Genomic DNA, 115343 nt, shown 5'->3' with positions numbered 1-115343 from the left:
TCAACGTATTCATCGTAGACATGATTCTGCTCTCCTGTTTTTTTGTTGCCTCAGATATCAACGAAAATAAAAAGGACGGAGAAAGCAGAAACACAATCTGTGAATTCCAGCGCATAAAAATGTTTTAAATCGGGTTTTAATAGATAAAAAGGAGAAGCCATGAGCCGTTCGCAGAACTTACGCCACAATGTGATTAACCAGATAATCGATGATATGGCGCGTGGTCATATCCCTTCCCCACTCCCCTCACAAAGCGCACTGGCGGAGATGTACAACATCAGCCGCACCACCGTGCGCCATATGCTGAGCCACTTAGGCGAGTGCGGCGTGCTGACCCAGGTCGGCAGCCACTATGTCATCGTGCGAAAACCCGACCATGACGACGGTTTTGCCTGCACCACTGCCTCCATGACCGAGCAAAACCGGATTTTTGAGCAGGCGTTTTTCACCATGATCAACCAGCGACAGCTGCGTGCAGGCGAGAGCTTCTCCGAACTGCAGCTTGCCAGAGCCGCAGGCGTCAGCCCGGTGGTAGTGCGGGAATATCTTTTAAAATTCGAGCGTTACAACCTGATTAAAAACGAAAAACGCGGTCAGTGGAGCATGAAGCAATTCGATCAGGCCTATGCTGAACAGCTGTTTGAACTCAGAGAGATGCTGGAAACGCATTCTCTGCAGCATTTCCTCAATCTGCCCGATGATGACCCGCGTTGGTTGCAGGCTAAAACGCTGCTGGAGCGCCATCGGATCCTGCGCGACAGCATTGGCAGCAGCTTTCGCATGTTCTCGCAGTTAGATCGTGAGTTCCATGCTTTGCTACTCTCTGCTGCCGATAATGTATTTTTTAATCAATCACTTGAAATCATCTCCGTGATTTTCCACTTCCACTATCAGTGGGATGAGAGCGACCTCAAGCAGCGTAACATCATTGCCATTGATGAGCATATGACCATCCTCAGCGCGCTGATCTGTCGCAGCGACCTGGATGCCACCCTGGCGCTCTGTAACCATTTGAATTCAGCCAAACAATCGATGATTCGCTCCATCAACCAGGGTTGTAACGTCGCTCATTAAGTACCGATAAAAAACAGCAAATCATTACCGGGAGCACGATTTTATAAAAATAAAAACGCCTGAAAAATACCTCTTGCCTATGCTCACGCTAAGTCGACTGCATTAAAAACTTTTGTGAGCGGTGATGAGCAAATTGATTCATCACTGGTATTTTTTCAATACTGCACAGTCCTGCTGTGTGAAAAATAAATTATTGAGGTTCAGGAGTCCGGCGTGGAAAAAAATAATATTACCCTCGACCCAAGTTCTTCGTTTGGCACGTCGTCATCTGCGGATATTAATGTTCCGCCTGAGGGCATGGTGCAACGCAGTAGCCGAATTAAACGTATCCAGACCACAGCAATGATTTTATTATTTTTTGCTGCGGTGATTAATTACCTCGACCGCAGCTCACTGTCTGTCGCCAACTTAACGATTCGTGAAGAACTGGGGCTGAGCGCCACGCAAATCGGCGTGCTGCTGTCGGTATTCTCTCTCGCTTACGGTATTGCGCAACTGCCCTGCGGTCCGCTGCTGGATCGCAAAGGTCCGCGCATTATGCTGGGATTGGGGATGTTCTTCTGGTCGCTGTTTCAGGCGATGTCCGGCATGGTGCACAGCTTCACCCAGTTTGTGTTGGTGCGTATCGGGATGGGGATCGGCGAAGCGCCAATGAACCCGTGCGGCGTAAAGGTCATCAACGACTGGTTTAACATCAAAGAGCGCGGCCGCCCGATGGGATTATTCAACGCCGCCTCCACCATCGGGGTTGCCATTAGCCCGCCGATTCTGGCTGCCATGATGCTGGTAATGGGCTGGCGCTGGATGTTCATCACCATTGGCGTGCTGGGTATTTTCCTCGCCATCGGCTGGTACATGCTGTATCGCAACCGCGAGCAAATTGAGCTGAGCGCCACGGAACAAGCGTACCTGAACGCCGGTAGCGTCAATGCCCGCCGCGATCCGCTGAGCTTTGCCGAATGGCGCAGCCTGTTCCGCAACCGTACCATGTGGGGCATGATGCTGGGCTTTAGCGGCATCAACTATACCGCATGGCTATACCTGGCCTGGCTGCCGGGCTACCTGCAAACCTCCTACAACCTGGATTTAAAAAGCACCGGATTAATGGCGGCGATCCCGTTCTTGTTTGGCGCAGCCGGCATGCTGATTAACGGTTTTGTCACCGACTGGCTGGTGAAAGGCGGTATGGCGCCGATCAAGAGCCGTAAGATTTGTATTATCGCCGGGATGTTCTGCTCCGCAGCCTTCACCTTCGTCGTGCCGCAGGCCACAACGTCAATGGCCGCCGTGTTACTGATCGGTATGGCGCTGTTCTGTATCCACTTCGCAGGTACCTCGTGCTGGGGTCTGATCCACGTCGCCGTCGCCTCACGTATGACAGCTTCCGTGGGCAGTATCCAGAACTTTGCCAGCTTTATCTGCGCGTCGTTCGCACCGATCGTCACCGGTTTTATTGTTGATACCACCAACTCTTTCCGCCTGGCGTTGATCATCTGCGGCTGCGTCACCATGGTGGGTGCCCTCGCCTACATCTTCCTGGTTCGCCAACCCATCAGCGATCCGCGTAAAGATTAATCCTCCAGATGCCCGATAACACCGCGTTTATCGGGCATGTTATGCTCCTCGTATGAACATCACCTTGCGCGCTACTACTCTGGCAGACACTGCCGCTCTTCCCGCCATCGAACGATCTGCGGGGCAACGTTTTTTACGCATCCCCGAACTGGCGTGGATTGCTGAAGACCAGATGTTATCCGCTGCTCAGCATCAGGCTTTTGCCGCCGCTGGCATGAGCTGGCTGGCGCAGGTCGATGCGCTTCCGGTCGGTTTTTTGGTTGCCGAAACGCTGGGGTCATCGCTGTTTATTGCTGAACTGTCGCTGCATCTGGAGTGGCAGGGAAAAGGAATTGGCCGCAGATTGATTGAGTATGTTGCCGAACACGCGCGCAAGAAAGGTTACACGTCGCTCACGCTGACCACCTTCCGCGATGTGCCGTGGAATGCGCCATGGTACGCGCGACTGGGATTTGAAATGCTGGCTGACGAGACGCTGCCTGCAAAGTTGCGCCAGAAAAGAGAAGAGGAAGCGGCGCATGGACTGGCATTTGAATCGCGCTGCGCCATGCACCTGATGTTGCGCTAATTGCCCGATGGCGGCTACGCCTTATCGGGCCTACGTAACATTTCCGGTAAGCCGATAAGCGGCAGCACCATTCGGCAACCACGTATCTTTCCCGTAGGCCGGATAAGCGGCAGCGCCATCCGGCAACCACGTATCTTTCCCCGTAGGCCGGATAAGCGACGGCGCCATCCGGCAACCACGTAACTTTCCCGTAGGCCGGATAAGCGGCAGCACCATCCGGCAACCACGTATCTTTCCCCGTAGGCCGGATAAGCGACAGCGCCATCCGGCATCACAGGCTTAGAACGTTTCCCAGTTGTCCCCGGCATCCGTTACCGCGGCTTTGCGCGGCTGGACCGTTGAAACCGGTTTAGCGGCCGCAACGTCACGCGCGCGCTGTTGGTCATGCTGGATACGGAACACGGCAACGGCCTGAGTCAGGCGGCTGGCCTGCTCTTCCAGCGCCGCAGCGGCGGCGGCGGATTCTTCCACCAGCGATGCGTTCTGCTGCGTCACGCGATCCATCTCGGCAACGGCCAGACCCACCTGGTCAATACCGCGGCTCTGTTCATCAGAAGCAGAGGCGATTTCACCCATGATATCGGTCACGCGGGTTACCGCATTGACGATCTCATCCATGGTTTCACCGGCACTTTCTACCAGCGTTGAACCAACATCCACGCGGCTGACCGAGTCTTCAATCAGGCTCTTAATCTCGCGCGCGGCCTGCGCACTACGCTGGGCCAGGTTACGCACTTCACCCGCAACCACCGCAAATCCACGGCCCTGCTCACCCGCACGTGCTGCTTCTACCGCGGCGTTGAGCGCCAGAATGTTAGTCTGGAAGGCAATGCCGTCGATGACGCTGATAATGTCGGCGATTTTCTGCGAACTGGACGCGATGTCACGCATAGTTTGCACCACGTTATCCACCACTTTGCCGCCTTTCTGCGCGGTTTCAGAAGCACTCAGCGCCAAATGGCTGGCCTGACGCGCATTTTCGGCGTTCTGCTTCACGGTCGCCGTCAGCTGTTCCATGCTGGCTGCGGTTTCTTCCAGAGATGCAGCCTGCTGCTCGGTACGAGAGGAGAGATCGTTATTGCCCATCGCAATCTCGCTGGCTCCGCTGTAAATCGCGTTGGCACCGTTACGCACGTCACCCACGGTATTCATCAGCTCACCCTGCATGTGACGCAGGCTTTCCGCCAGCTGTCCAATCTCGTTGGACCCTTCCACTTCAATACGTTTCACCAGGTCACCGCTGGCGATATGACGAATGCTGTCGATCAGACGGTTCATTGGAGAGATAAGGGTCAGCTTGATACCAAACCACACCGCAATAATCGCCGCCAGTACGGTAATCAGCACACAAACCAACACCCACATCGCCTGGCTGTAAGAGCTGTTGTTATCTGCCACCGCGATGTCATACAGGCGATCGTTCTGCTGCATGTAGTTGATATATTGCTTCTCAAAACCATCCTGATAGCTCTGTGTCGGTTGATCAAAGAATGCGTTGATCTTCCCGTCACCCAGTAACTGGATCAGCTCCGCCAGCGCGCCGTGGTAGATGTCATAGGTGCGATTGATCTCCTGGAACGCGGCTTCGCTTTGACGCGGATCGCGTGGGAGCGACTCGTAAATCGCCCAGTTTTTTTCCGTCAGTTTCAGCGCCGTACTCGCCACCTGCATCAGCTCGGCAACGGTCGCGCCGCTGCCGATATTGCTCTGATCCATCATGTAGCGAATGCCTGCCCGGTTCAGGGTGTTACGCGTTTGCAGCAGCTCAACCCAGGTGGCGTTCAGTGCAGACTGTTGCTGGCGAATGGTTTGCAGAACGGTAAAGTTCTCTTTGTCATTCTTAAGTGAGTTAAAAAACAAGCCGCCCGAGGCGAGCTGTAAAAGGCCAAATAACGCCAATACCAGCAGTAAGCTGGTAACAATCTTCATTCGTTTTAACATGTTTTCTCTTTCCGCTAGACAGATACTCTGGTTTTCGGCCTGGAAAGAGAAAACTTTATGGTGCCAGCAATTGCCACAGAATTATCGTTTTCACATTAAATACCGTTCCCTATGACAAATTACGCAAAAAATTAGTCGTTCCATTACGTCTTAGGTGTAGGATTCCGTTTTTTGAAGGAAAGGATGCTTCTATGTTAAATCGCGATTTTGATCACCTATCCACCCTCGCACACCACTTTTTTGAACGTGAAGATATTCGCCAAAAGCTCAATATCATCGATCAGTACAACATCTCCGGTTGGGAAGTCTGGATGCAGATAGAATTTGCCAATCTGCTAGCTTCGACGGGTCATGAATGGTGGCGTGAGCAAACTCTTGCTTGCGATCTCCGGAAAAATCCACAGCGCTTGTCTGTACGTGCAGATTTCTTGTTGCGGAAAAAAGGCTGGACGCAGGATAGCTACATTGCGCTTGAACTCAAACAGAACCAGGATCCGACAAGCTGCGTCAGAAATATGATTGCTGATTTGGTTAAAAGCGCAAAAATCAAACGTTCGGAATTAGAGCTGCGTAGCTTCTGGACGCTGGGGGTAACGCCTCGCATAGATAAAGAGCGCCTCGATGAACTCATTGACTACTATCTGGATGAAAAATATTACCTGACTAAATCACGTAAGAAACATGTATTGCTCAGAGACATCGAACATACGCCTTACTGTTATATCGTAATCTGAGTCTCTCAGTGAGGTGCTTTGTCAGTGGGAAAACACGGCATGTAGACAGGCAAACACTATAATGCCGTGATCTCAATCACATAAATTTCCCCGTTCCCCCCGCAGTTTACCGCTCACTGACACTTGAGACCGCTTAAGCTGACATACAACCGCTCACTTATTTACCTTACTTTACGCGCGTAATTCTCTGGCAAGATCCCCCCAACATAGCAGTCAATTTACCTCCTCAAACACAAGATCAAACCCACGCGGCTTCGGCCAATTATTAATTAGATACCAGGTTTTACTATGGATACGAAAAAGTTATTCAAGCACATACCCTGGGTGATTCTCGGAATCATCGGTGCATTCTGCCTCTCGGTAGTGGCATTACGTCGGGGTGAACACATTAGTGCCCTGTGGATCGTTGTCGCCTCAGTTTCTGTTTATCTGGTGGCCTATCGTTACTACAGCCTGTACATCGCCCAAAAGGTGATGAAACTTGACCCAACGCGTGCCACGCCGGCGGTCATCAACAATGACGGTCTGAACTACGTTCCAACCAACCGTAACGTCTTGTTTGGTCACCACTTTGCCGCTATCGCAGGTGCTGGTCCGCTGGTTGGGCCGGTACTGGCTGCGCAGATGGGCTACCTGCCTGGTACGCTGTGGCTGCTGGCAGGCGTCGTGCTGGCCGGTGCGGTGCAGGACTTCATGGTGCTGTTTATCTCTTCCCGCCGTAACGGCGCATCTCTGGGTGAGATGATCAAAGAAGAGATGGGCCCGATCCCGGGAACCATTGCACTGTTCGGCTGCTTCTTAATCATGATCATCATCCTCGCAGTACTGGCGTTGATCGTGGTAAAAGCGCTGGCGGAAAGCCCGTGGGGTGTGTTCACCGTCTGCTCAACCGTACCTATCGCGTTGTTCATGGGGATCTACATGCGATTCCTGCGACCGGGACGTGTGGGCGAAGTGTCGGTGATTGGTATAGTGCTGCTGGTTGCTTCTATCTACTTCGGCGGCGTGATTGCCCACGACCCGTACTGGGGCCCGGCGCTGACCTTTAAAGACACCACCATTACCTTTACCCTGATCGGCTACGCATTTATCTCTGCGCTGCTGCCGGTATGGCTGATCCTCGCCCCGCGCGACTATCTGGCTACCTTCCTGAAAATCGGCGTTATCGTCGGTCTGGCGGTGGGGATTGTTATCCTCAACCCGGAACTGAAAATGCCGGCAATGACGCAGTACGTTGATGGTACTGGCCCGCTGTGGAAAGGCGCTCTGTTCCCGTTCCTGTTCATCACCATCGCGTGTGGTGCGGTATCTGGCTTCCACGCGCTGATTGCTTCCGGTACCACACCGAAGCTGCTGGCCTGTGAAACCGACGCGCGCTTTATCGGTTACGGCGCGATGCTGATGGAATCCTTTGTCGCAATTATGGCGCTGGTTGCCGCGTCTATCATCGAACCAGGTCTGTACTTCGCGATGAACACCCCGCCTGCGGGCCTTGGCATCACCATGCCGAACCTGCATGAAATGAGCGGCGAAAACGCACCGCTGATTATGGCTCAGTTGAAAGACGTCACCGCACATGCGGCAGCGACTGTCAGCTCCTGGGGCTTCGTCATTTCGCCTGAGCAGATCCTGCAAACCGCGAAAGACATCGGTGAACCGTCCGTTCTGAACCGCGCAGGTGGCGCACCGACGCTGGCTGTTGGTATCGCTCACGTGTTCCACAAAGTGCTGCCGATGGCTGATATGGGCTTCTGGTACCACTTCGGTATTCTGTTCGAAGCGCTGTTCATCCTGACCGCACTGGATGCCGGTACCCGTTCTGGCCGCTTTATGCTGCAGGATTTACTGGGTAACTTCGTGCCGTTCCTGAAGAAAACCGACTCCCTGGTTGCGGGTATCATCGGTACTGCGGGCTGCGTAGGTCTGTGGGGTTACCTGCTGTATCAGGGCGTTGTTGACCCGCTGGGCGGCGTTAAGAGCCTGTGGCCGCTGTTCGGTATCTCTAACCAGATGCTGGCTGCCGTGGCACTGGTTCTCGGCACCGTGGTACTGGTTAAAATGCAGCGCACCAAATACATCTGGGTTACCGTTGTTCCGGCAGTATGGCTGCTTATCTGCACCACCTGGGCGCTGGGTCTGAAACTGTTCAGCACCAACCCGCAGATGGAAGGCTTCTTCTTCATGGCGAATCAGTACAAAGAGAAGATTGCTAACGGCGGCGAACTGACCGCTCAGCAGATTGCCAACATGAACCACATCGTCGTCAACAACTACACCAACGCAGGTCTGAGTATTCTGTTCCTGGTGGTGGTGTACAGCATCATCTTCTACGGGTTCCGTACCTGGCAGAAAGCCCGCGCCATCAACGGTCGCTCTGATAAAGAGACACCGTATGTGCCGGTGCCGGAAGGCGGCGTGAAGACCTCTTCACACCACTAACCTGAAACCGGGTGGCGCACAGCGCTCCCGGCATACAAAGTAAGTTAACGTAGGCCGGATCAGGCGCAAGCCGCCATCCGGCTTTATTCATTAACAGGGCGTTCCATGTTTGGTACTTTAGGTCAGGCAAAAAAATATCTCGGTCAGGCGGCGAAGATGCTGATTGGCATTCCGGACTACGACAACTACGTCGAGCACATGAAGACCAACCATCCCGATAAGCCGTACATGACCTACGAAGAATTCTTCCGCGAGCGCCAGGAAGCCCGCTACGGTAGCGGCGGAAGCAGTTGCTGTTAGAAGGAGAAGTGAATGACCCCGATTGCAGTTACCCTACTCACCGGTTTTCTTGGCGCGGGTAAAACCACCCTGCTGCGCCATATTCTCAACGAGCAGCACGGTTACAAGATTGCCGTTATCGAAAACGAATTCGGCGAAGTCTCGGTGGACGATCAACTGATTGGCGATCGCGCCACGCAGATCAAAACCCTGACCAACGGCTGTATTTGCTGTACCCGCTCCAGTGAACTGGAAGACGCATTGTTAGACCTGCTCGACAACCTCGACAAAGGCGCCATCAATTTCGACCGTCTGGTGATCGAGTGCACCGGCATGGCCGACCCCGGCCCGATTATTCAGACCTTTTTCTCCCATGAAGTGATTTGCGAACGCTACCTGCTGGACGGCGTAATTGCGCTGGTTGACGCGGTACATGCCAACGAGCAGATGAACCAGTTCACCATCGCCCAGTCGCAGGTAGGCTACGCAGACCGGATCCTGCTGACCAAAACCGACGTCGCAGGTGAAAGCGAAAAACTGCGTGAGCGCCTGGCGCGCATCAACGCCCGTGCGCCGATTTACACCGTGACACATGGTGATATCGACCTCTCCCTGCTGTTCGATACCAACGGTTTTATGCTGGAAGAGAACGTAGTCAGCGCCAAACCGCGCTTCCACTTTATCGCCGACAAGCAAAACGATATCTCCTCGATCGTCGTCGAGCTGGATTACCCGGTAAACATCAGCGACGTGTCGCGAGTGATGGAAAACCTGCTGCTGGAATCCGCCGAGAAGCTGCTGCGCTACAAAGGTATGCTGTGGATTGAAGGCGAGCCAAACCGCCTGCTGTTCCAGGGCGTCCAGCGCCTGTACAGCGCCGACTGGGACCGCCCGTGGGGCGACGAAACACCGCACAGCCTGCTGGTGTTTATCGGCATTAACCTGCCGGAAGACGAGATCAGAGCCGCGTTTGCGGGATTGAAGAAGTAATCCCCTGCTGAATTGCCCGGTGGCGCTACGCTTACCGGGCCTGGAAATAGCACTTCCCCGTAGGCCGGATAAGGCACAGCCGCCATCCGGCACTTGCCCCCACTCACTCGGTAATCACAAACCGCGTCGCGGCAAAGCAGTTCAAAACCCGGTGCACCAGAAATACCATGGTGAGCGTTGCCACCAGCGCGACGGTGACGGAGGTGATGCGGTACAGATCGCTGAATACCAGGTCCTGATCCGGGTGCAGGTTCTGGCCAAACATAATGCCGATGGTAGTGATACTGGCAAAACCCACGCCTGCCCCGACTTTTTCCATTACGTGCAGGCGGGCACTGAACGCCAGCCCGAGACCAATCAGCGGCATCATCAGCACCATGTGGTTGCTGAAATCATAGATAAGCAGCTGCACCAGCAGAATATACAGGCAGGCCAGCACCACCCCGACCACGCGCCAGATCGAGCTGATCACCGCACCGCGGTAGTGCATCGGAAACAGGATCAAAATCCCTGCCATCAGCGCCGACAGCGAATCACTCAAATCGCAGATCTGGAAGACCACAAAAATCATCGTTGCCACCGTACCGGAAAGCAGCGACTCGTGGCGAACCCGGGCGGCATCTTTCTCAATGCGCGGCGGCGGCAGGCGAGGTTCCACGTCCGGGATCAGATAATGCAGCAGCGCACTCAGCGCCACCGCCATGACGCAGGCTTCCATATTGGAGAACATCAGCGTATGCCAGTTGGTGGTGGGATAGCTCATAAAATTGAGCATCGTGCTCTGGCACACCACGCCCATCGAGCCGAGCAGAAACAGCGGGCCTTTGCTCATAAAACGAAAGCGCATCACATACAGGCCGAACACTACCAGTGTCATAACTAGCGGCCACTGTGAAAGATAGCCGACAATCAGCACCATTTCGACGCAGTTCACCGCCGCGCTGAACACAAACTGTGTTGCCACATGGCGGTTGAACACCGGCACCAGCGACAGTAGCATCAGCGGATAAACCACAAAAAATACGCCGTATTGCACGTTGTAGAAGGTCGAGATACTCAGCGCGATTGTCCCGGCAACGGAGATACGCAGGGTCTGGCGAAAATCATTGGCGGTGTAGACAATGTTCCCGTGCGGCGTAAAAACGTGGGCCAGCGTGTTAATAGACATAGTGCAGCCAGCTGACGAGGTGGATCTGTGCCCCGGCAAAGGTGCGGGCGAACATCCCCTCGCTGTTATACAGCTGTACCGTAGCGCGCGCCCCGGTCGGTAACGGCGTGTCGAGCGGTTCGTTCAGCGCGACGTGAATGCGCATACGCTGGGCATCGCGCACCCAGCGGGTAGACTGTTCCGGTTGCGACAACTGGCCATTAACCTGTTCCTGGCCTGCCAGAATACCGGCATCGCTGCTGGTGACGCGGGCAGAGAAAACCTTGCCCGGCAAGGCATCGAACACCACGGCAGCATCAGTATCCACTTTAGTGTGGCGCAGACTTTTCTCGCGAAAGTCGGCCACGATATCGGTCTGATGGCTGACCAGCGCCAGCAGCGGCGTGGCGGCCGTGGTGTAAAGTCCTGGGCTAAGCTGGAGGTTACTCACCGTGCCGTCGGTCTGGGCATATACTTTGCTCCAGCCGAGGTTCAGCTGCGCCTCTTCCAGCGTGTTACGGTATTTTTGCAGCGTTACGTTACGTTTGTCATCGCGCTCGCCGCGCTGGATCAGCAGGTTCTGAATACTGGCATTCAGCGCCGCCACCGACTGCTCGCTGGTTTGCCAGGCGGTACGCACCTTGTCGAGATCGGATTGCGACACGTTCTGCATGGCGCTCAGGCGCTGATAGCGGTCGAAGGTGGTCTTATCGTTGCGGGCGTTGAATTGCGCGGTGCGCAGGTTGGCGCGGGCAGAGGCGATCTGCGCATCCAGCTGTTGGTTACTCAGCTTCGCCTGCTCAAGGGCAATTTGCGCAGCCTCGACCTTATTGATAAATGGCGTCGGATCCAGTTCGTACAGCAAATCGCCCTTCTTCACCTGGCTATTATTGTGTACATGCACCTGCGAGACGTAGCCGGAAACGCGTGAGGAAACAGGCGTTACCACGCGCATCACCGTGGAGTCCGGCGTCAGCGGGATCCAGATATCGGCAACGATAAACCAGGCGAATATTACCAGGAAAGCGGCAATACTCACCCTTACCCAACGGGCAAATTTTTGTTCTGGGGTCATCATAGTTTTTTAGATCTTGTTATCTTCTTCGCGGATTGTCCGCAGATTGCAGGCGATTTGATTGAGCGTGGCGCTGAAGGAAGCGAGTTCCGCCTCAGGGATGGTGCAGGTGACGCGATGTTGGTATGTCTCTATCACCCGGTTGAGTTCGTCCAGCCTTGCGCGGCCTTGCGCGGTCAGCGCCAGCAGGCGGATGCGTTTGTCATAGGGCGATGTGGAACGCAGCAGATAGCCCTGCTTTTCCAGCTGCGAGAGGGTGCGCATCAGCGGCGGCAGTTCGATGCCCTGCATTTGTGCCAGTTCACTGACTGAGACGTTGTCTCCCAGTTGATACAGTTGCATCAGTACCGTCCAGCTGGACTGCGTCAGGCCAGTATCGGTGATGGCAGCATCAATAATGGCCCGCCACTGGCGCACCACCATTGCCATGCGCATCCCCATCGGGCGGCGGGCAAACAGTTCATCTTCAGTCATCTTACTTTCCTCTCATCGCTGAAGAGAAAATAATACTTATCAGGATAAGTATCAAGAAACGGACTAACCAGAAGCATGAATTGATAAATATTGTGAATGTAAAAGAGGCTGGGGCGATAACCCCCAGCCTCTGTCGATGAAAGAAAATCACTCCACCTGATCGCGTCGCAGCCCGACGTCCCGCAACCGCTCATCACTCATCTGTTGCAATACGCGCCGCGTTTGCGCTCGCAGCCGCCACGCCTTGTATGCCCGCCAGATCAGTACAAACCCAATAAACGGCTGTTTTGCTTTATTCTCGTGAAATTCCATACCTTGCCTCCCCGCCTTGCCAGAGGCTTTATCTTCACGGATCTGGCCTAAAACAATACAGACTCACAAAGTACTTTTATTTAACATACAGATTGGTTAAAAAGAGTTCTGCATCGCTTTTTTCACGCCAATCTGTACTGATTTTTTAATCTGTATGGTACCCATGAGGGATACAGCATGACGCGTTACCAACATCTGGCCAATCTGCTGGCCGAACGCATTGAGCAGGGGCTGTATCGCCATGGCGAAAAACTGCCCTCGGTACGCAGCCTGAGCCAGGAGCATGGGGTCAGCATCAGCACCGTCCAGCAGGCGTATCAGACGCTGGAACAGCGCCAGCTGATCACGCCCCAGCCACGTTCCGGTTATTTTGTCGCGCCACAAAAAGCGCAGCCACCCTTGCCACCGATGTCGCGTCCGGTACAGCGTCCGGTCGAAATAACCCAGTGGGATCAGGTGCTGGATATGCTGGCAGGTCATGCGGACAAATCGATAATCCCGTTTAGCAGCGGCGTGCCCGATATTAATCAACCCAGCCTGAAGCCGCTGTGGCGCGAGCTCAGCCGCGTGGCACAGCACAACCTGCGCGCGATACTGGGCTACGATGAAATCTCCGGATGCCGTGAACTGCGTCAGCAGATTGCGCGGCTGATGCTGGACGGCGGTTCGGTGGTCAATGCAGATGATATTGTGATCACCAGCGGCAGTCAGAGCGGAATGTCGCTGGCGCTGCTGACGGTCTGCCAGCCCGGAGATATTGTCGCCGTTGAATCACCGGCCTACTACGGCACGATGCAGCTACTGCGCGGCTTAGGGATCAAGGTGATTGAGATCCCAACCGATCCGGATACCGGGATCAGCATTGAAGCGCTGGAGCTGGCGCTGGATCAGTGGCCGATCAAAGGTGTGCTGCTGGTTCCCAACTGCAACAACCCGCTCGGATTCATTATGCCGGATGCGCGTAAACGGGCGGTGCTCGCCCTCGCCCAGCGTCACGACATCGTCATTTTTGAAGACGATGTGTATGGCGAGCTGGCCACAGAGTACCCGCGCCCGCGCACGATCCACTCCTGGGACAGCGACGGCCGCGTAATACTCTGCAGTTCGTTTACCAAATCCGTCGCCCCCGGTCTGCGCGTGGGTTGGGTGGTGCCCGGTCGTTATTACAACAAACTGCTGCACATGAAGTACGCCGTCATTGGAACTAACGTTCCCGCTACGCAACTGGCAGCGGCTTCCTTTGTGCGCGAAGGTCATTATCATCGACATATTCGTCGTATGCGCCAGATTTATCAGCGCAATATGGAGATCTACACCTGCTGGGTACGGGAATACTTCCCCTGCGGGATCTGCGTCACCCGACCGAAAGGCGGCTTTATGCTGTGGGTCGAGCTGCCGCTCCAGGTTGATATGGTCTGTGTCGCTAAGCAGCTCTGTCGCCTCAAAATCCAGGTTGCACCGGGTTCTCTGTTCTCCGCATCGGGGAAGTATCGCAACTGTGTGCGCATCAACTGCGCATTGCCGCCAAACGATAAGCATCGGGAAGTAATGCAGAAGCTCGGAGAGGCGGTAAAAACGGCAATAGAGTAGATCGAGCTGCCCGGCGCTTCCGGGCAGGCAATTAGGCAGTTTAAGCTATATCTAATGGCTTAAACCCTGAATATCTTCAGCGGAAAGTCGGGTGATTTTTTGTACCGTGCTGATATCGATGCCATCTGCCAGCATGGTGCGGGCAATACGCAGTGCCTCATCACGTCGCCCCTTTATCAGTCCTTCCTGTTTGCCTTCTTTTTTGCCTTCTTGTTTACCTTCCAGCTTGCCTTCAAGCCATCCTTTTTGAAATCCTGCCTCATGTAATCTGTCCGCGATCGTCATCAAATGCTCCTTGTGCTGCGGTGAACGTTCGGCAACCCCGCGAATAAACTCACTGAATCGAGGTGCATCGCCAGTTCGTAAAATATAATTAAACAGCGTCTTTATCTGAGTGTCATTAGTCAGTCCGGTAAGTAGCAGGGAAACAATTTGCTCGACCAACCCCATAAGATCGCGTTGACGGATATGTTTTTGGATTAACTCCAGCAGCGCCATACGTCGATGCTGCACAATTTCGTCATCCGGAATAACCGTAATATCCACCAGCGGAAACGCCGCAGCATACAGCTGACGAGCCAGCTTCGGGTTGGCAAACTCATCCAGCCAGCACAGCGAATAAGGGTACGGGCTTTTAGCGCCGTGATAAAACAGCATCGGCACCACCAGCGGCAACTGCTGATGCCCGGCATCTAAATGTTTCTGCATGGCCGCTACCGCATAGCGCATCAGTCTGAATGCCATATGCGCATCCGGTGTGCTTTGGTGTTCAATCACTACATAAATATATCCATCCCCATCCGTCGTTTTCACCGACCACAGCACATCGGAATAGTACGCACGTAAATTCTCTTCGATAAAACTGTCTGACTCGAGTTTAAGCGTCCGAAGATCGCAAAGCTCGCGCAGCGAAGCGGGAAGATGTATTTGTAGGAAATCCCGTGCAGTCTCAGGGTGACGTAAAAATGTTTTAAAAACCGCATCATGCGGTGTTGAAGCGGAAGCTTTGTTCATGGCGATCCTTCACCTGAAAATAAGATGCCATGACTGTAGCGCCGGAAAACCACATCCTCACCTGCAACTTTCTCTCTTTGCGAGGCGATTTCCGGGATAACAACGCCCTTATGTAACGTCTACATTTGTCTGGAACACGTCACGCAGAATCACCATCTCAATGCGCATTCCCACTTTTTCACCACCCGGCCTGTGCTATAACAAATCATCACTCTCAGGGAGGACGCGATGTGACGCATACCCGGAATATTCCACAATCGTTCTGGCGTGATGAGCAGTTGCCGTGGCTGGAACTGCGCAGCACCTGGCAAAGCCAGCAGGCCTACAAGCGGCATCACCACTCTCAGCTCTCGATAGGGGCAATTCTCGAGGGGGAAACGTGCTGTCTGTGCGATGGCGAGAAATACCATCTGCAGGTGGGCGATCTGATTGTGATACCGCCGCTGGCACCTCACAGCTGTAATCCTGTTAACGGACAGTTTCGCAGCTATCATATGCTTTATCTTGATGCCCAGTGGTGTCTTGCTAATCTGCCTGCACAGAACACCAATCAGCGGCTTTGCACGCCTGCTCCCGTTATCCGCGATGCGCAATTATTCCAGCGTTATATGCACCTTGTGACGCTCATGCCGCAACGCCAAACCGCGCAAATAACGGATGCCGCACAAGCATTGCTGCACACGCTGCCGTTGCAGTCGGTCACACAAGACAACCTAAGCGCAACCAGCCAGTATCTGCGCGAACGGTTGCAGTCCAGCCTGCTCGCGCCGCCCTCGCTCGATGAGCTGGCACATGAGTGTCATATGCGTAAAGAGACGCTGATCCGTACCTTTAAGCAGGACACCGGGCTGACGCCAGGAAGTTATCTGAACATCATACGGATTGACTATGCTCGCCAGCGGCTGCGGGCCGGAGACGAAATTGCCGATGTCGGCTACCAGAGCGGGTTTGCCGACCAGAGCCATTTCCATCGCACCTTTGTTCGCTACACCGCCGCCACACCGCGCCAGTACGCGTTGGGACGATCAATATCAGACAATAATTAGCGCTGCGTCAGGCGTACGGTGATTTCAGATTCATTCTCTGAGGTCGCTATGTCGCTGCTTTCTGTACTTTTTCCTTCTGCTTTTCCCGCGCTGGCGCTGGCGCATTTCGTTGCATTGCTTAGCCCCGGGCCGGACTTCTTTTTACTGGTCGGTTACGCCGCACGATACCGGATGCGCAGCAGCGCCGGGTTGTGCGTGGGGATCGCTTTCGGCAACGGGCTGTATGTTCTGCTGGCAATTATCGGTTGGGGGATCCTGCGCCAGCTTCCCCTGTTGTTTACGTTTATTGAGCTGCTGGGCGCGCTTTATTTATTGTGGATTGGCAGCCTGCTGGTACGCAGCCGCCCGCAAACGCTGACCGGAACAGACGCCCAGTCTACCTGTCCAGGATTTGGCAAACAGATACTACTGGGATTGGGTTCGTCACTGCTCAACCCAAAAAATGCGCTGTTCTATCTGGCGCTAATGACCGCCCTGCTCGGCCCGTCGGTGACGCTGCTGCAACAAACCATGAGCGGGATCTGGATGACCAGCGTAGTGCTGTGCTGGGATCTGCTGATCGTGATGTTCATCGGTTTACCGCAGATCCAGAGACGGTTATCCAGAGGGATATTATGGGTAGAACGTATCGCTGGCGGTGTATTGATTATCTTCGGTTGTGCCATCGCTCTGCGGTTTTTGCAGAGCATCGTAGTCTGATTTGCAGGGCGATTTTCTGCACATAAACAGGATAAACTCGTTTAATTAATATCCAATCCGCATTAAACTGCGGATGGTTATTACCCGTTCAACTTACTCTTCCTGAGGTGCGATGTGCTGATTGTTACCTGTAATCGTTACGTTTTCTGACCCCGCGTCAGTGAGCGTATCTTCTGTTTGCGCTTCGAGCAGACAGCGTTTTTGATTACATGAAATTCAGTACATTTGCAGTCTGCTTTTTTCTGTCATCGGTCTGACGTCTCAAAGACGGTATTGAATTTCGCTATTCCCGTTGAGGGTTTTCTCCCGACAAGGAGCTGTTTTATGCAACGGATTCTCGCGTTTTTCTCCCAACGCGCCACAACGCTATTTTTTCCTGTCGCGTTAATTTTATATGACTTCGCCGCCTATCTGTCGACGGATCTGATCCAGCCTGGCATCATCAATGTGGTACGTGATTTCAACGCCGATGTTAGCCTGGCACCCGCTGCGGTGAGCCTCTATCTGGCGGGCGGCATGGCGCTGCAATGGCTGCTGGGGCCGCTTTCCGACCGAATTGGCCGTCGACCCGTGCTGATTGCGGGGGCGTTAATCTTTACCCTCGCCTGCGCTGCCACGCTGTTCACTACCTCAATGACGCAGTTTCTGGTAGCCCGATTTGTGCAGGGCACCAGCATCTGCTTTATCGCGACCGTTGGCTATGTCACGGTGCAGGAGGCGTTTGGGCAAACGAAGGCCATTAAGTTAATGGCGATAATCACTTCCATTGTGTTGGTTGCACCGGTTATCGGCCCGCTCTCCGGAGCGGCGCTAATGCACTTTGTACACTGGAAGATCCTGTTTGCCATCATTGCCGTCATGGGGCTTATCGCCCTGATTGGGTTAATGTTAGCCATGCCGGAAACCGTCCAGCGCGGCGCGGTGCCGTTCAGTGCACGCGGCGTAGTGCGTGATTTCCGCGACGTTTTCCGCAACCGGGTGTTCCTGTTTGGCGCAGCCACGCTGTCGTTAAGCTATATTCCGATGATGAGCTGGGTGGCGGTCTCACCGGTTATTCTGATCGATGCTGGCGGCATGACCACATCGGAGTTTGCCTGGGCACAGGCCCCGGTATTTGGCGCGGTGATCGTCGCCAATATGGTGGTCGTCCGCTTCGTGAAGGATCCGACCCGGCCACGCTTTATCTGGCGAGCGGTTCCCATTCAGTTGAGCGGGCTGGCGGTATTGATTGCTGGCAATTTACTGTGGCCGCACGTGTGGTTGTGGTCAGTGCTGGGGACCAGCCTGTATGCGTTTGGCATTGGAATGATCTTCCCAACGTTATTCCGCTTTACACTATTTTCCAACAACTTACCGAAGGGTACGGTTTCGGCGTCGTTGAATATGGTGATCCTGACGGTGATGGCGGTTTCTGTCGAAATTGGGCGTTGGTTATGGTTCAACGGCGGCAGGATTTCGTTTCATCTGCTGGCGGTTGCGGCAGGGATAGCTGTCGTGTTCACGCTGGCAGGTTTACTCAAACGGGTACGCCAGCATGAGGCAACGACGTTAGCCACTGAAAACTAACCTGCCCGCTTATCCGGCCTACGACAACTATGTAGGCCGGATAAGGCGCTTGCGCCGCATCCGGCTACGGTCACCTCACCTTACGCAATGCGTGCAAATCCCGCTTCCAGATCGACAATCAGGTCGTCGATATCCTCAAGGCCAATATGCACCCTGACCAGCGTGCCGCTGAAATCTACCTCTCCAGCCGGACGAATGCTGTTCAGCTCTTCCGGCTGGTTCGCCAGAATGAGCGACTCAAATCCGCCCCACGAATAGGCCATATGGAACAGCGAGAAGTTATCGAGGAAATTCGCCATCTGTTCGTCGGTCAGTCTCTTTTTCAGCACAAACGAGAACAGGCCTGAGCTTCCGATAAAATCACGCTGAAAATACTCATGGCCCGGACATTCCGGTAATGCCGGATGATTCACCCGTGCCACTTCCGGCCTTGCCGACAGCCAGCGGGCAATATGGATGCTGCTCTCCTGATGCTGCTTAAGGCGTACCGCCAGGGTGCGCAATCCGCGGCTGCCGTTGTAGGCCGTATCGGCATCCAGCGTTTGCCCCATCAGATAGGAGTTTTCGCGTAAACGATCCCAACAACGGGCGTTCGACACCGCCGTGCCCAGCATGGCGTCCGAATGGCCGATGGTGTACTTCGTTCCCGCCTGAATGGAAATATCCACGCCATAATCCAGCGCTTTGAACAGCACGCCCGCCGCCCAGGTGTTGTCGATCATAATGACAATCTCCGGATTCACCGCGCAGATAGCCTTCACCATCCCCGGCACGTCCTGGACTTCCATGGTGATAGAACTTGGTGACTCAAGGAATACAACCTTTGTTTCCGGACGCAGAAGATCGACGATACCTGCACCAATCAGCGGATCGTAATACGTTGTTTCCACGTTGAATTTACTCAGGATCTTATTGCAGAAATCCTGGGTTGGTTCATAGGCCGCCCCCGTCATCAGAATATGATCGCCACCCTGAACAAACGCCAGAATCGCATTGGTCACCGCCGCAGCACCACATGGGTACAGCGCACAGCCAACGCCGCCTTCCAGTTCGCTCATTGCCTTCTGGAAGGCAAAGTGGGTATAGGTTCCGCGACGACCATAAAACAGCTCGCCGTTCGCGCGATTGGCGGTGGCAAATTTCTTGTCCTTCACGGTATCAAATACCAGTGAAGAGGCGCGTTGGATAACCGGATTCACCGCTCCCTGGGTATAGCGTTTGTCGCGACCAGCAACAACCAGGTGCGTTTCAAGCTTCATTGCGTCTTTCATAACATCTCCTGTTCTTAATCCGTGTGAAACCTATACCACCGCAGCAGTAGAGTTTATTTCAGTGTTGGTCTGCTTTTTTCCAGCGAACCGTTCAACAATCTGCGCCGCATTCAAATCATGGATAACGTTAATCAGTGTGGCCGGCGCATCGGTAATGGTGCCCAGCACCACCAGCATCGGGATTGCTTCCATCGGCAGGCCGAGCGTGGTGACGATAAAGATTTCACCCAGGAACGCCCCGCCCGGCACGCCACCAACGATAATGGCGGAGAGCACCGCAATCAGCATCGTCAGGAAGAAGGTTTCGGTGGTGAATTCCATGCCCAATACGGAGTAGATAAAGACAATTTTTAGCGCGGCAATCATCGCCACGCCGCCCTTGTTGAGGTTAACCAGCAGCGGAATGGAGACATCAACGATTTCCGGGTTAATTCCCATCGCCTTACCGGCACGCAGCGTCACCGGGAGCGTCCCCAGTGAAGAGCAGGTACCCAGCGCGGTCGCAGACGGTTCAATCGCGTTACGCCAGAAGGCTTTGACCGCCGGAATACCGCCGCCAATATACGAATAGAGAATCGAGCCAAAGACAAAGTAGACCAGCGTGGCAACCATAAACAGGCCGATGGCGCGGGCAAAGGTTAACAGTAGTGCAGAGTCCTGACTGGCCATGGTGGCGGCGAAGTAGCAGCCCAGACCAATCGGCGCGACCTTCATAATGATCGAGACGATCTTCATGATCACGGTATTGGCGTCTTCCAGCAGCGACGCAATACGTTTACCGGCCTGATCCGACTGGCCAATTGCGACACCGGCGATGATCGCCATTACGATCAGCGCCAGAATATTGGACTTAGAAAACAGTCCGATAAAGTCGCTGGTGGTGATCATACTGACAAAATCCATCTTACCGCTGCCCGCCTGCACCGACTGCGAGAGATCGATAGTGACGCCCTGCGCCGGGTTATACCAGAGCGCCAGCGCGACGATCCCGGCGGCTGGAATAAAGGCCATGGCGATCGAAACAATAAAGATAATCGCCATAATGCGCCCCAGCCTTTTTAGGTCGGTCATACTGGCGATCGAAGACATAACGCTGATCCCCACCAGCGGCACAATAATCATAAATAGCAGGTTTAAGAATATCTGACCTATTGGCTGGAGTTTACTTGCAAACGATGGGGCATAAATACCTAATAAGCCGCCAATCACCAGAGCAACTAATAAAATAATCGACGATCTGTAGGGTTCGAGTCGTGACCACATAATCGGTACCTTTAGAATAATAATTAATGAGATTAAATTCACAATGTGATGAGTTTCCGTTTCGCCTCCTTTTATTTTGTGACGTAACTCACCTAAGTTGTTATTTTTTCATTTTGCCAGCAAGTTGTTTCCTGTGATTCAATAGTTGCATGTTTAAAACGCGAATGTAACGGCCTATTCGTACCGTTTTTGCAAATCACTTGTGAATTAAAGGAAACTATGAGTACGCCGATTTCACTCAAGCATCTGGAGTTTTTTACTAAAATCGTCGACTGCGGAGGATTGTCAGAAGCCGCGGCGCAGCTCAACGTATCGCCGTCTGCGGTCAGCAAAAGTCTGGCTGCGATGGAAGACACGCTGGGCACGACATTAATTAAACGCACCACCCGCAGTATTACCCTGACCGACGCCGGGCAATATCTCTTCAACCGCGCTAATAAGCTTTTGAAAGAATTCGATGAAACGCTGAATACCACTTCCGGTTATTACCACAGCCCGCAGGGTGAATTACGCATAACCTGCTCAATTGCGTTTGGTTATTCCCGGCTGGTGAACCTGGTGGATAAATATCGCTCCCAGTTCCCGGATGTGAACCTGTATATCGATCTCAACGATAACTTTGTGAATCTGAACGAAACAGATTTCGACATCGCCCTGCGCATCTCCACCGCACCGCCGCAAAACTATGCGATGCGCAAGCTGGTGCCTGTTCGCTGGGCGTACTGTGCCTCACCCGGCTACCTCGCCAAAAAAGGCATGCCCCAGCGTCGAAGCGATCTGGTGGATCATGATTGTCTGGTTTATCCCGGCCTCACACCGGTGCTCAAGGTGGCGGATGAACAGGATCGTCTGCATCAGTTGAAACTGCATATGCCGATCCAGGCCAACAGCAGTCTGGTATTGCTGAAGTCAGTGTTAGAAGATCAGGGAGTGGCGTATTTGCCCACCTATCTGATTGGCGATCATATTCAAAAAGAAGAGATAACGCCGCTGATGCTCGACGGCACTATCACCTGTGAAACTCACGCCCTGTATGCGCTGTACTTTCCCAGCAAGTACAGCAATCCGAAGGTGCGATCGTTTATCGATTTTCTGGTGGCGGAACTCGGCCCCTTGCCCGCCTGGGACAACTGGATCCCTGAGTAAGCCCAGCCCACCTGAAAATGGGAGGCGCTCCACATTTTTTGCGCGATCCCCCCGTCTGGCTCTATCCTTAAGCCTATGAATAAAATTGCTGAACTCAAACGCGCCAAGCGACTGGCGCTCTCATTGCTGCTGATTGCCGCTGCCACCTTCGTCATCACGCTTTTTCTGCCGCCTAATTTCTGGGTACTGGGGATCAAAGCGATCGCCGAAGCGGCGATGGTGGGCGCGCTGGCGGACTGGTTTGCCGTGGTGGCGCTTTTTCGCCGGGTGCCGATCCCGTTTATCTCGCAGCACACGGCGATTATCCCGCGCAATAAGGATCGGATCGGCGAAAACCTCGGTCAGTTTGTGCAGGAAAAATTTCTCGATACCCAGTCGCTGGTCGCGCTGATCCGCCGCCATGAACCGGCGCTGTTGATCGGCAACTGGTTCAGCCAGCCGGAAAACGCCCAGCGTATTGGCCAGCATCTGCTGCAGATCATGAGTGGTTTTCTCGAACTGACCGACGACTCGCGCATTCAACGGCTGATCAAGCGGGCGGTGCACAAGGCCATCGACAAGGTCGATCTCTCCGGTACCAGCGCGCTAATGCTGGAAAGCATGACCAAAAACAATCGCCATCAGGTGCTGCTCGACACGCTGATCGCCCAACTGATCGCCCTGCTCCAGCGCGACAGCTCGCGAGCGTTTATCGCCAGACAGGTCGTGCACTGGCTGGAAACCGAACATCCGCTGAAAGCGAAGATCCTGCCAACCGAATGGCTGGGCGAGCACAGCGCCGAGCTGGTGTCTGATGCCGTTAACTCCTTGCTGGATGACATCAGCCACGATCGCGCACATCAGATCCGCCATGCCTTCGATCGCGCCACGTTTAAGCTCATCGATAAGCTCAAACACGATCCGGAGATGGCCGTGCGGGCCGAAAGCCTGAAAAGCTATCTGAAAGAAGATGAAGCCTTCAACCGTTATCTTGGCGAGCTGTGGGCAGACCTGCGTCAGTGGGTGAAAACCGACATTAACGCCGATGATTCCCGCGTAAAGCAGCGTATCGTCAGCGCCGGGCAGTGGTTCGGCGAAACGTTGGTAGCCGACAGCGCCCTGCGCGCCTCACTGAATGGGCATCTGGAGCAGGCCGCACATAAAGTGGCGCCAGAGTTCGCCACCTTCCTGACGCGCCACATTAGCGACACGGTGAAAAGCTGGGATGCACGCGATATGTCACAGCAAATCGAGCTGAACATCGGTAAAGATTTGCAGTTTATCCGCGTCAACGGCACGTTGGTTGGCGGTTCTATTGGGCTGGTGTTATATCTGTTGTCGCAAATTCCTTCCCTGCTGACGCTGGCGAATTTTTAAGGAGAAAAATTCAATGACGATGAACATCCGCATTTTTTCCCTGCGCGAAACACCGGAAAAACTGCACGAGGTCACCGCTTACTTTCAGCAACAATGGGCCTCAGAAGACTCCATGAGAGTTTACGAGGATGCACTGCATCGTTGTATTGGCGCAAAGAACCCGCTACCGCAGTGGTACTGGATGCAGGACGGCGACAGCATTGTTGGCTGCGCCGGATTGATCACCAATGATTTTATCAGTCGCGGCGAACTGTGGCCGTGGCTATGCGCACTCTATATCGATCCTCGCTATCGTGGTCACGGTCTGGCGTTTCGCCTGATTGAACATATTGCGCAGCAGGCCAGACAGTTAGGCTTTATGCGGCTTCATTTGTGTACTGACCTGGAAGGTTTATACGAGAAAGCGGGATTTTACTTTGACGGGCCGGGCTATCATCCGTGGGGGGAAGTCTCACGGGTCTACAGCCGTAATCTGTAAGCGCGCAATTGTTGTACATCAATAAAGCCAGATAAATTGCAGGGTTATAATGCGACGTCTTTTTACTGTCTCCCGTGTTACGGGGAAGGAAAATCATGTCGCTAATCACCGATTTACCCGCCATTTTTAATCAATTCTCCGACGCCCGTCAGAAAGGTTTTCTCACCGTAATGGATCTTAAAGAGCAGGGTATCCCGCTCGTTGGAACCTATTGCACCTTTATGCCACAGGAGATAGCGATGGCGGCAGGTGCGGTCGTCGTTTCGCTATGCTCAACCTCTGATGAAACCATTGAAGAGGCCGAAAAAGATCTGCCACGTAACCTGTGTCCGCTGATCAAAAGCAGCTACGGGTTTGGTAAAACGGATAAATGTCCGTACTTCTACTTCTCTGACCTGGTGGTGGGCGAAACGACCTGCGATGGTAAAAAGAAGATGTACGAGTACATGGCTGAATTTAAAGCGGTACATGTGATGCAACTGCCCAACAGCACCAGTGATGCGGCTTCACGGGCGCTGTGGAAAGCCGAGATCCTGCGTTTGCAGCAGGTTATCGAAGCCCGTTTTGGCACCCCGATTACCGAAACTGCGCTACGTGAAGCTGTTATTCTAAAAAACCAGGAACGTCGTGCACTGGCAAACTTCTACCGCGTTGGTCAGCTCAACCCACCCGCACTCAGCGGCAGTGACATTCTGAAAGTCGTCTACGGTGCAACCTTCCGCTTTGATAAAGCAGCACTGATCGACGAGCTTAATAGCATGGCCGAGCGGGTACATCAGGAATGGCAGGCCGGGAAACGTCTGGCGTCGCGTCCACGCATACTGATAACCGGCTGCCCCATCGGCGGCGCGGCAGAAAAAGTGGTTCGTGCCATTGAAGAAAACGGCGGTTGGGTGGTGGGCTATGAAAACTGCACCGGGGCGAAAGCCACTGAACAGTGCGTGGAGGAAACTGGCGACGTCTACGACGCGCTGACCGATAAATACCTCGCCATCGGCTGCTCATGTATTTCCCCTAACGATCAACGTCTGAAAATGCTCAGCCAAATGGTTGAAGAGTACCAGGCTGACGGCGTCGTCGATGTCATTTTACAGGCTTGCCACACTTACGCCGTTGAATCACTCGCCATCAAACGCCACGTCCGCCAACAGCACAACATTCCCTACATCGCCATTGAAACTGACTACTCCAGCGCGGATATCGGCCAGCTTAGCACTCGTGTCGCCGCGTTCATTGAAATGTTGTGAGGAACAGGGATGACATACTCAATAGGGATAGATTCCGGCTCCACAGCGACTAAAGGTATTTTGCTGGAAAGTAACGTCATCAGACGTCGCTTTCTCTGCCCAACACCTTTTCGCCCTGCCGAAGCAATCGCGCAGGCATGGGAAACACTGCAGGCGGGGCTGGACGTTAGACCATTTTTAACCCTCACTGGCTACGGACGGCAGCTCGTGGATTATGCTGACAAACAGGTCACTGAAATTTCCTGCCACGGACTGGGGGCACGCTTGCTGGCTCCCGGTACCCGCACAGTGATTGATATCGGCGGTCAGGACAGTAAAGTCATCCAGCTAGATGATGATGGTAACCTCAGCGATTTCTTGATGAACGACAAATGTGCGGCTGGGACCGGACGATTTCTGGAAGTCATCTCACGCACGCTCGGCGCCAGCGTAGAGCAGTTAGATGCGATTACCGCTGGCGTCGAACCACATGCCATCACCAGCATGTGCACGGTTTTTGCCGAGTCAGAGGTTATCAGCCTGCGCTCTGCGGGTGTCGCGCCGGAGACCATTTTAGCGGGTGTGATCAACGCGATGGCCCGACGCAGCGCGAATTTCATCGGACGGCTTTCAGGGCAGGCTCCACTGTTATTTACCGGGGGAGTAAGCCACTGTCACGCCTTTGCTCGTATGCTTGAAGGCCACATTGGCATTCCCGTACACACGCATCCCGACGCGCAGTTTGCTGGGGCGATTGGGGCCGCGTTAATTGGTCAGCGTCAGGGGAAACGTGAGTGAAGGAAACACTGTTCTTGTTTCATACTACCCTCGGCGTCATCAAAACGCGTAAAGCGCTACAGGCTGCGGGTATGTGCTTTCGGGTGGCAGATATTCCCCGCGAGCTACGCGGTGGCTGCGGGCTGTGCATTTACATCGACTGTGTTGCTGGCAAGGAGGATGAGTGGATAATTGCGGGTCATACCGAATCTATCTACCGTCTTGAAAACGGAGACTGGCGCTGCCTTGCCACTTTTCCTCCTTCCTGAACGTGCCAGGGGACTTATTTTTATTTTACTTTTCATTATCATTTACACATGTAATATAACAATTATCAGCTAACAGCGCGAAATGAGAGTCCGTATGTCCCAGGGAAGCCCAGATTCAAATCGTCATGCCATCAGCGTCGCGCTTTTTGGCATGCTGGTCTTAACACTGGGTATGGGAATTGGGCGCTTTCTGTATACGCCAATGCTGCCGGTGCTGCTGTCGGAAGGTCAATTTACATTTGACCAACTCTCCTGGATTGCCAGCGCCAACTACGCCGGGTATCTGGCAGGAAGCCTGCTCTTCTCCTTCGGGCTCTTCCATCTTCCCTCACGCTTACGCCCGATGCTGCTAACGTCCGCGCTCGCTACCGCAGGGCTGATTCTGGCGATGGCAAGCTTAACGCAGCCCGCGCTGGTGATGCTGATCCGCTTTCTGGCGGGCGTCGCCAGTGCCGGTATGATGATCTTTGGCTCAATGATCGTTCTGCATCATACCCGGCATCCCTTCGTGATCGCGGCGTTGTTCTCCGGCGTTGGTGCAGGTATTTTGCTGGGCAATGAATATGTCATTAGCGGTCTGCATTTTGCGCTTTCATCGCACACGCTCTGGCTGGGCGCAGCGGCAGCCTCGGCTCTGTTCTTCGTGCTACTGGTTATACTCCTGCCATCTCGCGATCACGTGCTCCCCGCTGCGGCCCCGGTAAAAACAGAGTATCAGCCTATGTCCTGGTGGCTGCTGGCGCTACTGTACGGGCTGGCCGGATTTGGCTACATCATTGTCGCCACCTACCTGCCGCTAATGGCGAAAAGTGCCGGTTCGCCGCTGTTGACTGCCCATCTCTGGTCGCTGGTCGGCATATCGATAATTCCGGGGTGTTTCGCCTGGCTGTGGGCCGCCCGACGCTGGGGAGTATTGCAATGCCTGACGGCGAATTTGCTGATTCAAAGCGCCTGCGTGGTCATGACGCTCGCCAGCGGCTCCTTGCCGCTGCTGGTGATAAGCAGCATGGGGTTTGGCGCAACGTTTATGGGAACTACTTCACTGGTGATGCCGCTTGCCCGTCAACTAAGCGTGCCGCGCAATATTAATCTGCTGGGCCTGGTCACTCTGACTTACGGCATTGGACAAATACTTGGTCCGCTATTAACCAGCCTGCTGGGAAGCGGCGCACAGGCGATCGTTAACGCCACGGTGTGCGGCGCGGTCGCGTTGTTTATTGCGGCGCTTATCAGCCTCACGCAATTATACAAACAGCGTTTCGCCTCGCCCAAAAGAGTATAAACGGCAAACATCTAAAGAAGTTATATTCGGATTAGTCCGCAATTAAATGTCAGCATTTAATAAACCGCAAATAATCGGCAATTACCCGCCAGACAATTTATAATTCCCGGCTGTTCATTTATAAACTCAATTTAAAATGCGTAAAAATGGACATGTTAATTCAACATCAACACCATCTTCGGGAAAGGCACATGTCGTGGTTTAAAAAAATACTACTGGGGTTAATTATTTTGGCGGGTTTAATTGGCACGCTAAAGGATTATAAAGACTTTGGCCTGTTTGGCGCACTGGGATTGTTTATTATCTTCCTGTTATCAACAACATTCTTATGGCAATGGGCCTCTGGCAAGTTACCAGAGATAACAAAGTTACATGCCATACTTATTTTACTGGCCAGCGCGGTAGCCTCTATTTTTGTTATCAATATGGCAATTGCCGGAAATTTGCATGTGGATTTAATGGAAGTCATGCGCGTTACCATTACCCATAATCCGCTTTTTTATCTGATCCTCTGCGTGGTCGCATGGGTAAAAGTGGGCATCTGGCAATGGCTGTTTAGCGGTGTACAGATGAAAGAAAGCCAGCCGGTTTAAACTCCAACAGATGTAAAAAAGGCGTCTTAACCAAGACGCCTTTTTCGTACTAGTATAACTACTTAGAACTGATAGGTCAGACCCGCAACAACCTGATTGTCGCCGTCTTTGCCATCGAGCAGGTTAATTTTGTAACCCACATCAGCAACCATGTTTTTGTTGAAGTAGTAGTCTGTGCCCAGCGCAACGTATTCGGTCAGATCAGTGTTGTTGTTGTCACGTGCATGAACGTATGCCACGTTCGGACGCAGACCAAAATCAAACACATAGGCCGCCATCGCTTCAAAGTGCTGCGCTTTGTCCGCATCCTGAATCAGGTTGTGGGATTCGCCGTACATGGTCGCAACGTAGATAGCGTTTGCATCATATTTCAGGCCAGCACCCCAGAATTCTGCGTTTTCGCCATCCCAACCATTTTGTTTTTGCTGAGCAGTCACAGAACTGTTGGTGTAGGCTGCAATGGCAGATACGCCGGAATCAGCGATATTGTCGTAGCCCAGGGAGAAGCCGTAGCCATTGCCGTGCTGTTTCGTCGGATCCTTATCGGAATCATCCTGACCCTGATATTGCGCGCCCAGGCTCAAGCCATCAACGGCACCAAACAGATTTTTGGTGCGGAGTGTTGCAACGCCAGAAGTGCGTGTAGTAAGGAAGCGGTCAGTATTTTCATAGGAGTCACCGCCGAACTCTGAAAGAGTGTCAGTGTAAGCTCCCACGTCGTAAGCGATACCGTAGTTACGACCGTAGTCAAAGCTAACGTCATGGCCATAATCCAGACCAGCAAACGCCAGACGTGTATTAACACCATTCTGAGAACCTTCTGCTTTAGCGGCATCAAACTGACTTTCAAACTGACCATAGCCAGTCAGTTGATCGTTGATTTGAGTCTCACCGCGAAAACCCAGACGTGCGTAGGTGCCGTCAGCATCGGTGCCGTCAGTCCAGGAGTGGACCGCTTTGACTTTGCCGTACAGATCCAGTTTGTTGCCATCTTTATTATAAATTTCCGCTGCATGAACGGAGGTTACCCCTAATGCCATTACAGCTAATGCCACTACTGACTTTTTCATGTTATTACTCACTTTTAATTGTGAATTTTGCTATCAACTTTGTTATGAAGGCGGAATGCCCACATAAAAAAGTCCCCTCCAGATAAGGGGAAACACCAATAACACACCGAAAAAATATACCAATAAAGGCAATAATGAAGTGGCAAGACCTATTTCAATTTTGGGTTTTAAATAAAACCCGAACAGAGAGTAATTACTTAGATTCTTCGCTTGTGCTCTCATTAATAGAGCGATGTAACATTAACGCCTCAGCGATAATATCTTGTTTACTTTTTCGCGTTTCAAATGCCAGCGTCCGGACATATTCCCACAGAGAAGTATCAACACGGGCACTTAAAAGAACCATATCTTTAGATCGGGTACCCCTGGCTTTTCGGATATCGGGATAATCTCGAGAAGGCATCGTCATCATCTCCTGAACGCAATAAGACGCTTATGGCGATGAAATATGCAGTCAGTGTAAAAACATGTCAACGGTAAAAAACATTCACAATCGTAATAAAACTGTTAATAAAACAAGGTAAAATGGAACGATATTTCAAGTGAAAGATAACTTGTTTATAGAATAATGTGTAATTTTAACTTTACATATATTCATTTTTATTCATTTGATTAAAAACACATGAGGCATTGACAAAAATCAGCATAAGCAATCAAAACATCATTACAGCCAATAAGTTACGCACCGTTATTAATGTCTACTTTTACGCGAACTGCTTGTTTTTATGTATTGTTATGCAAAGAGATCGCACCCAAAGCACTACGGGAATCACTTTGATTCTCACTTAATGCTGGCCTGTTTTGTCTAAAAATAAGCACGAAAAGGTAAAGATAAGGTAAATAGCGCATTTTTTCGCATGCGAAATTAAGTTGTTTTTAATTGATGAAAATCAAATTACATCACACAGGGGCAGCGAAAAAATGATCATTGAAGACTATGGAAACCATTTTTTACATGAGGTTTAAGACGTGAAAAGAAAGGTTGCTATGCAATGCTGAGCGGGCCGGAACAGCCCGCATGAGAGGTGGTAAAATCAAGCGTTAACTTTATCCAGCGGCCAGGAGTCAAATAGATAGCCATCGAAGTCGATGTCATCAACATTTGAAAACTCCAGCAGGCGCTGTTTGACGTTTTCCAGATGCTGCCACATCGCCAGCTTGGCCGCGCGGGCATCCTTTTTGATTAACGCCGCCAGGATCTGTTTATGGTCGCCCATCCACTCTTTACGATAGTGGGTATCATCGAGATGGCTATGAAGCTGGATCCACATCGGGTTGTTCTCGCGCCACTGCCATGACTGGCGAAACAGCTCCACCAGCATGCTGTTATGCGTGGCCTCGGCGATAGCGAGATGGAACTGCATGTCACCGCTTTCAGAACCGTTCGGTTCGCTGGAGGCCAGCTCCCGCTCTTCCAGTTGCAACGCCTGGCGCATTTTGACGATATCTTCGCGGGTGGCCTGCAGCGCGGCAAATTCGGCGATGTTGCTTTCCAGCAGCTGTCGCGCCTGGAGCAGCTCAAACGGGCCTGCATCATTGCAATGATTCACATCCGAACTGTCGATAGTCTGAGCTTCTGCATTGTCGAGTACGTAGATCCCGGCGCCACGACGCACGTCCACCAGACCTTTAATTTCCAGCATGATTAACGCTTCGCGCACCACCGTGCGAGTGACATTGAGTCTCTCGGCGATTTCACGCTCCGGCGGCAAGCGCTCACCAGGCAGGTACGGCGTCTGGACAATCAGATCGCGGATCATTGCACCCACTTCCTGATAGGGTCTTTGCTGAGAAGTGTTTGATTTCATCGTGTTATGTCCGTCAGATGCGTCAATTCAGAATCCGGAGGCTGGATGACTGCGCACACCTTATCCGGCCTACCAATAACGTTTTTTCGCCTGAACTATAGCATTTGCGGGAAGCCAAAAACAGAAAACGGGTCAACCAAATTAGTATTTTGATTGACCCGTCATACCTGGGAGGTTATGCGTCAGCGCTTAACGCTGCAACACACTCGCGTGCGCCGTGTTCACACAGCTGTTGATACGCCGCGGTAACCGTCGCAACAAAGTCGGCGTTTTCCGCCAGATCATGACCAAAAATGCCGCTCAACCCCAGCAGAGCCGTCACGCGTTCGGCTCCCTGGAACTGTTGGTTAATGCGCTGGAATTCGGCCTGCATTGGGTCGACAACATCAATGACCTGCCCCTGTTCATCCACACCGTGGGTGTAGCGCATCCAGCCCGCGATGCCCAGTGCCAGATGACGCCAGCCGCTACCGTTTTGCAGATGCAGACGCACCGGATCCAGCAGACGCTGTGGCAGTTTCTGGCTGCCGTCCATCGCAATCTGCCAGGTACGGTGGCGCAGAGATGGGTTGCTGAAACGCTCGATCAGCAGCGTCGCGTAGGCGTTGAGATCGGTACCTTCCGGCATCGACAGCGTTGGCGCTTGCTCCTGCATCATCAGCGCAAACGCCGCTTTGCGGTATGCTGGATTGGTCATGGTGTCAGCGATGGTTTCATAACCGCCGAGATAGCCCAGATAAGCGAGGAAAGAGTGGCTGCCGTTGAGCATGCGCAGTTTCATCATTTCAAACGGTACTACGTCGGCAACAAACTGTGCGCCGACTTTGTCCCAGTCAGGGCGACCGTTAACAAAGTTGTCTTCAATCACCCACTGGCGGAACGGTTCGCAGGCGATAGCGCACGGATCGTAAACGCCCAACTGGTCGGCAATCTCCTGCAACGTTTCTGGCGTTGCCGCCGGAACAATGCGGTCTACCATGGTGCACGGGAAAGTGGCGTTTGCTTCAATCCACTGCGCCAGCTGCGGGTCACGCGCCTGCGCCAGGCCCAGCACCGCGACTTTCGCCACATGCCCATTTTCACGCACGTTATCGCAGGACATCACGGTAAAGGCCGCCAGCCCCTGCTCACGACGCAGATGCAGCGCCTGTACGATGTAACCAATCGCCGATTTCGGCGCGGCTGGATTTGCCAGATCGTGTTTAATCAGCGGGTTATTGAGATCTAACTGGCCGCTGGCAGCATCGGTGCAGTAGCCTTTTTCCGTGACCGTCAGCGAGACAATTGCCGTCTGCGGGCGCGCCATGGCCTGTAAAATACCATCACAGCCGTCAAGCTCCGGGTGCAGCGCTTCTTTCATCGAGCCGATCACTTTCAGCACGGTGTTGTCCGCGCCTTTTTCCGCCACGGTATACAGCAATTGCTGCTTGCGCAGGTTTTCAATCAGTATGCAGTCATTACCCGGCATCAGGTTAACTTCACAGATACCCCAGTCGCTGTCGGTGGTTTCCAGCAGATGGTGGGTGTACAGCGCCTGATGCGCGCGGTGAAAAGCGCCGCATCCCAGGTGAACAATGCGGGATTGCAGACGAGAGCTGTCCCATGCAGGGCGTGCAACCGGCAGGTTGCTATTGGCAATTGTCGTTGTCATCGTGAACTCCAGATCCCGTCGGAAATACCAACGGAGAGAAAAGAAAAAAGCCGGCCAGACAGGCGACCGGCAACACTGCTTTAGCGGCTAAAGAAAGCGCGCTGGATAGCCATCTCAACGCCACGCACTTCCGCCAGGCCTTTCAGGCGACCAATCGCGGAGTAACCTGGGTTGGTTTTCTTTTTCAGGTCGTCAAGCATCTGGTGACCGTGGTCCGGGCGCATAGGGATCAGATCCTCTTTGCCCTCGGCTTTACGGCGCTGTTCTTCCTCAACGATCGCTTTCACCACTTCGTACATGTCAACGTCGCCATTTAGATGCGCCGCTTCATGGAAGGTTTTCGGGTTATCTTCACGCAGCGTGGAGCGCAAATGGGTGAAGTAAATACGCGGGCCAAACTGTTTGATCATGTCGACCAGGTCGTTATCCGCACGAACGCCGTAGGAGCCGGTACACATGGTGAAACCGTTCGCCATGCTGTTGACCGTATCGACCATCCACTGCATGTCTTCCACGGTGGAAACAATGCGTGGCAGGCCAAGGATTGGGCGCGGCGGATCGTCCGGGTGTACCGCCATGCGCACACCGACCTCTTCTGCTACAGGAATAATCGCCTTCAGGAAGACGGCAAAATTCTCACGCAGCGCAGCTTTATCGATATCCTTATAGCGTTCAAGATGCTGGCGGAACTGGTCGAGCGTGTAGCCCTCTTCCGCGCCCGGCAAACCGGCGATGATATTGCGGGTCAGACGTGCTTTGTCTTCTTCGCTCATGGTGGTGAAGCGTTCATTCGCCTGCGCAATCTCTTCGGCGGTGTAGTCCGCTTCCGCGCCAGGGCGTTTGAGGATATGCAGCTCAAAGGCGGCAAATTCAATTTGATCGAAACGCAGCGCTTTGGAGCCGTCCGGCAGGACGTATTCCAGGTCGGTACGGGTCCAGTCGAGAACCGGCATAAAGTTGTAGCACACGGTACGAATGCCGCACTCGGCCAGGTTACGCAGGCTTTGCTGGTAGTTGGCAATCCACTGCTGATAGTTGCCGGAACGGGTTTTAATGTCTTCGTGGATCGGTACGCTTTCGACGACCGACCATACCAGGCCCGCCTGCTCAATAATGGCTTTGCGTTTTAGGATCTCATCAACCGTCCACACTTCCCCGTTCGGGATATGGTGCAAGGCAGTGACAACGCCCGTTGCACCCGCCTGACGCACATCCGCTAAGGTGACCGGATCGTTAGGACCATACCAGCGCCATGTCTGTTCCATGTTTTATTCCTCGTTTACGTTATGGACTCGACGATATGGCACATAAATTCCTCCTTTTGGTATTACATGTCAACCTGAAGCGATGAATTGGTTAACCAAATCACGATATCTGCTGACCATACCGCTAATGAACGGCCATACAACCCAGTATTAATGTAAACATGTAACGCAATGTGACATCCATCGCATCATAGGTTGACCAATATATGTAACATCTCAACCAAAATCATAATAGTTCAACCAAAGTAAGGTAGACGTTATATGCACGTTCTCAATATTCTGTGGGTTGTATTCGGCATCGGCCTGATGCTGGTGCTCAATTTAAGATTCAAAATAAACTCGATGGTCGCCCTGCTGCTGGCGGCACTCTCGGTCGGTATGCTGGCGGGAATGGATTTAATGGAACTGCTGCATACCATGAAATCCGGCTTTGGCAGCACGCTGGGTGAGCTGGCGATTATCGTAGTATTCGGGGCAGTCATCGGTAAGCTGATGGTTGACTCCGGCGCGGCGCATCAGATTGCCCATACGCTGCTGGCGCGACTCGGTCTACGTTACGTGCAGCTGTCGGTGATCATTATTGGTCTGATCTTCGGCCTGGCGATGTTCTATGAAGTGGCGTTTATTATGCTGGCACCGCTGGTGATCGTCATTGCCGCGGAAGCGAAGATCCCGTTCCTTAAGTTGGCGATTCCTGCGGTTGCCGCCGCCACCACCGCTCACTCACTGTTCCCACCGCAGCCGGGTCCGGTCGCGCTGGTTAACGCCTACGGCGCTGACATGGGCATGGTTTACATCTACGGTATCCTGGTGACCATTCCGAGCGTGATCTGCGCCGGACTTATCCTGCCGAAATTCCTCGGCAACCTCGATCGTCCAACGCCGTCATTCATGAAAGCCGACGTACCGGTTGACCAGAACAACCTGCCGTCCTTCGGCGTGTCTATTCTGGTGCCGCTGATCCCGGCGATCATCATGATCTCCACCACCATCGCCAACATCTGGCTGGTGAAAGGGACGCAGGCGTGGGAAGTGGTCAACTTCTTAGGCTCCTCGCCGATTGCAATGTTTATCGCCATGGTTGTCGCCTTCGTGCTGTTTGGTACCGCGCGCGGTCACGACATGCAGTGGGTAATGAACGCCTTTGAAAACGCGGTGAAAAGCATCGCCATGGTGATCCTGATCATCGGCGCGGGCGGCGTACTGAAGCAAACCATTATCGATACCGGCATCGGCGATACCATCGGCATGCTGATGTCGCACGGCAATATTTCTCCCTACATCATGGCGTGGTTGATAACCGTGCTGATTCGTCTGGCAACGGGTCAGGGCGTGGTCTCAGCCATGACGGCGGCGGGGATTATTAGCGCAGCGATCCTCGACCCGGCAACCGGTCAACTGGTGGGCGTCGACCCGGCATTGCTGGTGCTGGCAACAGCGGCCGGCTCCAACACCCTGACCCATATCAACGATGCTTCGTTCTGGCTGTTCAAAGGCTACTTTGACCTGTCGGTGAAGGATACGCTGAAAACCTGGGGTCTGCTGGAGCTGGTAAACTCCGTGGTTGGCCTGATTATCGTGTTGATCATCAGCATGATTGCATAACGTCGATACCGCTCTGGCCTATAGCGCCAGAGCGGTTTTCCATCCTGCCTCAACAATCCTCAATAATCAGATACACCGCCTTCACCGGGCCATGCACCCCAACCACCTTGATAAGCTCAATATCCGCCGTCGAGCTGGGTCCACTGATGATATTAATGCATGATGGCATACGCTCACCGGCCTGTGCTTTCTGATGCAGCTTTTCTGCCAGTTGCGCCACGCGCGGCAGAATGGAGCTTTTACGCAGCACGAAAATCGAGGACTCCGGCAACAGGCTCAGAGAACGCCCGCGCTCCGGTGCGGAAAACAGCACCACGCCGCCGGACTCCGTCAGGCCATATTCGGCATACACTACGCCGACTTTCGCCTGCTCGGCCTGGGTAATATTTTCGCTACCACGCGCCGGATCCCAGACCACAGCGTGGCATTCCTGCTGCAAGCGTTCGGTGATGCCCAGCTCCACCAGCCGGCTGTCGCCGCTCAGCACCACCGGCTGCTGACCCAATTCTTCGCACAGGCGCAGCGCCGCGTCTGCGGCCTGGTCCTCGCTGGTCAGTTCGCAGCGGGCCAGCATCACTTCGCTGGCAAACTGGATAAACGCAGAGCAGCGCTGCTCGGGGCTAAGCTCGGTCAGGCGCTCGTTGGCATAGTTGTTAACCGGCGCGGCATCTGCTTGCGGCTCGAAGCGCAGCGGGCGACCCAGCGCCTGGGCGATGGTGTTTAAAAACGCGGTACAGTTATCCATTCTTTTTCTCCTGCGCCTGATGTTTCTTAAACCAGCTACGGAAGCTCTCGCCGTCAGCATCAGGCAGATCGCGCGCCTCCATCCAGTCACCAATCGCACCAACCTTGAGCGGGGTTTTGCCGCCATTGATAAACCAGCTCGCCGCATGCGCGCCCGCCATCATCCCAACTTTCCACAGCCCCGGATGGCTATTGGCATAGGCGAACATCTTGATCGCCCGTCGCTCGGCTTTCGGCGTAATGCCCTCCTCGGCCATCACCCGGCGATGACGCAGGATCAGTTTTGAAAGCGGAATACGCACCGGGCAGACGCTGTCACAGGCCGTGCATAAAGAACAGGCGTACGGCAGGTCTTTAAAATCTTTATAGCCGCCGAGCAGCGGAGAAATCACCGCGCCGATAGGTCCAGGATAGATAGAGCCATAGCCGTGTCCGCCGATGTGGCGGTACGCCGGACAGGTGTTCATACAGGCTCCGCAGCGGATGCAGCGCAGCACCTCGCGAAACTCTGAGCCCAGCACCTGCGAGCGACCGTTATCGACAATCACCAGATGGAACTCTTCCGGTCCGTCAACGTTGTCAGCCTCACGCGGGCCGGTCAGCCAGGTGTTGTAGCCCGTCAGACGTGCGCCCACGGCGCTGCGCGCCAGCATGGTGATCAGCACATCCACCTCGGCAAAGGTCGGCGCGATACGCTCCATGCCCATCACCGCAATGTGCGTTTTCGGCAGCGTGGTGCACATGCGCGCGTTGCCTTCGTTGGTCACCAGACACACCGAGCCGGTTTCCGCCACGGCAAAGTTACAGCCAGTAATACCGATTTCGGCACTGAGGAAATCCTCGCGGATCTTCTGACGAATGAACAAGGTCATAGCTTCCGGGGTTTCCGGGCCGTCGTACCCCAGACGTTCGTTCAGCACGCGGCGGATCTGGTAGCGATCTTTATGAATCGCCGGAACCACGACGTGCGAAGGCGGATCCTGATCCAACTGCAGAATATATTCCCCGAGATCGGTTTCGATCACCTGGATTCCGGCATCCTGCAGCACGTGGTTGACGCCGATTTCTTCGGTCACCATCGACTTGGACTTCACCACCTTCTTCGCATTTTTACTCTGCGCGACCTGCAAAATGTAGCGAGTGGCGTCTTCTTTGGTTTTGGCGAAATAGACGTGTCCGCCGTTTTCCGTCACTTTCTCGGAGAGTTGGTACAGGTAAGCGTCGAGGTTGCTCAGAACGTGATCGCGGATCTGGCTGGCACGATCGCGCCAATCTTCCCAGTGGCCTAACTCATCAACCATTTTTTGCCGATTCGCGCCGATACGCTCCTGCGCATTAGCCACGGCTTTGCGCATGATCGGATCTTCTATCTGCTGACGAATACGCAGTTTAAATTCTACATCGCTGGTTTTTATCGACATCTCTTTCCCCTCAGCGGCTCATCAGCACTTCAGCAATATGCATCACTTTGACCGGCTGGCCTTCCCGTTGCAGTCGGCCGCCAATGTTCAGCAGGCAGCTAACGTCTGCGCCAATCAAATATTCCGGCTTTGCATCCATCAGATGTAAGACTTTCTCTTTCACCATCTCACCGGATATCTCGGCCATCTTGACCGAGAACGTCCCGCCAAAGCCGCAACAGGTATCCTGATCGGCAAACGTCAACAGCTCCAGTCCGCGCACGTTTTTCAGCAGCGTAAGCGGCTCTTCCTTCACTCCCAGTTTGCGGGTCAAGCTACAGGAAGGATGATACACAGCGCGGCCCTGCAGGCTGGCACCAACGTCCACCACGCCCAGTTTGTTGACGATAAAGGAGGTGAGATCCTGCATACGCGCGGAAACTTTCTCAGCACGCAGCGCCCATTCCGGTTCATCGGCCAGATACGTCGGGTAGCTTTTTACCGCGTAGGTGCAGGAGCCCGCCGGGGAGATAATCGGATCGTCGTTGTCTTCCAGCGCGGCGATCAGGTTTTTCATCCCGGGGATCGCCTCTTTGATGTATCCGCTGTTGATGGCTGGCTGACCGCAACACCCTTGCTTCTCGGGGAAATTCACGCGACAACCCAGTTTTTCCAGCAGCAATACGGAGTCTCGTGCCATCCGTGATTTCAGTGCGTCACCAATGCAGGTAACAAAGAAATTTACATTCACAATAACTACTCCATTGCTTCATTTCTGTTTATTGCGCTTGATATCGCGATATCAAGCAAAGATTCAGCTGTATTTCACGCCCAGTTTTTGTATTTGCTTGTTTTACTAATGTCTGGGTTCATTATGATGCACGGATCGTTTTCCTTTGATAGCGACTCTCTTCTTCTTATATCAGGACAATCGCAAATGTCTGTATTTTCATTTGTATGACAAAACCAAATAATCCCCTAATCAACATGCATATGCAATACCCATGTTTATTTATTTCGGACTTGCTCACATTTTTATATTGAAAACGACAGTGTTATTAACACCTTATAAAATAGTTTCGAATGATTACTACCTTCGTCACTACCATTATTAAAAATGTTATTAAATAACCACTTATGGGTATTTACCTTGCTCTTAAGTATATTTATCTGGCATTGAATTTTAATTAAAAGATTACAATAGTTACAAAACCACAAATCATAATTACTTTATTCACTGAAGCGATTCAGTTTACATATTTTATTTACACGGCAATGTAGCCTTCCCGCCATAAATATAAATCAGGTTTAATGAACCAATCAGGAATAGCAATGAACGAATATTTTATGTTTGCCCTGGCACTCTCTCCTTTACTACTTATGGTATTTTTAATACTGAAATTAAAAATGCCCATCCATTATTCCGTACTGATTTCTTTGGTATTCACCGCTGCACTATCGGCAATATTCTGGGAAATGCCCGTACAAAATCTGAAAGCCGCGATAGGCTATGGCGCACTGAAGGGACTATGGCCGATCGTGATTGTGATCCTCGGCGCTATTTTCAGTTATAACGTCATGCAAGCGACCAAAGCACTGGATATTTTGCGCGATATTCTCGCCAGCATTAGCGAAGATAAGCGTATTCAGGTGCTGCTGATTTCATGGTGTTTTGGTGGATTTCTTGAAGCCGCAGCGGGCTATGGCACGGCGGTCGCTATTCCGATCGGCATTCTCATTGCGCTGGGATTCAACCCGCTGAAAGCAGCGATTGCTTCTCTCGTGGCGAATACCGTTCCCACCGCATTCGGCGCGGTCGGGATCCCGGTTTCTATTCTGGCTGAACAGGTTAATCTGCCGGTTTATACCTTAGGCGGAACCATTATTTTGCAGCTTGCGCTGTTTAATATTCTGCTGCCGTTTGTGATTGTCTGCATTATTGGCGGCGGCCTGAAAGCCATTCGTGGCGTATTTCTGATCACGTTGATTTGCGGCATTTCCACGCTGATTCCGCAATATTTTGTCGCCATCCATCTTGGCGCGGAATTACCCGCTTTTGCCGGTAGCCTGGTCAGCCTGTTTGCCGTGGCGATGGTCAGTCGCCTGCGCAAAGGGAAAACCGATCCCGAGTGGCGCATTGAGGTCAGCCATACCCGCGAAACCACGCCGCGCTCGGCAAAAGTGCTGTTCCGCGTGGGCTCTATCTATCTGTTTATTTTTGTGTTTATCCTGCTGTGTTCGCCGCTGTTCCCGACAATAAAAGGCGCGGCGTCCCAACTGGCTTCGGTGCTGCATTTCACGTTGGCTGACGGTAAAACGATGGCACTGAAAGTTGAATGGGTGACCACACCAGGGATGCTGATCATCTTTGCGACCATTATCGGCGGTTTTATTCAGGGGGCGTCCGCACGCGGGATGCTGGAAGTATTTATCAAAACCATTTTCCAGCTTAAAAACTCTATCGTCGCAATTATGGCGATCGTCGCGCTGGCCACGGTGATGGACCTCAGCGGGATTATCTCCACGCTGGCGCAGTCGATTGTCGATCTGACCGGCAGCTCGTACGTCTTCCTCGCCCCGGTGATTGGCGCGCTGGGCACGTTCGTTACCGGCAGCGATACCAACTCGAACATTCTGTTCGGCAAGCTGCAAACCATTGCTGCCAGCAAGTTGCATATCGATCCTAACTGGCTGGCGGCGGCCAATACCTCTGGCGCTACGGGGGGGAAAATGATTTCGCCGCAAAGCATCGCCATCGCGGTTTCTGCCACCAAAATGGACGGTCAGGCCAACCAGATTATGTCTGGCACCATGAAATACTGCTGCGCCTACATTGTGATCCTCGGCCTGAAAGTCGGTCTCTTTTATTACTGGTTTATGGCGTAAGCCATTGTCAACCCCGTCAAATTCGCGGCAATCGTATTTGACGACACAGTGACCAAAAAGGTTTACACCGTCCCAGGAACGGAACAAGGCGACAGGCTTTACGATTTGTCGGCGCTGACTAAAATAGCGCCGATGTTTCAAATCGAGGATTGTTGTTATGTTGTTCTGGAAAAAGATGGTGAAGAAGTTCGACGCCTTTTCCGCGTTGATTCCACCACGCTACTTCCGCGTGTAATACCTGGCGCTTCGCTTATCAGGCCTACATTTCACACTCATTTGTAGGCCGGATAAGGCGCGAGCCGCATCCGGCAGCGACAGCAGCGTAAAATGCTCACCCCTTCCTCTTACGCAGACCGCATGCTCTTAACACCGCCACCCACAGACGAAGCCACGCGAAACGGTAGACCAGAGGATGCTGAAGCCGCAGCAATGTCAGAAACATAGAGCCCCCTCGTGGCGCTACAATACCGCTGCCCGATAGCGAATTTGCGGATCCATTATCTGGTGACGCGCATCTATCAGCCGCAGTTCATACGAATCATGCTCTTTTGTCAGTCGCATCACAGCATCGACGACACTGGTGGTCCGCTCCAGCGCCTGCTTGTCCTCATAACCATTGAGCAGTGAAGCCAGCATCACGCTGCAAATCAGATCCCCAACGCCCACCGGCATTTTGGCAAAGGTATACAGCGGCCGGGCAATGTGTAACGTCTGTTCCGGCGTCACCAGCAGCATTTCAAACACCTGTTTGTCCCGCGAACAGTCGCCGAGATGCTTCACCAGCACCTTCTTCACACCCCACGACACCAGCTGCTGCGCAGCTTCCACCACCTCGTCAAAACCACGCAGTTGTCTGCCCGTCAGCACGCCCAGCTCATAGAGATTCGGTCCCATCATGTCGGCCAGTTGAATGGCATCATCGACAAAAAAGGACTCTACGCCCTGCGCGACAATGCAGCCTTTTTGCGGATCGCCCATCACCGGATCGCAAAAATAGAGCGCCTGCGGATTACGCTGACGAATGGTGGTGACCGCGTGCTTCACCTCTTCACAATGGCGTTTATCCCCGAGATACCCGGACAGCACGGCGTCGCATTGCGCCAGCTTTTGCAGGTCATCCAGCCCGCTGATGATGGCGCTCAGCTCGCCGTGCGGCATCGTCATGCCCTGCCACATCCCGTACTGGGTGTGGTTGGAAAACTGTACGGTGTAAAACGGCCAGACATCGATCCCCGAAAGCTGCATCGGCAGCACAGCGGCTTTATTTCCTGCATAGCCATAAACGACTGACGACTGAACAGACAACACGTTTTTCATTTTGACTCCGTCTAACGAAACGTTGGCAGCAGACCAAATACGTCCAGAACAACCGTCAGATAGACAACCGCCCCACAGACAATCACCAGGTTAAGCACGGTGTTATTACAGGGCGCGGTATAGCTGGCGGTCGGAAAACGTTTCCGCGCGGCTTTCACCAGGAACGGCGGCAGGATCACGCTCCAGATGGTAAAGGCCAGACCGGCATAGCCAATCGCGTGCACAAAACCGTTCGGGAAGAAGAAGCACACGGCGGCTGGCGGGAAGTAGGTCACCAGCGCGGTTTTCAGGCGGCCCATGCCGTCATCCGGGAAGTGAAACAGGTCGGCGATATAATCGAACAAGCCAAGCGTCGCCGCCAGCAGAGAACTGGCTACTGCGAAGTTGCCGAAGAAGGTCAGGATCAGATCCATATACCGGCTGGTGAACAGCTCGCTGATGGCCTCAACAAACACGTCGATATTGCCGCCTTTGGCGATAATTGGCGGGAACGCGGAACGGCTGATGTTACCCATCGTGACGCCCAGCCAGAAGATATACAGCAGCAGGGCAAACAGCGTACCGATGATAATCGAACGCGTGATATTCGGGACCCCACTCTTGCCATACAGCTTGACCAGGCTCGGCACGTTACCGTGAAAACCAAACGAGATAATACAGAACGGCAGCGTCATCAGAATGTAAGGCAGGTACTGTGAGTTGGGCAGCGCCACCGCCACGCTGTCGACAAGTTTCGCCACTTCAATATGACCAACCAGCCCGGAGAAAGTAGCAAAGAACGCGATAAACTTACCGATAATCAACACGGTAGTGATGCGTCCGACCAGCAAGGAGCTGTACCAGGCAATCGCGCCGACCAGCATACTGACGATCACCACCGAGATATTCGCCGGAAAACGCACGCCGCTGTATTTGAACACGGTTTGCGCCATCACCGCTGACGATCCGGAAATATAGGCATAGGTCAGAATATACAGCACAAAGCCGAAAGCGATACCGACAACGATATTCCACTTACGACCTAATAAATCCTGAGTAAAGGTATTAAAACTGGCACCGGCGCCATAATGCAGGTTGACTTCAACCAGCATCAGACCGGTTAATAACATCATGATGGCGATAAACAGAAGAATAACAGACGCACCGGGGAACCATACGCCGGCCATCGCAATCGGCAGGGAGAACATCCCGCCACCCACTACGGTCGCGATAACCAACATGGTTCCGCTAATCAGTCCGGGGGTACTACTCTGTCGCTCAATGGCATTAATATCCATGATAAATGTTCCTGTAGACTATTCGTTATAATTACAGCTGTCATTTGTACATCATGCGGATAATAAAAATGTCGGAGTCAGGGTTTACTTTTTTTAGTTATGTCACGGTAACGGGCACCGCAAAGGCTTCCTGTTCATGGAAAAGGAATACAAAAAAGCCCCATCACGTGATGGGGCCATAACTATTTTTTAGATGTAATCAAAGCGTGCAGTAAAGAAACGCAACTGCTTCGGCTCGTAAATAAACTTCAGCCCGCGAATATCTTCTTTGTGCTGGTAAAGTTTAATAATACCGTCAGCCACGACATCCATATGTGCGTAGGTATAAACACGGCGTGGAATAGTCAGACGCACGGTTTCCAGTTTCGGTCTGTGGTGTTCACCGGTCACGTTATTACGGCCCGCAGAGATAATTCCGCGCTCCATACTGCGCACGCCGGTTTCCACATAGATGCTGGCGGCCAGACTTTGTGCCGGGAACTCGTCCTGCGTCAGATGCTCGCAGAAGCGACGCGCATCGAGGAATACCGCGTGACCACCTACCGGTTCAACAATCGGTACGCCAGCGGCTTTCAGCTTATCGCCCAGGTAGCGAACCTGCTTCACGCGGTGCTCGATGTACTCGTACTGCATGGCTTCGCGCAGGCCAATCGCCATGGCTTCCATGTCGCGTCCGGCCAGGCCGCCGTAAGATGGCATACCTTCGTAAACCACGACTAACTCTTTGGCAGAAGAGAACATTTCGTCATCGTTCATGCACAGGAAGCCACCGATGTTCACCAGACAGTCTTTTTTACCACTCATGGTACAACCGTCGGCGTAGCTGAACATCTCATGCACGATCTCGGCGATGCTCTTGTTCTCAAAGCCCTGCTCTTGCTCTTTGATAAAGTAGGCGTTTTCCACGCAGCGGGTAGCGTCGTAGAACACTTTAATGCCGTGCGCTGCCGTCAGTTCACGCACCGCACGCATGTTCGCCATCGAGACCGGCTGCCCGCCTGCGAGGTTAACCGTCACCGCCAGGCAGATATACGCAATATTCTCTGCGCCTTTTTCATCAATCAGTTTTTGTAATTTTTTAAGATCGATATCACCTTTAAACGCAATATTCAGACCGGCATCGTGCGCTTCGTCACGAACGATATCGACAAACACCGCACCATTTTTTTCCTGGTGATAACGAGTGGTAGTGAAATACATATTCCCGGCAACATATTGCCCTGGTTTAATAGCCAGTTGCGATAACAGGTTTTCTGCGCCGCGGCCCTGGTGAGTCGGAACAATATGTTTAAAGCCGAACAGTTCCTGCACGGTTCTTTCCAGATGATAGAAGTTTTCGCTGCCCGCGTACGCTTCATCACCCATCATCATTCCGGCCCACTGCTTGTCGCTCATTGCGTTGGTGCCACTGTCGGTCAGCAGGTCAATATAAATATCTTTCGAATTTAACAGGAAAGTATTGTAACCCGCTTCCTGCATTTTCTTAAGGCGCTCATCACGCGGGATCATAGATACAGTTTCAACGCTTTTAATACGGAAGGGTTCTGCCGGATAATTCATTTTGTTTCTCCAGTAACAGTGGTCATGTACGTATTAATGTGAAGTAAATCATACCTGGTTCATCAATAAAGTCTGATGAAATATAACTATTCGCCTCCTGAGCCAGGGGGAGAAATAATGTGGAGGCACTATGCAAGATTTGATTGATTATGGAAATAGCCCGGTCAACATTAATCACTGGCAATAATTTAAAAAGCTGTAAATGTGAGTGATGCAAATCACACGTCATTTTTTTACCCGTTCATATTCAACGAGTTTTTTTTGCGTGTTGATTTGCCCTTCACCGTTGCATGTCACTGGAGAGGGAAAATACTGAAAACTTAACTTTCCAGGCTGTTCTCATAATGTATTGCTCAATGAGTACACCCCAATTTGTGAGAGTCGGATCACTTCGCGGGTTTATATTTGTGATTCACATCACTAAAAGTGTAAAGCAAATTGTACAATTAAGCGTTGTTTCAGAGTTTGCTATTTGCTTCAGTGAGTTAGATCGCATTTTTGGTCTGATGCCGACAGGCGTTGTTTTCTGGAGCGTGGGGATATTCAGGCGCGTGAAAGATAATGAATAAATGCGATGAATAATACCGGATTTATTGGGGTGAAGGCGTTTTCTATTTATTCCAAAAGCATGCTATTCGCGCTTATTTCATCTTATTTACATCTGGGCTTACCGAAGATCACTGGGGGAATTTACAGGGGTTTTATTAGCGCGATACGAAGGTGCGCCAACACCTGCGCATCGCTAATCACAGTAACTATTCATATAAACGTATAACAGGAGGGACATCATCCCTCCTGTTCTCGCGATAATTATTTCACTAACGCGGATATATCCTTGAACAGCGAATGGGTTATTTCTACACCGTCACGAGTTGTACGCATACGGGAATGATAGCGACGCTCGCCCGGCAAACGCGCTCCTTGCCGCTGCATATCGGCAAAGAGTCTCTCGGCACGTGCCAGATGCTGCGGAGCCTCCCGTCCCAGAAAGCGGGCCGGGTCCAGGGCCAGAATCAGCTCGCCACCATAGGGCAACCCACCAGCCCCCTTATCCCACGCCAGCGATTCCGCGCTGGTCATATCGCCGATGAGCGGTCCGGCAAGCAGTTCCACCATTGCCGCCAGTGCAGACCCTTTATGCCCGCCAAACGTCAACATCGCACCGTCGAGGATCGCCTGCGCGTCGGTGGTGGCCTGACCGTCACCGTCAATCCCCCACCCTTCCGGCACCGCTTTTCCCGCCCGTTGATGGAGTTGGATCTCTCCCCGTGCCGCCGCACTGGTGGCCATGTCGAAGATAAACGGGGGTTTTTCTTCACGCGGCCAGCCAAATGCTATCGGGTTAGTGCCAAAAAGCGGCTGCGTCCCGCCTGCGGGAGCAACCCACGCATGGCTGGGCGTCGTCGCCAGCGCCACCAGCCCCGCCTCCGTGAGCGGCTCAACGTCGGCAAACAGCGCCGAAAAGTGCACACAGCGGTTAATCGCCAGGGCTGCAATACCGCTGTGGCGCGCCTTTTCTATCAGCAGTGGAAGCGCGCGCTCGAATGCCAGCAGGGAAAATGCCCCACCGGCGTCCACCTTCACAATGGCCGGCGCGGTATCGGTGATAACCGGCTCAGCGTCAGGTGACACCTTTCCTTTACGTCGCGTCTCCACAATCCCTAGCAACCGCCACAAACCATGCGAGGCACAGCCATCACGCTCACCGTGGGTCACGTTTGTCGCGATCGCCACGGCATGCGCTTCACTGAATCCGTTCCCGCGCAGCACCTTATATGCCAGCGCATAAGCCTCTGTTAACGAGAGGTTTACCATCTCCATGACCGACTCCTTTACTCTTCTTCATCACCGGTAAAGTTAGCCCGCGGCAGACAGGTTCGCTCACCCCAGTAGTAAATTCCCAGCGACATCACCGCTACCACCACCGTATCCCACGGATGACCAATCACCCCTGTGCCCCCAAAACTACCCAGCCAGGAGAAGAGCATAATCAGCGCGTAGAAGGCGATAAGCCACAGAGACGATTTCACCTGCTGCGCCAGACTTACGGTGTGTACCGGCACTTTTGATTTGCAAAGCACATAGACGACAAACATCACAATCTGCAGACCCAGCAGCCATGACAGCGTGCCCCAGCCAGACCAGAATACAATCAGCGCCGAAATCACAAACGACACCGGACCGATAATCCCGAAGGCACGCACGCGGAATGGGCGCGGCAAATCCGGTGCATTACGACGTAGCCCCGCCGCCGTGACCGGGGCAATGGCGTAGCTCAGTACCAGCGCCGCCGACACCACGCTTATCAGCTGTTCCCATGACGGGAACGGCAATGTCCAGAAGATAGACAATGCAAAGGTCAGCCACAGCGCCGGACGCGGAATGCCAGACTCTTTATCGATGTGGGTAAACGTCTTAAAAAAGGTGCCTGCTTTCGCCCAACCATAAATCACGCGCGGCGTGGCGTTCATGTAGATATTGCCGGTACCACTTGGGGAGACAATCGCGTCGCACACCACCATAAACGCCAGCCAGCCCATACCGAGCGTAATGGCGATATCCCGGTACGGCAGCGAGAATTGCTTGCTGATCTCCGCCCAGCCGCCACCCAGCATTTCGGTCGGAATACTGCCAAGAAATGCCAACTGCAACAGCACGTAAATAATCGTCGACAGCACCACGGATAAAATAAGCGCCACCGGGATGGTACGCTGCGGATTCTTTACTTCACTCGCCACAGAAATAATTGGCGTCAACCCCAGGTAGGCGAAGATGATCCCACCGGCGCTAATCGCAGCCTCAACGCCCGACATACCAAAGGGTGCAATTCCCTGAACGTGCAGGTTCTCAGGTTTGAAAAAGGTAAAGAGCGTCACAACGACCGCCAACGGCACCAAAAATTTCAGAATACTGATGATGTTATTGGAACGGGCAAACGTTTTTACACTGTAGTAATTCAGCCCGAAGAACAAACACAGCAGCAAAAACTGCACTACCCATCCCAGCAACGTTGGGTCGCTTGAACCAGTTTGAGTCAGCATCGGGAACCATGCTGCCGCATACTGCCGTGCAGCAACAATCTCTATGGAGATGAGGCTTGAAAACGCAATCAGCGTAATAAATCCAAGCAGATACCCCATCAACTCACCGTGGGAAAAGACCGGATAACGGATAATCCCCCCGGCACGAGGCAGTGCCGCGCCCAGCTCACAATAGACAATCCCTAACAGCAGAACGGCAATCCCACCGATGACCCACGAGGCAATGCCCGCAGGTCCGGCAATCGATGCCACATGGCTTGCGGCAAACAGCCAGCCGGAACCGAAGATAGCCCCAAGCCCAATAAACGTCAGGTCGGTTAGCGTTAGCTGCTTTTTAAATTTACCCACCTCAGCAACGCGGGCCTGTGTTTGGTGCGTAGAGTGAATCGTCATGGTCATGCCCTTCAGTCAACAGAGGGGGAAATGGCTTCCCGGGTCCACTGCCCGTTAATCAGGCGCAGCAGGTTCAGAGGGTTGTCATCCTGGACAGCAGGCGGAAGCAGCGCGGCAGGCACATTTTGCAGGCATACCGGGCGTAAAAAACGGTCGATGGATTGCGTCCCTACCGAGGTACCGCGAGCATCGGTGGTGGCAGGCCACGGACCGCCGTGCACCATGGCATCACAGACCTCGACCCCGGTCGGATAACCGTTAAACAAAACGCGTCCCGCTTTTTCAGTGAGGGCTGGCAGCAGGCGCTGTGCCAGCGGCCCATCATCAGATTCGGCGTGCACAGTAGCCGTCAGTTGGCCCGGAATCACGCGCAAAATGGACTGCAACTCCGCCTCATCGGCCACCTCGACCAACACCGCCAGCGGGCCAAACACCTCCTGCTGTAGCAGCGGATCCTGTGCCAGCAGCAGCGAAGCCGGAGCCTGATACAACCGGGCCTGCGCGCGGCCGATAACCGATTCATCAGACCCTGCCAGACGCTGAATATGTGGATGTGCCTCAAGCGCGCTGACACCCTCTTCATAATGGGCAAGCGTCGGGGCATTCAGCATGATCTGTGCCGGTGCCTGGTCAACCGCGACCTTCAGCGCCTGCGTGAAACGGGACATACCCTCGCCGCGTAAGACAAGGATCAGCCCCGGCTTGGTACAAAACTGTCCACATCCCAAAGTGAAAGAGGACACCAGCTCATTGGCCAGCGTTTCTGCCCGCGTGGCGACAGCCTGCGGCAGAATAATCAGCGGGTTAATGGCCGACATTTCCGCAAAGACGGGGATCGGCTGCGGACGCTGCTGCGCCAGCTGCCAGAGCGCCTTGCCACCGCGCAGCGAACCGGTAAAACCCACCGCCTGAATCGCCGGATGGCGAACCAGATCCGCGCCAATATCGGTGCCGAAAATCATGTTAAAAACGCCCGCAGGCAGGCCAGATGCCGCGACCGCACGCACAATCGCCTGGGCAGTCAATTCCGCCGTCGCCATATGTCCGGGATGGGCTTTCACCACCACCGGACAACCCGCCGCCAGCGCGGATGCGGTATCGCCTCCCGCCGTAGAAAAGGCCAGCGGAAAATTGCTGGCCCCGAACACCGCCACCGGGCCAAGCGCGGTCAGATACTGACGCAGATCCGGACGTGGCAGGGGCTGGCGGTCAGGGAGTGCGGTATCAATGCGTACGCCAAAGGCATCGCCCCGACGCAGCACCCCGGCAAACATGCGCAGCTGATTACTGGTACGGGTGCGCTCTCCCTGTAACCGCGCCAGCGGCAGTGCCGTTTCCTGGTGGGCTATGGCGAAAAAATCCTCGCAGAGCAAATCCAGCTCGTCGGCAAGGGTGTCGAGAAAGCGGGCACGCACGTCTGGCGCTGTCTGTGAATAGACAGGAAACGCCTGGTCAGCCGCCTCCGCCGCGGCGGCGGCCTCCTCACGAGAGGCCGGGTAAAAATGGTATCCGGTCAGCTTGCCGTCAGCGGCACGCAGGCTTGGCAGCGTCGCCTCACCGCTTGCCACGCGGCGTCCGGCGATAAAATGCTGACCCGAAACAGAGAGAGGTAGCGTCATCATCACTCCTTTACTTAAAGGCCGACATCCGGCAGCTGTGGACGGGTCGCCAGCGCCTTCTCAACAATCGCCACCACTTGCGCACGGGTATCCCCTTCCAGCGCCAGACGCGGTGGACGGGTAATGGCGCTGCCACGCCCCAGCAATTCTTCACAGAGCTTGATGCACTGCACCAGATCCGGGCGCGCATCCAGATGCAGCAACGGCATAAACCAGCGGTAAAGCGCCATCGCTTCCTCATAACGCTGTTGTTTCGCCAGGCGGAACAACGTCTCCCCTTCACGCGGGAAGGCGTTCGACATTCCGGAGATCCAGCCTTCCGCCCCAACGGCAATGCTCTCGACCACCACATCATCCAGCCCAGCGAACAGCACAAAGCGGTCGCCAACAGAGTTACGCAGGTCGATAAAACGGCGGGTATCGCCGGAGGAGTCTTTGAAGCAGACGATGTTGTCGCAGTCGGCAAGCGTCGCCAGGATATCCGGCGTCACGTCGTTTTTGTAAATCGGCGGGTTGTTGTACACCATGATAGGCAGGTCGGTAGCCGTAGCCACACTGCGGAAGTGGGCCGCTGTTTCATGCGGTTTTGAGGAATACACCAGCGCAGGCATCACCATAATACCGTCGACGCCCACGCGCTCTGCCTCTTTCGCCATCTTCTGTGCAAACGCAGTGGTGAATTCGGCCACCCCCGCAATGACTGGGATCTGACCGCCCGCTGCATCTTTCGCTACTTCGATGATCTGCAGCTTTTCCTGCGTGGTCAGAGAAGTGTTCTCCCCCACGCTGCCGCACACCACCAGGCCAGAAACACCATCCTTGACCAGATTTTTCATCACCGTATGGGTGGCATCCAGATCCAGGGAATAATCGCTACGAAACTGGGTGCTGACTGCCGGGAATACACCGCTCCAGTGAATGGCTTTCTTGCTCATGTTCGGTTCCTTGTCGTCAATTTGTTAATTTAAAGTGAATGAATGGTGAATATTCACTGACAGATTGACGTTTCAGGCGACCGACTGCTTGGTGGTTTTCTTCCTCTTTGATGACGAAATTAGCACAGTGAGTGTGTCTTACCCGGCAAGCGTAATGCGAAAATCACGCGGCGTAGAGCCCGTCATCGCCTTAAACTGGCGGCTAAACGCGCTGTGATCGGTATAACCGCACTGCAACGCAATATCGGTAATCGGCGTATCGCCCGCCAGCAGTTCGGTGGCTTTTTCCAGCCGAACTTTGTGGATCATCTGGCGCGGAGTGAGATGAAAAATACGCTTACAGTAGCGCTCAATTTGCGCCACCGACATGCCACTCAGGGCGGTTAGTTCTTCCATCGCGATGGGACGGTGATAATGGTTGCGGATATGATCGTCGACGATCGCCAGTCGCTGCCACGCCGGGTGACGCGCCTGCGCTTCCTGCAGATCATGTGAAATCCCCGCCATACCGATGACCTGGCCCTGCGCATCCCGCAGCGCCAGCTTCTGGGTCAAACACCAGCCGCGTTCACGACCGTTGTAGAGATGCATTTCCAGCTGATCACGCAACGTTACCCCTTCGCGCAGCACCCGCATATCCTGCTCGGTATAGCCTAGCCCAAGCGCTGAAGGGAAAACATCGGCAGAGGTTTTACCCAGCAGAGAAACCACCGTCTTAAACCCGCAGCGTCGTGCCAGGGTCATATTGACCATCAAATAGCGGGCCTGCACATCTTTGATAAAAAAGACCACATTCGGAATAGCATTGAGCAGCGGCGCAATCAATGCCATCGCATGGAGCAACGTCTGGATATTGTCCGGACGCTGACGCGCCAACCCCTCACATATCTGGCTAAGTTCAGCCACTTCAGGCACCGGCGACGGGGCCCGCACATCATTAATCACACAGGACATCACGCTTCCTCCCGATTAGTGATCTGAATATTTATTAACTTTTTGTTAACTCAGCAAGCATCCTTACTGCGTTTTGCGATCCTGCCGTAGATTTATAATTTCCCCTTTTCCAGCCACTGGCGCGGTTGCCTTTTTTGGTTTACCACACCACTAACAAAATGATTAATAACAAATAAATATGATATCGCCTTAACGATGACAGCGGCCATTATGCTGATTTCGTCATTTGCGGTGACGAAAGCGATCAAGCAGGAACGCAAAGCTTGCGTCAGCATTTAGCAACAAAATATTAACTTCCCGGAGATCCTATGACAGCACAGTACAGTGAACTGAGAGTGATTGATTCTCACACCGGCGGTGAACCCACTCGCCTGGTCATCGACGGCTTTCCGGATCTGGGAACGGGGAACATGAGCGAGCGTCGCGAGCGCTTTTCCCGCGACTACGACGACTGGCGTAAAGCCATTATTCTTGAGCCGCGCGGTAACGACGTTCTGGTCGGTGCATTGCTCTGTGAGCCAGTTTCGCCACAAGCCACGGCGGGAGTCATCTTCTTTAACAACTGCGGCTTTCTGAACATGTGCGGTCACGGCACCATCGGGCTGATTGCCTCGCTGGCATGGCTTGGGCGCATTCAACCCGGTAAACATCTGATTGAAACGCCGGTGGGCGATGTGACCGCCACGCTGCACGAAGACGGCAGCGTCTCGGTCGAAAACGTGCCGGCCTACCGCTGGCGTAAGCAGGTACAGGTTGAAACCATCCACGGTACGGTAACGGGTGATATCGCCTGGGGCGGCAACTGGTTCTTCCTCGTCAACGATCATCCGTTCGCGGTCTCGCCGGAAAAGATCCCTGAATTGACGGAGTACGCATGGGCAATCCGTGAAGGGTTAGATCGTGCAGGCATCCGTGGCGAACATAACGGCATTATCGATCACATCGAACTGTTTGCAGAAGATGATCGCGCGGACAGCCGCAGCTTTGTACTCTGCCCCGGAAAAGCCTGGGATCGATCGCCCTGCGGCACCGGCACCAGCGCTAAGCTGGCCTGTCTGGCAGAGGACGGAAAACTCAAATCCGGAGAATCCTGGCGGCAGGCGAGCATCATCGGCAGCGAATTTACGGCGCATTTCGTGCCGCATGGCGACAAGATCGTCCCAACAATCCGCGGAGAGGCATGGGTCTGTGGTGATAACAAGCTGATCCTCAATCCTGAAGATCCGTTCTGCTGGGGGATCTCGCTGTGATCGAAAGTGACGTCATCGTTATCGGTGCCGGGATTATCGGGGCCGCCTGCGCCTGGCAACTTGCCGCTCGCGGACAGCGAGTCACGCTGGTCGATGACGGCAATGCGGGCGCGACGGCGGCGGGTATGGGTCACCTGGTGTGCATGGATGACGATCCTGCGGAGCTCGCACTCTCCGCCTGGTCTCTGGAGAGCTGGCGCAAACTGACACCCCGGATGCCGGAAAGCTGTGCCTGGCGCGGATGCGGCACGCTGTGGCTGGCGGAAACGCCGCAAGAGCTTGCGCTGGCAGAAGAAAAGAAACAACGAATGGCACAATACCAGGTTGTCAGTGAAATGCAGACCCGCGATCGGCTTGCCGCGCGCGAACCGCTGCTCACCACCGGACTCACTGGCGGGCTGTGGGTCCCCGGCGACGGGATAGTTTACGCCCCAAACGTCGCCCGCTGGTTTATTAACGATGCCGATCTAACGCACCTTCGGGATAGCGCCCTCACTGTTGATGCCCCTTACGTCACCCTACACAGCGGCAAACGACTGCGCGCGCGCGCCATCGTCATCGCCAGCGGTCTGGGTGCCAACACGCTGCTGGGTGAAAACTGGCTCAGACCCAAAAAAGGTCAGTTGGCGATCACCGACCGCTACGGCCCCTTGCTCAGCCACCAGCTGGTAGAGTTGGGATACGGTGCCAGCGCCCATGCGGGCGGCACCTCAGTGGCATTTAACATTCAGCCACGCCCCACCGGACAGTTGCTGATTGGCTCCTCCCGCCAGTTTGATAACACCGACCGCGAGGTTGACCTCCCCCTGCTGGCACAGATGCTGGCGCGCGCGCGCCATTTTTTACCCTCTCTGGAGACGCTAAATATCATCCGTTGCTGGAGCGGTTTTCGCGCGGCATCGGCTGACGGTAACCCGCTGATTGGCCCACATCCTGCGCGTCCGGGTATCTGGCTGGCGCTGGGACATGAAGGACTCGGCGTCACAACCGCGCCAGCAACCGCCGAGTTACTTTGCGCCCAGATCCTTGGCGAGCGCCCGGCGGTATCCCCGGATGCCTGGCTTCCCGCTCGCCTGCACAAGCAGGAGGCCATCGCATGACGACCCTGAACGTGATTATCGACGGCCAGAGCTGTGAGGTTCCCGTCGGAATGAGTATTGCCGCAGCACTGGCCCTGGTGGGCAACGGCGTGACCCGTCGTTCGGTGAGTGGTCAACTGCGCGCGCCCTTCTGCGGAATGGGAGTTTGTCAGGAGTGCCGCGTCACGGTGAACGGGCACCGGGTACTGGCCTGCCAGACGGAATGCCAGCCCGAAATGGTGATTGAAAGGAGCCATCATGCAAAGCGTTGACTGTGAGATCCTGATCCTTGGCGCAGGGCCAGCCGGGTTGTCGGCGGCACTGGCTGCCGCACGCTGTGGAAAATCAGTGATAATCCTTGATGACAACCCGCGCCCCGGCGGGCAAATCTGGCGCGACGGGCCGCAGGTCTCGCTCCCCCGGCACGCCAGGCGGCTTCGTCAGGCGGTAGCTGAACATCCCCACATTACGCTGCTGAGCGGTGCCCGGCTGATTGCCCGCCCCAACCCACATTCCGTAGTCTTCGAAACCGCAGACGACTGCGGCGAAATCCGCTGGCAGCGGCTGATTTTATGCTGCGGCGCCAGAGAACTCTCGCTGCCTTTTCCTGGCTGGACACTACCCAATGTGACGGGGGCCGGAGGCCTGCAGGCGCAGATAAAACATGGCCTGCAACTCAAGGGGGAACGCGTGGTCATTGCAGGCAGCGGTCCTCTTCTGCTGGCGGTCGCCAGTACGGTGAAACGCGCTGGCGGGAATATTGTTGCCATCATCGAACAGGCACCGATGACCGCACTGGCCCGTTTCGCAACCGGGCTATGGCGCTGGCCTGAAAAATTGCGTCAGTTCGGCGAGCTCTTTCCAGCCCGCTATCATCCGGCAAGCCAGGTCATCCAAGCGCAGGGTGATACCTGTCTGCAGTCAGTGACCGTGCGCCACCAGGGACAAACCCGGGAGATCGCCTGCGACAGGCTGGCCATTGGCTATGGGCTGGTACCGAATACAGAACCTGGCGCAATCTTTGGCTGCAAAACAGAAAATCAGGCTATTTGGGTCGATGCGGATCAACGCACCAGCGTGCAGGATATCTATGCGGCAGGAGAATGCACCGGCTTTGGCGGCAGCGAGCTGGCGTTAGCCGAGGGAGAAATTGCCGGCTACGCCGCCGCAAATTGTCCGCAAAAAGCCCAAAGCGCCATCTCCGCGCGCGCCCGCTGGCAGCGTTTTGCCCAGGCGCTGCATACGACTTTTGCATTGCCGGAGTCGCTAAAAGCCGCGACCACCGCAGATACGCTGCTTTGCCGGTGTGAAGATATTCGTTGTGGCGACGTGCAAAACGCCGAAAGCTGGCAAGCGGCAAAGCTCGCATCACGCTGTGGAATGGGGGCCTGCCAGGGAAAAGTCTGCGCCACCAGTGCCCGCTGGCTGTACGGCTGGCCGCTGCCGCAGCCGCGCGAACCGCTCTCCCCCGCGCGTGTCGACACGCTTATCCATCTCGCAAAGCCAGAGGGGTGATGGTCAGGTTTAAAGGCGCCCACTGGCGCCTTTTTTGATGTGGTGCATCCGTAGACCGTTTCGTCAAAGGGAATAATTTTTATCTTCACCCGTATCTATTTCGCTCTGTGTATTGGGAACCGAGCGTCCTATTTCTGCCAAACATTCAAAAATATAAAGGGAATGTAATGCATGTTTAAAATATGATAAACCCAACACTTCAAACTACCGATATTGCTTTTATTAACAAGCAGAAACCAGCATAACACCCAAGGAAACAACCTTTCCTTTTCGTATAGTTAGAAAAATAACACTTACTAAAGCAAGGTTTATTTTTATACCACCCCCTATGAATAAGCATGAATAACTTAAAAATAATATGGCGAAAAAAGTGTTTTATTTAATCTGCGAATTCGATAATGAATATTATTTTTAGTGTTGGCCGTAATAGACACAGCAACGCTTGATTAAGTGATATTTTGCGAGCATCATCGCAATTATTTACCCGAAAATGAAATCAATGACTTCCAGTAAATCCCTGCAACAGGCAATTGCTGACATCACCATCTGGCGTAAAGGCGAACAACGCGCGCCGCACAAGCCCCTACTGCTGCTTCACGTGCTGGCGGGGTATCAGCAGGGTCACGGTCGCCTGTTTGACTACGGGTCGGAAGTTCGCGACTCGTTGCATAGCCTGCTGGAGCGATTTGGGCCACAGCGCGCGCAGTACCGCCCCGATATGCCCTTCTGGCGCTTACAGGGAGATGAGTTCTGGGAACTACAAAACGCCGAGCATTGCTCAACATCCGGCAGCAGCAAACAGCCCCCCGCCGGAGAACTGGTGACGCATAACGTTGCCGGAGGTTTTGATGAACAGCATTTTGCCCTGCTGAAAAAGAGCAAAAACCTCATTAACACCCTGGCACAGCAAATTCTCGAAGCTCACTTCACCGAAAGCATCCAGGAAGAGATCGCGGATGAACTGGGGTTTGATATCCTGCAAATCCGCAAACAGCGGGACCCGTTGTTCCGCCAGCAGGTTCTGCGTGCCTATAACTATGAATGCGCCATTTGTGGCTTCAATATGCGCCACGACAGAACTTCGGTTGCCCTGGAAGCCGCCCATATCAAATGGAAACAGCACGGCGGCCCGTGCGAGATTTCAAACGGCCTGGCGCTGTGTGCAATTCATCATAAAGCCTTTGATAAAGGTTCGATTGGGCTGGATGAGAGTATGCGAGTTCAGGTGTCACCCGCAGTAAATGGCAGCGGCATGGTGGGCAGACTATTCTGGGATTTCGACGGGAAGGAGATTGCTCTACCGATGATGCGCGAGAATTATCCAAAAGAAGGTTTTGTGGAGTGGCACAGGAAGGAGGTGTTTAGAGGGTGAGTGCGAAGGCCGGACTCGCACATAAGCACTAACCTCATAAATTATATAATTTTAAAAAAAACAAAAAATAGATATACCAACATCGATACCAACACATTAATTCGTTGCTTTTGGGACTCGAATCGGGGCAAACACTCCCTTCCTCTAGCTGAGTTCAGGTTCCCCATAAAGAAGAGCACACTCCGTCTGAAAGAATAGTGCTCTATGTGATATTTAAATTATGCGGGTCACAAGTGTTCATCCCGCCTGAGCTCAGAGGTCCCAGCGATGATGGCTCTGGGTTCACTACCAATACAAAGTGAGTAGCCATTGCAATTGACGGCATCAATCAGCTCAGTGAGTACAATACCGTCAAGCTCAACGACAATTCTACCCATATTGAGGGCCATGGCACAGACGCTGTCGGCTTCAACATTAAGAGATATTTTCATTGTTCATTCTCCTGAGCGGAGCCTTTACCTTGAGTAATACGGCTTATTATTTTGTAACCGCGTCCCATGCTCAGACCGGTTACCTTTCTGGCTCTTAGAATATCTACGTCGGTAATAAAGGATGAGCGCTCCTGGATGGTAAACACCGGGCGATCTGTGCGAACCAGTTCATATTTTTCGACAATAAAATTCAGGGCATCAACTAAGTTAATTCCGGCGTCGATATGTTTTTGAATCACACCATCATCGCCAAATGGCGTATCGTTTAGTTGAAGGCCATAGTGCTGCCCCAGTAAATGTTTCAGCAAAGTCTGCCAGATGGCTACGGGAGTCAGGCAGGTCCGCGCCGCCCTCAACGGAGTTATGAGTTTTGTCTGCATCGTGGGTATTCTCTTATTTCGAAAATAGGGAAGTGAATGAAGTGCCGGATTAAAGGAAGACGTTGAAATAGTTATCTGGTGTGAAGCGTTGGGTACACAGACAGATAAACATAACCACAAGAGCCCAGTGTATCGGCATTGCAGGTCAGCCCTTTCGCATACAGGGTAACGGTGTGCTGGTGACGGGGATTAAGTTCACCGCTGGTCAGCATCAACTCCAGTTGCTTCATCAACAGCGGAAAAGCCTGATCGAGATGACGTAAATCTGCCTCACTGAATACCCCGGTTATGTTGGCGCGGTCGGCCAGGTAATGTAGGCGGCTTCCCTCCTGTACCAGACGCGCGCCGAAATGCGGCGTGATGTTGCATTTCAGTCCCCATTGCAGAGTATCTGTGGCTTTACTGCCGGTGTCTTTTTTCATATCAATGTTCCTTTTCTTGTGATTAGTTGAGGGTGATACTGCGAAGGACGATGTACGGGCCGTTACGGTCCTGCCGGCGTTTAGCAAAGACGGCCAGCACACCGCTGATATCGAGAACTTCCCATCCGTAGTAGTGGCAGACGCTGCCTGACCAGTAATATTTTCCAGTACAGGAAACAGCCGGGATCCAGGGTACTGGCGGTATATAGCCATCGCCTGGCGTTTGCTGATAATTTTCATACTATTGATTTCCTCTGAGGTCACAGCCAACCCCGCTCGGCAAATGAGACGATATCCATTCTGCCGACCACCAGGTGGTCCAGCAGGCGGATATCCACCAGGTCCAGTGCCTGCTTAAGACGCTCCGTGAGTCGTCTGTCGGCATCACTGGGCTCTGCATGCCCAGAGGGGTGATTATGTGCGAGTACGGCCGCTGCAGCGTTATGTTTCAGGCCAGCCTTCACCACTTCGCGTGGATGCACACTTATGCTGTTGATGGTTCCGAGGAACAGCATGTCATCGGCAATAAGCCGGTGCTGATTGTCCAGCCACAGGACGGTGAATGCCTCGCGATCCATTGGGGCAAGCTGCAGGCGTAGCCAGTCGCGAACGGCGTGACTGGAAGTAAAGGCCGCGCCAGGTTCACGTAACTGTCTCTCCAGTAGAGTCAGCGCTTCCAGGATGGTTCGCTGTGCAGAAGCAGGTAATTCACAGGCAAACAGCGGTAGTTGCTGTTTCATGGTCATCCCCTTCAATCGATGAGGTGCATAATGGAACTGCATTCGGGGTGATTCAGGGCATAGTCCCGCAGGCGGCAATAATGCGCCGTCATGGCATCACATTCCGTACGGCAGGCATGATGGCTGTATTCCAGCAGACAAACGGTGATACCTGCAGCCATGGGGCTTATTTCACTGCTGTTGCCGTTCATGGCGTTGAACAGTGTCCATCGTTCATCGTTCTCATCACCCGGCTCGGGGGCCATAAAGGCTCCGCCATTGCTGAGTGTGTAAAAACGCCAGATGCCACCGCTGTAACTCTCACAAAACCGGTCCATCCATCCGAAGATGCGCGGCTCCAGCAGTATCCACTGCGGGATACCGCCAAAGTGCAGCGGCCAGAAATGGAGCCGCTGTGCATCAGGCAGTGAAGTGGCGGTGATAAGAACCGAGTTGTCAGTATCGGCAAGCATGTGCAGGCAGGTGGTTTTACTCATGGTTTTTTCCTTATGAAAGATAATCATTGAGGCCCCACTGAACGGGGCCATACAGATGAGAGGCTGGCTTCGGGGGGGACTGATGGGTTATTGGCGGTTACATCGTCCAGACAGAAGACTGGATGTCATCCACTTCAGGTCAGCGCCTGCTGCAGTTCTTCAGCAATAACCCATAATGCGCGATTCAGCTTAATGTCGCCGTCGATACCGTTTACTGCTCTAGTCCGGCTGCGTTTCCCCTGTGCTGAACGGCCGGACAGACCACCTTTACTCAGGTTTTCCTGAAGCCGGTTAAAGACGCTCCACAGGTCATTCTGTTCATCCTGCCAGCGGCGGGCACTCAGTACCTGAGATTCAGTGACGGGTTGATGCTCCTCACCAAAACGGTACGTCAGGGCCGCTTTAGCCAGCGCCTGCTGCGCCGGAGGGGGCAGCAACAGAGACTGCATGGCATCTCGCTTCTCCTCCACCCGGTCAAATACCCCGAGCACTTCATAAGCGCCTTCAATGACTTTCTCCACCACATTTCCTTTATGGGGTACCCGCACTTCACCCAATGACGTCCCGCAGACCAGGCCGTTGCAGCAGACGCTGCGGAACAGCCCCGGCAGCATCTGATAACTGCTGGAGCCGTCATGCGAGTTGAGCAGAATAATTTCCGGGACCTGTTGACCGGTGATTTGCCCGGCACGGCGCAGGCGTAGCATATGTTTTGTGTGCTCCCGACGGCTCTGGTCACGGACGCGAGTCTGGCAGGCAAAGAAGGGCTGAAAACCTTCGCGCTGCAGACTCTCCAGCAGGGTAATGGTGGGGATATAAGCATACCGCTCGCTGCGGGAGGCATGCTTCTCTTCTCCGAACACGCTGGGGGTATGCTGCATCAGTTCGTCATGGGTTAAGGGGCGGTCGCGGCGGATCAGATTAACGCGACCAAAGCGGCTGGCTAATTTCATGGGATTTACCTTTATGGATGACATATACGAAAAAACCCTGCTCATACGAGCAGGGCTTCAGAGGGGGTATCAGGGAATGGCGGGATTATGTAATGACAGCGAAAGTTACCGCGCGGTTATTTCGGGTCGGTGTCGGCCGGGTTATTCCCTGCCGGTAAAGTGGCTTCAGCAGGAGAAGCGGTTAAGCCACCCTGAATAATTTTGTGTTTAGCAAAAGCCTCCGGCATCGCGTTGATGCAGTAAGTGATATAAAAGACATTGAAGATAATGACGTAGAACACATTCATCTTCAGTTCGAACTTAAAGGTGTTCAGCACATAGCTCTGCAGAGCCGTGCGGGCTTTAAAGGCCCAGATGATGTACATCACAGCGCTGGCAATGGACAGCACACCGCCGAGCATGGCAATGGCATCCATAGTCGGGTCATAGCCATAGAGCTCCGGGTCGGTGGTGCCCATTACACTGAGCTGGCGCGAAATACCGTAGCAGATGGCTATCCACAGCACGTAAAGGTCAGAGGAAAACGAAACCTTCGTGGTGTCGAAGATGATGCTTTGTTTTCGGTAGAGCCACATCAGTGGATAGATACCGAAGGTGACGAAGGAGAGTAATACAAAATTCAGCGTTTTTGTGTTCAGTCGAGCGCTGAGGTCGGTAATGGCAGACACGTTTTATCCTTAAAAGGTTGAGGTTTCCCGAAGGGGAAGTCGAAGAAATAAGAGAAGATATTCAGTCAGGCAGGACGACATTATTTCCCTGAGTACATATGGTTTCGGACTTTCACCCACCATTTACCGTTACCGATTTTGTAATCGACTTTTTCATCATTACATTCATCAATTTCGGGGCCGACGTATTTTCCGGTTTCAAGGTTCAGGACAGCGATATTGCCCGCCGGGCAGGACATGCCCATATCGGTATGCAGAATAGCGAATTTGCCCCCGGAGGCTGCGACAGACGTTCCAGCGCCCAGCGTCATCATTTCATCACTGTCGATATGGACCCAGCCTTGTTTTCCGCCGCAGCCATTGCACCACAGACCGTCCCCGTTTACGGTACTGGCCAGCGTATAGGTGCTGTCAGGGATACTGACCTGGGTTGTGATGGTGGCGGCAACCGCAGGGACTGCCAGGGGCAATATCGCGGCACTCAACACCACATTTATTAAACTTTTCATTATTCACCTCACTGATTAGCGTCCCAGAACTCTTTAAAGCCACGCCCGCTGATTTTAAAATCTCCGGTAATATCAGTGAGCGTGACGACATGCCCCTGTTCGCGCAGATAATTCACCAGCCATTGCTGAGTGGTTTTACCCCGAATAATCAGTGATATCTGGCATTCGCCTTTTTTCTGCCATATATGGCGCTCCCCCTGGACCGGGTGTTCATTCAGCGTCAGTGTGACGTTGTCAGCCTCCGGCGTCTGGCAGGTCTTCTTGTTTCTCTCATTTGTCTGAACCTGGATATATTCATATCCGGGCGTGTCATCCATGGAGAATGTACTGTTCCGGTTAATCGTGTAGTAATACTCCCCGCTGGCATATCCCCAGTCTTTGTCGGCTATAGCCGGTGCGGATGAGAGAGCCAGAAGTGCTAGTGCAGGCAGGGTCAGTTTCTTCATATTTAATTCCCTATGGGGCAAAGGTATCGACGAGGAAAATCATGGCGAACACGATGAATATCGTGAGCAGAACGTTGATGATTAAGCAGCGGAAGATTTTCCGGGCCAGTCGGTGCGGAAATGCCATAGAACCCCTCAGTCTCTGACGATGAGAAAGAAGAGCAGCCCGGCAAGAATCGGGTCAATTATCATCGCCAGAATGAACCACCCCCAGAATGACCTTCCGGCCCCCTTAGCCAGAAAACCCAGCACGACGGCCAGAAAAATCCATAACAAAACCAGTAGCATGTCATCTCCTCATAATATTTGGATGTGTGCATCCATATCTGTTGTATTTCAATCAGATAGCAGCATTTCATCTCAAGTTTATAACCCGATTGAATGAAGGGATAATGAATAAAACAGATCGGAACGATCGACAAAATCGATCATTAATAAACAAAAATATTTATCGTTGGACGTGAAAAACTAATCGAAGAAGAAGGACCACACGCTGCGGGCAATATGAGCGACGGTATGCGTCACAGCCTGTAATGCCTGACGGGCAATCTGTGGCAATGGTGCACTGTCAATAACGCGGTCAAGTGTATCGACGACGGCGTCTCCAAAACCGTTGCGGGCGGTTTCCTGTATGGGGGTTGAGTGATAGGACTGATGCAGGTGGGGCAGCAGCGGGCTGCGTGCCTGCTTTGGGAGGCGATTTATCATCTGCTCCACGATGTGGGCCAGATGATAACGCCCTTTTACGGACACAGGGATAATCACGTCATCCTGTAATCCCAACTGACCGGCAACGACCTGCTGCTTTCGTCTGATATTCTCAAGCTGAGTACCAGATGGTGTCGCGGAACGCCAGTTCCACCGTTCAGAAGGCTCCACTTTATCCACCTGATTGAGTATCCAGAGCACCGGCGGCATGGTGATTCCGCACTGCACCAGGATTGCCTGATAAAACTGCTCTTCTATCGAGAAGGCCCTGTCATCGGCTTTCAATACCCACAGCACCATATCCAGCTTCGGGAGTTGCTCCCGATAGAGTTCGCGGTATTCGTTATCCCGGCTCTGACTCTCGCCCACGCCCGGTAAGTCGACCAACGTGAGATAATGCTGACCGAACCGCAGACGAACACATTGCGGCTCACGGGTGCAGGCTTCGACGGCGTTGACCGCGCAAACTTCACTGCGGAACAGGGCATTACAGAGCGATGATTTACCTGCACCAGTTTTTCCCATAATACCAATGACAGGTTCATAAGTAATAAGCTGGCTGAGTTCCTTAATCAGCGTGTGGCGTAATGTACGAGGATAGCGGCGTAAATGGCGGCGGACAATCTGATATCCGGATAGTTGCTTCATTTATAACTCCTCAGAAACAAAACAGGCCACCCCGAAGGATGGCCTGGTGAACGAGATATGCTGTTATTCAATATTGTAATATATAAATAAAATTTAATTAAAACTGCTATTTTTCTGCCCATGCTTGTTCAATCAAATGTTCGATAACTTCTGATCTGTTTCTGTTAAATTTTTTCTCAAGTCTGATTAGCTTTTTTTTAGCCGCTGGCGATATCCGAATATTAACCGGTGCCTTATCTTTCACTTTCTCCCTGTGTTTCATGTTGGCGTAGTTTTTCTTTAGTCGGATTAGCCAGAGTTTCTTTTCTGCATCATCTTTACCCCAAAAATAATAAATGTAAGGCAGGATGTGCAGGTTGTCTTCATTTGTTTGATCAAGATAATGAAGGAACGAATTCATGCTGCGTTCTTTCATAAATTGATTAAGCACCCAATATAACTGACTTTCCGTGGCATTAGATAACCAGGAAAAATCCCGTTCGATTTCTGGGGTCGATTTTTTATATTCATCGGATATGGCATTAACAAGGTGTCTTTTTTCACTGTAACTACCAGAGGAAAGATCCAATGCATATAACGATGAAAGATAATATTGCTTATCAGTGTGTGGGGTTTTTATCGGCCATTCAGTGCGTGAAAACAGACCAAATTCTATTTCCTGCAATATTGAGGTTAACTCTCTTGTAATCCCAGGATGGAATTTTTTATTGCTTTTCTGACATTGTTCTGAGACGCAGGCTAGCCACATCCATAAAAACACACTGGCTTGATGACTTTTTTTAACCCACTGAATATCTGCTTCATCCACCAGTGTTTCTTTTAAGTTGTTGATGTATTTTTTATGAATACGATTCTTTCCTCGCCCTTCTTCAATATCTGAGAATGCTTCATTAATTTTTTTCTTTATATTTTTTAACTCAGCATCTTCGGAGAGAGCAAAGTGATGAGCAGCATCATATTCTCCAAGGTAAGTAAGAAGAAATATCCCTTCCCTGATATTTTTGATTTCAAACTCCACGATGAGACCCTCATTGTTCTAATATATCCCACTAAATATAGTGTTGTTTTTGACAAAATACAGTGATGTATATCAATGGTTATGCACACTGCTATCTGCAAAGTCTTGATGAATTCTACAGGGATATTGTTGGTGATATCGTGGTGGTATCTGCGAATTATTAGCAGTGTTTATACAGTATTTACAGGGGATATCACGATATCAATCAACACTAACGCATTGATTTTTAAATCATCAATAATGATAGCTATGTTTGAATTTTCAATATGAATTTTATATAGCTTTGATAAAAGATGCACTGTTTTTATAGAAGGTAGAGAGCAACTAGCAGGTCAGCAGGCAGTCATGGAGGGTTTGGGTTGCGACCTTTTTCCGGGGGCTGAAGACATTGGAGGACATGGCGTATTCCGGACCATACTACGATGACTTATCGTAGGTGGTGATTTAACCTTGTACGCAGAAGCATAAAAATGAGCGCGAGCACTTTATTTGTGAATATAAGATGTTGAGCTCACTGGTGCAAGAAAGAAATATCTTGCCTGAAAAGATTAACTTCAACAGTTAATTAAGGTAATTAGTGTTATTTTATATAGAAGAGTCCCCGTTAATAATCTTCACCCGAACACATCCGCATTACATTCTCTGCTCAGACATCACCAATCCCGCTTGCAATCCAATACCTCTCATCCTCTAAACAAATCAAAAATAACTCCCCGTAGATATCTCATGACTAATACACGCGAGATATACTACCTATGAAACAGAATCACCGCTACATCCACAATACGTATTTAAAGACCAGACTATTCACTCACCTTGATACACTCTTTGATAATTATGCCAAGATCTTAATGCTACGTATTGACCTTGGATATCTGCAATACAGTGAAGCATTCAGTTTACAAGACGAAAAAGAAATGGCCTGGCAGATGACATTGCTGACAGAGCAATTGACTACCCATACAGATGTCATTGGATTTGCATGGGTAATGGAGAATTCAGAGCAACACGGGATACATATCCACGCCACCTTTTATCTCGATGGACAGAGACATCGTAAGATCTGGAATACATGGCAGATGATTAATTCTCTCTGGATAGATATTACCGAAAGAGAAGGATATACACACCGGTGTACTCCCCAGTCTCATTATCGAGTACGTGGAGAATGGGTTATCAGGCATGACGATCGCAGAGGGCGTAATGGGATGAACTATATTCTCAGTTATCTGAGCAAAGTGGATCAGAAAGAGGCGAAACTAATTTATCAGCTCAGTGATATTCCTGAACGAAGCAGGAGAGGAAGGCCAAGACGAAAGTTCGAATCTAAAATCACTGGCCGGTAATAATATCAGACACCATTTAATCTGGGGTATATCGTGAGTATCAAAATTTATACCCCGCACTCATCATCTGAAGGAATCACACCTCACTCGGAATTCCTTCTCCATTCACTTTAAGGAGAACAAGATGATGAATACCGATATCCCTGTCCTGAATGATCAGTTTGTCGACATGAAGTTTATTACCCGGTTAACAGGCTTAACGGATAAATGGTTCTACAAGCTTATTCAGGATGGGGCATTCCCTAAGCCTATCAAACTGGGGCGGAGCTCTCGCTGGCTCCAGAGCGAAGTGGAAGCCTGGTTACAGCAACGTATTGCTGAATCACGGAGCTGAACACTCATGACAAAGAAACATAACCGCAGGACATGGCAGGCACCTGTGCGCTGGATTTGTCTGCAGTGCCATCGCCAGTACTGTGGTGAGCGTATGTGTCCGTACTGCTACAGCACGGTCAATGTTGTAGCCGCCACAGCTCGCTGAGCTGTAACTCCCCCTTTAGCATCACGCTACTCATACACTTAAATCTATTATCCGCCAGATACTGCGCACCACGCTGCCCATACCGGGACGGCTCGCGCCTGCTTGTCATATGGTGGAGAGGACTCTTACTATGTACGCAAAATGTTTCCTGGCTCGCAACCATGCAGGACGGCTTACTGGTGCCAGAACCGCACTACGCTCTCCTAGCGAACGATACACCTGCCATCATTGTGGCAGTATCCTGGTGCTGCACGCTGACACTGAGCGCCCGTGGTTTGCGCATACCGACGCTGCTCTCACTGAATGTGGCAGACGAAGTTGCCCATGCACACATCCTGACGGTGATGACGTTCTGTTAATGCGACAGTTGCGGCGTTACGTACCAAATGCAAGGCCGGTGGTCAGCCTCTACGGGCATAAATATTACGCAGACCCGGAGGGCGTATGCTCATAATGCCATGCCATCTGACTCTGAACAGTAAGGGAGCGCTGGTGGGGGCTCGTAGTGCAACCATCAGGACGGCTTGCCGGGAGAGCGCTTCAGATTGCTATTTTTCCGAATCCAGGAGCAGGAGGTCTGTGTGATACCTGAGGCCTGGTACTGCGTCTGGTATGGGCGTCATTACGCGGGGGAAAAGCACTGTGCAACCTGCAACACCGGTATCTACAGCATCGAAGAAGCAGCCTGGCAGGAGAACTATCTCCGTCCGGTTAATGGTCCTGGCCAGCAATCATCTGAAGACCTTGGTTTATCAGCACCAACATCAGGACGTTGCTGACGATGGCGAATTCATTCAGGCCCACCAAACATTTGAATACGGCGGATGGGGAATGGGTGACTGTCAGTGAGCTCTCATATCTGCACGCCAGGCCGTTACTGTGTGGTTCGTGCCATACTCCAGTGGTTGTGACGCAGAATGATAAAGGCTGGCAACTGATTCACCGGCCGTGTTCAGAGATGGACAGAAAGCGGGTGAGCCATTGCCGCTACGGAGTATCCTCCTCGACGTCGACGGGCATACGGAGATTCTAAGCGCCAGAGGCCTTGCATGGTGGGTAATGATATTCCACTGAACTCCGCTGGCGTTGCCCACCTTTATATCTTTCTTGCGAAACAACACAGACAATCCACGATGAAACATAACCCAGCCATCCCTGCCGTTGATAGTGCTGCGGATAGGGTAAACATACACACTTTCCTGCGGGAGGCCGTCGACCACTAAGTGGATAACTTTTTACCCGTTGTTGACAACAATCGACCTGTTCCCATAAAGAGTGGGATATCAGTAGTACTAATGCGACTCCGCAATTGAAAGTAAGGCATTACAGTGTATATGCTTGAATTTTGATGCTAGGGCAAGCAGGACTCCTCCTGCACCATTCCGCCAGGGAGTTAGTATGCGAATCGAAAAAGTTCGGGTCGAGGGTTTTCGCCTCCTCCAGGATGTTGAAATCATGTTGGAAGATACTTCCACAGTGATCGTGGGCCGCAATAACAGTGGAAAAACATCTTTCACGGAGATTTTTGAAAGATTTGCCAGTGATAGCGGAGCGCGGTTCCGTCTTGAGGATTTTTCACCTGCTCAGCGTGATAAATTTCTCAAGGCTAGACGACTAAGGGAACAAGGCGCTAAAACAGAGGATATCCTTGCAGCACTTCCAACCCTATCTCTCACTCTTACCTTCCGCTATGACAGTACAGCTACAAATCTTGGCCCACTTACCCCATTTATCATCGATCTTGATACAGATTCAACAACTGCGATTGTGTGTATTGAATACAAAACCTCTCCAGCAAACCTCAACATTTTATTTGATAACCAACCTGCACCAGACGGTGTTGAACCAAGGGCGTACTTCTTTCGTTCATTACGAGAAACATTGCCAAAGGCATATAGCACCCATGTTTCAGCTATAGACCCAACCGATCAAAAAAATAGACGTAGCTTTGAAGGCTCTACTGATTTAGCAACATTAATGCAGTGCAATTTTGTTAGAGCACAAAGAACTCTCGATCATGCTAAGCATGGTGATGCCGATGTGATAGGTAAATTACTCAATACTCTTTTTAAAACAGCATCCACTCCAACTGCGGCTTCAAGAGATCAGGAACTTGCAGGTAAATTAAGAGAATCCGTCGAAGATGTTGAACGCAGTATGCAGGGAAGTTTCGATGAGATGCTAAAAAGTCTGCTCCCCGCAATGGAAGTTCTCGGCTTTCCAAGTCTCAACGACACCGAGCTTCGACCTGAAACCTCATTGAACGTTGAGGCGCTCCTTACTGGTCATACAAAGGTTGTATACACAGGTATTGATGGAGTGCATCTCCCAGAAGGCTACAATGGATTAGGAACACGAAACCTCATTTACATGCTCTTACAGCTCGAAACTTACCATAAGTTATACAGAGCAAGACCTGTGTGTCCGGCTACACATCTCATTTTCATCGAAGAGCCAGAAGCGCATTTGCATCCTCAAATGCAAGAGGTATTCATAGCTCAGCTTAATGCCGCCATAAAAAAACTGTCGGCAAGCTATCCGAATGAGCCGGTGTGGAATGTACAGTTCATTATTTCGACACATTCACCCCACGTTGCAAATGCAGCATCCTTTGAAGCAGTGCGGTATTTTCTCAATGAAACACCGGCCCCTAAAAGACCTCGTCAGACAAAAGTTAAAGATTTCAAAAAGGGATTAGGCTGTATCTCAGCTGAAGACCAAAATTTCCTGCACCAGTACATGACGCTGACCAAATGTGATTTGTATTTTGCAGATAAAGCCATTTTGGTTGAGGGAACAACTGAAAGGCTGCTAATGCCAAAGCTATGTGAATTAGTTGATCAGTCGCTAGACGACAAGCACAAGTTGGCCAGACAGTACATATCTAATGTCGAAGTGGGTGGTGCTTATGCGCACATTTTTTACCCATTATTGGATTTCCTCGAACTTAAAACATTGGTCATAACGGATATCGATTCAACCCAGCCGGTGGAAAAACTAAATAAACGAGGAATAAAAACCACGACTTGGGAAAAATGCCCTGTCGCAGTGGGCCAGCGTACATCAAATGCAGCAATCAAAAACTGGTTTCGCCCCAAAGAGCACCCAGATAAAGAACAATGGCATATCACACCTGCAGAGCTGCTTTCAAAAACTGCCGCTGAAAAAATAAAAGGATTCCGCCGCATTGCTTATCAGATAGCAGAAAACCCGGAAAAAGGAATCAGTGCACGAAGCTATGAAGATGCACTTGTTCTGGCAAATCCAGGGCTGTTTACGTGGACAGGAGAGCAGGATACAGCGAATGAAGCATGGGAAATTGCCAAGACACTGGAGAAAGCAGATACAGCTTTGCGATTCGCCATTCGCGAGAAAGAATGGACAGTGCCACGTTATATCCATGAAGGTCTAATCTGGCTTTCAGAACCACCTCCCCAGCCAGAAAAAATCAATGAAGCACTAGCAGCTCCGGAGGTTATATGACAGAGGGCAAAGGCAATCCTGCGCTTATAGCAGCAGAAGAAGCACAAAAAAAAATCAATGATGCCCTAAATGCAAGACAAAGCTTTCGACTGGAGGCGGGGGCTGGTGCAGGCAAAACCTATTCGCTTGTAGCCGCACTGAAGCGTTTGATTGAAGAGCAAGGGCCCACTCTCGTACGGTATGGGCAAAAAGTGGCTTGTATTACCTATACTGAAGTTGCCCGAAATGAAATTGCACAGGAAATCGAAGAGCATCCAGCCATTCTGGTTAATACTATTCATGGTTTCTCATGGGCATTCCTGCGCCCATTTCAGAAAACATTGCGTGAGCTCCTCGGGGAAATGGAGGATAAAAAAGAAAAGATTGAGCAAGGCGGTGGTATTGGAGCAAAGTCGGTGGAATATGATATGGGCTTCTTTGGAGTCGACGAGAACAGAATTTCGCTGAGTCACGATGACATTCCGAATATGATGGCAAAACTTTTGCAACGGGATAAATTCCGACAGATTTTCAGCCAGCAGTTTCCGGTGCTCTTTATCGATGAATATCAGGATACTCATCGTCAATTTATGGAAGCAATTACTGAATACTTCCTAAAACCAGCTACGGGTCCGCTAGTTGGCCTCTTTGGCGACCATTGGCAAACTATTTACAGAAGTGAGTACGAACTTGCAGAATATCCTATCAAAGAGATTGCGAAAGGTTCTAACTTTCGTTCAGTTCCTGCTATTGTAAATGTGTTAAATAAGTTACGCCCTGAGCTATGCCAAGAAGTTCATAACCCTGAAGCAAAAGGTGAGGCTCGATTCTTCCACACTAATAACTACAAAGGAGAGCGAACCAATGACAGGCACTCCAAAGATGATCTACTTTCCGATCTGGCTCGACAGACACGTGTATCGTTAATGAAGAGACTACAGACTGAGGGATGGGACCTAAGTAAAACAAAAGTGCTCATGCTCACCCACAACGTACTTGCTGCTGAGCAGGGTTATCCAAGCATCGTCGAGATATTCAATGGAAGAAATGATCTCTTTGCCAAAAAAGAAGATCCTGTCATCAAATTTTTTGCTGAAAATGTAGAACCTATGTGTGAGGCCTATTGCACATCCCGTTATGGTGATATGTTTAGGATATACGGTTCTGGACCAACAATAACTCAGCATCAGGATAAAGCACGCTGGCGTAAAGATATGGATATTCTAATAGAATTGCGTGAAGAAGGGACTATCGGACAAGTCATTGATCACCTGAAAATAACTAGGCGTCCGGCTCCACCAGATCGTGTATTACGTCGAGACGAAGAATTTAACTCTCTGAATGGTGCTCTGGTGCCAGAAGGCTCATCTGCACTTGATAGATACAGCAAGCTCAGAGACATTCCCTATAAAGAAGTTATTGAGATTGCTAAATTTATTGAAAAGCAGACTGCCTTTGCAACACAACATAGCGTCAAAGGGGCAGAATTTGAGAACGTTCTGGTCATACTTGGTGGAGGATGGAACCATTACAACTGGCCACAACTTCTGGAACTCATCAAAACTAAAGCTTTGACCGCAAAAAATACAAAAGGATTTTATCGCGCCCGCAATCTGTTTTATGTTTCCATCTCTCGGCCAATGATAAGACTTGCAGTACTTGCTACACAGACCATGTCAGATAAAGCCTTAGAGGCTATGGAAGACCTTTTCGGAAGTGAAAATATTGAAGGACTTACTTTTCTATAACCTATATAGTTAAGGTGTAGTCATATTGGCAATAACCATTAAATTATTGCCAATATCAATTCATAACTAACTTCAAGTAGTGAATACTTCACCATTCTACATAGATGTATAAAGCTGTCATTATTTTGACGGGAAGAGTATATTTACAACCATCCAAAAACCTGTGCATTCCCTCGAATCTTGAATTTTCTGTTGATATTTCAGATGTATTATTCCTAGCCAAAGGTTTTATATAAAAGATATTTTAGAGATTTAAAAACCAGTCTGGATCAACGCTCACTTTCTCAACGAGTTCTGTTCTCACTCCTAAGCTAAGTTCCTTAAGCTTATCAGCTAACTGATCACCATCAACCAAATCTATTGGGGCTACCCCGTCACGATTTGCTTCTTCAATAGCAGCTTTTGTGAAATTACCAGTTGTAATAAACATGCCTCTATCTGCCCGTCCCACAGTTGCACCTCGGAAATCTCGAATCTCTGGAGCCCCAACCGATCCCTTATATTTTTTACACTGAAAAGCAATGTGAAAACTCATCAAACCATTTATTCTAGCAATACCTTTACCATCTATGCCACCATCACCTGTGCGACCTGTAACTTCAACATGAATAAAACCAGATTCCCGTAAAAGCCTTTGCGTTAACCTTTCAAACGCATCAGGGGTCATCTCTTCAATCAATACGTGATGTAACCTTTCACGCCAAGCAAGCACCTCCTCAGGTGAGTCATCAATAGACAATTCAGGTTTACTGGGATCCGTTGTAGCCTGGCTAGCTTTTCGGTCTAATGTACGAACAAAATTTACGATTTCACGACTATCAATTTCCGGCGCTTGCTTCGCTTTGTCCGTTAACGCCCATACACCACGCGATGAATTCTCAAGATAACCCGCCTTTTTTAAGTAAGTGCGTGCCCAAGCTAAGCGATACCCAATCTCCGTCTGATTACTTTTCTCCGGGTTGTGTAAAATAGCCAATGTTTCTTCATCAAACTTTTCTATTTCAACCACAGTCTCATATATTTCATCGATGCTACCCGATCCCCCTAAGTCAACTAAGGCCTGCATTAAAGGGACCATGAGCTGATCATAGGTAACCATTTTCCCAGAACTCAATTGCTTTCCCCCCACCCAGACATCATCAATTCTGTGAAATCGCGACGTGAGAGTACGTTGGAGCAATCACGCCAATCTTTATCTGATGGATACATTGTCTCTGTATAGCGCAGGTCAAATCCATTAGCCTGTTTCTGGGCGTTAATATACTCATCCATTTTCTCACCCATAGTTTCAATATCTTCTATCCATTCATCACGGATGGTGTCAGGCAAAGAACCGAACAGGTTATAACGGTCCTGCATTCGTTCAGACAATTTCTCATAAACCTTTTCGTCCACGGTTTGCTCGTTGACAAGATTAAGCATGCTGACTTTTTCACGAACTTGGCCAAAGCGCTTGATGCGGCCAATACGTTGCTCTAAACGTGTTGGATTCCATGGCAAGTCAATATTGATCAATGTACCTAATGTCTGGAGATTCAGGCCTTCACATGCGGCATCTGTCGCAACCATTATCTCAAGTTGATGCTCAGCTACCATACGCTTAAGCATTTCTCTTTCAATATTGACACTTTCACCTTTTTGATAAAGGCGGCTGCGACCAGCACCAGCATAAAGACCTACGGCCTGTTTAGGATAACGTTCGGCAAGTGAGTCAGCGACCCATTTAGCGGTATCATAATACTGGCTGAAAATAATGACTCCAAATTTCAACCACTTTTCCTTCTCAAGGTAATAAATCACAGCGTTGAGTTTAGGATCTTCTTTTATATGCTCAAGTCTGGATATCATCCTTTCCAGAACCGCAATTTCATCTGGATTTTCGGCTTTAATCTCAATTAGCTGTTCATCGTTTTCCTCAAGAATAGTTCGCCCTTCCAATAGCATTCGGGCCGTACTTAATCCAGCAGCAATACTCGAGCAAATCCGTTGTTCCATAAGATTTTTCATAAAACCACTTCCCTTACCATTAAGAGCAAGGGCTTTACCAAAATGTCGTGCCTCTGCATAAGCTTGTCGGAAGTCCTCGCTTGTTCTCAAGGCTTTCCCTTCGAACAAAGTATTAAACTGGTGAACTTCCTTTGCCAACTCTCGATCAGGATGAACATCTACACCTATACGGGGCAAAAGACCGGCATCTTCAAGCGTTACACGTTTGCGCAAAACAATGTGACGGATCAATGGATTTTCACGCTGAAAGAAACTGGCACCAGCTATATCTCTGTCCAACTCCTCTTCAAGATATTCGATTGAGTCCTCTGAAAGATCAGAGAGCGTATTCTTTATATCCCATTTGTCATTTGGATAAATTAATCCCAAATCCTGACGAATAGAGCTAAATAAGCGTCGAGCATACTGTTCATTGGTTGAATCTACAACTGGTAAGGGTGACCGGAGAATCTCCCAAGCAAAACTGGTTTTGGTCACTCGCTGCTTACCTGACAGTATGGGTAAAACTTCTTGTGGGCGGTGCCATTTTGCATAATCATTGCCAAGAACGAAGTGACCACTTCCTTGATGTAAAATGCCAATTAAGTCCCACAAATCCTCTGGGCTTGTTTGAATGGGGGTTGCAGTGCCCAAAATGACATGATCTGAGCGTGCTGCGATTTCTCGCATGAAAGTAAGTAACTCGTTATGCGAGCCAGCATCTTTGCCGAAACCTTGTCTGCTACGCGCTTTATGTGCTTCATCCAATATAGCAACACCAAAATGCAATCCCAAAAGATGTTGCTTCTCTAATGAATCTCGCACCATTAGGCCCGTGGATACAATTCCTACGCGAAGCGGACACTTTGCAATATGCTCTTGTCCAGTTGGCGAGATGATTCTTCCTTCAGGATCTAACCAAGCTTTCTTTTGGGTATGCCACCTAGCACAAGGAATGCCCAGCTTATCAATCATCTCCACTTGCCATTGCTCACAAAGCGTAGCTGGAGCAAAAATAATAACGGGCTTGCGCTTCTTATTATCGCGATCACTAAGTAAACACAATGAAAGTGCAGCAGTTGCCATCGAAAGGGTTTTTCCAAGACCAACTTCATCAGCAATCAATAAACGTACAATGCCATGGTTATGGTAATGTCGAATGCACTCACTGACAAACCCTTGTTGCCAGGGCTGTAATGAAAATCCCTGCCGATAAAGAGGAGACTCGATCAGCGCTGCAGGAGCTATATCATCATCTTCAACAATATCTTCAAATAAAACCTCCCTGCGATAGCCTCGCCTTTTAACCTCACGAATAACCGCTTCAGGTAATGGGCGAGCAGCGTTCCACAAAAAATTGAACTCTTGTTCAATCCATTCCACACCTTCCGGGGATTCATCTTCCCAAAGAATTTCATAATGCCGTTGCCAGCCACTGCTGGTTTCGTTCATAGAACCAATGAAACCAACTTTTCGCCCATCAGCTAGCTCAATAACACCTGCTTTACCGTGCAAAAATCCACAAATACTGTCAGGAGCAACCCGGATGACTTGACCATGCTTAGTCAGAAAACGGTCAAGTCGACGATAGCGGTCGCGGTTGAGTAGACTTTCAGCTTCAAAGTCCTGCTCATTCCAGCGACCTATCATCTTGGACTCTCGAAGCTGAGCCACTTTCAGGTCATTAGGGTGAATATCTACATTGCAGACGATTTTTACATCTGGGATGGACTCGATGAGCTCGTTGGCTACCTCAAACAGCGAGCTTGTGAAGTAACCAGCTATACGCTTATAACTAAGGGCACCTTTAAGGTGCTCCAATAGGAAGCTGTTGTCGAGCCTATGCGTGCGTGATGAAAACCGTCGAATGCTCATTTGTATAGATTCCCCACCCCTGATATTAATTAAATAATTGATTCATTAATTCACAATTATCGAAGCTCATTTTTATCACTGCCCCAGCGCACGCATATTCTTCAGGCGCGCGCCTAATACTTCAGCTGCATCGCGGGTGGCTTTATCGGGAGCTTTATTTTCGATAAAGATTAATATATCGATCAATACTGGCCGAACTTCCATAAAATCTGGCAAGTCTAACTGCAACTGACCAATTATGATTTTAGGATCTTTTTCATCGAGTATCTGCTGCAAACCAATGATCAAATGGCCAAGCCAGCTTGCTCCAAGCTCAGTACTATCCGTTAGGTCACGTGAGGTAAACTCGGGTATTCTCTTCAACTGTGCCTTGTTGGCCGCCATATTACCCATAACCCTACTGTAATCCTCAACTCGAAAAGCTTTGGCAAAATTTTGGTAATTATCGAGCTTGGAAGCGCCTGTAGTTTCAATATCCATCATGCGCAAATAGAAGCGCTGAATACCGTTCATTTTTTGCCAAGCATTGGCAGACAAACCATCAGGTACTAATAAACTGTTAGCAGCTTCGGCCGCTTGTTGCACTATTTCATCCACAACGGTCATTTCACCCTTAGTACGTGGGCGCAGAGCAAAGCTGGTGACATCCTCACCACCAATATGGGTATAAGATGTCAGCACTTTGAGCGCTGCCGCGTAACCGGCCATTTGAAGATCAGAGTCGTTAAATACTGGTTCTCCGAGCTTGTCTTTAATCTCATCATTGAGATGCATCATGGTTTCGATCTGGCTCTTCACTTCTGCTCGTACTGCAGGTAATAACCGCTGCTTAAAGCCAGCATTTTCACCTGAGGCACGTTTGCGCAACATTAGAATGACTGTGCCTTGTACGTAACCACCTTTCTTGAGTTCAGTGCTAGTTTCAGTAGCAATATACCACGCACCGACAACCTGTAATCCAGAAGCCCAGAAAATGCCGATCATATCCGACCATACACTTATATCCTGATGGGTAAACATCACACACTGCATACCTCCATCGGTCATACGGTCTGCCATAGTTTTGTAGGCGCTGACCATTCCTTTGCGGAAACCATCGCCTGAGCCTTTGATAGCCAAAGCTCTACGGGAGTCCCATGTCCATTCATTGAATGGTTGGGGAGGATTTCTGCGTAACCAACCAATAAAAAATTCTGACATTTCATCATAATTTACTGCATCAGCATATGGAGGATCGGTGATCCATAAATCACAGCACCGATCAATACAAGCAGCTTCGTTGTTCTCAACATCCATGTGTCCTTTAACAACCATCGCTGCATTTGTTAAAAATAGGTAGTTTTTCCCAGTTACAAATGAACGAACGCCGTATGAGTAATTTGTATTATACGCCTGATTGTAGAACGTTTGAGTTATTGACTCTCTAGCCGCACCAGTACCATATCGACATAGTTTGCTTGACCAATCGAGCATTTTAGCCAGTGATAGATAAAGAGGTGCCTGCAATTCCATTGGTTGCTCAAGAATCTTTTTTTTGACAATACTTGCTATCAATAATTGCCTTGGAGAAAATAGATGATGCCAATATTGCCAACCACGCTCTCTTTTAGGTTGATCCGTATTGTAACCAGCCTCAATCTCTAAATCAGGAATAATTCCTTGCGCCTGCCACTCGCCAATATTTTCCTCGACAATGGATTCGATCTTACGTTCACGGGCTATATCTTCATCAGAAACAGAGGAAAAATATGTTTCCTGCCTACCCAAAGCCAAAGTATTCTTTGTGATCCATTGAATGGCATAAATTCTTTCTTGAAATACATCACCATGTGATGGCATAAAATCACTTTTAGACCATTTTCTTAACCTATTTTTTGTGGTTTTATCAGTATCTCTATAATCACCTCTAATGGTTTTTATTGGTGTACGATATGTATGCCCCTCTAATTCATAAACCATACACCCATCTTGAATAGTGCCCTTTTCTGCATTTTTAAGGATTTCAGGTGTTACGTCAGAAACAATGTCAATGCTAAATGTTTTTGAGTCATAATTAGGTCGAAGTTTTGCAATTACATTTCGACTTTTTGATACAACAAGGCTTGGTATAAGTGGAACCACCCACCCAGTCTCTGGACATTTTGTTTCAAGACAGCACAAATATGCTTTGGCTCGATTACCCTTGCTATCATGTTCTAGGCCAAGACTTGCTATCTCTTCTTCAACCGCATCAACTAGTTTTTGTTGAGCGTTTTCAATTTTTTTTCTTTCTTCGGTGGGTGCGCCAATAATATTGGTAGTACCCCATGTTAACATACATGCAATAGGGTTTAAGTCGCTTGCAAATGCATCACAACCAAGTCTCGCTGCCTCAAAAGGTATAGAACCACCACCTGAAAATACATCCCCGACTTTTGGTTTATGCCCAAACCTGAGAATTCCAAGCTGCCTAACCAACTCATCAAAACTGTACGCATTTATGGAAAATTCAGAAAGGTGAGTATTTACATGCCCCCAGATATGGTCATATAGCCAAACTTGGTCGCATTCCTCTGGGCGCTTGCATAACAATGATTTCTCTTCATATGTTGTCAATCCATCTAAGTATTTTTTAAATAGCGGTATTTTTTCATTATCATCAATATCTTTACGCCATCTAACTTTTAAACCTAACTCATTACTGTTAAAAGGTGCCTGTAATGCACTAACTTCTCTAAAATATTCATTGTCACCTTTTAAATTATGAGAAAAAAAATCCCACGGATTATGTAAGTCAATAGATGAAATAATATCTATTGGCTTAATAGAGCCTAAGGTTATTGCGCGTTTGGCTAAACTCTGTGGATCAAAACCTAGAAGCATTTCAAATAATTCTAGATCTTTTTCCCTATTATTTGTTTGAGGCAGCAAAGAACCCAAAATGATACTTCTGACCAATATGAGAGGCTTTCGGCCTTTCCAGTACGAACCTAGGCCAGTCAAAGTTTGACTTTGTACTGAAGTTCTTTCCTGCTGCGCTTCAAAAGAAATTTTTTGAACAGGATATACAGCCTCAATCAGCGATGGTGTATCCTTAAGCGCAAATGGAGCTAATTCTGCCATTTTCTCTTCATCTCCAAACAAGCTGGGCAAAGATAAGTTACCTTGCCCAGCTTGTAATCTATCAATTACATTTTTTAGACCACATGGGGTTTCTGCCAGAATCCAAACCACAAGCTAGATCTTTTTACCATATCCTAGCTCTTTCAGGCTCCGCCCTTGCAGATCCCTCCAAGCGTCCATACCACTGCGCGGATTTCCTGCTATCACACAAGCTGCCGCACTAGGACTTTTAAACAGATACTCATGTTCAAAGGAATAAACATCGCCTCGTTTCATTAGGATACCATCATCTAATAGTTTCTTCCGTAGGTCTCGGATAGCTGGACGCAATGATTTGGCTAGAGAAATATTAGCTGTTGATCCCTTTTTGACCAAAAATTCAGGGCTACTCATTTCGCCAATCGGATGCCCGATAGCCTTTGCCAGCTTGGCTTCAAACAAGAATAAAGATTCCTCTTCATTTGAGTTGGATAGAATTGGTTCATTGAATAATTGAGCATTAGACGCATCAAGAGATAATGAATCGTTACCACCGATATCGTGAGACAACACGCGGGTATTATCAGATAAGTTCAAGTCGCCATAACCGGCTGAAGGTTCCTTTATTTCGTGCAAAGTTGGTGCACGCTGACTATAAGAAACGCTGTTGTCCTGAGCGAATTGTATTTGCTCTGTTTGCACGATATCGCCAAGTGCGTGGCGCAAGGCAATACGCCAACCAACATCACGATCTTCAATTCCCCCAGTACTTTTGGCTGTCATGCCAAATAACCACCAACGTTCTTCTGGGGTAAGCGCTAACCAATTGCGTACTGCAACGGGAATATTATCAATTTCCATGCCCTCTATTGCCCAAGCAAGCACACAAATCTCCTTACCTAGCAAACGATCAAGCATATTCTCGCCTATTTGCCATGAGCTAGTTTCCAAGCCGTAGCTTTTCAAGCGAACGTTAAAAGCACGTTGCACTTCAGCGCGTATCGCTGTCCAGCGAATGCGGTCTAGCTGCACACGCTCAACCACAGAAAATTCTTCACTTTGCGCCTGCAAACCAAGATACTCACTAATTTGCACTTTACCGGTACTTGCCTTTGGAATGATCACTTTAAAGTGGTGAGGATCACTGCTAGCAGGCACACCGAAACCCAGCGTCGGATGCTTAACACCTGTCGTGGTTTTGTTTGATTGTGCCTTAGCCATATATCTAGTCTCTTTTTTAAGGGATTACTCTTCTTGAGCAATGTCACCAGGTTTCAACTCAATGCCAACTAACTTGGCGAACTCTTTAGCTTCAAAGCCATTTTCAAAATCGATACCCTCTCTCACGGCAATCGAGATATTAGCATCAGCTTCGTTCAATACATCCCGCAGACTATTTATAGTTGCCTCGATCATCGCAGCCGTGATTTGACGCTCTCCAAAGCGAACACCAACGGTGTTCTCCCCTTCACCGATCTCAATGCGAACACCTTTAAAGCGTGTGTTTTCTTGGTCTTTAAAGCGATTTAGCACCTTGAAGACCTTTTCTGTGGTATCGAGCGGCACACGCTTTCCACCGATTAAACTAGCTGGTTTGGTGTCATCTATCTGTACAGTTTTGTCGCCACTATGCTGTATAAGGAAATCTGCTGTTTTGGTTGCTTCACCTGATTTAGCGTAAACTAACAAGCGGATAGCATTAGAGCCAACGTCAAATGGAGCAATATAGGGTTGCCCATCTTTCGGATTCGAGCCGTCTAAGGTGTAATAAATCTCGGCTCTCGGCGTACACTGCAAGGTAACCTTTCGTTTATCTACGGAAGGTTCAATTTGATGTCTTATTTTTAGATCTGCAACCCAGCGCGTTGCTGGACCACACTCATATTTTCCGGTTGGATCGACAACTTTAAAATAAAGGGTACCTTCCCTCGTACTAAAATTTTCCAAATCATCAACTTTTGGGTCAGTATCTACTACTTCTGGTTTAGTCGAGAAATAGATAACTGGACTCTCGCCCGCGTTTCTCGGAGTCAAAGTGATCAGTGACTCTCCATTCTCTGGGCTAGTGCCTACCAACGTGACGTTAACACTGGTTTTTTCTTTCGGGAATGGCCCTTTTTCAATATAACCATCCTCCCCCATTCTCCAGCGCCCCTGCTTGAGAGCTGCTGCCCTGAGGGTATCCATTCCACTGCCGCCAGGCATCCAAGGCCAGCCTGAATTACATTTGGCACGATTGACGACATCCTTCCATGGGGTACGGCGGTTACTGGCACCAGAAGGCCAAAGTTCCGACTCAGCCATAGCAAAAAACTGAGTGAAATTCTTTTCCAAATCTGATGCTAATTTATAGTTAGCTCTTGGGTCTGCCATCAGTTTTTCAATTTGCACTTCAGCAGATTGGTCACCTTCCCCAACTTTTAAGCCATGATCAATTGTTACTTTAAGCAAACGTTCAGAACCATCAATCTCATCAATACCGGGAAAAAGAATTGTATTATAAGCTGCAGACAAGGCTTTGATAAAACGCCCTTCCGCTTCTTCTAACCTATCGCGAGCTTCCTCATATAAGCTATCGCCGGCCTTCAGACGTTTGGTAATTTGTTCGATGGCATACAGCTCACGCAGACGGTCTTCTACTGCATCAGCCATAATGCTGTCCTGCCCGGTAAGTACAAGTAAGTTGTTTTTTTCCTGCTGAAACTCAAAGAAATTAGTGAGTTCACTAGGCGGCACTTTGCCATCTGGCTTAATCACGATAAGGACACGAGGCCCACTTAGCTTGAGCTCATCCATACGAGGAAGAATCTGAACTTCCTGATAAACGTTGCGACGATTAGGATGAAGAATTCCTTTTAGCCTGTTAATTAGAGCTTGATCAATTTTTGGCTGCGGTAGTTCCTTCGCGTTACGTTCAATCTGGCGTGAAAGATTTTCTGTTTCTTTAATATAGAAACGCTGGTCTTCACGGTGCAAATACCAAGCTTGTTCACGTAGTTTTTGAAGTGCATCAAGGAACTCATCAGCTTTATGATTCGGCGCTGCTAAGAATTCAATCACTTCACTTTCCGACAGACCAATACGCCCCCCTACAGCACGAGACAATGACGCAGCAAGCAACAACGTCATTAGTTGGGTAGCCGCATCGTTACTGAGCTCGTTATTGATATTCTCGGCAATCGCATCCCCCTTATCAGCAATGTCTCTTGTGACGGCAGGAATCAGCTTTGGTGAAATTCTTTCAATTTCATCCTTCACTTGCTCATCATTGAGGTCCAAGTGCTGCGTACCGACAAGGAAAATGTCATCCTCTTGGCGTTGTTCAACACTCTTCAATAGTCGAGCTGTAAACTGCATCAAGCCGCGAGTCTGTCTGAACCCCTCGTTTTCTTTAAACAAAGCAACTAAATGTTTAAACGATGGATGGAAGGGGTAGGTCTCTCTAACTTGTTCAGCGATTTGTTCGATACTTGCTGCAACAATGTACCCACCGTCTTCTGCCTTTTTGATTTGCTGTGCGTATTCCTCAGCAACCTCATTAATGGTTTGCTCATCAGGCAACTCATCAATCAATCGCTTTTTAAGAATCTCATAAATTTCATTACCCGATAGTTGTACCGGGGTGATGGTCATCGATTGTCTGCGGGTTTCTTGCTGCAGGTTTGAAATTGCGTCTTTGAGTGTTTTAGTTTGAGCATCATAACTACCAGATAGGTTGGCAATGACGATACAGCAATTTGGGAGTTCTAATGCCGCACTCATTAAGGTACTAAGGCTGTACACTACCATGTTGGCGAGTGTACCTGAGCCGTATACTTGGGTACTTGCGTTATCAAGATAGGGAGGCAACTCGTCAATCATTATCAATGTTGGAGTATTGCCAATGATCTCCTTCCACTTTTGTTGGTCAACAGATTTAGGCCCATTAATCCAGTGCTGTTTAATTTTATCTGACTCACCGAGCTGGGTTGCAATATCCCCCCAGATGTAATTATCAGGATTATTTCGACCATTAAATGCAGCAATTCTCGCATTACCAAAATCTAAGCGCTCATTAAGATCCGCAGATAAGACCTCGGGACGTAAATGTTTGTGTTTTGCAAGCAGGCCTAACGCAATCATCATGTGAGTTTTCCCCCCCCCCATTGCTTGGGTGAGCTCAAACACAGCCTGGTCTGACTTACCAGACAGGCGAAGCATGCCTTCTCGAAAGAGTTGCTCCATGCCATGAGTAACATAGTTTCTTGAAAAGAATTCTTTGCCATCACCAGCATCGTTAATCAGATCAGCCAGATTCTCAATTCCCTGGCTCATTCTGTAATCCTTAATAACTGGATTAAAACGACACGCCTGCTTCACTGTCTTGATCATGTTTAACGTTCCCCACGTGGATGCGATTTCTTGGATTGCTCAATGGCTATATCGTTTTTCACACAATGCTCGCGGATCAGTATTTCTATCATGTTTGCGATAGAGCGATGTTCCGCTTGTGCTGCTACTCGCAGCGCGTCCTTCAACCCAGGATCTAACCGGATGGTAAGCGTCGCGGTTTTAGTAGTAGCCATGTAACACTCCCGAAGAATGCCTGCAAATGTACTGCACTATACAGTATTAGGTTTTACTGAACAATCGACTCGACCACATAACTTTTTTGAATCCCGTGCTGATTCCGACATACACTTTACAGTTATTGTTTGCCCATTTTGCCTACCATAGGTACTCAGCATTTACTTTGTTGCGGCCTAGCACTTCAGGCCGCAGATTTACAATATATTCACCTGCCTATCTTCCCAAAATCAAATGGACTTACTGCCCTCTCCCGGTTAGCATCAAGAAAATCAGCCCACCACTGCAGCATCAATCTACGCTCATCAAGATGCTCGGCTTTATGAATATAAGCTGCACGCACAGAGTTACGCTCCATATGGCTCATCTGCCGCTCGACTGCATCCCTCGACCACAACCCTGACTCAATCAACGAACTGCACGCCATTGTCCTGAAGCCGTGGCCGCACACTTCAACCAGTGTGTTATATCCCATCACTCGCAAAGATTTGTTCACCGTATTCTCGCTCATCGGTTTGCGAGGATTGTGATCGCCAATAAAGATCAGTTCATGATCACCACTGAAGATCTTAATCTGCTCGAGAATTGACAGAGCCTGTCGGGAAAGCGGTACCAGATGAGGTGTACGCATTTTTGAGCCACGCTGGGAGTGCTTTACCCCTTCAATTGCTTCTCGCTCAGCTGGAATCGTCCACATAGATGTTTCAAAATCGATCTCTGACCAACGGGCAAAACGCAGCTCACTGGAACGAATGAAGACGAGCAGGGTTAGCTCAACAGCAAGGCGAGTCAAAGGTCTGCCGGTATAGTTATCAATACGCTGAAGCAGTTCTGGAATACGTCTCAACTCTAACGCAGGCCTATGCTGCCGGTTACTTGAAGCAACGGCACCGGCCATCTCCTGTGCCGGGTTATAATCAAGCAAACCACTCTGTACCGCATAGCGCATAATGGCGGTGGTGCGCTGCTGTAGACGGGAAGCAACTTCAAGACGCCCAGACAACTCAACAGCTTTGATAGGCGCTAAAAGGTCGCGCGTTTTTAGTTCAGCAATATTACGCTTACCTATGGCTGGAAAGAGGTTGTCCTCCAGGCTTTTAAGCACGCGTCGGCTATGTTCTTCCGACCACTTTTTATTTGTGGCATGCCACTCAATAGCAAGTTGTTCGAAAGTACGTGCTTCTTCCTGCTCAACCTTATCATTTTTCTTTTTGTCTCCCGGGTCGATGCTGTTTGCCAAAAGTTTACGGGCTTCATCACGGCGAGCCCTTGCATCAGCGAGTGACACATCAGGGTAAACACCCAGAGCCAGCATCTTTTGCTTTCCGCCAAATCGGTACTGCAAACGCCAGTATTTAGAGCCATTTGGATGAACAAGAAGGTGCATACCGTTACCATCGGTCAGCTTATATTGCTTATCCGTTGGCTTGGCTGTTCTGACTTTGATATCTGTTAGAGCCATGCTTATCCCCTCCCTGTTGGTACAAGCATTATCGAACCGGAAATACCATCATCTATACCAACATCTGTTGGTAGATGTACGTTGATGTCGGTTGACCTTGAGAGAGTTAATATAGCGGGAAAGGTAGATAAATACTGGATTTTAGACATAAAAAAAGACCTCAGTTGAGGTCTATTTACATACTTTTGGTGCCGAAGGCCGGACTCGAACCGGCACGTATTTCTACGGTTGATTTTGAATCAACTGCGTCTACCGATTTCGCCACTCCGGCACGGAAGGGATGCGGAAAACGTTGTGGATTATACCTGTCATGCGCCACCATGCAAGCGCCAGCGTGTGTCTGGCTCGCTAAGTGTTGAAAATTTCAGCATTACCTTTCTTAGCTGTAACCCTCATCACAGTTTGCCCCCGCCTTAATCCCCCCTTCTGCGAAGCGTCCCGTTTCCCCATGCTCTACACTTCCAGTTCAACACCACACTGAGGGAAACACGATGTCGATGATAAAAAGCTACGCTGCAAAAGCGGCGGGCAGCGAACTCGAACTCTATGAATATGATGCGGGCGAGCTTAAGCCGGAAGATGTCGAAGTCCAGGTCGATTACTGCGGTATCTGCCATTCTGATTTGTCGATGATCGACAACGAATGGGGATTCTCTCAGTATCCGCTGGTTGCCGGGCATGAGGTGATTGGTCGCGTGGCGGCGCTCGGCAGCGCGGCGCAGGATAAAGGTCTGAAGGTTGGTCAGCGCGTCGGCGTTGGCTGGACGGCGCGCAGCTGTGGGCACTGCGACGCCTGTATCAGCGGTAATCAGATCAACTGCCTTGAAGGGTCTGTTCCCACAATTCTTAATCGCGGTGGCTTTGCCGAGAAGCTGCGGGCCGACTGGCAGTGGGTGATTCCGTTGCCGGAGAGCATCGATCTTGCGGCCGCTGGCCCATTACTGTGCGGCGGCATCACGGTGTTCAAACCGCTGCTGATGCACCATATCACCGCCACCAGCCGCGTCGGGGTGATCGGCATCGGCGGCCTGGGGCATATCGCCATTAAGCTGTTACACGCGATGGGCTGCGAAGTGACCGCGTTCAGCTCCAATCCGGCGAAAGAGCAGGAAGTGCTGGCAATGGGGGCGGATAAGGTGGTCAACAGCCGTGATCCGGATGCGCTACAAGCGCTGGCGGGCCAGTTCGATCTCATCATTAACACGGTTAACGTCGATCTCGACTGGCAGCCCTATTTTGAAGCGCTGGCCTACGGCGGTAACTTCCATACCGTCGGTGCGGTGCTGAAGCCGCTGCCGGTTCCGGCGTTCACCTTAATAGCCGGCGATCGCAGTATCTCCGGTTCGGCAACCGGTACGCCGTTCGAACTGCGCAAGCTGATGAAATTTGCCGGGCGCAGCAAGGTGTCGCCCACCACCGAACTGTACCCGATGTCGCAAATTAACGAAGCCATCCAGCACGTGCGTGACGGTAAGGCCCGCTACCGCGTAGTGCTTAAAGCAGACTTCTGATCATCTTTGCCGGGTGGCGTAAGCTTCCCGGCTATTCTCCCCGCTATTCCAGACAGGTTAAATTCTCCTCACAATCTCCGTAATTTAGCGGTGAAGAGTGCGTCACGGTTGCCTATACTCCAGGCAGGATAAATGGAGGAAATCTCAATGAGCGCACCCCTGCTAATTGCCCGCACGCCGGACACCGAACTGTTTTTACTGCCAGGCATGGCCAACCGTCACGGGCTGATTACCGGCGCGACCGGGACCGGTAAAACCGTCACGCTACAGAAGCTGGCCGAATCGCTGTCCGAGATTGGCGTTCCGGTATTTATGGCCGATGTGAAAGGTGACTTAACCGGCGTGGCCGAGGAAGGACAAGCCTCTGAAAAGCTGCTCGCCCGCCTGAAAAATATCGGCATTACTAACTGGCAACCGCATGCTAATCCGGTCACGGTGTGGGATATCTTCGGCGAAAAAGGTCACCCCGTGCGGGCCACGGTATCAGACCTCGGACCGCTGCTGCTGGCCCGTCTGCTGAACCTCAACGACGTGCAGTCCGGCGTGCTGGATATTATCTTCCGTATTGCCGATGACCAGGGTCTGTTGCTGCTCGATTTCAAAGACCTGCGGGCCATCACCCAGTACATTGGCGATAACGCTAAATCCTTCCAGAATCAGTACGGCAATATCAGTAGCGCCTCGGTCGGGGCTATCCAGCGCGGACTGCTGTCGCTGGAGCAGCAGGGCGCGGCACACTTCTTTGGCGAACCGATGCTGGACATCAAAGACTGGATGCGTACCGACGCCAGCGGCAAAGGGATGATTAATATCCTCAGCGCCGAGAAGCTCTACCAGATGCCCAAACTGTACGCCGCCAGCCTGCTGTGGATGCTCTCCGAGCTGTATGAACAGTTGCCGGAAGCGGGCGATCTGGAGAAGCCAAAACTGGTGTTCTTCTTCGATGAAGCGCACCTGCTGTTCAACGATGCTCCGCAGGTGCTGCTGGATAAAATCGAACAGGTGATCCGCTTGATCCGCTCGAAAGGGGTCGGCGTGTGGTTCGTCTCGCAAAACCCGTCGGATATTCCGGACAACGTGCTTGGTCAGTTGGGGAACCGCGTGCAGCACGCCCTGCGCGCGTTCACCCCGAAAGATCAGAAAGCGGTGAAAAGCGCGGCGCAAACCATGCGCGCCAACCCGGCATTTGATACCGAAAAAGCTATTCAGGAGCTGGGAACCGGTGAGGCGCTGGTGTCGTTTCTGGACGCCAAAGGCAGCCCGTCGGTGGTTGAACGGGCGATGGTGATTGCGCCATGCTCACGGATGGGACCGGTGACGGACGACGAACGCAACGGGCTGATTAATCACTCTTCTCTGTACGGTAAATATGAAGAAGAGATCGACCGCGAGTCCGCCTATGAACGTTTGCAGCAAGGCGTGCAGGCCAGTACCGAGCAGCAAAATACACCTCCCGCCAACGGTAAAGCTGTCGATGTGGATGGCGGTATTCTCGGTGGGTTGAAGGATATTCTGTTTGGCAGCACCGGACCGCGCGGCGGTAAGCGCGATGGCGTAGTGCAGAGCGTGGCGAAAAGCGCGGCGCGACAGGTTACCAATCAGATAATTCGCGGCATGTTGGGGAGTTTGATGGGCGGGAGAAAACGCTAGCCCCGTGTTACGTTGCCGGATGGCGGCGTAAACGCCTACTCCGGCCTACGGGTCCGGAGTAGGCCTGAAAAGCACAACGCCATCAGGCCTACGATTACTATGATTACGACTTACGCAGCATCAGCCACAGGCTTATCAGGAAGAAGCTGACGCTTGGCAGCAGCGCACCGATAATCGGCGGAATGCCGTACACCAGCGTCAGCGGGCCAAAGATTTGGTCCAGCACATAGAACACAAAGCCAAAGCTAATCCCTGTCACCACGCGCACGCCCATCGGGACGCTACGAAGCGGACCAAAGATAAACGACAGCGCCATCAGCATCATGACCGCTACAGACAGCGGCTGGAAGACTTTGCTCCACATATTGAGCTGGTAGCGTCCGGCATCCTGGCCGCTCGACTTCAGGTACTTCACGTAGTTATGCAGACCGCTAATCGACAGCGCATCAGGATCCAACGCCACAACGCCGAGCTTGTCGGGCGTCAGGTTTGTTTTCCAGGTGCCGCTCACCGTTTGCGAGCCGGTGATTTGTTTCGGATCGGTCAGGTTGGATTCATCTACCTGCGACAAACGCCAGACCTTCTGCTCCGGGTCAAACGTCGCGCTTGCGGCATAGCGTACAGACTGCAGACGGCGCTTGTCGTTAAACGAGTAGATGCTAATCCCGCCTAACTCGGCGTCGCCTTTCACCCGCTCGATGTAGACAAAGCTGTCACCGTCTTTCGCCCACAAACCCTGCTGGGTAGAGAGCAGCGAGCCGCCGTACATCTGCTGCGCACGGTAGTTACGCGCCATCTGTTCGCCTTGTGGCGCGACCCATTCGCCGATAGCCATCGTCAGCAGCACCAGCGGAATCGCGGTTTTCATCACCGACAACGCCACCTGCATACGGGTAAAGCCAGAAGCCTGCATCACCACCAGTTCACTGCGCTGGGCCAGCATGCCCAACCCCAGCAATGCCCCCAGCAGTGCCGCCATCGGGAAGAAGATCTGGATATCTTTAGGCGCACTGAGCAGGGTATACAGCCCGGCGCCCATCGCATCGTAGCTCCCCTGCCCGGCTTTTTTCAGCTGGTCAACGAACTTGATGATCCCGGAGAGCGACACCAGCATGAACAGCGTCATCATGATGGTGGTGAAAATGGTTTTACCGATATAGCGGTCAAGTACACCAAAAGGCTGCATTATACCGCTCCTTTACGCATAAAACGGGCACGCAAGCGGCGCATCGGCACCGTATCCCAGAGGTTAAGCACAATCGCCAGCGCCAGATACGCCAGGTTAACCGTCCACATCCAGAACACTGGATCCAGCTTACCTTTACCGCCGTTCGACTTCAGCGACGTCTGAACCAGGAAGAACAGCAAATAGAGCAGCATTGCTGGCAGCATCGACAGCACGCGCCCCTGACGCGGGTTCACCACACTCAGCGGTACGACCATCAGCGCCATCATAAATACGGTGAATACTAACGTGATACGCCAGGTCAGCTCCGCGCGGGCACGATCGGTGTCGGTCGTCCACAGCGTACGCATGTTCATCTGATCGGTATCGTTTGGATCCAGCGCCACGGCCTGATGACCGATAATCGCCTGATAATCCTGGAAGTCGGTAATGCGGAAATCGCGCAGCAGCGCGGTACCTTCGAAGCGCGTCCCCTGGTTCAGCGTCACGACCTGAGAGCCATCACGCATCTGGGTAAGATGTCCGGAATCGGCTACGACGACCGAAGGACGAGCGTTGCCTTTCGGGCGGATTTGCGCGAGGAACACGTCTTTGAAGTTGCTGCCGTCAACGCTTTCGATAAACAGCACCGAACTGCCGTTGGTCGCCTGCTGGAATTGCCCCTGAGCAAGCGCCGCCATACCGGGGTTCGCTTTCGCCTCCGCCAGGACTTCGTCCTGATGTCTGGAGGACCACGGCCCGGCCCACATCACGTTGACCGCCGCAATAATACTGGTAAACAGCGCCAGCACCATCGCCGCTTTCACGAGCACTGCCTTGCTCAGCCCGCAGGCGTGCATGACCGTAATTTCGCTTTCGGTATACAGTTTGCCCAGCGTCATCAACAGCCCGAGGAACAGGCTTAAGGGCAAGATAAGTTGCGCCATTTCTGGCACGCCCAGCCCCAGCAGCGAGAGCACCAGATTTGCCGGGATATCACCGTCAACCGCCGCACCAAGGATCCTGACCAACTTTTGACAAAAGAAGATCAAAAGCAGGATGAATAGGATCGCAAGTTGGCTTTTGAGCGTTTCCCGAACCAGATATCTTATGATTATCACTTTAAATACGCCCGTAAAAACCCGTCTTTTGCCGGAATTTAGCTTGTTTCATGGCTTAAACGTCATTTATTCTCTTGAGTCGTCGAAATCGTCGCTAAGATCATTATACTCAACGGATCCACCTCTCAGAAATTGTTCTGACGTGCCAATGCCGTAATAACGTTAAGATTAACACGAAGTCACCGCAACAGCGGGTATGAGTTACGAAAGCTTGCAATTCTATCCGTAGCCACCGCCGTTGTCTTTAAGATTCAGGAGCGTAGTGCATGGAGTTCAGTGTAAAAAGCGGTAGCCCGGAGAAACAGCGGAGTGCGTGCATCGTCGTGGGTGTCTTTGAACCACGCCGCCTCTCTCCGATTGCAGAGCAGCTCGACAAGATCAGCGACGGGTACATCAGCGCACTGCTGCGTCGCGGCGAACTGGAAGGCAAACCGGGTCAAACCCTGTTGCTGCACCATGTTCCTAACGTTCTGTCTGAGCGAATTCTCCTTATTGGGTGTGGCAAAGAGCGCGAACTTGATGAGCGCCAGTACAAGCAGGTCATTCAGAAAACCATCAATACCCTGAATGATACAGGCTCAATGGAAGCCGTCTGCTTTCTGACTGAGCTGCACGTCAAAGGGCGCAATAACTACTGGAAAGTGCGTCAGGCCGTTGAGACGGCACAGGAAACGCTGTACAGCTTTGATCAACTGAAGACCAACAAAAGCGAGCCACGTCGCCCGCTGCGTAAAATGGTCTTCAATGTGCCGACCCGCCGCGAACTGACCAGCGGTGAGCGTGCGATCCAACACGGTCTGGCGATCGCCGCCGGCATTAAAGCGGCAAAAGATCTTGGCAACATGCCGCCGAACATCTGTAACGCCGCCTACCTGGCCTCTCAGGCGCGCCAGCTGGCAGACAGCTACAGCAAAAATGTTGTGACCCGTGTAATCGGCGAGCAGCAGATGAAAGAGCTGGGCATGCACTCTTATCTGGCCGTCGGTCACGGCTCGCAGAACGAGTCGCTGATGTCGGTCATCGAGTACAAAGGCAATCCGTCCGAAGACGCGCGTCCGATCGTGCTGGTCGGTAAAGGGTTAACCTTTGACTCCGGCGGTATCTCCATCAAACCTGCCGAAGGCATGGATGAGATGAAATACGACATGTGCGGCGCGGCAGCGGTATACGGCGTGATGCGCATGGTGGCCGAGCTTCAGCTCCCCATCAACGTTGTCGGCGTGCTGGCGGGCTGTGAAAACATGCCGGGTGGCCGCGCGTATCGCCCAGGCGACGTGCTGACCACGATGTCTGGACAGACTGTTGAAGTGCTCAATACGGATGCCGAAGGCCGTCTGGTGCTGTGCGACGTGTTAACCTACGTCGAGCGCTTTGAGCCAGAAGCAGTGATTGACGTCGCGACCCTGACCGGCGCGTGCGTGATTGCGCTGGGCCATCACATCACCGGCCTGATGTCGAACCACAACCCGCTGGCGCATGAGCTGATCGGTGCGTCCGAGCAGGCTGGTGACCGCGCGTGGCGTTTGCCGCTGGGTGATGAATACCAGGAGCAGTTAGAGTCCAACTTTGCGGATATGGCGAACATCGGCGGACGTCCTGGCGGTGCCATTACCGCGGGCTGTTTCCTGTCACGCTTTACCCGTAAGTACAACTGGGCGCACCTGGATATCGCCGGTACCGCATGGCGTTCAGGGAAAGCCAAAGGCGCAACCGGTCGTCCGGTCGCGTTGCTGTCGCAGTTCCTGCTCAATCGTGCCGGTTTTAACGGCGAAGAGTGATGTAAAACGCCGGGTGGCGGCTTCGCCTTACCCGGCCTACAACATCACTCAACCGTAGGCCGGGTAAGCGTAGCGCCACCCGGCTTTGCATTTAAATCCACAACAAGAAGCCCCATATCATGAGAAACGCAACGTTCTATATTCTGGACAATGACAACACCGTCGATGGCTTAAGCGCCGTTGAACAACTGGTGTGTGAAATTGCCGCAGAACGTTGGCGTGCTGGCAAGCGCGTGCTGATCGCCTGTGAAAACGAAAAGCAGGCTCTTCGACTGGATGAAGCCCTGTGGGCGAGACCGGCAGAAAGTTTTGTTCCGCACAATCTGGCGGGAGAAGGCCCCAGAGGCGGCGCGCCGGTAGAGATTGCCTGGCCGGAGAAACGCAATAGCAGCCCGCGCGACCTGCTCATCAGTTTGCGCGTTGGCTTTGCAGATTTTGCCACCGCTTTCACAGAAGTGATAGACTTCGTTCCTTACGAAGATTCTTTGAAACAATCGGCACGCGATCGCTACAAAGCTTACCGCGTGGCTGGTTTTAACCTGAATACGGCAACCTGGAAATAATGGAAAAGACATACAACCCACAAGATATCGAACAGCCGCTTTACGAGCACTGGGAAAAGCAGGGCTATTTCAAACCTAACGGCGATGAAAGCAAAGAGTCCTTCTGCATCATGATCCCGCCGCCGAACGTCACCGGCAGTTTGCATATGGGTCATGCTTTCCAGCAAACCATCATGGATACCATGATTCGCTACCAGCGCATGCAGGGTAAAAACACCCTGTGGCAGGCCGGTACCGACCACGCGGGTATCGCTACCCAGATGGTGGTTGAGCGTAAGATTGCCGCTGAAGAAGGTAAAACCCGTCACGACTACGGTCGCGAAGCGTTTATCGACAAAATTTGGCAGTGGAAAGCGGAATCCGGCGGCACCATTACCCGTCAGATGCGCCGTCTCGGCAACTCCGTTGACTGGGAGCGCGAGCGCTTCACTATGGACGAAGGTCTTTCCAATGCCGTGAAAGAAGTCTTTGTTCGCCTGTACAAAGAAGATCTGATCTACCGTGGCAAGCGTCTGGTCAACTGGGACCCGAAACTGCGCACCGCTATTTCTGATCTGGAAGTGGAAAACCGCGAGTCTAAAGGCTCCATGTGGCACATCCGCTATCCGCTGGCTGACGGCGCGAAAACCGCAGACGGTAAAGATTACCTGGTCGTCGCCACCACCCGTCCGGAAACCGTACTGGGTGATACCGGCGTAGCCGTTAACCCGGAAGATCCGCGCTACAAAGATCTGATCGGCAAATTCGTTGTTCTGCCGCTGGTTAACCGCCGCATTCCGATCGTCGGTGATGAACACGCCGACATGGAAAAAGGCACCGGCTGCGTGAAGATCACCCCGGCGCACGACTTTAACGACTACGAAGTCGGGAAACGTCACGGCCTGCCGATGATCAACATTCTGACCTTTGACGGCGACATCCGCGAAACCGCGGAAGTGTACGACACCAAAGGCGAAGAGTCCGACGTTTACTCCAATGAAATCCCGGCTGAGTTCCAGAAGCTGGAACGTTTTGCTGCGCGTAAAGCGGTGGTTGCCGCCGTTGATGCCCTGGGCCTGCTGGAAGAAATTAAACCGCACGACCTGACCGTACCTTACGGCGACCGTGGCGGCGTGGTTATCGAACCGATGCTGACCGACCAGTGGTACGTCCGTGCCGACGTGCTGGCAAAACCGGCGGTTGAAGCGGTTGAGAACGGCGACATCCAGTTCGTACCGAAGCAGTACGAAAACATGTACTTCTCCTGGATGCGCGATATTCAGGACTGGTGTATTTCCCGTCAGCTGTGGTGGGGTCACCGTATCCCGGCATGGTATGACAACGACGGCAATGTCTACGTTGGCCGTACCGAAGACGAAGTGCGTCAGGAAAACAACCTCGGCGCCGACGTTGCGCTGCGCCAGGACGAAGACGTTCTCGATACCTGGTTCTCTTCTGCACTGTGGACCTTCTCTACGCTGGGCTGGCCGGAAAATACCGACGCGCTGCGTCAGTTCCACCCAACCAGCGTGATGGTTTCCGGCTTCGACATTATCTTCTTCTGGATTGCCCGCATGATCATGATGACCATGCACTTCATCAAAGATGAAAACGGCAAGCCGCAGGTTCCGTTCAAGACCGTCTACATGACCGGTCTGATTCGTGACGACGAAGGCCAGAAGATGTCCAAATCCAAGGGCAACGTGATTGACCCGCTGGATATGGTCGACGGTATCTCTCTGGCAGAACTGCTGGAGAAACGTACCGGCAACATGATGCAGCCGCAGCTGGCTGAGAAAATTGCCAAACGTACCGAGAAGCAGTTCCCGGACGGCATCGAGCCGCACGGCACCGACGCCCTGCGTTTCACCCTGGCAGCGCTGGCCTCTACCGGTCGCGATATCAACTGGGACATGAAGCGTCTGGAAGGTTACCGTAACTTCTGTAACAAGCTGTGGAACGCCAGCCGCTTCGTGCTGATGAACACCGAAGATCAGGATTGCGGCTTCAACGGCGGCGAAATGACCCTGTCTCTGGCGGACCGCTGGATCCTCGCTGAATTCAACCAGACCATCAAAGCGTACCGCGAAGCGCTGGATAACTTCCGTTTCGATATCGCCGCGGGCATTCTGTACGAGTTCACCTGGAACCAGTTCTGCGACTGGTATCTGGAGCTGACCAAGCCGGTCATGAACGGCGGTTCCGAGTCTGAACTGCGCGGCACTCGCAATACGCTGGTTACCGTGCTGGAAGGTCTGCTGCGCCTGGCGCACCCAATCATTCCGTTCATCACCGAAACCATCTGGCAGCGAGTGAAAGTAATTTGTGGCAACACTGCAGATACCATCATGCTGCAGCCGTTCCCGGAATATAACGCCGCACAGGTTGATGAAGCGGCGCTGGCCGATACCGAATGGCTGAAGCAGGCGATCGTCGCCGTACGTAACATCCGTGCGGAAATGAACATCGCCCCGGGCAAACCGCTGGAGCTGCTGCTGCGTGGTTGCAGCGCTGATGCGATGCGTCGTGTGAACGACAACCGCAGCTTCCTGCTGAACCTGGCACGTCTGGAAAGCATTACCGTGCTGCCAGCCGATGACAAAGGCCCGGTCTCCGTGACCAAAATCATCGACGGCGCCGAGCTGCTGATCCCGATGGCTGGCCTCATCAACAAAGAAGATGAGCTGGCACGTCTGGCGAAAGAAGTGGCGAAAATCGAAGGCGAGATTGCCCGTATCGAAGGCAAACTTTCCAACGAAGGTTTCGTTGCCCGCGCACCGGAAGCAGTCATCGCCAAAGAGCGTGAGAAGCTGGATGGTTACGCAGAAGCCAAAGCGAAGCTGATTGAACAGCAGGCGGTCATCGCCGCGCTGTAATTGCCTATGCCGGATAGCGCTACGCTTATCCGGCAAACGGGCACCGTCAACGTAGGTCGGATAAGCGTAGCGCATCCGACACCTCAGACGATAAAGCCTCTGACGCATATGCTCAGAGGCTTTTTATTGAATTATCCTCGCTTGCGCTTCCCCTCACCGCAGTGGTATTAACTGCATATGTCTCACTTTTATGTCATGAGTTCGCTATGAGTGCCATTACCTCCGTCGCGGCAACGCTGCGTCGAATTTCTGCCGATGATAACGCCGCCATTGCCCGCGTGATCCGCAAAGTTTCCGCTGAATACGGGCTTACCGCCGATAAGGGCTATACCGTTGCCGACCCTAATCTGGACGAACTGTTCCAGGTTTACAGCCAACCGGGCGCGGCCTACTGGGTGGTTGAGCAAAATGGTGAAGTCGTGGGCGGCGGCGGCGTTGCGCCGTTAGGATGTAGTGAACCAGGCATTTGCGAGCTGCAAAAGATGTACTTCCTGTCGAGCGCGCGCGGTCAGGGGCTGGCGAAAAAACTGGCGCTGATGGCGCTCGAACATGCCCGCGAGCAGGGTTTTAAACAGTGCTATCTGGAGACCACAGCGTTTCTGACTGAGGCAATCCGCCTGTATGAGCATTTAGGCTTTGAGCATATCAGCGAAGCGCTGGGCTGTACCGGGCACGTGGATTGTGAAGTGCGGATGTTAAAGCCCCTCTGACCTTACGCCGAGAGGCTTTAGTCGCGTTACTGCATCTCGGCTGAGAGCATCAGTCGAATAACGCCAGCCGCGCGGGCGGTTGGCAGCTTCAGCACCTGTGACCAGAGATCCTGCACTATCTCACAGACAATTTTCTCTTTGCCGATCGCTTTAGTCGGATCGGCCATGATCTGAATATCCGGCCCATAGCGCTGTACTAGCCCAGGACTTATTGCTTGCAGATCCTGCAACGCCAGCTGTTTCTCATCTGCCGTGACCGTATGTTTGTTCGGACCATAGGCAGCACGCATCATACTCATATCACTCGCCATACGACGGTTCATGATCTCATGCGGAACCAGACGTGCCGGGTTAATCCCCCCTTTCACTGCCGGAAACAGAAAGCGGAAGCATTCGTCATCACCTATTTTGGCCACAGCAGCGATCTGCTCAAGGTTAATTTTCATATATTCAATGACATTGGCATCTGGCGCCTGCTGCAATCTTGCCATTTGTAACTGAAGAATTTGCGGCTGTATCGCGTCGATAACCTGCTGTTCGCTACTCCCTGCTTTCTTCATCTGCGCTGCCTGGCTGATAATTTTTTGTGTCAGCTCAGGTTCCTGCTCCTTAATCACCTGAAACGCCGGATTGGAGAGCATCGCCTTTTCAAACTGCTGCTCTTCGGTCAGACCATAATCCGGGCTTTCGCGTGGGATCAGGTAGTGCACATCAAACAGATTCCACGCGATAATCGCCACCACAAAAACCACCGCGCCGGAGATCTTGCCCAGCCAGCCTTTTTTGCGAAACATGCCGACGACGATAGCAATCACCGCCCCGATATAACCTGCCAACAAAACGTGTGCCCAGTTCATTAACCATCCTTATGCCAAATCATCTCTGTTACGGGGATATATTTCCCCTTCGTGTGTTTTGATTATTACGGCAGCAGCGAGCGATTTCCAGCCACCAGATTTTGCTAACAGAAACAGGAAGGATTAATCCGCGCGGCGATGGACACCGCGCGTCAAACAAAGGAACTAAGCTGGCACACCGCTGTGGAAGCGGAATTCATCGTCAGGAGAGGTGATCAACGCGGCTTCTACTTCGCCAAAAAACCGCACCCGGCTACTGATATCATCGGCTGAAACCTGCTGCGCCAGCGCCAGGTAATCCTGATAGTGCCGCGCCTCGGATCGCAGCAGCGACAGATAAAACGCCTGCAAATCGTCATCCAGATACGGCGCCAGCGCGGCGAACCGTTCGCAGGAACGCGCCTCAATGTAAGCCCCGCAAATCAGTTTATCGATTAGCGTTAAAGGCTCATGGGTGCGTACCTCTTTGAGCATGCCTTTGGCATAACGGCTGGCGGTAATCTTGATATAGGGAATGTTGCGGCTCATCATCGCCTCACGCACCTGCCAGAAGTGATGCAGCTCTTCTTTGATAAGCAAAACCATGCTGTCGATAAGCTTGCGTCCCCACGGGTCGTCGGTTTGCGGCATCACGCTTTTGCTTATCTGTTTATTCAGCGCGATAAAATCCGGCTCATCTCCTTCTCTGAAAGCAAACGCTTCATAGGGTTTCAGCCAGTCCAGCAGCGCCTGCGATCCCTGTTTATCCGCAACATACTTACGCACCAAAAGCATCGCCGTTTGCGCCGCTTTCAGCTCACAGACGAGGTGATCGGTCAATAACAGAGGCAGATTTGCCGGGTCCCGCGCTTTATCAAGCCAGGCCTGGGGCGTTTTACAGTGCAGGAAGTTGTGGATCGGGGAGAGTATTTGCAGGTAATCCATACGTTGTCCTTGGCCTGCGGCAGCCTGGGCTACCGCAGGTCAGTAGATGACTTAGTGACGCACGCCGTCATCATCTTCGTCGACGAGGTCTTCATCGTCGCCGTCTTCACCTTCTTCGCCGTTCGGGTCTTCAAAATAGGTGCCCCAACCGTCGTATTCCACATCATATTTTTCAGCCAGGTTCATCAGCTGCTCAACCTGAGCATCGATCAACTCCGCATTCAGTGCACATTCGCTCAGAATGTCACAGCAAATAACCGTGTCGCCTTCTTCCACTTCCAGCTCTTCCGGCTCGGTCACTTCATAACCCAGCTTGAAGGCTTCTACTGCCGCTTTTTCCAGGGTTTCGAAGTCATCCGCGGAAAGGTGATGCTCGATGGTGTACAGCGCGTCTGGATCGCTGCCATCTTCGAGTAACTCTTCAATAATCAAGCGTGTTTCTTCACGCTGTTCTTCCAGTAGTTCCGGGTTTGCCATGGCTCGTTCCTCATAATGTCCTGCCGATACTCTTATTGTCACATACCGCTGTCATTGCCTCCACCTTTCCAGGAAAGATTTGTTAAACAAGGTTGCAAATGAATAAACACCCATATAAATTGAATTTTAATTCAATAAATGGCCTAAGCCATGTGAGGGAACCATGTCTGCGTTTTATCAGAAACATTTTTTGAAACTGCTTGATTTCACCTCTGCTGAACTCACGTCACTGCTTCAGCTCGCCGCACAGCTGAAGGCGGAAAAGAAAAACGGCACTGAAGTCGCAAAGCTCACCGGTAAAAACATCGCGCTCATCTTCGAAAAAGACTCAACCCGTACCCGTTGCTCTTTCGAAGTTGCCGCATACGATCAGGGCGCGCGCGTGACATACCTCGGGCCAAGCGGCAGCCAGATTGGCCATAAAGAGTCGATCAAAGACACCGCCCGCGTGCTCGGCCGCATGTACGACGGTATTCAGTATCGGGGCCACGGTCAGGAGATTGTCGAGACGCTGGCGGAATATGCCGGAGTCCCGGTGTGGAACGGATTAACCAACGAGTTTCATCCCACCCAGCTCCTGGCGGATCTGTTAACTATGCAGGAACACCTGCCGGGTAAAGCGTTTAATGAGATGACGCTGGTCTACACCGGCGATGCCCGTAACAATATGGGCAATTCCATGCTGGAAGCCGCCGCGTTAACCGGGCTGGATCTGCGTCTGGTCGCACCGCAAGCCTGCTGGCCGGAAGAAAGTCTGGTTGCGGAGTGCAAAGCGCTGGCACAGAAAAACGGCGGCAATATTACGCTGACCGAAGATGTCGCCACGGGCGTGAAAGGCGCGGACTTCATCTATACCGACGTCTGGGTATCAATGGGCGAGGCAAAAGAGAAGTGGGCCGAACGTATTGCGCTGCTGCGTAAGTACCAGGTTAATAGCGCGATGATGGCGTTGACCGGCAATCCGCAGGTGAAATTCCTGCACTGCCTGCCCGCGTTTCATGACGATCAAACCACGCTTGGCAAACAAATGGCACAGGAATATGGTCTGCACGGTGGAATGGAAGTGACCGATGAGGTCTTTGAATCCCCCGCCAGTATCGTATTTGATCAGGCAGAAAACCGGATGCACACCATCAAAGCGGTGATGGTGGCGACGCTGGCGAAGTAAGAGCATGGATGAAAAGAATGCCGGATGGCGATGCTAAGCATCTTATCCGGCCTACAATAGCGCTCCCGTAGGCCGGGCAAGGCGAAGCCGCCCCCGGCACATACGCTTATGCCACCCGCATTTTCACCACGGCTTTGCGTACCAGCGCTGGTGCACCGACCGCGCACAGCGGTTTATGCACTTCGCCCGGATAGAACACCACGAAATCACCTTCGTTCAGCACCACCGTTTTTTCCTGTCCCCCTTCCGGCAGGAAGGCGATATCTTTATCCGCCAGCCAGTCAGTTTCCGGCGCGCCCGCAGGCTGCGTGCTGAAGGTCATGCCTTCCTGACCTTTGAGCAGGATCTGAATATCCAGATAGCGCGCGTGATACTCAGCACGGCGCTGTGCAAACGGCTCCGTCATATCTTCAGCAATCAGATAAAACAGACGATCGCCGTCGATGTCGTGCTTACCTTTTTCCGTCTCATCCGTCACATGCGCTTTAATGTGTTCAATCGCCTGACGCAGCTCTTCCGGCAGCCAGGCATCCAGGTTGTGAATATTGCCGACAATCATCTCAAACCCCTTAATTAAAACATCGTTTCATTTTAGTTGTTATACGAAAAAACGGTCTGCCATACTACTGCTATTTGCCAATATTTTGCGTCAACGCATGTTTATCTCATTGTTGCTGTTTGGCATTCAGGGTGAATGAATATTCATGAGAATCGTTTGCGATGAATAATTTGTGCATTTTTCGCTTGATCCCATAACGGAGCTGAGTATAATCGCGAACAATTTGCCGGGAGGATGTATGGTTCAGTGTGTACGACATTTTGTCTTACCGCGTCTGAAAAAGGACGCTGGCCTGCCGTTTTTCTTTCCGTTGATCACCCATTCCGAGCCCCTCAATTGAGGGGCTTTTTTTTTGCCCAGGCGTCAGGAGATAAACATGGCTAACCCGCTCTATCAAAAACACATCATTTCCATAAACGACCTCAGCCGCGATGACCTCAATCTGGTCCTCGCAACAGCGGCGAAATTAAAAGCTAACCCACAGCCGGAGCTGTTAAAGCATAAGGTTATCGCCAGCTGCTTCTTTGAAGCCTCAACCCGCACCCGTTTATCCTTTGAAACCTCCATGCACCGCCTGGGCGCCAGCGTGGTGGGTTTCTCTGACAGCAGCAATACCTCTCTGGGCAAAAAAGGTGAAACGCTGGCCGATACCATTTCCGTCATCAGCACCTATGTCGACGCCATCGTAATGCGCCATCCGCAGGAAGGCGCCGCGCGTCTGGCTACGGAGTTCTCCGGTAACGTTCCGGTACTGAACGCAGGCGACGGCTCCAACCAACATCCCACCCAAACGCTGCTGGATCTGTTCACCATTCAGGAAACTCAGGGTCGCCTGGACAATCTGCACATCGCCATGGTGGGTGACCTGAAATATGGCCGCACCGTCCATTCCCTGACCCAGGCGCTGGCGAAGTTTGAAGGTAACCGTTTCTACTTCATCGCCCCGGACGCGTTGGCCATGCCGCAATACATTCTGGATATGTTGAATGAAAAAGGTATCGCCTGGAGCCTGCACGGCACTATTGAAGAGGTGATGGCGGAGGTCGATATCCTCTATATGACCCGCGTACAAAAAGAGCGTCTGGACCCGTCCGAATACGCCAACGTGAAAGCGCAGTTTGTTCTGCGCGCCAGCGATCTGAACGGCGCCAGAGCAAACATGAAGGTACTGCATCCGCTGCCGCGTATCGATGAGATCACCACCGACGTCGACAAGACGCCGCACGCCTGGTATTTCCAGCAGGCTGGCAACGGCATCTTCGCCCGCCAGGCGTTACTGGCACTGGTACTGAATAGCGAACTGGCACTGTAAGGGAGAAAAAGAGATGACACACGATAACAAACTGCAGGTTGAAGCCATCAAACGTGGCACCGTGATTGACCATATTCCCGCACAGGTTGGTTTTAAGCTGCTGACGCTGTTCAAACTGACGGAAACCGACCAGCGTATCACCATCGGCCTGAACCTGCCATCAGGCGAGATGGGCCGTAAGGACCTGATTAAAATTGAAAACACGTTCCTGACCGATGAGCAGGTAAACCAGCTATCCCTGTACGCCCCGCAGGCAACGGTAAACCGCATTGACGATTACGACGTGGTGGGTAAATCACGTCCGAGCCTGCCTGAGCGTATCGACAATGTACTGGTTTGCCCGAACAGCAACTGTATCAGCCATGCTGAGCCGGTTTCCTCCAGTTTTGCAGTGAAAAAGCGTGCCGATGACATCGCACTCAAATGCAAATACTGTGAAAAAGAGTTTTCGCATTATGTGGTGCTGGCCAACTAATTGGGGTTGGTTATGAGATCCCGGCTCCCTATAATGAGCGGGAACATTCTACTACCGCTGTAATTCAGGAGAAATCATGAGCAAGACTATCGCGACGGAAAATGCACCAGCAGCAATCGGCCCATACGTTCAGGGCGTTGACCTGGGTAGCATGGTAATCACTTCCGGTCAGATCCCGGTCGATCCGAAAACCGGTGCCGTAGCGGAAGACGTGTCCGCTCAGGCACGTCAGTCGCTGGAAAACGTAAAAGCTATCGTTGAAGCAGCAGGCCTGAAAGTGGGCGACATCGTAAAAACGACCGTCTTCGTAAAAGACCTGAACGATTTCGCAACTGTAAACGCGACCTACGAAGCGTTCTTCACCGAACACAACGCGACCTTCCCTGCGCGTTCTTGCGTAGAAGTTGCCCGTCTGCCAAAAGACGTGAAAATCGAGATTGAAGCGATCGCCGTTCGTCGCTAAGTCTTATTAGAGAGCCCTGCTCTGGCAGGGTTCCTTAAGTATTGCAGCCTATAACTGAAAAAATCAATTCTCTTCCATTATTCTTTAAGGTGATGGTTTCATTTTCGATTATCCCCACTCCCCAATTATATAATTCCATTTCCCCTTTCTGCTGTAACTCTATATTCTCTGAGAAACAGGTTTGTCCTAAAACCCAGTTCAACCTTGAACTATAAACATTAAATTTAATATCATCATCACTATCATTTTTCATCTTTTCCAATGTATAAACTATCTTATTGTGAATATTAAAACTAACAATATTGTTATATCTTTCAACTGAATCAATAGAAAAAACACAGATAAACATTATAATTAGTAAAAAAAATATTTTTAGAGTAGTTCGTCTTATAAAAGTGTTCATTGATCATGTCCCCATAAAAAAGAATAGCCAGATGAACCAATGATCGCTTTATTTTTTTCCTGACACTTAATTACCCCCCATTTCTCTGCGACCAAGGATATATCATTTTCATGTGCAATTTTACGGTAAACGTACCGGTAAGGCTGAAATGGATCGTGTAGAGGAGTGTTCATTTCCCTTACAATAATATTCCCAGACGATTTCTCCAAATAAACATATAAACCATGCCAAGATAAATTCTTTGCATAGTGGGTATTTGAATCATCGTTACGGCACCATTGTACAACCAGAAGATAGTGACTTTCACGCACGGGTAACCAGCAAACCGAAATAATATACAGCATATAACAAAAGGCACAAACTAAAGCGAAAGTGAGTATTTTTTCCATGTAAAATAAAGTGCTATGCTCAGTCATGCCATTTTACCTCTGACTCAATGGCACCAAAATATTGTACTCTCTGGCCAGACACTCCTGATGAAACCTCCCCATAAAATTATCACTCACAGGAACGACACTACCTAAACGAACGCCAGAATTTGCGACACTTACATTCCAGTTATACCTGTCAAAAAACTTAAACTGAAATGTCAAATTATAACTACATAATCTACTACCATTGCTCATCTTATTTTTATACTTATCTTCGGTAATTTGCACCCGACCTTTACCCTAGTATTGATAACCTCCTATAGCATAAAACAAGTCTGGATCGCTAGAAATAAAATCATCAGTATTAACATGCGCAGAAGTAAACTCATGTTGACCTGGCGGTAATGTTTTACAAAAACTCTTTGCCTCATTCAATAATTGTACATAATTATCCCTTAACTGGGCTGATTTTCCCATCATATCAGTTAAGTTAATATGTATGTCTTCACCTGTATTTTGCAAATAATGCAGTAAATTTTCTCGTGAAAAAGGATAGCGATACTTTAAATATAAGCTCCCATCAATCAACTGCTCCAGGTAATATTTATAATAATAAAATTGATCTGACAAATGCCCCGCACTACACCATTCACCACTTCCAACATCAACACTATATTCAGGTTCCTCTCTCCCCAATATATAACCGAACATAATACTTCCTAAGAATAATTAACATGACAAGATGTTAACATTTATAATCTAGCATATTCTGTTGGAAGACACTGGCAATGCCATAATTCAGAAAATATTTAGCTGTATTGGTTGAAACACAAAAAAAAACGGGCATGGAAGCCCGGAATGAATTTAGGTTGGCCCGGTAAGCGTAAGCGCCACCGGGCATTTATCACATCACACCAAACAGTTTCGGCAGGAACAGCGAAATCGCCGGAATGTACGTCACGAGCATCAGCACCAGGAATAGCACAAGGTAGAATGGCAACATCGCCTTCACCACCTGCTCTATTTTCTGTTTACTCACCGCACTGGCCACAAACAGCACCGACCCTACCGGCGGCGTAATCAGGCCGATCCCTAAGTTCACCAGCATGATCATGCCAAAATGAACCGGATCAATGCCGAGCGCGTTGGTCACCGGCAGCAGAACCGGCGTCAGAATGAGGATCAGCGGTGCCATATCCATCAGCGTACCGATCAGCAGCAGCATGATGTTAATACACATCAGGATGACGTATTTGTTGTCCGAGATGCTGGTGAAGGCTTCAGTGATACGCATCGGCAACTGCATATAAGTCATGACAGCACCGAACGCGGCGGCAAAGCCTATCAGGATCATGACGATAGTGACCGTTTTCACCGTGCGGAACATCAGCTTCGGCAGCTCAGACCATTTATAGTCACGATAGATAAACATGGTGACAAAGAAGGCCCACAGGCAGGCAATTGCCGCAGACTCCGTTGCGGTAAAGATACCTGACAGGATACCGCCCATGATGATCACAACGGTCATCAGGCCCCACAGCGTATCAACGAAAATCTTCAGTGCCTGGCGAAACGGTACACGTTCTCCTTTTGGATAACCGCGCTTGTGCGCGAACGCCACACACATCACCATCAGGCTGAGGCTTAACAGCAGCCCCGGCAGGATCCCGGCGATGAACAGCGCGGCAATCGACACCGTGCCACCGGTTGCCAGCGAGTAGATAACCGAGTTATGGCTGGGCGGCGTAAGAATCGCCTGTACCGAACCGCTGGCCGTTACCGCTGCGGCAAAGTCACGCGGATAACCTTTTTTATCCATCTCCGGGATCATTACCGAACCAATGGACGCGGTATCAGCCACCGACGATCCGGAAATGGCGCCAAAAAAGGTTGATGCCACAATGTTTACCAGCGACAGTCCGCCGCGGATAAAACCAACAAAAATATAGGCAAAGTTCACCAGTCGCCGCGCAATTCCCCCTTCGGCCATAATAGCCCCGGCCAGAATAAAGAATGGGATCGCTAACAGAGAGAATTTGTTCACCCCGCTGGTCAGTTGGATCATTACCGCTTCCAGCGGAATATCTATGTACCAGGCCCCAATGATGGCGCTAATGCCAACTGCGTACGCTACCGGTACCCCAATCGCCAGCATAATGCCGAGCGTAAAGACAAGAATAAATGCATCCATCTGCTTTCCTTTCTGAAATGGGGGCGGTAACTAGCTGGTCGATCCCAGCATGACAACGGGACGTTGGTACTGCGGACCACGGAAAATCTTTTCAGCGATAAACAGCAGCGTTATGGCAGAGCCTATCGGCAACGGAAGATAGTTTTGCCCGGCGCTTAAAAGCGGGAATTCCGCCACAGGCTGGTCCCACAGTTCAAGACAGAGATTGGTTCCGTACCACAGAATGAACAGACTTATCGCCACCAACATAACGTCAGCGATTACCGAGCAATAACGGCGGGAAGCATCCCCCAGACGGTCAATCACCATGCTCACCGCGATATGCGAGCCTGCACGATAGCTCACCGCCGCGCCAATAAAGGTGAATGTCACCATACAGAGAATAGCGACGGGTTCAGGCCATGACAGGGCGTTATTCAGAACATAACGCGCGAATATGCCAATGGGGATAATGGCGACCATGACCAATAATGCGATACCGGCAATCCACATTGACACCCGATAAAGAAAATCCATTACCGATGAATAGCATTCACCCATAATTATCACCTCGAATTAATCAAAAGATTCAGGCGGAGGGTTGATATCCTCCACCTGATGAATTACTTCACATCCTGAATACGTTTGATCAAATCCTGGTGGTCTTTACCATAATTATCCCGCACTGACTGCGTGGCTTTATAGAAATAGTCCGTATCAATATCGTGGAACTGAACGCCGTTGGCTTTCATGGTCTCCAGTGATTTCGCATTATAATCCTGCCAAAGTTTTCGTTGCTCTATCTGTGCTTCCTTGGCGAGTTTAATAATGAGATCCTGATCTTCTTTTTTCAACTTATCCCATTTAGCTTTCGAAAACAGAAAAAGCTCAGGAATAATAAAGTGTTTGCTCCAGGTATAGTTTTTCACGACCGGCAAATAGTTATGCGCAACAAACGTTGGCGGGTTATTTTCCGTGCCATCAATAACGCCGGTCTGCATGCCGCTAAATACTTCACTGACGCCCATGACAACGGAGTTAGCGCCCATCGCTTTCAGGGTATCCAGCGCTATCGGACTTCCTTGAACGCGGATTTTCATACCGTGTAAATCTTCCGGTTTCACCACCGGATTTTTGGTGATCAGGTTACGCGTGCCGGCATCCATCCAGCCGAGAAACACCAGCCGCGATTTGGTATTAGCCGTCAGACGGTCGCCAATTTCCTGCCCGATCATGCCGTCGAGAACCTTATGCAGATGGTCCTCATCGCGGAAAATATATGGCAGGGTAAACACGTTAATTTCAGGGAGAATGGCGGCAACAGGCGTCATTGAGACACGAATAATATCGATAGCGCCTAATTGCGCCTGTTCAATCATCTGTTTTTCATCGCCTAACACGCCACCAGGAAATGTTTTAATCTCCAGACGCCCGTCGGTCGCGGCGCTAAGTTTTTCCCCCATATGTTTCACTGCAACAACGTTCGGGTAATCAGCCGGATGCACATCTGCGGCGCGAAAAGTTTGTGCCAGCGTTGCATGACTCATCAGTAATACAGACGCGCCAATACACAGACTTAACAGGTTTTTTGTCAGTTTCATTTGTCCTTCTCCAGAAGTTCATAATATCCATTAACAGGAATAGCTTGCAGAGCAAATGACTGCCGGAATTAAAAACGGGCAGCGAGAAACTTTCTTAACGACGTTACCTGCGCAGACTAACTGGTGTAACAATTTATTTCGATGACTGCGTTCACAAAAAATCGCAGACGCTTAAAATTTTTAGCACACTGTTTCATTTTTGCAATGCAGATCGTTTTATTGATAAAAAAACAACGCAAGGAAGGCGATTTGATACTAATAACACCCGTTAGCATTTCAATAAAAATAAAACACTAATGTTGTGAGGTAATATCTTCGAATGAAAATGAGGAATGCAGGATGGTATTAACACCATCCTGCTGAGGCGTTTTATGTTTACTGCCAGCCGTAGCGACGGCTATAAAAACCTTTCACTAATTGAGTCAATGTCATGTAACCCGCCAGAATCGCAATCAGCCACGGGAAGTAGCTCAGCGGTAATGCCTGCAATTGCAGATAGCTGGCCAGCGGCGAGAACGGTAATGCAATGCCGACGACCATCACCACCAGCGTCATCAACATCAGCGGCCACGCGGCGCGGCTCTGGATGAACGGCACACGACGGGTACGGATCATATGCACAATCAGCGTTTGCGACAGCAGGCCCACCACGAACCAGCCAGACTGGAACAACGTCTGATGTTCAGGCGTATTGGCATGGAAGACGAACCACATCAGGCAAAAGGTCAGAATGTCAAAGATCGAGCTGATCGGTCCAAAGAAGATCATAAAGCGGCCCAATTCGCTGGGATTCCAGCGCTGCGGCTTTTTGATCTGCTCTTCGTCGACGTTATCAAACGGAATCGCCACCTGGGATACATCGTACAGCAGGTTCTGAATCAGTAAGTGCAGCGGTAACATCGGCAGGAACGGTAAGAAGGCGCTCGCCACCAGTACGCTAAACACGTTACCGAAGTTTGAACTGGCCGTCATTTTGATGTACTTCAGCATGTTAGAGAAGGTACGGCGTCCTTCAATCACCCCTTCTTCCAGCACCATCAGGCTCTTTTCCAGCAGGATGATATCCGCCGCTTCACGTGCAATATCAACCGCGCCGTCAACGGAGATACCAATGTCCGCCGCGCGCAGCGCCGGGGCATCGTTTATACCATCGCCCATAAAGCCGACCACATGGCCTTCGCGCTTGAGCAGCGTGACAATGCGCTCTTTATGCATCGGCGTCAGACGAGCAAACAGCGTGGTACGCTGGGCAAGTCGGGCCAGCTCATCGTCACTTAACCCCTCAATGCTGCTGCCGATAACCACATCGCCCGCATCCAGCCCCACTTCATGACACACTTTCGCCGCCACCAGCTCGCTATCGCCAGTGAGAATTTTCACCGTAATACCGCTGGCTTTTAGCGCTTTGAGCGCCGGCGCAGTGGTCTCTTTCGGCGGATCGAGGAACGCAATATAGCCTTCGAGGATCAGATCTGATTCATCAATACGCTGGTAATCACCCTCACGCGCTGGCAGGTATTTCGTCGCCACCGCCACCACACGCAGCCCCTGGCGGTTCAGCGTGTCCGTAACGCGTTTCACCCGACGCAGCATGTTGTCATCTAACGGGACAATCTCACCGTTGTGACGCACCTGGGTACATACGCTGAGGATCTCCTGTAGCGCCCCTTTACAGACCAACTGGTGCACATCGGTTTCTTCTGCCACCACTACCGACATGCGGCGACGTTCGAAATCAAACGGGATCTCATCGATTTTCTGCCAGCGAGTCGAGAGCTGGCGGGCTGATTCTTCGTCCACACCTTCCAGCACCGCCGTATCCAGCAGATTCTTCAGCCCGGTCTGATAATGGCTGTTCAGCCACGCAGAATGCAGGACGTGTTCGCTGGGCTTTCCTGAGATATCCGTATGATTCTCAAGTACAATTTTATCCTGAGTCAGGGTGCCGGTTTTATCGGTGCACAGGATATCCATCGCGCCAAAGTTCTGGATAGCGTCGAGATGTTTAACGATAACCTTTTGTTTTGACAGCTTCACCGCCCCACGCGCCAGCGTTGAGGTGACGATCATCGGCAGCATTTCTGGAGTCAGTCCCACCGCCACAGACAGGGCAAACAGCGCCGCTTCCCACCAGTCACCTTTGGTGTAACCGTTGATAATAAGCACGATGGGCGCCATCACCAGCATAAAGCGGATCAGCAGCATGCTGACGCGGCTGATCCCTTTCTGGAAGGCATTCTGCTCGCTTTCCTGCTCGCTGACGCGACCCGCCAGTTGCCCGAACCAGGTATTGGCGCCGGTTGAAATCACGATGGCCTGCGCCGTGCCGCTCACCACGTTGGTACCCATAAAGCACAGGGTATCGCATTCCAGCGGGTTGCTTTGCTGCGGATCGCGACTGGTTGCCACTTTCTCCACCGGCAGCGATTCACCGGTCAGCGAAGCCTGGGCTACGAACAGGTCACGAGCCTGTACCACGCGCAGATCGGCCGGGATCATATCCCCTGCCGCCAGCTTGATGACATCGCCGGGAACCAACTGGTCGATCGACAGTTCAACCCAGCCGTTCTCCCCTTTCTCGTTGATGACGCGCAGCACCGTGGCGGTGTTGCTGACCATCGCTTTCAGCGCATCAGCCGCTTTGGTGGAACGCGCCTCTTGCACAAAATTCAGCAGCGTAGAGATGACGACCATCAGGGCGATGACGCCAGCGGCAAACAGATCTTCGGTGGCATAGGAAATCGCCCCGAGAATGGTCAGCAGTATATTAAACGGATTGCGGTAGCAGACCCACAGATGCACCCACCAGGGCGACGGCTTCTGCGCCGGCAACTGGTTCTCGCCATGTATTTCGCGGGCGTTTTCGACTTCTGCGGCGTTTAAGCCTTCCGGATGAGCGCCGAACGTTTTCCACAGCGCGTCTTCGTCCATCAGCGCCATTTTCAGGCAATGTTCGCTTAGCGATGGCGGGATCGGCGTGCTGGCAACGGTCTGAGCATTCGGCAATGGATCACGATGCACCAGACGATGCGGTAAATGGCGGCTTAGCCGGGCAAACAGCTGGCGGGTCATATTTTTGAACATAGGCAGTCCCTCTGCACCTGTATAAACAGGCGCAGTAAATCCTTCAGGCGTGGCAAAGCCTTGCCTGGTGGCAATATTAAAATCACAACAGGGACGTCAGAACGTCACTGTCTTACTATTCCGGTAAGACAGTGAAAGACAGGCTTACCGGAAAGGGTTGTTTCTCCATCTCGGGAGAGGGGTGGGATCGGGATCCATATAGCCTCCGGTAAGTGAATGATTTGCGCCGCGGATTATACGCAGAAAACCATAAGGTTTGTGGCAATTATGGCGGTATGATAAACCATGGAAACTAAACCAAACGTATACCAGACTTTGCCCATTGCGCCGCGCTTGAGTAAAGTTATTCTCTATTTGGCATAACTTCACACGCAACACGGGAAAACAGGATGCAAAATCGGCTGACCATTAAAGACATCGCCCGCTTAAGCGGTGTGGGAAAATCAACCGTTTCCCGTGTGCTCAACAATGAAAGCGGCGTGAGTGAACGCACCCGCGAACGCGTTGAGGCGGTGATGAATCAGCACGGTTTTTCCCCTTCCCGCTCCGCACGCGCCATGCGCGGACAAAGCGACAAGGTGGTGGCGATTATCGTCACGCGCCTGGATTCTCTTTCAGAAAATCTCGCCGTGCAGACCATGCTGCCCGCCTTTTATGAACAGGGCTACGATCCGATCATGATGGAAAGCCAGTTCTCGCCCGAGCTGGTTGAAGAACATCTCGGCATGCTCAGACGCCGCAACATTGATGGCGTGGTGCTGTTTGGTTTTACCGGCATTACTGAAGCCATGCTCGCCTCCTGGCAGGATTCTCTGGTGCTGCTGGCTAGAGATGCCAAAGGCTTTGCCTCCGTCTGCTATGACGATGAGGGTGCCATTCGTACCCTGATGCAGCGTTTATACGAACGCGAGCATCGCCATATTAGCTTTCTTGGTGTTCCGCATAGCGATGTGACCACTGGTAAACGCCGCCATGAGGCCTACCTGGCATTCTGTAAAAAACACAAACTACATCCTGTGGCCGCGCTGCCGGGTCTGGCCATGAAGCAGGGCTATGAGCAGGCCGCCAACGTCATCACCCCGGAAACCACCGCTTTAGTCTGTGCGACGGATACCCTTGCCCTTGGGGTCAGCAAATATCTGCAGGAGCAGCGGATTGAGAACCTGCAGCTGGCGAGCGTGGGCAGCACGCCGCTGATGAAATTCCTCCATCCGGAAATTATCACCGTCGATCCAGGATACGCCGAAGCCGGGCGACAAGCGGCCTCGCAGCTGATCGAACAGATCAACGGCCGCAGCGAACCACGACAAATCGTTATTCCTTCCACCCTCTCCTGATCGCTTTCTGAGCATTAATTTGTGATCTTCGCTGCGTTTCGGGAACGTTCCCATTTTTAAATATTCATCGAAGATATACTCTGGCGCCAACAACGAGAGAGTTGCCGAATGACGACGCAACAGCGTCTTTTCCGGTCTACGGGGAACACACACCATCATGAGCAAAATAAAACAAGCAGACATTGACCGGCTAATTGAGCTGGTTGGCGGGCGCGACAATATCGCTACAGTGAGTCACTGCATTACTCGCCTGCGTTTTGTGCTGAATCAGCCTGCAAACGCCAGGCCGAAAGAGATCGAATTGTTGCCAATGGTCAAAGGCTGCTTCACCAACGCCGGGCAGTTTCAGGTGGTAATTGGCACCGAGGTGGGCGATTACTACAAAGCGCTGTTGGCGACCACCGGACAAGCCAGTGCCGACAAAGAGCAGGCAAAGAAAGCGGCGCGGCAGAACATGAAATGGCATGAACAGCTGATCTCTCACTTCGCGGAGATCTTCTTCCCGCTGCTGCCAGCGCTGATTAGCGGCGGCCTGATCTTAGGTTTCCGTAACGTGATCGGCGATCTGCCCATGAGTAACGGGCAGACGCTGGCGCAGATGCATCCTTCGCTGAAAACCCTCTATGACTTCCTGTGGCTGATTGGCGAAGCGATCTTCTTCTATTTGCCGGTCGGGATTTGTTGGTCGGCAGTCAAGAAAATGGGCGGTACGCCGATCCTCGGTATTGTGCTGGGCGTGACCCTGGTTTCTCCGCAACTGATGAACGCCTATTTGCTCGGTCAGCAGGCGCCGGACGTGTGGAACTTCGGCCTGTTCAGCATTGAGAAAGTGGGCTACCAGGCGCAGGTCATTCCGGCACTGTTGGCCGGGCTGGCGCTCGGGTTTATTGAAACACGCATGAAGCGCATCGTCCCGGATTACCTGTATCTGGTGATCGTCCCGGTGTGCTCGCTGATCCTTGCGGTATTCCTTGCGCATGCCTTTATCGGTCCATTTGGCCGCATGATTGGCGACGGTGTCGCGTTTGCGGTCCGTCATCTGCTGACCGGCAGTTTTGCTCCGATTGGCGCGGCGCTGTTCGGCTTCCTGTACGCCCCGCTGGTGATCACCGGTGTGCATCAGACCACGCTGGCTATCGACATGCAGATGATTCAGAGCATGGGCGGTACGCCGGTATGGCCACTGATCGCCCTGTCGAATATCGCTCAGGCCTCTGCGGTGGTCGGGATCATTATCTCCAGTCGCAAACACAACGAACGTGAAATTTCCGTTCCTGCCGCGATCTCCGCCTATCTCGGGGTAACTGAACCGGCAATGTACGGGATCAACCTGAAATACCGCTTCCCGATGCTGTGCGCGATGATCGGCTCCGGTCTCGCCGGACTGCTGTGCGGCCTGAACGGTGTGCTGGCAAACGGGATTGGCGTCGGCGGTTTGCCGGGCATCCTCTCCATCCAGCCGACTTACTGGCAGGTCTTTGGCATGGTGATGGTCATTGCGATTGTCATCCCAATGGTACTGACCTCATTCGTTTACCAGCGTAAACACCGTCTGGGCACATTACAGATTGTCTAACTTTTCTTCGGGGCGCAGTTGCGCCCCAGCGTATTCCCAGGAAACAACCATGAATATTCCCCACTGGTGGCAAAACGGCGTTATCTATCAGGTTTATCCCAAGAGTTTTCAGGACACCACCGGCAGCGGCACCGGAGATTTACGCGGCGTGACGCAGCGCCTCGACTATCTGCAAAAGCTGGGCGTTGATGCCATCTGGCTGACGCCGTTCTATATTTCGCCGCAGGTTGATAACGGTTACGACGTCGCAGACTACACGTCTGTCGATCCGGCCTACGGCACGCTGGAAGACTTTGACGAACTGGTGGCGCAGGCGAAAGCGCGCGGCATCCGTATTATTCTCGACATGGTGTTTAACCACACCTCAACCCAGCACGCCTGGTTTCGTGAAGCGCTGGATAAAGACAGCCCGTATCGTCAGTTTTATCTCTGGCGCGACGGCACGCCAGACTGCCCGCCGAATAACTGGCGCTCCAAGTTTGGCGGCAACGCCTGGGGCTGGCACGCCGAAAGCGAGCAGTACTATCTGCACCTCTTTGCTCCGGAGCAAGCCGACCTGAATTGGGAAAACCCAGCGGTCCGCGCCGAGCTTAAGAAAGTATGCGAGTTTTGGGCCGATCGCGGCGTGGACGGATTGCGCCTCGACGTGGTGAATCTTATCTCTAAAGACCAGGACTTCCCGAACGATCCCGACGGCGATGGACGGCGTTTTTATACCGACGGCCCACGGGCGCATGAATTTTTGCGTGAGATGAACCGCGATGTTTTTACTCCACGCAACCTGATGACGGTCGGCGAAATGTCTTCCACTACGCTTGAACATTGCCAGCAGTACGCCGCACAAGATGGTAGTGAACTGTCGATGACCTTTAACTTCCACCACCTGAAAGTGGATTACCCCAACGGTGAGAAGTGGACGTTAGCAAAACCCGATTATGTGGCGCTAAAAACCCTGTTCCGCCACTGGCAGCAGGGCATGCACAATCAGGCATGGAACGCGCTGTTCTGGTGTAACCACGATCAGCCGCGCATCGTGTCGCGTTTTGGCGATGAAGGTAAATACCGCGTTCCGTCGGCCAAAATGCTGGCGATGGTGCTGCATGGCATGCAGGGCACCCCCTACATCTACCAGGGTGAAGAGATTGGCATGACCAACCCGCACTTCCGCCAGATTACCGATTATCGCGATGTGGAAAGCCATAACATGTTTGCCGAGTTGAACGGCCAGGGACGCGATGCGCAAGAACTGCTGGCGATCCTCGCCAGTAAATCACGCGATAACAGCCGCACGCCGATGCAATGGGATAGCAGCAAACACGCGGGCTTCACCTACGGCGAGCCGTGGATCAATCTGTGTGACAACGCAGCAGACATCAACGTGGCGGCAGCACTGAACGATACCGACTCGGTGTTCTACACCTATCAGAAGCTGATCGCCTTGCGCAAAGCGGAGCCGGTTATCACCTGGGGCGACTACCAGGATCTGCTACCGGACAGCCCGCATCTGTGGTGCTATCAACGAGAGTGGCAAGGGCAGCGGCTGCTGGTCATTGCCAATCTGAGCGGTACCTTTCAGAGCTGGCAGCCAGCCCAGACCGACGGAAACTGGCAGGTGCTGATGCACAACTATGCCGAGGTTGCCAGCCAACCTGGGGACATGACACTGCGTCCTTTTGAGGCCGTCTGGTGGTTGCAAAAATAGCTTGCAATTATGTTCAGGCCCGGTACGCATAGCGCTACCGGGCGTTGCTATATACGCTTAGCTTAGCTTCCTGTTTTTGTTGAATAATTAATCAGAATTTTCTGCCCACAATTTACAATCGCTGTACTGCCCGTCATCTGTACGCTCCGATTTTTACTTTGCGCTACATCAAATAAATCGTAAACATCCTTGATGCAAATCACTACATATAGAACTTAAAATGCACGCCGACCCAATATGTTGTATTAATCGACTACAATTGCTACAACTACAGTGCACCGTTTAACGGTGGAATTGTGGATAAAGTGGGTCAGGATTGCGGGAAGTCATTGGCCAGATAGATGAATAAAGCCATGGCCGCTTCTCCAACCTCTGTGGATAACCTGTTCTTATAAATATGGAGTGATCATGACACCGCATGTGATGAAACGAGATGGCTGTAAAGTGCCGTTTAAATCAGAGCGCATCAAAGAAGCCATTCTGCGTGCAGCTAAAGCAGCGGGAGTCGATGACGCAGATTACTGTGCCACCGTCGCAGAAGTCGTTAGTAGCCAGATGAATGAGCGCAGCCAGGTCGATATCAACGAGATCCAGACAGCGGTAGAAAACCAGCTGATGTCTGGTCCGTACAAACAACTCGCCCGTGCGTACATCGAATATCGCCACGACCGTGATATACAGCGTGAAAAACGTGGCCGTCTGAACCAGGAAATTCGTGGTCTGGTTGAGCAAACCAACTCTGCTCTGCTGAACGAAAACGCCAACAAAGACAGCAAAGTGATCCCGACCCAGCGCGACCTGCTGGCCGGTATCGTCGCCAAACACTATGCGCGTCAACACCTGCTGCCGCGTGATGTCGTCCAGGCGCACGAGCGTGGTGATATTCACTATCACGATCTCGACTACTCTCCGTTCTTCCCAATGTTTAACTGCATGCTGATCGACCTGAAAGGTATGCTGACGCAGGGCTTTAAGATGGGTAACGCGGAGATTGAGCCGCCAAAATCCATCTCCACCGCGACGGCCGTCACCGCGCAAATTATCGCGCAGGTTGCCAGCCATATTTATGGCGGTACCACCATTAACCGTATTGACGAAGTTCTCGCACCGTTCGTGACCGAGAGCTTTAATAAGCATCGCAAAACCGCTGAAGAGTGGCAGATCCCAGATGCCGACGGTT

At 51.6% G+C, this 115343-nt stretch carries 109 protein-coding genes, 1 tRNA gene and 1 pseudogene (2 of these 111 only partly in view); 50 read left to right on the top strand and 61 right to left on the bottom strand.

The features are described 5' to 3' along the window. Window positions 1–22 carry the beginning of a zinc-binding alcohol dehydrogenase family protein gene (locus OGY17_RS09025; RefSeq protein WP_060682791.1) on the bottom strand. The gene continues 1001 nt to the left of window position 1, outside the view, so the window shows 22 of its 1023 coding nt (coding positions 1–22); the start codon lies at window positions 20–22; its stop codon lies off the left edge, out of view. 137 nt (window positions 23–159) lie between these two features. Here OGY17_RS09025 and OGY17_RS09020 point away from each other — a divergent pair, with 137 nt between their 5' ends. The 3 genes from OGY17_RS09020 to OGY17_RS09010 all read left to right on the top strand — a co-directional run bounded on the left by OGY17_RS09020 (window position 160) and on the right by OGY17_RS09010 (window position 3217). Further along, window positions 160–1074, top strand: a complete 915-nt coding sequence (locus OGY17_RS09020) for a GntR family transcriptional regulator (RefSeq protein WP_003830023.1) — start codon at window positions 160–162, stop codon at window positions 1072–1074. A gap of 213 nt (window positions 1075–1287) precedes the next feature. Next, a complete protein-coding gene (locus OGY17_RS09015; RefSeq protein ID WP_003845612.1) occupies window positions 1288–2649 on the top strand; it encodes an MFS transporter in 1362 nt (453 codons plus the stop codon). A 52-nt stretch (window positions 2650–2701) separates the two neighbouring features. Then, window positions 2702–3217: a GNAT family N-acetyltransferase gene (locus OGY17_RS09010; protein ID WP_286606974.1), complete on the top strand. Its 516-nt coding sequence runs from the start codon at window positions 2702–2704 to the stop codon at window positions 3215–3217. 279 nt (window positions 3218–3496) lie between these two features. On the opposite strand, the gene tsr is transcribed toward OGY17_RS09010, so the two are convergent. After that, window positions 3497–5158, bottom strand: coding sequence for a methyl-accepting chemotaxis protein (gene tsr / locus OGY17_RS09005; protein ID WP_008786110.1), 1662 nt, complete (start codon window positions 5156–5158; stop codon window positions 3497–3499). A gap of 191 nt (window positions 5159–5349) precedes the next feature. On the opposite strand from tsr, the gene OGY17_RS09000 reads away from it, so the two are divergent. The 4 genes from OGY17_RS09000 to yjiA all read left to right on the top strand — a co-directional run bounded on the left by OGY17_RS09000 (window position 5350) and on the right by yjiA (window position 9600). Next, window positions 5350–5892, top strand: coding sequence for a hypothetical protein (locus OGY17_RS09000; protein WP_003830032.1), 543 nt, complete (start codon window positions 5350–5352; stop codon window positions 5890–5892). Between the two features lie 288 nt (window positions 5893–6180). After that, entirely contained in the window at window positions 6181–8331 is a 2151-nt protein-coding gene (gene btsT, locus OGY17_RS08995) for a pyruvate/proton symporter BtsT (RefSeq protein ID WP_032942303.1), read from the top strand. Between the two features lie 105 nt (window positions 8332–8436). Then, a complete protein-coding gene (locus OGY17_RS08990; RefSeq protein WP_003830038.1) occupies window positions 8437–8631 on the top strand; it encodes a YbdD/YjiX family protein in 195 nt (64 codons plus the stop codon). Window positions 8632–8643: 12 nt separating this feature from the next. Beyond that, window positions 8644–9600: a GTPase gene (yjiA, locus tag OGY17_RS08985; protein WP_032942302.1), complete on the top strand. Its 957-nt coding sequence runs from the start codon at window positions 8644–8646 to the stop codon at window positions 9598–9600. A gap of 103 nt (window positions 9601–9703) precedes the next feature. On the opposite strand, the gene OGY17_RS08980 is transcribed toward yjiA, so the two are convergent. The 4 genes from OGY17_RS08980 to OGY17_RS08965 all read right to left on the bottom strand — a co-directional run bounded on the left by OGY17_RS08980 (window position 9704) and on the right by OGY17_RS08965 (window position 12608). Then, window positions 9704–10768 carry a DUF2955 domain-containing protein gene (locus OGY17_RS08980; protein WP_234103068.1) on the bottom strand — a complete coding sequence of 355 codons (1065 nt, stop codon included), beginning with the start codon at window positions 10766–10768 and terminating at the stop codon, window positions 9704–9706. After that, on the bottom strand, window positions 10758–11825 hold the full coding sequence (locus tag OGY17_RS08975) for an HlyD family secretion protein (protein ID WP_008786107.1): 1068 nt from the start codon (window positions 11823–11825) through the stop codon (window positions 10758–10760). The genes OGY17_RS08980 and OGY17_RS08975 overlap by 11 nt, the downstream gene beginning before the upstream one ends. Before the next feature lie 6 nt (window positions 11826–11831). After that, on the bottom strand, window positions 11832–12296 hold the full coding sequence (locus tag OGY17_RS08970; RefSeq protein ID WP_008786106.1) for a MarR family winged helix-turn-helix transcriptional regulator: 465 nt from the start codon (window positions 12294–12296) through the stop codon (window positions 11832–11834). Window positions 12297–12443: 147 nt separating this feature from the next. Then, window positions 12444–12608 carry a DUF1127 domain-containing protein gene (locus OGY17_RS08965; RefSeq protein ID WP_008786105.1) on the bottom strand — a complete coding sequence of 55 codons (165 nt, stop codon included), beginning with the start codon at window positions 12606–12608 and terminating at the stop codon, window positions 12444–12446. A 177-nt stretch (window positions 12609–12785) separates the two neighbouring features. On the opposite strand from OGY17_RS08965, the gene OGY17_RS08960 reads away from it, so the two are divergent. Next, window positions 12786–14198, top strand: coding sequence for an aminotransferase-like domain-containing protein (locus OGY17_RS08960; RefSeq protein WP_204191945.1), 1413 nt, complete (start codon window positions 12786–12788; stop codon window positions 14196–14198). Window positions 14199–14249: 51 nt separating this feature from the next. Here the strand turns inward: OGY17_RS08960 and OGY17_RS08955 are convergent, their stop codons facing one another. Beyond that, window positions 14250–15212 carry an Rpn family recombination-promoting nuclease/putative transposase gene (locus OGY17_RS08955; protein WP_008786103.1) on the bottom strand — a complete coding sequence of 321 codons (963 nt, stop codon included), beginning with the start codon at window positions 15210–15212 and terminating at the stop codon, window positions 14250–14252. 230 nt (window positions 15213–15442) lie between these two features. On the opposite strand from OGY17_RS08955, the gene OGY17_RS08950 reads away from it, so the two are divergent. From OGY17_RS08950 to mdtM, 3 genes are all read left to right on the top strand, one after another. Further along, the gene (locus tag OGY17_RS08950) at window positions 15443–16258 is read left to right on the top strand and encodes an AraC family transcriptional regulator (RefSeq protein WP_286606972.1); all 816 of its coding nucleotides are present in this window, start codon (window positions 15443–15445) and stop codon (window positions 16256–16258) included. 48 nt (window positions 16259–16306) lie between these two features. Continuing rightward, window positions 16307–16957 carry a LysE family translocator gene (locus tag OGY17_RS08945; RefSeq protein ID WP_286606989.1) on the top strand — a complete coding sequence of 217 codons (651 nt, stop codon included), beginning with the start codon at window positions 16307–16309 and terminating at the stop codon, window positions 16955–16957. A 324-nt stretch (window positions 16958–17281) separates the two neighbouring features. Continuing rightward, window positions 17282–18523, top strand: a complete 1242-nt coding sequence (gene mdtM, locus OGY17_RS08940; RefSeq protein WP_234096433.1) for a multidrug efflux MFS transporter MdtM — start codon at window positions 17282–17284, stop codon at window positions 18521–18523. Window positions 18524–18603: 80 nt separating this feature from the next. Here the strand turns inward: mdtM and metC are convergent, their stop codons facing one another. Together metC and OGY17_RS08930 are read right to left on the bottom strand one after the other, a co-directional pair. Further along, a complete protein-coding gene (gene metC, locus OGY17_RS08935) occupies window positions 18604–19794 on the bottom strand; it encodes a cystathionine beta-lyase (protein WP_286606968.1) in 1191 nt (396 codons plus the stop codon). A 30-nt stretch (window positions 19795–19824) separates the two neighbouring features. Next, window positions 19825–21057: a dicarboxylate/amino acid:cation symporter gene (locus OGY17_RS08930; protein ID WP_003019196.1), complete on the bottom strand. Its 1233-nt coding sequence runs from the start codon at window positions 21055–21057 to the stop codon at window positions 19825–19827. 219 nt (window positions 21058–21276) lie between these two features. On the opposite strand from OGY17_RS08930, the gene OGY17_RS08925 reads away from it, so the two are divergent. From OGY17_RS08925 to OGY17_RS08890, 8 genes are all read left to right on the top strand, one after another. Continuing rightward, window positions 21277–22203 carry a LysR family transcriptional regulator gene (locus OGY17_RS08925; protein ID WP_003845596.1) on the top strand — a complete coding sequence of 309 codons (927 nt, stop codon included), beginning with the start codon at window positions 21277–21279 and terminating at the stop codon, window positions 22201–22203. Window positions 22204–22278: 75 nt separating this feature from the next. Then, window positions 22279–23559, top strand: coding sequence for a DUF445 domain-containing protein (locus OGY17_RS08920; protein WP_191235798.1), 1281 nt, complete (start codon window positions 22279–22281; stop codon window positions 23557–23559). A gap of 13 nt (window positions 23560–23572) precedes the next feature. Beyond that, window positions 23573–24037 (top strand): GNAT family N-acetyltransferase, encoded by a 465-nt coding sequence (locus OGY17_RS08915; protein ID WP_020996242.1) that lies wholly within the window; start codon window positions 23573–23575, stop codon window positions 24035–24037. A gap of 95 nt (window positions 24038–24132) precedes the next feature. Beyond that, entirely contained in the window at window positions 24133–25284 is a 1152-nt protein-coding gene (locus OGY17_RS08910; protein WP_057067056.1) for a double-cubane-cluster-containing anaerobic reductase, read from the top strand. Between the two features lie 9 nt (window positions 25285–25293). Continuing rightward, a complete protein-coding gene (gene yjiL / locus OGY17_RS08905) occupies window positions 25294–26061 on the top strand; it encodes a putative 2-hydroxyacyl-CoA dehydratase activator YjiL (RefSeq protein ID WP_008786095.1) in 768 nt (255 codons plus the stop codon). Further along, window positions 26058–26309 carry a putative Se/S carrier protein gene (locus OGY17_RS08900; protein WP_057067059.1) on the top strand — a complete coding sequence of 84 codons (252 nt, stop codon included), beginning with the start codon at window positions 26058–26060 and terminating at the stop codon, window positions 26307–26309. The genes yjiL and OGY17_RS08900 overlap by 4 nt, the downstream gene beginning before the upstream one ends. A 94-nt stretch (window positions 26310–26403) precedes the next feature. After that, a complete protein-coding gene (locus tag OGY17_RS08895) occupies window positions 26404–27591 on the top strand; it encodes an MFS transporter (RefSeq protein WP_286606966.1) in 1188 nt (395 codons plus the stop codon). 191 nt (window positions 27592–27782) lie between these two features. Then, complete coding sequence (locus OGY17_RS08890; protein WP_032942287.1) at window positions 27783–28184, top strand: hypothetical protein; 402 nt, start codon at window positions 27783–27785, stop codon at window positions 28182–28184. Window positions 28185–28246: 62 nt separating this feature from the next. On the opposite strand, the gene OGY17_RS08885 is transcribed toward OGY17_RS08890, so the two are convergent. The 5 genes from OGY17_RS08885 to uxuA form a co-directional block, all read right to left on the bottom strand. Continuing rightward, window positions 28247–29254: a porin gene (locus OGY17_RS08885; protein ID WP_111466172.1), complete on the bottom strand. Its 1008-nt coding sequence runs from the start codon at window positions 29252–29254 to the stop codon at window positions 28247–28249. 193 nt (window positions 29255–29447) lie between these two features. Continuing rightward, a complete protein-coding gene (locus tag OGY17_RS08880; RefSeq protein WP_003830087.1) occupies window positions 29448–29657 on the bottom strand; it encodes a hypothetical protein in 210 nt (69 codons plus the stop codon). A gap of 631 nt (window positions 29658–30288) precedes the next feature. After that, complete coding sequence (gene uxuR / locus OGY17_RS08875) at window positions 30289–31062, bottom strand: Uxu operon transcriptional regulator (protein ID WP_032934226.1); 774 nt, start codon at window positions 31060–31062, stop codon at window positions 30289–30291. A gap of 175 nt (window positions 31063–31237) precedes the next feature. Beyond that, complete coding sequence (locus OGY17_RS08870; protein ID WP_048236203.1) at window positions 31238–32713, bottom strand: fructuronate reductase; 1476 nt, start codon at window positions 32711–32713, stop codon at window positions 31238–31240. Window positions 32714–32793: 80 nt separating this feature from the next. Beyond that, window positions 32794–33978 (bottom strand): mannonate dehydratase, encoded by a 1185-nt coding sequence (gene uxuA, locus OGY17_RS08865; protein WP_032942283.1) that lies wholly within the window; start codon window positions 33976–33978, stop codon window positions 32794–32796. 261 nt (window positions 33979–34239) lie between these two features. Here uxuA and gntP point away from each other — a divergent pair, with 261 nt between their 5' ends. Further along, the gene (gene gntP, locus OGY17_RS08860; protein ID WP_003033260.1) at window positions 34240–35583 is read left to right on the top strand and encodes a gluconate permease GntP; all 1344 of its coding nucleotides are present in this window, start codon (window positions 34240–34242) and stop codon (window positions 35581–35583) included. 49 nt (window positions 35584–35632) lie between these two features. On the opposite strand, the gene OGY17_RS08855 is transcribed toward gntP, so the two are convergent. Genes OGY17_RS08855 through OGY17_RS08845 form a run of 3 tightly spaced genes read right to left on the bottom strand, consistent with a single transcriptional unit; the run spans window position 35633 to window position 38478 of the window. After that, window positions 35633–36328: a LutC/YkgG family protein gene (locus OGY17_RS08855; RefSeq protein WP_286606963.1), complete on the bottom strand. Its 696-nt coding sequence runs from the start codon at window positions 36326–36328 to the stop codon at window positions 35633–35635. Further along, on the bottom strand, window positions 36321–37748 hold the full coding sequence (locus tag OGY17_RS08850; RefSeq protein WP_286606961.1) for a LutB/LldF family L-lactate oxidation iron-sulfur protein: 1428 nt from the start codon (window positions 37746–37748) through the stop codon (window positions 36321–36323). Before OGY17_RS08850 ends, OGY17_RS08855 begins: the two co-directional genes overlap by 8 nt. A 10-nt stretch (window positions 37749–37758) precedes the next feature. Continuing rightward, complete coding sequence (locus OGY17_RS08845) at window positions 37759–38478, bottom strand: (Fe-S)-binding protein (RefSeq protein WP_001102107.1); 720 nt, start codon at window positions 38476–38478, stop codon at window positions 37759–37761. Between the two features lie 581 nt (window positions 38479–39059). On the opposite strand from OGY17_RS08845, the gene OGY17_RS08840 reads away from it, so the two are divergent. Then, window positions 39060–40613 (top strand): L-lactate permease, encoded by a 1554-nt coding sequence (locus OGY17_RS08840; RefSeq protein WP_057068974.1) that lies wholly within the window; start codon window positions 39060–39062, stop codon window positions 40611–40613. Window positions 40614–41072: 459 nt separating this feature from the next. On the opposite strand, the gene pdxY is transcribed toward OGY17_RS08840, so the two are convergent. The 8 genes from pdxY to OGY17_RS08800 form a co-directional block, all read right to left on the bottom strand. Further along, a complete protein-coding gene (pdxY, locus tag OGY17_RS08835) occupies window positions 41073–41930 on the bottom strand; it encodes a pyridoxal kinase PdxY (RefSeq protein WP_167820394.1) in 858 nt (285 codons plus the stop codon). An 11-nt stretch (window positions 41931–41941) separates the two neighbouring features. Beyond that, window positions 41942–43207 carry an aromatic amino acid transporter gene (locus OGY17_RS08830; RefSeq protein ID WP_003830097.1) on the bottom strand — a complete coding sequence of 422 codons (1266 nt, stop codon included), beginning with the start codon at window positions 43205–43207 and terminating at the stop codon, window positions 41942–41944. A gap of 189 nt (window positions 43208–43396) precedes the next feature. Beyond that, window positions 43397–44767 (bottom strand): tyrosine phenol-lyase, encoded by a 1371-nt coding sequence (locus OGY17_RS08825; protein WP_016155590.1) that lies wholly within the window; start codon window positions 44765–44767, stop codon window positions 43397–43399. A gap of 810 nt (window positions 44768–45577) precedes the next feature. Then, window positions 45578–46588, bottom strand: a complete 1011-nt coding sequence (locus OGY17_RS08820) for an Ldh family oxidoreductase (RefSeq protein ID WP_128612191.1) — start codon at window positions 46586–46588, stop codon at window positions 45578–45580. Window positions 46589–46599: 11 nt separating this feature from the next. After that, the gene (locus tag OGY17_RS08815) at window positions 46600–48201 is read right to left on the bottom strand and encodes an APC family permease (RefSeq protein WP_079934443.1); all 1602 of its coding nucleotides are present in this window, start codon (window positions 48199–48201) and stop codon (window positions 46600–46602) included. Window positions 48202–48212: 11 nt separating this feature from the next. Then, on the bottom strand, window positions 48213–49820 hold the full coding sequence (locus OGY17_RS08810; RefSeq protein ID WP_286606987.1) for an aldehyde dehydrogenase (NADP(+)): 1608 nt from the start codon (window positions 49818–49820) through the stop codon (window positions 48213–48215). Between the two features lie 14 nt (window positions 49821–49834). Further along, window positions 49835–50755: a dihydrodipicolinate synthase family protein gene (locus OGY17_RS08805; RefSeq protein ID WP_003830108.1), complete on the bottom strand. Its 921-nt coding sequence runs from the start codon at window positions 50753–50755 to the stop codon at window positions 49835–49837. Between the two features lie 138 nt (window positions 50756–50893). After that, complete coding sequence (locus tag OGY17_RS08800; protein ID WP_008786078.1) at window positions 50894–51709, bottom strand: AraC family transcriptional regulator; 816 nt, start codon at window positions 51707–51709, stop codon at window positions 50894–50896. Between the two features lie 308 nt (window positions 51710–52017). Here OGY17_RS08800 and OGY17_RS08795 point away from each other — a divergent pair, with 308 nt between their 5' ends. The 5 genes from OGY17_RS08795 (at window position 52018) to OGY17_RS08775 (ending at window position 56925) form a co-directional block, all read left to right on the top strand. Continuing rightward, window positions 52018–52959: a 4-hydroxyproline epimerase gene (locus OGY17_RS08795; RefSeq protein ID WP_286606958.1), complete on the top strand. Its 942-nt coding sequence runs from the start codon at window positions 52018–52020 to the stop codon at window positions 52957–52959. Then, window positions 52956–54059, top strand: a complete 1104-nt coding sequence (locus OGY17_RS08790; protein WP_286606955.1) for an NAD(P)/FAD-dependent oxidoreductase — start codon at window positions 52956–52958, stop codon at window positions 54057–54059. The genes OGY17_RS08795 and OGY17_RS08790 overlap by 4 nt, the downstream gene beginning before the upstream one ends. Continuing rightward, complete coding sequence (locus OGY17_RS08785; RefSeq protein ID WP_008786074.1) at window positions 54056–54310, top strand: (2Fe-2S)-binding protein; 255 nt, start codon at window positions 54056–54058, stop codon at window positions 54308–54310. Before OGY17_RS08790 ends, OGY17_RS08785 begins: the two co-directional genes overlap by 4 nt. Beyond that, window positions 54297–55553, top strand: coding sequence for an NAD(P)/FAD-dependent oxidoreductase (locus OGY17_RS08780; protein WP_286606953.1), 1257 nt, complete (start codon window positions 54297–54299; stop codon window positions 55551–55553). The genes OGY17_RS08785 and OGY17_RS08780 overlap by 14 nt, the downstream gene beginning before the upstream one ends. A gap of 499 nt (window positions 55554–56052) precedes the next feature. Beyond that, window positions 56053–56925 (top strand): phosphorothioated DNA-binding restriction endonuclease, encoded by an 873-nt coding sequence (locus OGY17_RS08775; protein ID WP_286606951.1) that lies wholly within the window; start codon window positions 56053–56055, stop codon window positions 56923–56925. A gap of 227 nt (window positions 56926–57152) precedes the next feature. Here OGY17_RS08775 and OGY17_RS08770 read toward each other — a convergent pair whose 3' ends face one another. The 13 genes and pseudogenes from OGY17_RS08770 to OGY17_RS08710 all read right to left on the bottom strand — a co-directional run bounded on the left by OGY17_RS08770 (window position 57153) and on the right by OGY17_RS08710 (window position 64324). Next, a complete protein-coding gene (locus OGY17_RS08770) occupies window positions 57153–57356 on the bottom strand; it encodes a DUF5983 family protein (protein WP_286606949.1) in 204 nt (67 codons plus the stop codon). After that, window positions 57353–57736 (bottom strand): TA system toxin CbtA family protein, encoded by a 384-nt coding sequence (locus tag OGY17_RS08765; RefSeq protein ID WP_286606947.1) that lies wholly within the window; start codon window positions 57734–57736, stop codon window positions 57353–57355. Before OGY17_RS08765 ends, OGY17_RS08770 begins: the two co-directional genes overlap by 4 nt. 71 nt (window positions 57737–57807) lie before the next feature. Beyond that, the gene (locus tag OGY17_RS08760) at window positions 57808–58158 is read right to left on the bottom strand and encodes a type IV toxin-antitoxin system YeeU family antitoxin (RefSeq protein WP_286606946.1); all 351 of its coding nucleotides are present in this window, start codon (window positions 58156–58158) and stop codon (window positions 57808–57810) included. Window positions 58159–58180: 22 nt separating this feature from the next. Continuing rightward, a pseudogene (locus OGY17_RS08755) lies at window positions 58181–58398 on the bottom strand (DUF987 family protein). Window positions 58399–58418: 20 nt separating this feature from the next. After that, on the bottom strand, window positions 58419–58898 hold the full coding sequence (radC, locus tag OGY17_RS08750) for a RadC family protein (RefSeq protein ID WP_286606944.1): 480 nt from the start codon (window positions 58896–58898) through the stop codon (window positions 58419–58421). Window positions 58899–58909: 11 nt separating this feature from the next. Continuing rightward, entirely contained in the window at window positions 58910–59374 is a 465-nt protein-coding gene (locus tag OGY17_RS08745; protein ID WP_502872492.1) for an antirestriction protein, read from the bottom strand. Window positions 59375–59508: 134 nt separating this feature from the next. Beyond that, window positions 59509–60327, bottom strand: coding sequence for a DUF932 domain-containing protein (locus OGY17_RS08740; RefSeq protein WP_286606942.1), 819 nt, complete (start codon window positions 60325–60327; stop codon window positions 59509–59511). Between the two features lie 116 nt (window positions 60328–60443). Beyond that, window positions 60444–60995 carry a DUF4234 domain-containing protein gene (locus OGY17_RS08735; RefSeq protein ID WP_286606940.1) on the bottom strand — a complete coding sequence of 184 codons (552 nt, stop codon included), beginning with the start codon at window positions 60993–60995 and terminating at the stop codon, window positions 60444–60446. An 80-nt stretch (window positions 60996–61075) separates the two neighbouring features. Beyond that, window positions 61076–61504 (bottom strand): hypothetical protein, encoded by a 429-nt coding sequence (locus OGY17_RS08730; protein ID WP_286606937.1) that lies wholly within the window; start codon window positions 61502–61504, stop codon window positions 61076–61078. 8 nt (window positions 61505–61512) lie between these two features. Then, window positions 61513–61950 (bottom strand): hypothetical protein, encoded by a 438-nt coding sequence (locus tag OGY17_RS08725; RefSeq protein WP_286606934.1) that lies wholly within the window; start codon window positions 61948–61950, stop codon window positions 61513–61515. A gap of 135 nt (window positions 61951–62085) precedes the next feature. Then, window positions 62086–62238, bottom strand: coding sequence for a hypothetical protein (locus tag OGY17_RS08720; protein ID WP_286606932.1), 153 nt, complete (start codon window positions 62236–62238; stop codon window positions 62086–62088). Window positions 62239–62418: 180 nt separating this feature from the next. Continuing rightward, complete coding sequence (locus OGY17_RS08715; protein ID WP_286606929.1) at window positions 62419–63306, bottom strand: GTPase family protein; 888 nt, start codon at window positions 63304–63306, stop codon at window positions 62419–62421. 106 nt (window positions 63307–63412) lie between these two features. Then, the gene (locus OGY17_RS08710; protein WP_286606927.1) at window positions 63413–64324 is read right to left on the bottom strand and encodes a hypothetical protein; all 912 of its coding nucleotides are present in this window, start codon (window positions 64322–64324) and stop codon (window positions 63413–63415) included. 755 nt (window positions 64325–65079) lie between these two features. Here OGY17_RS08710 and OGY17_RS08705 point away from each other — a divergent pair. From OGY17_RS08705 to OGY17_RS08675, 7 genes are all read left to right on the top strand, one after another. Next, entirely contained in the window at window positions 65080–65670 is a 591-nt protein-coding gene (locus OGY17_RS08705; protein WP_286606925.1) for an inovirus-type Gp2 protein, read from the top strand. A gap of 127 nt (window positions 65671–65797) precedes the next feature. Beyond that, entirely contained in the window at window positions 65798–66004 is a 207-nt protein-coding gene (locus tag OGY17_RS08700; RefSeq protein WP_286606985.1) for a helix-turn-helix transcriptional regulator, read from the top strand. A 6-nt stretch (window positions 66005–66010) separates the two neighbouring features. After that, window positions 66011–66151, top strand: a complete 141-nt coding sequence (locus tag OGY17_RS08695) for a putative zinc ribbon protein (RefSeq protein ID WP_286606923.1) — start codon at window positions 66011–66013, stop codon at window positions 66149–66151. A gap of 109 nt (window positions 66152–66260) precedes the next feature. After that, entirely contained in the window at window positions 66261–66605 is a 345-nt protein-coding gene (locus OGY17_RS23280; protein ID WP_353622319.1) for a DUF7828 domain-containing protein, read from the top strand. A 127-nt stretch (window positions 66606–66732) separates the two neighbouring features. Then, window positions 66733–66930, top strand: a complete 198-nt coding sequence (locus OGY17_RS08685; RefSeq protein ID WP_502872491.1) for a putative zinc ribbon protein — start codon at window positions 66733–66735, stop codon at window positions 66928–66930. Window positions 66931–67549: 619 nt separating this feature from the next. Next, entirely contained in the window at window positions 67550–69634 is a 2085-nt protein-coding gene (locus OGY17_RS08680) for an ATP-dependent nuclease (RefSeq protein WP_286606915.1), read from the top strand. Next, window positions 69631–71361: a UvrD-helicase domain-containing protein gene (locus OGY17_RS08675; RefSeq protein WP_286606913.1), complete on the top strand. Its 1731-nt coding sequence runs from the start codon at window positions 69631–69633 to the stop codon at window positions 71359–71361. The genes OGY17_RS08680 and OGY17_RS08675 overlap by 4 nt, the downstream gene beginning before the upstream one ends. 244 nt (window positions 71362–71605) lie before the next feature. Here the strand turns inward: OGY17_RS08675 and OGY17_RS08670 are convergent, their stop codons facing one another. From OGY17_RS08670 to OGY17_RS08635, 8 genes are all read right to left on the bottom strand, one after another. Continuing rightward, a complete protein-coding gene (locus tag OGY17_RS08670; protein WP_286606911.1) occupies window positions 71606–72460 on the bottom strand; it encodes a restriction endonuclease in 855 nt (284 codons plus the stop codon). 11 nt (window positions 72461–72471) lie between these two features. After that, a complete protein-coding gene (locus OGY17_RS08665) occupies window positions 72472–75222 on the bottom strand; it encodes a phospholipase D-like domain-containing anti-phage protein (RefSeq protein WP_286606908.1) in 2751 nt (916 codons plus the stop codon). Between the two features lie 75 nt (window positions 75223–75297). Next, the gene (locus OGY17_RS08660) at window positions 75298–78435 is read right to left on the bottom strand and encodes an anti-phage-associated DUF1156 domain-containing protein (RefSeq protein WP_286606905.1); all 3138 of its coding nucleotides are present in this window, start codon (window positions 78433–78435) and stop codon (window positions 75298–75300) included. A gap of 3 nt (window positions 78436–78438) precedes the next feature. Beyond that, window positions 78439–79524 (bottom strand): anti-phage-associated DUF3780 domain-containing protein, encoded by a 1086-nt coding sequence (locus OGY17_RS08655; RefSeq protein WP_134882364.1) that lies wholly within the window; start codon window positions 79522–79524, stop codon window positions 78439–78441. 24 nt (window positions 79525–79548) lie between these two features. Beyond that, the gene (locus OGY17_RS08650) at window positions 79549–82674 is read right to left on the bottom strand and encodes an anti-phage-associated DUF499 domain-containing protein (protein WP_286606901.1); all 3126 of its coding nucleotides are present in this window, start codon (window positions 82672–82674) and stop codon (window positions 79549–79551) included. Window positions 82675–82676: 2 nt separating this feature from the next. Further along, window positions 82677–82868 carry a type II toxin-antitoxin system antitoxin gene (locus OGY17_RS08645; RefSeq protein ID WP_134882365.1) on the bottom strand — a complete coding sequence of 64 codons (192 nt, stop codon included), beginning with the start codon at window positions 82866–82868 and terminating at the stop codon, window positions 82677–82679. Window positions 82869–83077: 209 nt separating this feature from the next. Next, window positions 83078–84331, bottom strand: coding sequence for a tyrosine-type recombinase/integrase (locus OGY17_RS08640; protein ID WP_286606897.1), 1254 nt, complete (start codon window positions 84329–84331; stop codon window positions 83078–83080). A 186-nt stretch (window positions 84332–84517) separates the two neighbouring features. Further along, window positions 84518–84602, bottom strand: a tRNA-Leu gene (locus tag OGY17_RS08635). Between the two features lie 220 nt (window positions 84603–84822). On the opposite strand from OGY17_RS08635, the gene ahr reads away from it, so the two are divergent. Together ahr and OGY17_RS08625 are read left to right on the top strand one after the other, a co-directional pair. Further along, the gene (gene ahr, locus OGY17_RS08630) at window positions 84823–85842 is read left to right on the top strand and encodes an NADPH-dependent aldehyde reductase Ahr (protein ID WP_060682818.1); all 1020 of its coding nucleotides are present in this window, start codon (window positions 84823–84825) and stop codon (window positions 85840–85842) included. Window positions 85843–85989: 147 nt separating this feature from the next. Continuing rightward, on the top strand, window positions 85990–87492 hold the full coding sequence (locus tag OGY17_RS08625; protein WP_284884922.1) for a helicase HerA-like C-terminal domain-containing protein: 1503 nt from the start codon (window positions 85990–85992) through the stop codon (window positions 87490–87492). A gap of 103 nt (window positions 87493–87595) precedes the next feature. Here OGY17_RS08625 and lptG read toward each other — a convergent pair whose 3' ends face one another. From lptG to OGY17_RS08610, 3 genes are all read right to left on the bottom strand, one after another. Then, the gene (gene lptG / locus OGY17_RS08620) at window positions 87596–88678 is read right to left on the bottom strand and encodes an LPS export ABC transporter permease LptG (protein ID WP_286606892.1); all 1083 of its coding nucleotides are present in this window, start codon (window positions 88676–88678) and stop codon (window positions 87596–87598) included. Further along, on the bottom strand, window positions 88678–89778 hold the full coding sequence (gene lptF, locus OGY17_RS08615; RefSeq protein ID WP_032942200.1) for an LPS export ABC transporter permease LptF: 1101 nt from the start codon (window positions 89776–89778) through the stop codon (window positions 88678–88680). Before lptF ends, lptG begins: the two co-directional genes overlap by 1 nt. Window positions 89779–89840: 62 nt before the next feature. Then, on the bottom strand, window positions 89841–89891 hold the full coding sequence (locus OGY17_RS08610) for a hypothetical protein (protein ID WP_212723231.1): 51 nt from the start codon (window positions 89889–89891) through the stop codon (window positions 89841–89843). 153 nt (window positions 89892–90044) lie between these two features. Here OGY17_RS08610 and pepA point away from each other — a divergent pair, with 153 nt between their 5' ends. The 4 genes from pepA to OGY17_RS08590 all read left to right on the top strand — a co-directional run bounded on the left by pepA (window position 90045) and on the right by OGY17_RS08590 (window position 95684). Beyond that, window positions 90045–91556, top strand: coding sequence for a leucyl aminopeptidase (gene pepA, locus OGY17_RS08605; RefSeq protein WP_003025870.1), 1512 nt, complete (start codon window positions 90045–90047; stop codon window positions 91554–91556). A gap of 119 nt (window positions 91557–91675) precedes the next feature. Next, a complete protein-coding gene (holC, locus tag OGY17_RS08600) occupies window positions 91676–92119 on the top strand; it encodes a DNA polymerase III subunit chi (RefSeq protein ID WP_003830256.1) in 444 nt (147 codons plus the stop codon). Beyond that, on the top strand, window positions 92119–94974 hold the full coding sequence (locus OGY17_RS08595; protein ID WP_008786064.1) for a valine--tRNA ligase: 2856 nt from the start codon (window positions 92119–92121) through the stop codon (window positions 94972–94974). Before holC ends, OGY17_RS08595 begins: the two co-directional genes overlap by 1 nt. A gap of 206 nt (window positions 94975–95180) precedes the next feature. After that, complete coding sequence (locus OGY17_RS08590) at window positions 95181–95684, top strand: GNAT family N-acetyltransferase (RefSeq protein WP_003830259.1); 504 nt, start codon at window positions 95181–95183, stop codon at window positions 95682–95684. A 26-nt stretch (window positions 95685–95710) separates the two neighbouring features. On the opposite strand, the gene OGY17_RS08585 is transcribed toward OGY17_RS08590, so the two are convergent. The 3 genes from OGY17_RS08585 to rraB form a co-directional block, all read right to left on the bottom strand. Further along, window positions 95711–96541 (bottom strand): topoisomerase II, encoded by an 831-nt coding sequence (locus OGY17_RS08585; RefSeq protein ID WP_286606890.1) that lies wholly within the window; start codon window positions 96539–96541, stop codon window positions 95711–95713. A gap of 165 nt (window positions 96542–96706) precedes the next feature. Next, window positions 96707–97465 carry a tRNA isopentenyl-2-thiomethyl-A-37 hydroxylase MiaE gene (gene miaE / locus OGY17_RS08580; RefSeq protein WP_008786061.1) on the bottom strand — a complete coding sequence of 253 codons (759 nt, stop codon included), beginning with the start codon at window positions 97463–97465 and terminating at the stop codon, window positions 96707–96709. A 51-nt stretch (window positions 97466–97516) separates the two neighbouring features. Further along, a complete protein-coding gene (gene rraB / locus OGY17_RS08575; RefSeq protein ID WP_003025845.1) occupies window positions 97517–97942 on the bottom strand; it encodes a ribonuclease E inhibitor RraB in 426 nt (141 codons plus the stop codon). Between the two features lie 98 nt (window positions 97943–98040). Between rraB and argL the strand changes: the two genes are divergently transcribed. Together argL and argF are read left to right on the top strand one after the other, a co-directional pair. Then, window positions 98041–98136: a putative translational regulatory protein ArgL gene (gene argL / locus OGY17_RS23320; RefSeq protein WP_370867251.1), complete on the top strand. Its 96-nt coding sequence runs from the start codon at window positions 98041–98043 to the stop codon at window positions 98134–98136. Next, window positions 98106–99110 (top strand): ornithine carbamoyltransferase, encoded by a 1005-nt coding sequence (argF, locus tag OGY17_RS08570; RefSeq protein WP_100271585.1) that lies wholly within the window; start codon window positions 98106–98108, stop codon window positions 99108–99110. The genes argL and argF overlap by 31 nt, the downstream gene beginning before the upstream one ends. A 106-nt stretch (window positions 99111–99216) precedes the next feature. Here argF and OGY17_RS08565 read toward each other — a convergent pair whose 3' ends face one another. Next, window positions 99217–99669: a YhcH/YjgK/YiaL family protein gene (locus tag OGY17_RS08565; RefSeq protein ID WP_126957090.1), complete on the bottom strand. Its 453-nt coding sequence runs from the start codon at window positions 99667–99669 to the stop codon at window positions 99217–99219. Window positions 99670–99907: 238 nt separating this feature from the next. Here OGY17_RS08565 and pyrL point away from each other — a divergent pair, with 238 nt between their 5' ends. From pyrL to ridA, 5 genes are all read left to right on the top strand, one after another. Next, a complete protein-coding gene (pyrL, locus tag OGY17_RS08560) occupies window positions 99908–100009 on the top strand; it encodes a pyr operon leader peptide (protein ID WP_003025819.1) in 102 nt (33 codons plus the stop codon). Beyond that, on the top strand, window positions 99990–100043 hold the full coding sequence (locus tag OGY17_RS23275; RefSeq protein WP_106875647.1) for a pyrBI operon leader peptide: 54 nt from the start codon (window positions 99990–99992) through the stop codon (window positions 100041–100043). Before pyrL ends, OGY17_RS23275 begins: the two co-directional genes overlap by 20 nt. 2 nt (window positions 100044–100045) lie before the next feature. Beyond that, window positions 100046–100981, top strand: a complete 936-nt coding sequence (gene pyrB / locus OGY17_RS08555) for an aspartate carbamoyltransferase (RefSeq protein ID WP_003025818.1) — start codon at window positions 100046–100048, stop codon at window positions 100979–100981. A gap of 13 nt (window positions 100982–100994) precedes the next feature. After that, on the top strand, window positions 100995–101456 hold the full coding sequence (gene pyrI / locus OGY17_RS08550) for an aspartate carbamoyltransferase regulatory subunit (protein ID WP_003025816.1): 462 nt from the start codon (window positions 100995–100997) through the stop codon (window positions 101454–101456). Between the two features lie 76 nt (window positions 101457–101532). Next, window positions 101533–101919, top strand: a complete 387-nt coding sequence (gene ridA, locus OGY17_RS08545) for a 2-iminobutanoate/2-iminopropanoate deaminase (protein ID WP_000047544.1) — start codon at window positions 101533–101535, stop codon at window positions 101917–101919. Window positions 101920–101953: 34 nt separating this feature from the next. Here the strand turns inward: ridA and OGY17_RS08540 are convergent, their stop codons facing one another. The 8 genes from OGY17_RS08540 to mgtL form a co-directional block, all read right to left on the bottom strand. After that, complete coding sequence (locus OGY17_RS08540) at window positions 101954–102322, bottom strand: hypothetical protein (protein WP_286606887.1); 369 nt, start codon at window positions 102320–102322, stop codon at window positions 101954–101956. Beyond that, window positions 102319–102738, bottom strand: a complete 420-nt coding sequence (locus OGY17_RS08535; RefSeq protein ID WP_267440342.1) for a hypothetical protein — start codon at window positions 102736–102738, stop codon at window positions 102319–102321. The genes OGY17_RS08540 and OGY17_RS08535 overlap by 4 nt, the downstream gene beginning before the upstream one ends. Window positions 102739–102993: 255 nt before the next feature. Continuing rightward, the gene (locus tag OGY17_RS08530) at window positions 102994–103404 is read right to left on the bottom strand and encodes a hypothetical protein (protein WP_286606884.1); all 411 of its coding nucleotides are present in this window, start codon (window positions 103402–103404) and stop codon (window positions 102994–102996) included. Between the two features lie 193 nt (window positions 103405–103597). After that, window positions 103598–104884, bottom strand: a complete 1287-nt coding sequence (locus OGY17_RS08525) for a TRAP transporter large permease (RefSeq protein WP_003830349.1) — start codon at window positions 104882–104884, stop codon at window positions 103598–103600. Window positions 104885–104914: 30 nt separating this feature from the next. Next, window positions 104915–105424, bottom strand: a complete 510-nt coding sequence (locus OGY17_RS08520; RefSeq protein ID WP_020996255.1) for a TRAP transporter small permease — start codon at window positions 105422–105424, stop codon at window positions 104915–104917. Between the two features lie 62 nt (window positions 105425–105486). After that, window positions 105487–106464, bottom strand: coding sequence for a TRAP transporter substrate-binding protein (locus OGY17_RS08515; protein WP_008786055.1), 978 nt, complete (start codon window positions 106462–106464; stop codon window positions 105487–105489). Between the two features lie 375 nt (window positions 106465–106839). Further along, window positions 106840–109548, bottom strand: coding sequence for a magnesium-translocating P-type ATPase (mgtA, locus tag OGY17_RS08510; RefSeq protein ID WP_502872489.1), 2709 nt, complete (start codon window positions 109546–109548; stop codon window positions 106840–106842). 144 nt (window positions 109549–109692) lie between these two features. Beyond that, the gene (gene mgtL, locus OGY17_RS23270; RefSeq protein WP_223240846.1) at window positions 109693–109746 is read right to left on the bottom strand and encodes a mgtA regulatory leader peptide MgtL; all 54 of its coding nucleotides are present in this window, start codon (window positions 109744–109746) and stop codon (window positions 109693–109695) included. A 191-nt stretch (window positions 109747–109937) separates the two neighbouring features. On the opposite strand from mgtL, the gene treR reads away from it, so the two are divergent. The 4 genes from treR to nrdD all read left to right on the top strand — a co-directional run. Continuing rightward, entirely contained in the window at window positions 109938–110885 is a 948-nt protein-coding gene (treR, locus tag OGY17_RS08505; protein WP_032942194.1) for a trehalose operon repressor TreR, read from the top strand. A 157-nt stretch (window positions 110886–111042) separates the two neighbouring features. Continuing rightward, window positions 111043–112461 (top strand): PTS trehalose transporter subunit IIBC, encoded by a 1419-nt coding sequence (gene treB / locus OGY17_RS08500; RefSeq protein ID WP_286606882.1) that lies wholly within the window; start codon window positions 111043–111045, stop codon window positions 112459–112461. A gap of 49 nt (window positions 112462–112510) precedes the next feature. Next, on the top strand, window positions 112511–114163 hold the full coding sequence (gene treC / locus OGY17_RS08495; protein ID WP_286606880.1) for an alpha,alpha-phosphotrehalase: 1653 nt from the start codon (window positions 112511–112513) through the stop codon (window positions 114161–114163). A 408-nt stretch (window positions 114164–114571) separates the two neighbouring features. After that, window positions 114572–115343: the 5' end (the start) of an anaerobic ribonucleoside-triphosphate reductase gene (gene nrdD / locus OGY17_RS08490; RefSeq protein ID WP_003830363.1), read on the top strand. Its footprint extends 1367 nt past the window's final position; 772 of the gene's 2139 nt are visible here — the first part of the coding sequence; it begins with the start codon at window positions 114572–114574; its stop codon lies beyond the right edge, outside the window.

Origin of the sequence: Citrobacter sp. Cpo126, assembly GCF_030332445.1 — a bacterium.
In the GTDB taxonomy this organism is placed as follows: Bacteria; Pseudomonadota; Gammaproteobacteria; order Enterobacterales; family Enterobacteriaceae; genus Citrobacter; species Citrobacter portucalensis.
The sequence above is the reverse complement of the archived record's forward strand: the minus strand, read 5'-3'. Positions and strand labels throughout refer to the sequence as shown.

What these genes read in the sequence shown, in the direction of transcription:
- OGY17_RS08785 (WP_008786074.1), top strand. Translation starts at nt 54,056, where the DNA reads ATGACGACCCTGAACGTGATTATCGACGGCCAGAGCTGTGAGGTTCCC.
- OGY17_RS09000 (WP_003830032.1), top strand. Translation starts at nt 5,350, where the DNA reads ATGTTAAATCGCGATTTTGATCACCTATCCACCCTCGCACACCACTTT.
- pyrL (WP_003025819.1), top strand. Translation starts at nt 99,908, where the DNA reads ATGGTTCAGTGTGTACGACATTTTGTCTTACCGCGTCTGAAAAAGGAC.
- OGY17_RS09020 (WP_003830023.1), top strand. Translation starts at nt 160, where the DNA reads ATGAGCCGTTCGCAGAACTTACGCCACAATGTGATTAACCAGATAATC.
- holC (WP_003830256.1), top strand. Translation starts at nt 91,676, where the DNA reads ATGAGAAACGCAACGTTCTATATTCTGGACAATGACAACACCGTCGAT.
- OGY17_RS08770 (WP_286606949.1), bottom strand. Translation starts at nt 57,356, where the DNA reads ATGAAAATATCTCTTAATGTTGAAGCCGACAGCGTCTGTGCCATGGCC.
- OGY17_RS08720 (WP_286606932.1), bottom strand. Translation starts at nt 62,238, where the DNA reads ATGCTACTGGTTTTGTTATGGATTTTTCTGGCCGTCGTGCTGGGTTTT.
- OGY17_RS08640 (WP_286606897.1), bottom strand. Translation starts at nt 84,331, where the DNA reads ATGGCTCTAACAGATATCAAAGTCAGAACAGCCAAGCCAACGGATAAG.
- OGY17_RS08665 (WP_286606908.1), bottom strand. Translation starts at nt 75,222, where the DNA reads ATGAGCATTCGACGGTTTTCATCACGCACGCATAGGCTCGACAACAGC.
- treB (WP_286606882.1), top strand. Translation starts at nt 111,043, where the DNA reads ATGAGCAAAATAAAACAAGCAGACATTGACCGGCTAATTGAGCTGGTT.
- OGY17_RS08805 (WP_003830108.1), bottom strand. Translation starts at nt 50,755, where the DNA reads ATGAGCAAGAAAGCCATTCACTGGAGCGGTGTATTCCCGGCAGTCAGC.
- OGY17_RS08695 (WP_286606923.1), top strand. Translation starts at nt 66,011, where the DNA reads ATGACAAAGAAACATAACCGCAGGACATGGCAGGCACCTGTGCGCTGG.
- OGY17_RS08955 (WP_008786103.1), bottom strand. Translation starts at nt 15,212, where the DNA reads ATGAACAAAGCTTCCGCTTCAACACCGCATGATGCGGTTTTTAAAACA.
- uxuA (WP_032942283.1), bottom strand. Translation starts at nt 33,978, where the DNA reads ATGGAACAGACATGGCGCTGGTATGGTCCTAACGATCCGGTCACCTTA.
- yjiL (WP_008786095.1), top strand. Translation starts at nt 25,294, where the DNA reads ATGACATACTCAATAGGGATAGATTCCGGCTCCACAGCGACTAAAGGT.
- OGY17_RS08840 (WP_057068974.1), top strand. Translation starts at nt 39,060, where the DNA reads ATGAACGAATATTTTATGTTTGCCCTGGCACTCTCTCCTTTACTACTT.
- OGY17_RS08675 (WP_286606913.1), top strand. Translation starts at nt 69,631, where the DNA reads ATGACAGAGGGCAAAGGCAATCCTGCGCTTATAGCAGCAGAAGAAGCA.
- OGY17_RS08975 (WP_008786107.1), bottom strand. Translation starts at nt 11,825, where the DNA reads ATGATGACCCCAGAACAAAAATTTGCCCGTTGGGTAAGGGTGAGTATT.
- OGY17_RS08680 (WP_286606915.1), top strand. Translation starts at nt 67,550, where the DNA reads ATGCGAATCGAAAAAGTTCGGGTCGAGGGTTTTCGCCTCCTCCAGGAT.
- OGY17_RS08960 (WP_204191945.1), top strand. Translation starts at nt 12,786, where the DNA reads ATGACGCGTTACCAACATCTGGCCAATCTGCTGGCCGAACGCATTGAG.
- OGY17_RS08870 (WP_048236203.1), bottom strand. Translation starts at nt 32,713, where the DNA reads ATGACAACGACAATTGCCAATAGCAACCTGCCGGTTGCACGCCCTGCA.
- OGY17_RS08535 (WP_267440342.1), bottom strand. Translation starts at nt 102,738, where the DNA reads ATGACTGAGCATAGCACTTTATTTTACATGGAAAAAATACTCACTTTC.
- mgtA (WP_502872489.1), bottom strand. Translation starts at nt 109,548, where the DNA reads ATGTTCAAAAATATGACCCGCCAGCTGTTTGCCCGGCTAAGCCGCCAT.
- pyrB (WP_003025818.1), top strand. Translation starts at nt 100,046, where the DNA reads ATGGCTAACCCGCTCTATCAAAAACACATCATTTCCATAAACGACCTC.
- metC (WP_286606968.1), bottom strand. Translation starts at nt 19,794, where the DNA reads ATGAAAGACGCAATGAAGCTTGAAACGCACCTGGTTGTTGCTGGTCGC.
- OGY17_RS08670 (WP_286606911.1), bottom strand. Translation starts at nt 72,460, where the DNA reads ATGGTTACCTATGATCAGCTCATGGTCCCTTTAATGCAGGCCTTAGTT.
- OGY17_RS08965 (WP_008786105.1), bottom strand. Translation starts at nt 12,608, where the DNA reads ATGGAATTTCACGAGAATAAAGCAAAACAGCCGTTTATTGGGTTTGTA.
- OGY17_RS08830 (WP_003830097.1), bottom strand. Translation starts at nt 43,207, where the DNA reads ATGGATATTAATGCCATTGAGCGACAGAGTAGTACCCCCGGACTGATT.
- OGY17_RS08815 (WP_079934443.1), bottom strand. Translation starts at nt 48,201, where the DNA reads ATGACGATTCACTCTACGCACCAAACACAGGCCCGCGTTGCTGAGGTG.
- OGY17_RS08705 (WP_286606925.1), top strand. Translation starts at nt 65,080, where the DNA reads ATGAAACAGAATCACCGCTACATCCACAATACGTATTTAAAGACCAGA.
- OGY17_RS08765 (WP_286606947.1), bottom strand. Translation starts at nt 57,736, where the DNA reads ATGCAGACAAAACTCATAACTCCGTTGAGGGCGGCGCGGACCTGCCTG.
- OGY17_RS08530 (WP_286606884.1), bottom strand. Translation starts at nt 103,404, where the DNA reads ATGTTCGGTTATATATTGGGGAGAGAGGAACCTGAATATAGTGTTGAT.
- OGY17_RS08775 (WP_286606951.1), top strand. Translation starts at nt 56,053, where the DNA reads ATGACTTCCAGTAAATCCCTGCAACAGGCAATTGCTGACATCACCATC.
- OGY17_RS23280 (WP_353622319.1), top strand. Translation starts at nt 66,261, where the DNA reads ATGGTGGAGAGGACTCTTACTATGTACGCAAAATGTTTCCTGGCTCGC.
- OGY17_RS08715 (WP_286606929.1), bottom strand. Translation starts at nt 63,306, where the DNA reads ATGAAGCAACTATCCGGATATCAGATTGTCCGCCGCCATTTACGCCGC.
- OGY17_RS08520 (WP_020996255.1), bottom strand. Translation starts at nt 105,424, where the DNA reads ATGGGTGAATGCTATTCATCGGTAATGGATTTTCTTTATCGGGTGTCA.
- rraB (WP_003025845.1), bottom strand. Translation starts at nt 97,942, where the DNA reads ATGGCAAACCCGGAACTACTGGAAGAACAGCGTGAAGAAACACGCTTG.
- OGY17_RS08930 (WP_003019196.1), bottom strand. Translation starts at nt 21,057, where the DNA reads ATGTGGTCACGACTCGAACCCTACAGATCGTCGATTATTTTATTAGTT.
- ahr (WP_060682818.1), top strand. Translation starts at nt 84,823, where the DNA reads ATGTCGATGATAAAAAGCTACGCTGCAAAAGCGGCGGGCAGCGAACTC.
- pepA (WP_003025870.1), top strand. Translation starts at nt 90,045, where the DNA reads ATGGAGTTCAGTGTAAAAAGCGGTAGCCCGGAGAAACAGCGGAGTGCG.
- OGY17_RS08925 (WP_003845596.1), top strand. Translation starts at nt 21,277, where the DNA reads ATGAGTACGCCGATTTCACTCAAGCATCTGGAGTTTTTTACTAAAATC.
- OGY17_RS08855 (WP_286606963.1), bottom strand. Translation starts at nt 36,328, where the DNA reads ATGGATAACTGTACCGCGTTTTTAAACACCATCGCCCAGGCGCTGGGT.
- OGY17_RS08650 (WP_286606901.1), bottom strand. Translation starts at nt 82,674, where the DNA reads ATGATCAAGACAGTGAAGCAGGCGTGTCGTTTTAATCCAGTTATTAAG.
- OGY17_RS08820 (WP_128612191.1), bottom strand. Translation starts at nt 46,588, where the DNA reads ATGGAGATGGTAAACCTCTCGTTAACAGAGGCTTATGCGCTGGCATAT.
- OGY17_RS08795 (WP_286606958.1), top strand. Translation starts at nt 52,018, where the DNA reads ATGACAGCACAGTACAGTGAACTGAGAGTGATTGATTCTCACACCGGC.
- treR (WP_032942194.1), top strand. Translation starts at nt 109,938, where the DNA reads ATGCAAAATCGGCTGACCATTAAAGACATCGCCCGCTTAAGCGGTGTG.
- OGY17_RS08980 (WP_234103068.1), bottom strand. Translation starts at nt 10,768, where the DNA reads ATGTCTATTAACACGCTGGCCCACGTTTTTACGCCGCACGGGAACATT.
- OGY17_RS08800 (WP_008786078.1), bottom strand. Translation starts at nt 51,709, where the DNA reads ATGTCCTGTGTGATTAATGATGTGCGGGCCCCGTCGCCGGTGCCTGAA.
- OGY17_RS08590 (WP_003830259.1), top strand. Translation starts at nt 95,181, where the DNA reads ATGAGTGCCATTACCTCCGTCGCGGCAACGCTGCGTCGAATTTCTGCC.
- OGY17_RS08885 (WP_111466172.1), bottom strand. Translation starts at nt 29,254, where the DNA reads ATGAAAAAGTCAGTAGTGGCATTAGCTGTAATGGCATTAGGGGTAACC.
- OGY17_RS08700 (WP_286606985.1), top strand. Translation starts at nt 65,798, where the DNA reads ATGAATACCGATATCCCTGTCCTGAATGATCAGTTTGTCGACATGAAG.
- OGY17_RS08730 (WP_286606937.1), bottom strand. Translation starts at nt 61,504, where the DNA reads ATGAAAAGTTTAATAAATGTGGTGTTGAGTGCCGCGATATTGCCCCTG.
- OGY17_RS08655 (WP_134882364.1), bottom strand. Translation starts at nt 79,524, where the DNA reads ATGGCTAAGGCACAATCAAACAAAACCACGACAGGTGTTAAGCATCCG.
- OGY17_RS08760 (WP_286606946.1), bottom strand. Translation starts at nt 58,158, where the DNA reads ATGAAAAAAGACACCGGCAGTAAAGCCACAGATACTCTGCAATGGGGA.
- OGY17_RS08825 (WP_016155590.1), bottom strand. Translation starts at nt 44,767, where the DNA reads ATGAATTATCCGGCAGAACCCTTCCGTATTAAAAGCGTTGAAACTGTA.
- OGY17_RS08515 (WP_008786055.1), bottom strand. Translation starts at nt 106,464, where the DNA reads ATGAAACTGACAAAAAACCTGTTAAGTCTGTGTATTGGCGCGTCTGTA.
- OGY17_RS08850 (WP_286606961.1), bottom strand. Translation starts at nt 37,748, where the DNA reads ATGTCGATAAAAACCAGCGATGTAGAATTTAAACTGCGTATTCGTCAG.
- pyrI (WP_003025816.1), top strand. Translation starts at nt 100,995, where the DNA reads ATGACACACGATAACAAACTGCAGGTTGAAGCCATCAAACGTGGCACC.
- btsT (WP_032942303.1), top strand. Translation starts at nt 6,181, where the DNA reads ATGGATACGAAAAAGTTATTCAAGCACATACCCTGGGTGATTCTCGGA.
- ridA (WP_000047544.1), top strand. Translation starts at nt 101,533, where the DNA reads ATGAGCAAGACTATCGCGACGGAAAATGCACCAGCAGCAATCGGCCCA.
- OGY17_RS08915 (WP_020996242.1), top strand. Translation starts at nt 23,573, where the DNA reads ATGACGATGAACATCCGCATTTTTTCCCTGCGCGAAACACCGGAAAAA.
- OGY17_RS08740 (WP_286606942.1), bottom strand. Translation starts at nt 60,327, where the DNA reads ATGAAATTAGCCAGCCGCTTTGGTCGCGTTAATCTGATCCGCCGCGAC.
- OGY17_RS08920 (WP_191235798.1), top strand. Translation starts at nt 22,279, where the DNA reads ATGAATAAAATTGCTGAACTCAAACGCGCCAAGCGACTGGCGCTCTCA.
- OGY17_RS08540 (WP_286606887.1), bottom strand. Translation starts at nt 102,322, where the DNA reads ATGAACACTTTTATAAGACGAACTACTCTAAAAATATTTTTTTTACTA.
- OGY17_RS08625 (WP_284884922.1), top strand. Translation starts at nt 85,990, where the DNA reads ATGAGCGCACCCCTGCTAATTGCCCGCACGCCGGACACCGAACTGTTT.
- OGY17_RS08880 (WP_003830087.1), bottom strand. Translation starts at nt 29,657, where the DNA reads ATGCCTTCTCGAGATTATCCCGATATCCGAAAAGCCAGGGGTACCCGA.
- treC (WP_286606880.1), top strand. Translation starts at nt 112,511, where the DNA reads ATGAATATTCCCCACTGGTGGCAAAACGGCGTTATCTATCAGGTTTAT.
- OGY17_RS08895 (WP_286606966.1), top strand. Translation starts at nt 26,404, where the DNA reads ATGTCCCAGGGAAGCCCAGATTCAAATCGTCATGCCATCAGCGTCGCG.
- gntP (WP_003033260.1), top strand. Translation starts at nt 34,240, where the DNA reads ATGCACGTTCTCAATATTCTGTGGGTTGTATTCGGCATCGGCCTGATG.
- OGY17_RS08645 (WP_134882365.1), bottom strand. Translation starts at nt 82,868, where the DNA reads ATGGCTACTACTAAAACCGCGACGCTTACCATCCGGTTAGATCCTGGG.
- OGY17_RS08725 (WP_286606934.1), bottom strand. Translation starts at nt 61,950, where the DNA reads ATGAAGAAACTGACCCTGCCTGCACTAGCACTTCTGGCTCTCTCATCC.
- OGY17_RS08990 (WP_003830038.1), top strand. Translation starts at nt 8,437, where the DNA reads ATGTTTGGTACTTTAGGTCAGGCAAAAAAATATCTCGGTCAGGCGGCG.
- uxuR (WP_032934226.1), bottom strand. Translation starts at nt 31,062, where the DNA reads ATGAAATCAAACACTTCTCAGCAAAGACCCTATCAGGAAGTGGGTGCA.
- OGY17_RS09010 (WP_286606974.1), top strand. Translation starts at nt 2,702, where the DNA reads ATGAACATCACCTTGCGCGCTACTACTCTGGCAGACACTGCCGCTCTT.
- OGY17_RS08525 (WP_003830349.1), bottom strand. Translation starts at nt 104,884, where the DNA reads ATGGATGCATTTATTCTTGTCTTTACGCTCGGCATTATGCTGGCGATT.
- OGY17_RS08945 (WP_286606989.1), top strand. Translation starts at nt 16,307, where the DNA reads ATGTCGCTGCTTTCTGTACTTTTTCCTTCTGCTTTTCCCGCGCTGGCG.
- OGY17_RS08585 (WP_286606890.1), bottom strand. Translation starts at nt 96,541, where the DNA reads ATGAACTGGGCACACGTTTTGTTGGCAGGTTATATCGGGGCGGTGATT.
- pdxY (WP_167820394.1), bottom strand. Translation starts at nt 41,930, where the DNA reads ATGAAAAACGTGTTGTCTGTTCAGTCGTCAGTCGTTTATGGCTATGCA.
- OGY17_RS08565 (WP_126957090.1), bottom strand. Translation starts at nt 99,669, where the DNA reads ATGATTGTCGGCAATATTCACAACCTGGATGCCTGGCTGCCGGAAGAG.
- tsr (WP_008786110.1), bottom strand. Translation starts at nt 5,158, where the DNA reads ATGTTAAAACGAATGAAGATTGTTACCAGCTTACTGCTGGTATTGGCG.
- OGY17_RS08745 (WP_502872492.1), bottom strand. Translation starts at nt 59,374, where the DNA reads ATGAGTAAAACCACCTGCCTGCACATGCTTGCCGATACTGACAACTCG.
- miaE (WP_008786061.1), bottom strand. Translation starts at nt 97,465, where the DNA reads ATGGATTACCTGCAAATACTCTCCCCGATCCACAACTTCCTGCACTGT.
- mdtM (WP_234096433.1), top strand. Translation starts at nt 17,282, where the DNA reads ATGCAACGGATTCTCGCGTTTTTCTCCCAACGCGCCACAACGCTATTT.
- radC (WP_286606944.1), bottom strand. Translation starts at nt 58,898, where the DNA reads ATGAAACAGCAACTACCGCTGTTTGCCTGTGAATTACCTGCTTCTGCA.
- lptG (WP_286606892.1), bottom strand. Translation starts at nt 88,678, where the DNA reads ATGCAGCCTTTTGGTGTACTTGACCGCTATATCGGTAAAACCATTTTC.
- argF (WP_100271585.1), top strand. Translation starts at nt 98,106, where the DNA reads ATGTCTGCGTTTTATCAGAAACATTTTTTGAAACTGCTTGATTTCACC.
- OGY17_RS08890 (WP_032942287.1), top strand. Translation starts at nt 27,783, where the DNA reads ATGTCGTGGTTTAAAAAAATACTACTGGGGTTAATTATTTTGGCGGGT.
- OGY17_RS08810 (WP_286606987.1), bottom strand. Translation starts at nt 49,820, where the DNA reads ATGACGCTACCTCTCTCTGTTTCGGGTCAGCATTTTATCGCCGGACGC.
- OGY17_RS08595 (WP_008786064.1), top strand. Translation starts at nt 92,119, where the DNA reads ATGGAAAAGACATACAACCCACAAGATATCGAACAGCCGCTTTACGAG.
- OGY17_RS08780 (WP_286606953.1), top strand. Translation starts at nt 54,297, where the DNA reads ATGCAAAGCGTTGACTGTGAGATCCTGATCCTTGGCGCAGGGCCAGCC.
- argL (WP_370867251.1), top strand. Translation starts at nt 98,041, where the DNA reads ATGAATAAACACCCATATAAATTGAATTTTAATTCAATAAATGGCCTA.
- OGY17_RS08910 (WP_057067056.1), top strand. Translation starts at nt 24,133, where the DNA reads ATGTCGCTAATCACCGATTTACCCGCCATTTTTAATCAATTCTCCGAC.
- yjiA (WP_032942302.1), top strand. Translation starts at nt 8,644, where the DNA reads ATGACCCCGATTGCAGTTACCCTACTCACCGGTTTTCTTGGCGCGGGT.
- OGY17_RS08970 (WP_008786106.1), bottom strand. Translation starts at nt 12,296, where the DNA reads ATGACTGAAGATGAACTGTTTGCCCGCCGCCCGATGGGGATGCGCATG.